A 109,676-nucleotide genomic window follows, 5' to 3' on the forward strand; every position below is an offset into this window, starting at 1 on the left:
GGCGGCGGACTGTTCGGCGGCCTCTTCGGCCGGACGCCCGCCCCCGCCCCCTCCGACGCCGTCGCCACGACGACCCTCGACGCCGCCCCCGCCGATGACGCGGCGCCCGCCGCCCCGTCCCTGCGCTTCCCCTACGTGCAGCTCGCCACCCTGACCAGCGAGGCCGCCGCCAACCAAGCGGCCCAGGGACTCGCGGCCAAGGGTCTCCCCGCCCGGCTCGTCGCCGTCCCGGGCCAGCAGGCCTGGCGCCTCCTCCTCGGCCCCGCCACGACCGAGGCCCAGCAGGGCGAACTCCGCGACCGCGCGGTGGCCGAGGGGTTCGCCGACGCCTACCTCGTGAGAAGCTGACCCCCGGGAGGACCCCGATGACCCGACCCCTGCTTTCCGCCCTCGCCCTCCTCCTCGCGGGCGCCCTCCCCCTGCACGCCCAGAGCTTCGAGACCGCCGCCCGGACGGCCTGGATCTACGACGACACCTCCGGCACCGTGCTCCTGGCCAAGAACGCGGACGAGCCGATCCCCCGGCCTCCATGTCGAAGCTGATGACCATCTACATGGCCTTCGACGCCCTTGAGCGCGGCCAGCTCACCGAGGAGATGACCCTCCCCGTCTCCGAGCACGCGATGAGCTACAAGGGCTCGTCCATGTTCCTCAACACGCTCGACCGCCCCACCGTCCACGACCTCCTGCGCGGGATCATCGTGCTCTCGGGCAACGATGCGAGCGCGGTGATCGCCGAGGCGCTCTCCCCCGACGGGACCGAGGCCGGCTTCGCCCGCCTGATGAACGAGAAGGCGCAGGAGATCGGCCTCACCCACTCCCACTTCGTCAACTCGAACGGCTGGCCCGCTGAGGGGCAGGTGATGACCGCCCACGACCTCGGCGTCCTGGCCGAGCGGCTGATCGAGGACTTCCCCGACCGCTACGAGCTCTTCTCCGAGCAGGAGTTCACCTTCGACGGCCGCGTGCCTTCCAACTCGCAGAACCGCAACCCGATCCTGGGGCTCGGCATCGGCGCCGACGGCCTCAAGACCGGCCACACCGAGGAAGCCGGCTACGGCCTCGTCGGCAGCGCCAAGCAGGACGACCGCCGGATCATCTTCGTGGTCACCGGCCTGCCCTCCATGGACGCACGCCGGACGGAGGGGGGAACGCATCATCAACTGGGCCTTCCGCCAGTTCGCCCTCAAGGACGTGGCCGAGGCCGGGACGCGCCTCGCCGAGGCCGAGGTCTGGATGGGCGCCGCGCCCCGCGTGGGCCTCGTCCTGCCCGAGGACCTGAGCATCCTGATCCCCGCCACCGGCCAGGACGCCTTGCAGGCCCACATCTCCTACCAGGGTCCCATCGAGGCGCCCATCGCCAAGGGCCAGGAGATCGCCGAGCTCGTGCTCGAGCGCGAGGACATGCCCGAGATGCGCCTGCCGCTGGTCGCCGAGGCCGACGTGCCGCGCGGCGGCTTCGTGCCCCACGTCGTCACGGCGGCGCAGGTCCTGATGGGCAAGGCCGGGCTGGGCCTGACCGGGCTCAACGTGCCCGGCCTGGGCGGCGGCGGGGCCACGGACGCCGCCGCGCCGGCCGACGAGGGCCAGGACGCCGCCGCGCCGGTCGAGGACGGGTCCGCGACCGCCGGGGACCAGGCCGCCACGAGCGACGGGTCCGCCAGCGAGGACACGTCCTCCACGGATGCATCCGCCGCTGCCTCCTCCGGGGACGCCCCCGCCGACGAGGCCCCCGCGAGCGGCGAGACCCTCAATGACTGAGGCCCCGGGCCTCTTCGTCAGCTTCGAAGGCATCGACGGCAGCGGCAAGAGCACCCAGGCGAGGCTCCTCGCCGAGGCCTTGCGCGCCTCCGGCCGGGAGGTGGTCCTCACGCGCGAGCCCGGCGGCAGCCCGGGGGCCGAGGAGATCCGCCGCCTCGTGCTCACCGGCGACCGCGCCCGCTGGTCGCCCGAGACCGAGATCCTCCTCTTCACCGCCGCCCGCCGCGACCATCTGGAGCGGACCATCCGCCCGGCGCTCCAGCGCGGCGCGGTGGTCATCACCGACCGCTTCGCCGACTCCACGCGCCTCTACCAGGGCACCACGCGCGGCGACCTCCGCGCGCTGGTGGACCGTCTCCACGCCCTGATGATCGGGGTGGAGCCGGACCTGACCGTCGTCATCGACATGGACCCGGCCCGCGCCCTCGCCCGGAGCCTGCACCGCCTGGGCTCACGCCCCGGGCCCGCGACCACCTCCGCCGTCGCCCTCCAGGAAGTGCTGGAGGCGATGCGCTCCCCCGCCGAGGAGAGCCTCGACCCCGACGCCACCACGCCCGAGGCGGACAGCACCGGCGCCGTCGTCGCCCCGCCCGAGGACCGCTTCGAGACCTTCGGCCTCCCCTTCCAGGAGCGCATCCGCCAGGGCTTCCTCGACCTCGCGCGCGAGGTCCCGTCACGCATCGTCGTCATCGACGGCGACCGCCCCGAGCGCGAGGTCGCCGCCGACGTGGCCAAGGTCGCCCTGACCCGCCTGGGCCAAGGCTGATGGCCCGCGCCGCCGCCTCCGCCGACGACCCCGCCCCCGAGCCCGACCGCCGCGAGGGCGCGCCCCACCCGCGCGAGGCCACCGCCCTCTTCGGCCACGACGAGGCCGAGGCCGAAATCCTCGCCGCCATCGCGTCTGGAAAACTCCATTCCGGCTGGCTCCTCACCGGCCCCGAGGGCATCGGCAAGGCCACCCTCGCCTACCGCATGGCCTCGACCCTCCTCGCCGGCGACCCCGCGCCCGACCATCTCGGCCTCCCCTCCGACCACCCCGACGCCCGCCTGATCCGCGCCGGCGCGCATCCGAGGCTCTTCGTCCTCCGCCGGGGCCTCGACGACCGGGGCAACCTCCGCTCCGTCATCACCGTCGAGGAGGCGCGAGCCCTCCGCAGCTTCTTCGGCCTCTCCGCCGCCGACGGAGGCCGCCGCGTCGTCATCGTCGACTCCGCCGACGAGCTGAACCCCAACGCCGCCAACGCCATCCTCAAGCTCCTCGAGGAGCCCCCCGCGCGGGCCACGCTGCTGCTGGTCTCCCACCAGCCCGCGCGCCTCCTCCCCACGATCCGCTCGCGCTGCCGGACGCTGCGCCTGCACCCCCTCGCGCCCCAGGACCTCGCTTACGCCCTCGACTCCATCGACCTCACCACCGACGCCCCCGCGGCCCTCGCGGAACTCGCCCGAGGCTCCGTCGGCGATGCCGTCCGCCTCGTCGCCGAGGGCGGCCTCGACCTCTACGCCGATCTGGTCACGCTCCTCGCCACCCTCCCCCGCCTCGACCGCCCTCGCGCGATCCGCCTCGCCGAGTCCTGCGCCGGCCCGAAGGCGTCCGACCGGTTCGAGCTCGCCCTCGACCTCCTCGACCTGCTCCTGAGCCGCCTCGCCCGCGCCGGCCTCCAGGGCCCCCCGCCCGAGGCCGCGTCCGGCGAATTCCAGCTCCTCGCCCGCCTCTCCCCCCATGACCGCGCCGCCCGCGCCTGGGCCGAGCGCCAGGCCACCTCCTCCGCCCGGGCGCGTCAGGGCAAGGCGGTCAACCTTGACCCCGCCGCGCTCCTGCTCGATATGCTCCTCCAGATCGAGCAGACGGCGCGCACGGCCGCCGCAGCCTGAGAGGCGGCCCCCATGCCCACCGAGACGACTCCCCTCCCCGGCCTCGTGGACAGCCACTGCCACCTGGACTTCCCGCAACTGATCGACGACCTCCCCGGCGTCCTCTCGCGCGCCCGCGCCGCCGGGGTCGAGCGCATGGTCACCATCTGCACCCGCCTCCGGCAGGAGCCGAACGTCCGCGCCATCGCCGAATCCAACCCCGGCGTCCTCTACGCCGCCGGCACCCACCCCATGAGCGCCACCGAGGAGCCCCTCGCCACCGTCGAGCAACTGGTGAGCCTCGCCCGCCATCCCCTCATGGTCGGCATCGGCGAGACCGGCCTCGACTACCACTACACGCCGGACTCCGCCCCCATCCAGCAGACCTCGCTCCGCGTCCACATCGAGGCCGCGCAGGAAACCGGCCTCCCCCTCATCATCCATGCCCGCGACGCCGACGAGGACATGGCCCGCATCCTCTCCGAGGGCTACCTCGTCAGGCCCTACGGCTGCGTCATGCACTGCTTCTCCTCCGGCGAGGCCCTTGCGCAGACGGCCCTCGACCTCGGCTTCTATCTCTCCGTCTCCGGCATCGCCGCCTTCCCCAAGTCGGGCGAGCTCCGCGACATCTTCCGCCACGCCCCCCTCGACCGCATCCTGGTCGAGACCGACTCCCCCTACCTCGCCCCGCCCCCGCATCGCGGCAAGCGCAACGAGCCCGCCTACGTCGCCCACACCGCCCGCGCCGTGGCCCACCTCTGGGACCTCACCCCCGAGGACTTCGCCATGGCCACCGCCGCGAACTTCGACCGCCTCTTCCAGAAGGCCGCCAAGGCCCGGGCCGCCGCGTGAGCGCAACCTTCCGCATCCTCGGCTGCGGCTCCTCCGGCGGCGTGCCGCGCCTCGGGGGCGAATGGGGCGCCTGCGACCCCACGGACCCGAGGAACGCCCGCACCCGCTGCTCCGCCCTCGTCACCCGCCAGGGCCCCAAGGGCACCACCCGCGTCCTGATCGACACCTCGCCCGACCTGCGCCAGCAACTCCTCGCCGCCGGAGTGGGGAGCCTCGACGCCGTCCTCTACACCCACCCCCACGCCGACCACGTCCACGGCATCGACGACCTGCGCATGATCGTCTTCAACATGCGCACCCGCCTCCCCGTCTGGGCCGACGAGCCCACGTCCAGGGAGCTCCTCCACCGCTTCGACTACGCCTTCGAGACGCCCCCGGGCTCCGGCTACCCGCCGATCTGCGACCTCCACCGCATCGACGGCCCCGTGACCATCGACGGCGCCGGCGGCCCCCTGACCTTCACCCCCTTCGAGGTCGAGCACGGCAACATCCCCGCGCTCGGCTTCCGCGTGGGCGGCCTCGCCTACCTCCCCGACGTTTCCGGCATCCCCGATCCCGTCTGGCCGGCCCTCGCGGACCTCGACGTGTGGATCGTCGACGCGCTCCGCTACAAGCCACACCCGACCCACGCCCACCTTGCCCAAACGCTCGACTGGATCGCCCGCGCGCGGCCTCGGCGGGCCGTGACGACCAACATGCACGTGGACCTCGACTACGCGACCCTCTCGCGGGACCTCCCTGCCGGGGTGATCCCCGCCCATGACGGGCTCGAGATCCCCTTCACCCCGTGAGCATCCTCCTCGCGGTCATCCTTCCCGTCTTCCTCGTCATCGGCGCGGGCGGCCTCGCGGCGCGACGAGGCGCCATCTCCGCCGCCGGGGTGGACGGCCTCATGCGCTTCTCGCAGGGCATCGCGATCCCCTGCCTCCTGTTCAAGGCCATGGCCACCCTGAACCTCGGCCAGGACTTCGACGTCAGGCTGGTCGCGACCTACTACACCGGCTCCCTCGCCTGCTTCCTGATCGGGACGCTCGCCGCCCGCCGCCTCTTCGGCCGCGACTGGGAGGACTCGGTCGCCATCGGCTTCGTCGCCCTCTTCTCGAACTCCCTCCTCCTCGGCCTGCCGATCACCGAGCGCGCCTTCGGGTCCGGCTCCACCTCCGCGAATTTCGCGATCATCGCCTTCCACTCGCCCTTCTGCTACGCGGTCGGCATCACGGCGATGGAGATCGCCCGCGCGCATGGCCACCCGCCCCACAGCATCCCGGCCAAGATCCTCCGCGCGATCTTCTCGAACGCCCTCATCGTGGGCATACTGCTGGGCCTGATCGTCAACCTCGCCGGCCTGCCCATCCCGACCGTGGCGGACGAGGCGCTGGACATGCTGATCCGCGCGGCGCTTCCCACCGCGCTCTTCGGACTGGGCGGGGTCATCTCGCGCTACCGGATCGAGGGCGACCTCCCCACGATCCTCTTCACGCTCGCGCTTTCGCTCCTGCTCCACCCCGCCATCGCCTGGAGCCTGGGGAGCGCCTTCGCCCTTCCCCAGGACGCCTTCCGCTCGGTCGTCGTCACCGCCGCCATGGCCCCCGGCGCCAACGCCTATCTCTTCGCCGCCATGTACGGCCGGGCCATGCGCGTCGCCGCCTCCTGCGTCCTCCTCGGGACCGCACTCTCGATCCTCACCGCCGCCGGATGGCTCGCGCTGCTCCCCTGACGGCGTGGAGAAACCGCGGCCTGCGTGGCGCCCGAGCGCACCGGGCCGCCCGGCGCCGCCCCGTCGGGTGGGGCTCGCCCCCCATCCAGACCAGCTCCGGGCGACGCGGCCACATTGTGGGTCGAACCCCGTCCTGCGGATCGGCCTCGCCACAGGGCGGGCCTCGGCGCGCCATCCCCAGCTCGGGACGGCTGTGATTCGTCCGGCCTCGCGGGAGGGGCCGAAGCCCGCCCCAGAGGGTGACGCAACACCCCTGAGCGGCCGCTTCCCTCATCCGATCAGGCACTTACTCCCGGGGTGTTGCGTCGCCCCGGGGGGCACCGAACGCCCCGTTCACCACTCGTTAACCCCTCTCCCGCATCCTGTCCCTCGAGTTGCGCGGGAGTCCTTTGGTTCGCGCCTCCCTCGGCCAGGGCTTCGGACAGCCAGCCCTGCGCCAGGACATCCATGACCGTCCATGCCGGAGGCTCCCCAGGGAGAAAGGCTTCGCCGGCGAGAGCTCTTTGAACGGAAGGCGCGGGCCCCCTTCCCCTCTGGGAGGCCGCAGGCGAGGCGCCGCAAAGACCCAGCCGCCGCGCGTCGAGGACGCGCCTACCCCCCGGGCCGGCCTGGCAACCGGACGGGGGACGCTCGGGAACGACGACGGCCGTGGCTTTCCACGCGGCCCCGTGACGGCCCGGGCAACGCAAAAGGCCGGAGCCTCGCCCCGGCCTTTCCCCGACCTCTCGCACCCGCCTTCAGGCCGGCGTCAGCCCGCGCAGCCTCTCATTCCGCCGCCGGATCATCTCCAGCGCGGCGAGCATGAAGATGGACACCGCGATCAGCACGACCGCCGCCGCCAGGATCGTGGGCGAGATCTGCTCCCGCAGCCCGGTGAACATCTGCCAGGGCAGCGTCTTCTGACCCGCGGCGCCCATGAACAGCACGACCACCACCTCGTCGAAGGAGGTGATGAAGGCGAAGAGCGCCCCCGACACCACGCCCGGCAGGATCAGCGGCATCTGCACCTTCCAGAAGGTTCGCAGAGGCCCAGCGCCCAGCGACGATGCCGCCCGCGTCAGCGACTTGTCGAAGCCCACCAGCGTCGCCGTCACGGTGATGATGACGAAGGGGATGCCCAGCGCCGCGTGCGCCAGCACCACGCCCCAGTAGGTCCCCTGCAGCCCGATGCGCGAGTAGAAGAAGTACATCCCCGCCGCCGAGATGATGAGAGGCACGATCATGGGCGAGATCAGGATCGCCATGATGGCCCCCTTGAACGGGACGTGCGACTGCGACAGCCCCACCGCCGCCAGAGTCCCCAGCGCCACCGCGATCAGCGTCGCCATCGGCGCGATCTTGAGCGAGTTCCAGAGGGGAAGCTGCCAGTCGATGTTGTTGAAGAAGTCGTGGTAGTGCTTCAGCGAGTATCCCGCCGGGTCGAGATGCAGCATCTCCGGCGTGAAGGTGAAGAAGTCCTGGGCGTTGAAGCTGAGCGGGATGATCACCAGGATCGGCGCGATCAGGTAGAAGAAGATCAGCCCGCAGATCACGCGGAAGGCGTAGTGCCACACCCGCTGTCCCGTCGAGGCGTAAACCGGCAGCGCCATTCCCTCAGCCCCCCAGCTTCACGTTATCGATCCCCACGAGACGGTCGTAGGCCCAGTAGAGCAGCATCACGACCGCCAGCAGGATCGTCCCCAGCGCCGCCGCGAGGCCCCAGTTCAGGCTGTCCGAGATGTGGTAGGCGATCCGGTTCGAGATGAAGACGCCCTTGGTCCCGCCCACGAGCTCGGGCGTGATGTAGTAGCCGATGGCCAGGATGAAGCACAGGATCGACCCCGCCCCGATGCCCGGCACCGACTGCGGGAAGTAGACCCGCCAGAAGGCCGTCCAGTCGTTCGCGCCCAGGCTCTTGGCGGCGCGGACATAGGACTTCGGGATGCCCTTCATCACCGAATAGAGCGGCAGGATCATGAACGGCAGCAGGATGTGCGTCATCGCGATGATCGTGCCGGTCTGGTTGTTGATGAGAGCGAGCCGGTTCCCGTCGCCCACGATCCCCAGCCAGACCAGGATGTCGTTGATGACCCCCTGCTGCTGCAGCAGCACCTTCCAGGCCGAGGTCCGCACGAGCAGCGATGTCCAGAACGGCAGCAGCACCAGGATCATCAGCAGGTTCGCCGTCCGCTCCGGCAGGTTGGCCAGGAGGAAGGCGATCGGGTAGCCCAGCAGGATGCAGGTCCCGGTGATGACCAGCGACATCACCAGCGTGCGCACGAAGAGCTGGAGGTAGATGCGATCCTTCGGCTCCCGCATCTCGATCCCGTTCGGGCCCAGCTTCAGGTCCACCGCGTTCAGATAGTAGCCGGGCGTGAAGCGGGACGAGAAGGTCCGCAGCACCGACCAGGTCCCCGGCTCGCCCCAGGCATCGTCCGATTCGACGAACATGTCCCTGTAGGAGACGGCCGGCACAGTTCCGTCGGCCACCGCCGCCGACAATGCATCGAGCCGCGCCCGGTTGTCGCCCTCGAAGGCCTCGGCGGCGCCGGGGTCGGCCCGCAGGTCGTCGGCCAGAGCGACATAGGCGAGGTTCCAGGGCTCCTCCTCGGTGACGCTGTCGCCGTCGTCGGCCTGCGTCACATGGGCGAAGGCCTGGTAGGCCTCGACTGTCCGGGGCAGCCTCTCGGTGGCGGCCGCGCTCGCGGCGAAGGCGGGCTCGGGCGACTTGTCGTCGGCCGCGGCCCACTCGGCCTGCGTCTGCACCCAGGCGGGATCGGCCAGCAGCGCGACCCAGGTCCCAGGCTCCTCCCAGGCGTCGTCGAGGCCCGTCACCGCCTTGGCCACGTCCTCGCCCATGCCCTTCACGTCCCGCCCCGTCCCGCGCAGGAGCGAGGACATGCCCGACGATTCGTAGTTGAGCCGGGTCCCGAGCTGGGTATGCGTCTTCTCCTCGACCGCGACCTGCAGGTCCTCGGCCATGGCCCGGAACACGGGCTCGCCCGGCACCTCGGAGGGGTCGTCGCGCAGGGCCGCCACGGTGCGTGGCAGCGTGTCGGCGACGATGTGGTTCTCGACCGAGCGGAACAGCATGTCCCCGATCGGCATGACGAAGGTGACGAGGATGAACAGCAGCAGCGGCGCGATCAGCAGGAGCGCCCGCATCTTCTGGCGGCGCAGGGACCGCGCCAGGCTCGCCCGCAGAGGCGTTCCGTCCGCAGCCAGCATGGGGCCGCCGGGACTCGCGGTCTTCGCCCCGCGTCCTTGGGGCAACCCGCCCGAGATCGTCGCGTCCGCCATGTCGCCTCCGTCGCGTGGCGGCGGGGCCCCGAAGGACCCCGCCAAGTGGGCTTACTGGCCGAGCCAGGCCTGGAACTTCGCCTCGACCTCGTCCTGATGGTCCGACCACCATTCGATGTTGTTGACGAGGTAGTTCTTCATGTTGTCGGGGTTGGTCGGCATGAAGGGCGCCATCTCGATCCCGAGGTCGATGTGGGTCGACACGAGCGGCTGCGAGGAGGCCCGGGCCGGGCCGTAGGCGATGTACTTGGCCTGGTCGGCGAGGCGCTGGGTATCCGTCGCGAAGCGCAGGAAGTGCATCACGCGGTTCATGCGGGCCTCGTCGAGGCCGGCGGGCACGATCCAGCCGTCGAAGTCGAAGTTCTCGTAGTCCCAGAGCATCGCGACCGGCTGCTTCTCCTCGGCGATGACCGAGAACAGGCGGCCGTTGTAGGTCGAGCCCATCACGACTTCCTTGTCCGCGAGGAGCTGCGGCGTCTCGGCGCCGGCGGTCCACCAGATCACGTCGTCCTTGATGGTGTCGAGCTTGGCCAGCGCGCGGTCCACGCCCTCGGGCGTGTCGAGCACGTCGTAGACCTGATCGGCCGGCACGCCGTCGCAGACCAGCGCCCATTCGAGGTTCTTCTTGGGCGAGGCCTGGAGCGACCGCTTGCCCGGGAAGGTGGCGGTGTCGAAGATGTCGCAGATGTCGTCCGGGGTCTGGCCGTTCCACTCGGCCACGTCGGTGCGGTAGCCGAAGGTGGTCGAGAAGTAGATCTGCGGGACGAAGCAGTCGTTGATGAGCGAGTCGCCGAAGTCGTCCTCGACCGAGGAGCCGTCCGAGCCGGGCGCCAGCGCCTCGTCGAAGTCGATCTCGGCCGCGAGGCCCTCGTCGCAGGCGCGCTGGGAGTCGGGGCCTTCCACGTCCACGAGGTCGTAGGGCATGTTGCCCGCTTCCTGCGCGGCCCGGAGCTTGGCGATCGCCTCGTTCGAGGATTCGTCCCAGGTCACGGTGATCCCGGTGAGCGCCTGGTAGGGCTCAACGTAGGCCTTGAGCTGCGAGTTCTGGTAGGCGCCGCCCCAGGACATGATGACCATGGAGTCCGAGCAGCCGTCGCAGGGCGGCAGCTCCGTGGCCGCGTCCTGCGCCAGGACCGGCGCGGCCATGGGCAGGAGCGCCAGCGCCGCCGAGCCCAGCAGTTTCGTGATTCTCATTCTTGTTTCTCCCAGTTGGTCGTTCTTCGTCGTCACGCCGCGTCGAGCGCGCGGCAGTCCTCGGGCAGCCAGCCGATCTCGATCTCGGCGCCGGGCTCGAGGCGCACCTGGTCGGGGGCGTTGCGGGTCTTCATGATGAAGTTGCTGTTGCCGGCCACCGAAAGGCGGGTGCGGAACATGTCGCCCATGTAGATGAACTCCTCGACCCGCGCCGTCAGGGTGTGCGCGCCGGGCCGCAGGCGGGCCTTGTTGGTCTCCACCCGCTCGGGCCGGATCGAGACCTTGGTCCGCTCGCCGACCTTGGCCACGTTGACGGGCTTGGCGTCGATCTCGTCCCCCGAATCGAGCCGCACCACGCAGCGCGACCCGTCGAGAGCCGTCACCACGCCGGTCATGGTGTTGTTCTCGCCGATGAAGCGGGCCACGAAGCTGTTCATGGGCGCCTCGTAGAGCTCGTCGGGCGGGGCGAGCTGCTGGATGACCCCGTCGTTGAACACCGCGACCCGGTCCGACATGGTCAGCGCCTCGGTCTGGTCGTGGGTCACGTAGACCACGGTGATGCCCAGGCTGTCCGCGATGTGCTTGATCTCGAACTGCATGTGCTCGCGGAGCTGCTTGTCCAGGGCGCCCAGCGGCTCGTCCATCAGCACCAGCTCGGGCTCGAACACGAGGGCGCGGGCCAGCGCGATCCGCTGCTGCTGCCCGCCCGAGAGCTGCCCGGGGCGGCGGTTCGCGAACTGGCCCATCTGCACCATGTCGAGGGCGCGCTTGACCTTCTGCTCCTTCTCGGCCTTGCCGAGGCTCCGGACGTCGAGCGGGAAGGCCAGGTTCTCGGCCACGCTCATGTGCGGGAAGAGGGCGTAGTTCTGGAACACCATGCCGATGCCGCGCTTGTGGGGCGGCACGTCGTTGATGTTGCGCCCGTTCAGCCGGATCTGCCCATGCGTCGCCGTCTCGAAGCCCGCCAGCATCATGAGCGTGGTGGTCTTGCCCGAGCCGGAAGGCCCGAGCATCGTCAGGAACTCGCCCTTGGGAACCGTAAGGTTCAGATCCTTAACGACCAGCGTCTGACCGTCATAGCTCTTCTGCACGCGCTCGAACTGCACGAAGGCAGAGTCCCGCTGAGCCTGGACCAAATCGTCACCCCCTGTTGAAGGCGGGTTCCCCCGCTCTAGGTCAGTGGGCCTCACTTACCGGGGGGCTCGGTCGCTGGCAAGCCGCCGTCCAGCACATCTCCGGCAAGCGCCCGCAATCAGCCTAGCACGAGAGCAACCGCCCGCGAAGCGGGCATACGCTCTGACCGGACCGGGAAGGGGGATCGGCCAGGATGGTGCGGTTGAGAGGACTCGAACCTCCACGGGTGTTACCCCACAGCGACCTCAACGCTGCGCGTCTACCAATTCCGCCACAACCGCACGTCCTGGCGAAGGGGCGTATAGACGAGGCCCTCGGGGGACCACAAGGGGGGCGCGCGACATTTCGGGGGCTTTTCGCCGGAGCCGTCGCAGGCCATCTAAGCGGCATGGTCGAATGGATGCACAGCGAGGGGCTGGTCCCCTACCCCGAGGCGCTCGCCCTGATGGAATCGCGGGCCGAGGCGATCGCGCGAGGAGAGGCCGGAGAGGCCGTCTGGCTCCTCGAGCACCCGCCCCTCTACACCGCCGGCACCTCCGCCCGACCCGAGGACCTGACGGACCCCGACCGATTTCCGGTCTTCGAGGCCCGGCGCGGCGGGCAGTACACCTATCACGGGCCGGGGCAGCGGGTCGTCTACGTGATGCTCGACCTGAACCGTCGGGGGCGCGACGTCCGGCGGTTCGTCTGCGACCTCGAAGGCTGGGTGATCGACGCGCTGGCCGAATTCGGCGTGAAGGGCGAGCGCCGCGCGGGCCGCGTCGGCATCTGGGTCGCCCGGCCCGAGAAGGCGCCGAATCCCGACGGATCCCTGCGCGAGGACAAGGTGGCCGCCATCGGCATCCGCCTGCGCCGCTGGGTCAGCTTCCACGGCATGTCGATCAACGTCGAGCCCGACCTCGCGCACTTCGACGGCATCGTCCCCTGCGGCATCCGCGGGCACGGGGTCACGAGCCTCGTGGACCTCGGCCTGCCCGTGACGATGGGCGACCTCGACGCGGCCTTGCGACGCACCTTCCCGCGCCGCTTCCCCTGAGGACCCGGCCCTCCCGCCTGGGAGCGCCGCGAATTTGAGCCAGGCCAACGAACGATGCGCTCCTGGGCGATAGACTCGTCGACGTGACGGCTGCGGCCGCCTGTCGGCTTGCTGCTTTCGGCCGGACACTCTAGAACGCGCACCGTATGGGCGCGGCTCTTGCCTCACGCCCACTCGATTCCATCCGGGAGAGCCGCCGCATGGCCGACGCCGCCATCCATCACGACCACCATGACGAGCGGGGCTTCTTCACCCGCTGGTTCATGTCCACGAACCACAAGGACATCGGCCTGCTGTACCTGATCGTGTCGGGGATCGCGGGCTTCGTCGCCGTCCTCCTCACCGTCTTCATGCGCCTGGAGCTGATGTATCCGGGCGTGCAGTTCCTCTGCATGGAAGGCGTCCGCTTCTGGCCGGGCGATCCGACCACCTGCACCCCGAACGGGCACCTCTGGAACGTCCTCATCACCTATCACGGGGTGCTGATGATGTTCTTCGTGGTCATCCCCGCTCTCTTCGGCGGCTTCGGCAACTTCCTGATGCCGCTGCAGATCGGCGCGCCGGACATGGCCTTCCCGCGTCTCAACAACCTGTCCTTCTGGATGTACGTCGCGGGCACGTCGCTGGGCGTCGCCTCGATGCTGAGCCCCGGCGGCGACGGGCAGGCCGGCGCGGGCGTGGGCTGGGTGCTCTACCCGCCGCTCTCCACCTCCGAGGGCGGCATGGCCATGGACCTCGCGATCTTCGCGGTGCACCTCTCGGGCGCGTCGTCGATCCTCGGCGCGATCAACATGATCACCACCTTCCTGAACATGCGCGCCCCCGGCATGACGCTGTTCAAGGTGCCGCTCTTCTCCTGGTCGATCTTCGTGACCGCCTGGCTGATCCTGCTCGCGCTGCCCGTGCTCGCCGGCGCGATCACCATGCTGCTCACCGACCGCAACTTCGGGACGACCTTCTTCCAGCCCGATGGCGGCGGCGACCCGGTGCTCTACCAGCACATCCTCTGGTTCTTCGGCCACCCCGAGGTCTACATCGTCATCATCCCGGCCTTCGGCATCATCAGCCACGTGGTCGCGACCTTCTCGCGCAAGCCGATCTTCGGCTACCTGCCGATGGTCTGGGCGATGATCGCCATCGGCGTCCTGGGCTTCGTCGTCTGGGCGCACCACATGTACACGGCCGGCATGTCGCTGACCCAGCAGAGCTACTTCATGCTGGCGACCATGGTCATCGCCGTGCCGACCGGCGTGAAGGTCTTCTCCTGGATTGCCACCATGTGGGGCGGCTCCATCGACTTCCGCGTGCCCATGCTCTGGGCGATCGGCTTCATCGCCGTGTTCACCACCGGCGGCGTCACCGGCGTGGTCCTCTCGCAGGCCCCGATCGACCGCTACTATCACGACACCTACTACGTGGTGGCCCACTTCCACTACGTGATGTCGCTGGGCGCGGTCTTCGGGATCTTCGCGGGCCTCTACTTCTACCTGCCCAAGTTCACCGGCAAGATGATGCCGGAATGGGCGGGCAAGATCCACTTCTGGGCCTTCTTCATCGGCACCAACCTGACCTTCTTCCCGCAGCACTTCCTGGGCCGCCAGGGGATGCCGCGCCGCTACATCGACTACCCGGAGGCCTTCGCCACCTGGAACTTCGTCTCGTCGATCGGCGCCTTCATCTCCTTCGCCTCCTTCGTGTTCTTCCTCGTCATCCTCTTCCGGGTGCTCTTCACCCAGAAGGCGACGGCGCCGGCGAACCCCTGGAACGAATGGGCCGACACGCTCGAATGGACCCTGCCCTCGCCCCCGCCTGAGCACACCTTCGAGACGCTGCCCAAGCCGTCCGACTGGAACCGGACCCACGCCCACTGAGGGGCGAACCGACAGACAGGATCAGGAGGCCCCGGCACCGCTGGGGCCTTCGCGTTTCAGGGACCCGGCTTTGATCCGCGAGGCCAAGGGTCCTATGTCCAGCGGCGGCGCGTCACGAATGAACGGGCCGGACAACAAGGGGGAGTCGATGCCCTACAGCTGGACCGAGCCGACCTTGCGGCCCGACGAGCCCGCGCCGGTGGCGCAGCTTCGGCTCTGGCCGCATCGGTCCCTGCCCCGCAGCGGCTTCGTCCGGTTCTTCGGCGCGACCGCCGCGTTGGGGACGGTGCCCCTCCTCGCCGTTCTGGGCTCGCCGATCCTTTGGGGGCTCCTGCCCTTCGTCCTGCTCACGCTGGGCGGGCTCTGGGCGGCGATCCAGTTCAGCTACCGCACCGGCGAGGTCGTGGAGGAGTTGCGCCTCTGGCCCGACCGGCTGGAGCTCACCCGGACCGAGCCGCGCCGCCCCGTCCGGCGCTGGGAGGCCAATCCCCACTGGGTCCGGCCCGCCCTGCACGCGACCGGCGGGCCGGTCCCCAACTACCTGACCCTGACCGGCGCCGGCCGCACGGTCGAGATCGGCGCCTTCCTCAGCGAGGACGAGCGGCTGACCCTCTGGAAGGAACTGCCTCCGGTCCTCTGGAGGCTCGGCCAAGCCGCGGCCGAGCCCCTTGCCTGACGATTACTGCGCGGCCGCCATCACCTGTCCCCGGATCTCGCCGTCCGGGTTCGCCTCGGTGTGGATGTTGATGTAGGTCTGCCCGTCCTGAATCATCTGCATCTGCTCGGGGGTGATCTCGGCCGAGCCCTGCGCGAGGTTCGCCGAGATGTCGATCACCGGCGGCGCCGTCTCCTCCGGGCTTGCGGGCCCGTGGAAGTGCGCCGCCACGGGATCGCCCGAGAGGCCTTCGTAGGTCACGGTCCAGGACACCGTCATAGCATCGCTGTCGACCGTGACGTCCGCCGCCCCGGTCGCCGCCGTGTCCACCGGCGGCACCTGCGCGGCACCCGTCAGGTCGGCGTGGAACATCATCTGCTCCGCCCAGGCGGGAGACAGGAGGCCGGTAGCCGCGAAGGCCAGCAGGGTCGCCGACGCGCGCGTGAGTCTGGGCATGGTCGTTCTCCTCCTCGTTGATGATTGGGGCCGCCCCCGCACCAGCGTGGCGCGCCAGAAAGGTCAACGACGTCGCCCGGCCAGGGTTCCCTGGCGTCAGTCGCAGCCTGGACCGAAGGCCGGATCAGTGGGGCTTGTGCTCGGGCAAGCCGCCCAGCTTCGTCGAGGCCAGCTCCTCGAGCTGCTCCTCGGTCATGCTGTCGTACATGTCGCGCGACGCGCGCTCCAGATCCTCGGGTCGGATCTCGCCGCGCTTGGCGGCAAGGGCGGCTCCCGCGGCGCGCTGCTGGGCCTTGGACTGGGCGGGCATCGGCGGTTCTCTCCTGCCTTGGGCGGAAGAGCAACGCACGATGCCCTCGGTCGTTCCCCGACGCTACTGGACCGGGATCATCAGATGGGCATAGGGGGTGCCGGCCCACATGACATAGGGCATCGCGGTATCCGGCATGGGCTCCTCGGAGTAGCCCGACATCGTGTCGCCGGAGTTCACGATCATCACGTGCGGCCCGGTGGTGATCCAGTTGTTGTCCGCGCTCGGCCCCGTGGCATAGGGGTCGGTGTTGCTCGCATCCGTGCCCCCGGCCAGCATGTACAGGAAGCCCACCTTGCCCGCCGGCGGGTCCTGATGGTTCATCCAGGCCGTCGCCCATTCCATGGCGTTGGCATCGCCGCACATCGGGTCCGGGCCGGGCGTCTCCGGGAAGTCCGGCATGCACCACCACCCGTTGGTGCCTTCGCGCAGCGTCTGCATCGCACCGTCGGCCCCCATCGCGAGGATCGTGGCCCCGGAGGAAACGGAGGCCGGCGCCGCCGACTCGGCGCTTGTGATCATGGCGGCATCATCCTGTGCCGAAACCGGGGACGCCAGAGCGGCGCCGAGGGCCGCGAGGAGTAGCTGTGAAGGTCTCACGATGATCTCCCTTGGCAGGACATGGCGGAATGGCCGCCCCAGGGGCGGCGAGGGAGCGGCGCACGGGAGCCGCCGGGTCGAGAGGCGGCCCGTTCGGGGTCGAATGCGTAGCATCGCAGCTTTGGCAGGCTGGCTCATGTCCCGAGCCCCCGGATGCCGCTTTCGCGCTGGGCAGGAGGGCCGGAGCGGTTCGCTCAACAGGCACTCGCACCGAGACACAGTCCGGCGGCCACTGCCTTACGCAGGGTCAATATACGCCGGATCGGCTTGGAAGGCAATCGAAGGGCGGGCCGACGCCGGACCTGCCGCGCGCCCGGCCCCGTGCCTCGCTGCTCCGGCTCCGTCCCTATCCCAAGCGCGCCTTCACCAGCGGCCCTACCGCACTGAAATCCATCTGGCCGGCATGGCGCGACCTGAGCGCGGCCATGACCCGGCCCATGTCCTTGATCGAGCTGGCTCCCGTCTCCGCGATGGCCGCCGCGACCGCCGCCTCGGCCTCCTCCTGGGAGAGCTGGCGCGGCAGGAACTCCTCGATCACCTGCGCCTCGGAGCGCTCCTTGCCCGAGAGATCGTCGCGTCCCGCCTCGTCGTAGGCGCGCGCGCTCTCCTGCCGCTGCTTGACCATCTTGGCGAGCACCGCGATCACCCCGTCGTCCGGCACCGGCGAAGGCTGGCCCTCGCCTCGGGCGGCGATGTCGCGGTCCTTGATGGCGGAATTCATCAGCCGCAGCACGGACAGCCGGTCCGCCGCCTTGGCCCGCATCGCGTCCTTGAGCGCGTCGTTGATCCTCGTCCGCAGGTCCATGGCCGTCTCTCCTTCCCGGGTCCGGCGCGTCATAGGTCCCGCGCCCCCGTGACGCAATCGCTCGCCTTGACCCAGCGGCCCGGCGTGGGTAACGGGTGCCCGATCCACGGAAAGGAAGCCCGCCATGCCGCAGTCGCCGCGCCCGACCGCCTGCCTCGCCCTGGCCGACGGCACCGTCTTCTACGGCAAGGGCTTCGGGGCCACCGGCCTCGTCACCGCCGAGCTCGTCTTCAACACCGCGATGACCGGCTATCAGGAGATCATGACCGACCCCTCCTACGCGGGCCAGGTCGTGACCTTCACCTTCCCGCACATCGGCAACGTCGGCGCCAACCCCGAGGACGACGAGGCCGCCGACCCGGTGGCCGAGGGGCTCGTGGTCAAGTGGGACCCGACCGAACCCTCGAACTGGCGCGCGGCCGAGTCGCTGGCCGTGTGGCTCCAGAAGCGCGGCCGCATCGGCATCGGCGGCGTCGACACCCGGCGGCTGACCCGCGCGATCCGCCAGCAGGGTGCGCCGCACGTGGCCCTCGCCCACGATCCCGAGGGGAACTTCGACCTCGAGGCGCTGGTCGCCAAGGCCCGGGCTTTCAAGGGACTCGTGGGCCTCGACCTCGCCAAGGAGGTGACCTGCGCCCAGAGCTACCGCTGGGACGAGATGCGCTGGGCCTGGCCGCAGGGCTATGCCCGCCAGGAATCGCCCAAGCACCGCGTCGTCGCCATCGACTACGGCGCCAAGCGCAACATCCTGCGCTCGCTGGCCTCGGTCGGCGCCGAGGTGACGGTCCTTCCCGCCACCGCGACGGCCGACGACGTCCTCGCGCTGAACCCCGACGGGGTGTTCCTGTCGAACGGTCCCGGCGACCCGGCCGCGACCGGGCAGTACGCCGTGCCGATGATCCGCGAGGTCCTCGACCGCACGGACCTGCCCCTCTTCGGCATCTGCCTCGGGCATCAGATGCTGGCGCTCGCGCTGGGGGCGAAGACCGTCAAGATGAACCACGGCCACCATGGCGCCAACCACCCCGTCAAGGACATCGAGACCGGCAAGGTCGAGATCACCTCGATGAACCATGGCTTCACGGTGGACAGCCAGACCCTGCCCGTGGGCGTCAAGGAGACCCATGTGAGCCTCTTCGACGGCTCGAACTGCGGGCTGAGGCTCCTCGACCGGCCCGTGTTCAGCGTGCAGTACCACCCGGAGGCGAGCCCGGGCCCGCAGGACAGCGCCTATCTCTTCGACCGCTTCGCGGCGGCCATGACGGAGCGGAAGTCCCAGCACGGTTAACCGGCCGTTAACCATCCTGCGCTATCCTTCCCGCGAAGGAGGAAGCGCCGGATGGTCCAAGTCGCTCTCAGGTGGCACCGTGTCGCGCCGGCACGACAGCCGACGCCCGATGCCGCATGGGGAACGGTCGATCTCGCGACCCTCCCTCCCGACCCGAGTCTCGCCGCCCTGCTCCCGCCGCTCCTCGCGTTGCGGGAGGGCGTCCTGCCCTGGCGGCGGAGCGGTGCGGCCACGGTCGTCGTCTGCGCGGACCCGTCACGCGCCATTCGGACGCTTCCGCAGCTCGAGGCCGCCCTTGGGCCCGTACGCCTCGCCCGCGCCGAGCCCGAGCCGCTCCGATCCGCCCTGTCCGATCTCGTCGGGCGCCCCCTGGCCACGCGGGCCGAACGGCGGCTTCCGTCGCCGGCAAGCTGCCGATCCCTTCGCGGGGGGCGCCTTGCCCGCTGGGGCCTTTCCGGAGCGGCGCTCCTGCTTGCGGCGGTCCTTCTCGCGCCGCTCGCCCTTCTCGCCTCTCTCGCCATGCTGGCGGCGGCAACCCTGCTCCTCTCGGCCGCGCTGCGCCTCGCGGCCCTTCTGACGGCGCTTCGCGTCGAATCGGCTGACCAAGGCGCCCAAGTGGTGCCGGCCCGGCTGCCGATCGTGTCGGTCCTCGTGCCCCTCTACCGGGAGCCCGAGATCGCCGGCACGATCCTCGCGCGGATCGCCGCGCTGGATTATCCGCGCAAGTGCCTCGACCTCTGCCTGATCCTCGAGGATGACGATGACCTGACCCGACGCGCCGTCGCCTCGGCGGAGTTGCCCGCTTGGGTTCAGGTGATCGTCGTGCCCGAGGGGACGATCCGCACCAAGCCGCGCGCGCTCAACTATGCGCTGCCCTTCGCCAGGGGGTCGGTGATCGGCATCTACGACGCCGAGGACCTTCCTGCCCCCGACCACCTGCGCCGGGTGGCCGAGGTCTTCGCCCGCCGGGGCGCCCGGACCGCCTGCCTCCAGGGGGCGCTCGACTACTTCAACTCGGGCCGCAACTGGATGGCGCGCTGCTTCACCCTCGAATACGCCGCGTGGTTCCGCGTCCTCCTCCCGGGGCTCGAACGGCTCGGCATGGCCCTGCCCCTCGGCGGCACGACACTGTTCCTCCGCGGCCTTAGGTAGCAAACGCACCAAGGCCGTTGGGGGAGGTAAGTTGTGACTCCACAGCGCCAACGCCTTCGGGCAGGCTCGCCTCTATGTGGCGGAGGATTAAGCACTACGGCGGGAAGATCTACGGGCTGGTGGGCCTCGTCCTGCTGGTTGTCGGGCTATCCGGTGTCCCCGGTGACGTTCAGTTGTGGTGGGTCTGGCTTGCTCCGTGGGTCGGGCCGTTGATGAGCACGCCTATCCCAGATTGGCTGATGCTGGACGGCGGGGCGTTCGCGGCCTTCCTAGATCATTGGGCTGTTCGGTTGGCATTCGTGCTTGTCGGCCTCCTCCTCCTTTTCTGGCACGCACGCTGGTTCACCCGTGCACGCTACAATATCAGAATGGCAGGGAGGTCGCTTATGGCCGATGAAGTCTGGCTCTCAGAGAAGGACGCAATCGAGACGCTGAAGCAGAGTGACTGGGGGATGCTCCGCATCCCGCACATCACCGAGACGGTCAACAGGTTCGACACTGCAGGTCTGGCAGCCCTCTTGGGCCACAGTACTACCCGAACCATTGCCGGCATGTCGGACGCCGAAAAGGGCAGGCGAAAATATCTGATGTTCCTTGGCCGCACTCTCCGATCCTTTGCGGAAAGCAACCCCGAAGCGACGCGCCAAGTGGACGACAAGCAGGAGTACGAACGCGGCGCTCTGCTCAAGTTCCTCGACCTCGCGCTGGAGGATGAGCTGGAGGACGAGTTTGGTCGGGTACCAAGCTACAGGGTGAAGGATTAAAGCCGCAGGTCTCTTGCGCCTACCGCCTCTAAGCATTGCAACATGAAGGCCGCTGTGAACTTGCCCCGAGAGAGCTTGTTGCGGATGTTGACTTCCTTATCCCCGATCCGCTCCGCCAGTTGGGCGTAAGTCACGCCCGCCCGCTTCAACTCGGCCTTGAGAATGTTCGCGGCCTTCGTCTCCCATTCGGTCTGTTCGGTCATGTAATGCCTTCGATGCTGAACGTATCTTATTCGTTACATATGCACTTGTGAGGAGTGCGTCTACGTACTATATTCGTTACGTAAGCAACGGATACAGTACGATGGCCCAGCACTTCCTCCTCTCCGCCGCCGCTCGCACCTTGAGCCTCAAGGCGATCTACAAGGCGGGCGAAGATGCGGCCTACCAGACGTTCTGCCAACTGCGCTGGCCCGAGACGAACGGCGAAGCCGTGTGCCCCCGCTGCGACTGCGCGGCGACCTACCCCATCGCGACCCGCCGCAAGTTCAAGTGCAAGGCGTGCGCCTACCAGTTCTCGGTCACGTCGGGGACCATCTTTGCCTCGCGCAAGATGTCCTTCATGGACCTGCTGGCCGCCATCTGCATCACCGTGAACGCGGCCAAGGGCCTGTCCATGGTGCAGCTCTCGCGGACGCTGGATTGCCAGTACAAGACGGCCTTAGTTCTCGCTCACAAGCTGCGCGAGGCCATGGCGCTGGAGGTCCAGACGGGCGAGGTGCTGACGGGCCACGTCGAGGTTGATGGCGCCTACTTCGGCGGGACCATCCGGCCCGAGAACCGCAAGGAAGATCGGATCGACCGTCGCTTGGCCCGCCACCAGAACGGGCGTCGCCGGGTCGTGGTCGCCTTCCGTGAGCGCAAGGGTCGGACGTTGCCGTTCGTGACCATGGCCGAAGACGAGGGCGTGGCGCTGGCCGTGGAGAACGTGTGCGAGCGGGCGATCCTGTCCGCCGACGAAGCCTCGCATTGGGACGCGCTGGAACTGGCGTGGCCAGTGGAGCGCATCAATCACTCGGAAGCCTACTCAGATCACGGCAAGAACACGAACCAAGTCGAGTCGTTCTTCTCGCGCCTGCGCCGCATGGTCGAGGGTCAGCATCACCACGTCAGCCCGCAGTACCTCCACCAGTACGCCAACCAAGCGGCTTGGCTGGAGGACAACCGCCGCCGGGACAACGGAACGCTGGCCTATCGGCTGGCCGGGGATGCCATGGACTCGCCCGTCAGCCGGGCGTGGAAGGGATATTGGCAGCGGGCGGCATGAAGTCGCACGTCGTTACCCCGAGTAACCGAAAGACAGGCTTGGTGAGGGATGGACACACTGGACGTGCTAGGCGGAGTGGAAAACCCTACTTGTCCCCAAGGCGAGCCGAGACTAAAGAGGGGCACAGGGAGGAACTGGGGCAACTAGGCAACGTTAGGGCCCCGGTAGTGAACGCTCGGGTATGTTGGTCACGCTGTCGCCAGAATCATTGCGAAGACAGTCGAGCGGGCACATATCATGACCATGGAAGTTTTGGAGATACCGATGGCGCAAAGAAAGAACCAACCGACCGTGGCGAACGGTGGGGTTGTTCGGCCCTTCCCGCCGGAGGCGTATGATTATGACGAAGATGTGGACGCTAAAACTGTGGCCGCGATGCGCGACGAGCTCGGCGTCGACTTTTCGTCTGATGAGTGGGAAGTGGTAGATGGCTTCGGACGAGTCATCCACGCTGCCTGAGTGGACAAAGAGCCCGCCGTCTGTCTTCGACATCGTAGCGGGCCACTACAGAGAATCAAAACCAAGGGGCGAAGGTCCAAGCCTTCGCCCCTGTCTCGTTCTGGATGTCCGCCGGAACACGAGAACCGGAGAGTTCGCCTGCAAGATCGCCTATGGGACCAAGACGTTGAGAGCTTGGGCCAGACATGACCGGGATATAATCATCCAGAACACGTCCGACTTGGATGAGATGGGCTTGGCGGTAGCCACGCGCTTCGTCTTAGACGAAGACCAGTGCATTGTCATGCCTTGGAAGCCGCCCCACTTTGGTTGCTGGACTGGCCGCCGCTCGCCCCGCATCGGCTCTCTGCTGCTGGATTATCAGAAACACTACGCTTGGATCATGATGCTTCGGCAGAGTGGCGAATAGCCAACTCCCACACCCACCGCCCCATCCGGTCCTTCGTCCCGCGCACGGCCTTCCGCTCCTCGAGCAGCTTCACGGCCTTGGACACGCGCCGCGTCACGTCCATGACCATACGCTGATCGCGTATGTCCTTGCCTTCCTCGCCGCAGATCCGCTCGGCCAAGTCGCGGCTCGTCAGCGGCTCGCCCTTGCGCAGCTCGCGCAGGATGAACTGCCGCAGCTCGTTCCGGTTGAAGATGACGAGGCGGTGCTGCCGCGCCTGCCGCTCGGCCAGCGGCGGGCCGTCATAGCCCAAGGCGTCCAGAACGCGGTCCATGGCCTCGATGTCGTTGTAGACCTTGGCCGCGCGGTCCCGCAGCGCCAGCAACTCGGCCAGCATCTCGTCTCGGGCCTTGAGCAGCCCCGCTATCGTCGTGTCCGTCATGCAGGCAAGGTAGCCGCAGGGGCCGTCAGGCGGCAGAAACGACGTGGTGCTCTTGCTACCTAAGGCCGTTCCTCCGCCGCGAGGCGCTGGAGGCGGTCGGCGGCTGGGACGCCCACAACGTGACCGAGGACGCGGACCTGGGCCTCCGCCTCGCCCGTCACGGCTACCGGACCGAGATGATCCCCATCGCCACGCAGGAGGAGGCCAACTTCCGCCCCTGGCCCTGGGTCCGGCAGCGGAGCCGCTGGCTCAAGGGCTACGCCGTGACCTGGGCGGTGCACATGCGCGACCCTCGGCGGCTCTGGCGGGAACTGGGGCCGAGACGTTTCTTCGGATTCCAGATCATGTTCCTGGGCACGGTCCTCCAGTTCGCACTGGCCCCTGTGCTTTGGAGCTTCTGGCTCGCGCCCCTCGGCCTGCACCCGCTCTCGCCTGTCCTGCCGTCCGACGCCCTGGGCGGCCTGTCGCTGCTGTTCCTCGGGGCTCAGGCTCTCGAGATCGCCTGTGCCTCGATCGGAGCCCGACGGGCCGGAAAGAAGGGCCTCGCGATCTGGGCGCCCACGATGATCGCGTATTTCCCCCTGGCCACCCTGGCCCTCTACAAGGCCCTGTGGGAGATCGTCCTTCGGCCGTTCCACTGGGACAAGACGGCTCACGGCTTGGATCGCGCGGACGCCCCGGCCGGGATGGTCACTCCGCCGCCTGCACCTTGGCCGCGTCCAGCCGCAGCCGCGTCATGAAGGCGCGCGAGATATGCTCGCGCAGCGCGGCATCGGCGGCGTCCTCGTCCCCCGCCTCGATGGCGCGCACGATGGCCTCGTGCTCGTCGAGCGTCCCCTTGGACCGGCCCTCGGCCGAGAGGGAGGTGGACGCCAGCAGCGCCATGGACCGGTGCACGAGGTCGAGCTGCTGCACGAGGAAGCGGTTGTGCGAGGCGAGGTGGATCTGCCGGTGGAACCGCCGGTTCGCGCGGGACAGCGCCTGGGGGTCGCTCACCAGCGCCCGGTCGGCCTCCAGCATGTCGCGCAGGACGCGGACCTCCTCGGCCGTGGCGTGCTTGGCGGCGAGCCGCGCGGCGAGGCCCTCCAGCTCCCCCGGACCACGTAGAGCTCCGCGAGCTGGTTGTGGTCGAGCGAGGCCACGATCAGCGACCGCCCGTCCCGGACCAGGAGCGACTGCGTCTCCATCCGTTGCAGCGCCTCGCGGATGGGGGTGCGCGATACGCCGAAGCGGTCGGCGAGCTCGCTTTCCACCAGCCGGTCGCCGGGCTTGTAGAGGCCGGAGTCGATGGCCTCCAGGATCAGGCCGTAGGCGTCGCGCTGGGTCTTGAGGTCGGTCATGCGGATTCCTTTACGCGCGGCGATGTTAGACCCCTTGGGCCCGCACGCAAGCGGGCGCGGTTGCGGCCATCCCGGAGGTCCCCTAGGGTCGGGCGATGGTCGCCGCCTCCTTCTCCCATGTCCGGACCTGGGTCTTCGACCTCGACAATACGTTGTATCCGCCCGAGGCTCGTCTCTTCGCCCAGATAGAGGTCCGCATGACGGCCTATGTGGCCCGTCTCCTGGGCGTCTCGGAGGCGGAGGCCGACCGTCTTCGCGCGCATTACTGGGCGACCTATGGGACGACGCTCGCCGGGCTGATGGCGGAGCACGGGCTCGATCCGGGGCCTTACCTGGACGATGTCCATGACATCGACTTCTCCGGCCTCTCGCCCGATCCCCTTCTCGCGGCGCGCATCACCGCGCTCCCGGGGCGCCGGATCGTGTTCACCAACGGCGATGGCGCTTATGCGGCCAAGGTGCTGGCGACGCGCGGGCTGACCGGGGCCTTCGACGCGGTCTACGGCGTGGAGCACGCAGGCTACCTTCCCAAGCCCGAGCAGGCGGCCTTCGAGGCGGTCTTCGCGCTCGACGGCCTCTCGCCCTCCGAAGGGGCGATGTTCGAGGACGATCCGAGGAACCTCATGGTCCCGCACCTGATGGGAATGCGGACGGTGCTGGTGGGGCCCGAGGCTCTGGCGCAGGACCACATCCACCACCATACCGACGACCTCGCCGCCTTCCTCGCGACGCTCGTCTGAGGGGCCTTCCCGGCCCCGCGCCTCTGGCCTATCTCCGGGCGCATGGACAGGACGGACATCCTCATCGCCGGCGGCGGCACGGCGGGGCTCGCGGCGGCGGCGGCCTTCGGGAGCCTCGGGCTCCGGGTCACCTGCGTGGACCCCGCGCCCGCCGAGATGCCGGACGGGCCCGACGCGGACCTCAGGACCACCGCGATCCTGCAGCCGGGGCGGAAGCTGCTGGACCAGGCGGGGCTCTGGGAGCGGCTCGCCCCCGAGGCGACCCCGTTGCGGGTCATGCGCATCGTCGATGCCCGGGGCCGACCGGTCGAGCGCGAGTTCGACGCCGGGGACCTCGGCGACCAGCCTTTCGGGTGGAACATCCCGAACCTCGCCCTAAAGCGCGCCCTCGCGGAGAGGCTGGCGGAGATGCCGGAGGTCACGCTGCTGCGCGGCATCGGCTTCGCGGGGCGGATGGCCGAGGTGGAGGATGTGGTCGTCACCCTCTCCGATGGGCGCAAGGTCTCGGCGCGGCTGCTCGTCGGCGCGGACGGACGCGGCTCGGCGGTGCGGGAGGCCTGCGGGATCGGCGTGCGGACGAGGCGCTACGGGCAGAAGGCGCTGGTCTTCGCCGTCACGCACGATCAGCCGCATGGCGGCGTCTCGACCGAGGTCCATGCCTCGGGCGGGCCCTTCACGCTGGTCCCCCTGCCCGACCATCAGGGCCGTCCCTGCTCGGCGGTCGTGTGGATGACGGACGGGGCCGAGGCGCTGCGGCTGAAGGCCCTGCCCGAAGGCGACTTCGCGGAGGCGGTCAACGCCCGGTCGGCGGGGATCATGGGGCACCTGACCCCGGTCGGCGGGCGGCAGGCCTGGCCCATCGTCACGCAGGTCGCGGACCGGATCACCGCCCGGCGCACGGCGCTGATGGCTGAGGCCGCCCATGTCGTCCCGCCCATCGGGGCGCAGGGGCTGAACATGAGCCTCGCGGACCTGCGGGTGCTGATCGACCTGTCGGCCGAGCGTCCCGACGAGGTCGGGGCGGACGGCTGGCTGCGGGACTACGCCCGCAAGCGCGAGCCCGACATCCGGCTGCGCGCCACGGGGATCGACGTGCTGAACCGCGCCTCCATCGGCGGGCTCGGGCCGCTGCGGGCGCTGGGGCTGCGGGCGATGCACGACGTAGCCCCGGTGCGGCACGCGCTCATGCGGCTGGGGCTCGGCATCGGCTGAGCCTGCTGCCCCGGTTGCCCTCCCGCGTTCGCTGCGATAAGGCGCGGCCAACCGGATGGAGGGACTAGAATGCGCGTCTACTACGATCGCGACTGCGACGTGAACCTGATCAAGGACAAGAAGGTCGCGATCCTGGGCTACGGCTCGCAGGGGCATGCCCATGCGCTGAACCTGCGCGACTCGGGCGCCAAGAACGTCGTCGTGGCGCTGCGCGAGGGCTCGCCGTCGGCGAAGAAGGCCGAGGCCGAGGGGCTCAAGGTCATGGGCATCAGCGAGGCCGCCGCCTGGGCCGACCTCATCATGTTCACCATGCCCGACGAGCTGCAGGCCGACACCTACAAGCGCTACGTCCACGACCACCTGCGCGAGGGGGCGGCCATCGCCTTCGCCCACGGGCTCAACATCCACTTCGGCCTGATCGAGCCCAAGAAGGGCGTGGACGTCATCATGATGGCGCCCAAGGGCCCGGGCCACACGGTGCGCGGCGAATACCTCAAGGGCGGTGGCGTGCCCTGCCTCGTGGCGGTGCACAACGACGCCTCCGGCAAGGCCATGGAGATCGGGCTGTCCTACTGCTCCGCCATCGGCGGCGGCCGTTCGGGCATCATCGAGACCAACTTCCGCCAGGAATGCGAGACCGACCTCTTCGGCGAGCAGGCGGTGCTCTGCGGCGGCCTCGTGGAGCTGATCCGCATGGGCTTCGAGACGCTGGTCGAGGCCGGCTACGAGCCCGAGATGGCCTATTTCGAGTGCCTGCACGAGGTGAAGCTGATCGTCGACCTGATCTACGAGGGCGGCATCGCCAACATGAACTACTCGATCTCGAACACCGCCGAATACGGCGAGTATGTCTCGGGGCCGCGCATCCTCCCCTACGAGGAAACCAAGCAGCGCATGCGCGACGTGCTGCGGGACATCCAGACCGGCAAGTTCGTCCGCGACTTCATGCAGGAGAACGCCGTCGGCCAGCCGATGTTCAAGGCCACCCGCCGCCTGAACGACGAGCACCAGATCGAGCAGGTCGGCGAAAAGCTCCGCGCCATGATGCCCTGGATCTCCAAGGGCAAGATGGTGGACCGTTCGCGCAACTGACCTCGGGGTCATCATAACTCCTCATGCGGGGGCGCCGGTGATTCGGCGCCCCTTTGCATTGAGGATGCCCGACAAAGGTTAACGAATTGCGGGACCAACGGGCGGTGGGGGGGTGGGGCGACGCAACACCACTGGGCAAATAGCTGGATTCACGAGCCAAAACCGCCGTCGGGGGTGTTGCGTCGCCCGTGGGGTTGGGGTTTCACCCCATCAGGAATCGACCATTCGTGAAGTGGGCCAGCGATGGCGGGACGAAACCCCACCCCACGCCGGAACGAGCCGCCATGCCCTCCCGAAGCCTCGCGGGGCGCTCTCCTTCCCTTCCCTTTTCCCACGTCTCTGCCAAGCTGGCGTCGCTAGGGGAGGGACCGGAATGGGCAGGCTGGACGGCAAGGTGGCCATCGTCTCGGGCGGGGCGACGGGGATGGGGGGCGCGGCGTCGTCGCTGTTCGCGCAGGAGGGCGCGAAGGTCGCGGTGATCGACCGGAACCTCCAGGCGGGAGAGGAGCGGGTGGACGCCATCCGGCGCGCGGGCGGGACGGCGGCGGCGTTCCAAGCGGACGTGTCGGACGCGGGCCAGGTCGAGGCCGCCGTGAAGGGCGCGGAGGCGGCGCATGGGCCGGCGAACGTGCTCTTCAACCACGCGGGCACCATCGTCATCAAGCCGTTCCTGGAGACGACCGAGGAGGAATGGGACTGGCTCCATGCCGTCAACGTGAAGTCGATGTTCCTGATGACCAAGGCCGTCCTGCCGGGGATGCTGGCGCAGGGTGGCGGGTCCATCGTCTGCACGTCGTCGATCAGCGCCGTGGCGGGGACGCCGATGGAGGTGCTCTACGATACGACCAAGGGGGCGGTGCACATGTTCGCCCGCGCCATCGCGGTGGAGTTCCGCGACCGGGGCATCCGCTGCAACGCCGTCTGCCCGGGCTTCATCGAGACGCCGCACGGGCTGCGCGAGGTGCGGGACCTTCAGGCGCTGGGGGTGGACGTGTCCGAGGCCGCCATCGCCGCCCAGCAGGGGCGCATCGGCACGCCGGAGGAGGTGGCGAAGGCGGCGCTGTTCCTGGCGAGCGACGAGGCGAGCTTCGTGAACGGGGCGCGGCTCTTCGTGGACAACGGGTTCACCGCCGCATGAGCACGGAGGCCGAGAGCGAGGCCATGGCGGCGGTCTATGCCGCCAGGGACGCGGAGGAGTTGCGGGCCGGCTACGCCGCCTGGGCTGAGACCTACGACGCGGAGACAGCGGCCTCGGGCTATCGTCTGCCGCATCTCGTGGCGATGCTGGTGGCGCGTCATGTGCCGAGGGAGGCGGGCGAGTGCTGGACGCGGGCTGCGGAACGGGGGTCGGGGGCGACCTGCTGCACGCGCTGGGCTATCGGGGGATCGTCGGGTTCGACATGTCGGAGCCGATGATGGAGCGGGCGGCCCGGCTCGGCGCTTATGCGGAGCTGGTTCGCGGCGTGCTGGGCGAGGCCCTGCCCTTCCCCGACGGGCGCTTCGCCGCGGTGATGGCGGCGGGCGTCTTCACCTTGGGCCACGCGCCCGCCGCAAGCCTTCGGGAGCTGGTGCGGGTCACGCGGCCGGGCGGGCGGCTCCTGTTCAGCGTGCGGGACGTGGTGCACGACCAGCAGGGGTTCCGCGAGGAGCAGGCGGCTCTGGAGGCCGAGGGCGAGTGGCGCCTGCTGGAGTCGCTCGGCCCCGTCCGCGCCTTCACGGTGAGGGAGCCGCACGTCCTGGTGCGGCTCTTCGCCTGCGAGAGGCTCTGACTACTCCGCCGTGCGCACCATCGCCGCGTTCTCGACGGCGGCCACGACGTCGCCCACCACCTCGGCGAGGAGGGCCTCGTCCTCGCATTCGGCCATGACGCGGATCAGCGGCTCGGTCCCCGACTTGCGGATGAGGAGCCGCCCCTGGCCGTCGAGGCGGGCCTGGGCGCCGGCGATGGCCCTCTCGACCGACGGGGCGGAGAGCGGCTGCTGGTCCGCCGCGAAGCGGACGTTCCTGAGGAGCTGGGGCACCGTCTCGAACTGCCGCAGGAGGGCGGAGGCGGGCCGCCCCGTCTCGATCATCGCGGCGAGGACCTGGAGCGCGGCGAGGAGGCCGTCGCCGGTCGTCGCGTAATCGGACATGACGATGTGGCCCGACTGCTCGCCGCCGAGGTTCCAGCCGCCGGCGCGCATCGCCTCGACCACGTAGCGGTCGCCGACGGCGGTGCGCTCCAGGCGCAGGCCGCGCCCGCCGAGGAACCGCTCCAGCCCGAGGTTCGACATGACGGTCGCGACCAGGGTGCCGCCCGCGAGGCGCCCCTGCTCGGCCCAGCGAGCGGCCAGCAGGGCCATGACCTGATCGCCGTCCGCGATCTCGCCGTTCTCGTCGATCAGGATCACGCGGTCGGCGTCGCCGTCGAGGCAGATGCCGAGGTCGGCGCCGTGGGCGACCACCATCTCGGCCGCCGCGCGCGGGGCGGTGGAGCCGCAGCCCTCGTTGATGTTGGTGCCGGTCGGGTTGGTGCCGACGGGCACCACGGTCGCGCCAAGCTCCCAGAGAACCTCGGGGGCGACCTTGTAGGCGGCGCCGTTGCCGCAGTCGATCACGACCTTGAGTCCGTCGAGCCGCCGGCCGTTCGGAAAGGTGCCCTTGAGCCGCTCCATGTAGCGGAAGCGGCCGTCGTCGACCCGTCTGGCGTGGCCGATGTTGACGGCGCCCGTGGGCTCCACGCCGGCATCCACCAGCGCCTCGATCTCGGCCTCGGCCTCGTCGGAGAGCTTGAAGCCGTCGGGGCCGAAGAACTTGATGCCGTTGTCCTGGTGGGGGTTGTGGGACGCCGAGATCATGATCCCCACGTCGGCGCGCATGGAGGTCGTGAGCAGCCCCACGGCCGGCGTCGGCACGGGGCCGAGCAGCAGCACGTTCATGCCGGTGGAGGTCAGGCCCGCCGTCAGCGCGCTCTCGAACATGTAGCCCGAGAGGCGGGTGTCCTTGCCGATCACGACGCGATGGCCGTTCGATCCGTCGTTGCGGAAGTAGCGGCCTGCCGCCGCGCCCAGCCGCAGCGCGAGGTCGGCCGTCATCGGCCAGGCGTTCGCCGTGCCGCGCACCCCATCGGTGCCGAAAAGCTTCTTGGTCATACTGTCCCGCTCACTGATTCTTGCAGGCTCAGGGCCTGTCTTGTCTCGCCTACGTCGTGCACCCGGAGCACCTGGACCCCCTGCCTCGCCGCATGGAGTGCGACCGACACCGAGCCCGGCATCCGGTCCCGCGCCTCCCTCGCCCCGCCCAGCACACCGACGAAGCCCTTGCGGGAGGCACCCAAGAGTATCGCGCATCCCAACGCGTGGTAAAGCGACAGCCGTCGGAGCAGGCTCACGTTGTGTTGCAGCGTCTTTCCAAAGCCGATGCCGGGATCGACGAGGATGCGGCCGCGCGGGATGCCCTGCGATTCGGCGGCGGCGACCCGCTCCTCCAGCATGTCGTAGACGTCGAGCACCACGTCGTCGTAGCGGGGGTCGAGCTGCATCGTCTCGGGGCTGCCTTGGGCGTGCATGATGCAGAGGCCGGGCGCGCGGGCGGCGACCCGGGCCATGCCGGGGTCGAAGTGGAGGGCCGAGACGTCGTTGACGATCTCCGCGCCCGCCGCCAGCGCGGCCTCGGCGACGGCGGCCTTGCGGGTGTCCACGGAGAGGGTGATGGGGCTGTGCCGGCGGATCGCGCCCAGCACGGGCACGACACGGGCGATCTCCTCCTCGGGCGGCACCTGGCGGGCGCCGGGGCGCGTGCTCTCGCCGCCGAGGTCGAGGAGGTCGGCTCCTTCCGCCTCCATCGCACGGGCCTGCGCGAGGGCGGAGTCGGGGGCGTCGAAGAGGCCGCCGTCCGAGAAGCTGTCGGGCGTGACGTTGAGGATGCCCATGAGGCGCGGCCTTTCCCAGGAAAGTCCGGCGATGGGCGCGCGAGGCGAGGCGAGGCGGTCGAGGACCTCGGGCGGGACCTCGGGGAGCGGCATGATCGCGGGCGGCTCGCTGCGGGAGAGGCGCTCGACGCGGTCGAACCAGCACCAGCCGCCTGCAAGGGGAAGCGCCTCCGGGTGGCGGGCCGGGTCGGTCATGGGGATGGGGCGCCAGTAGGTCATGCCGTGCCCTTCGGGAGGCCGGTCGCCACCGGGACCGGGGCCGTGAAGCCGTCGGGCGGCTCCCGGCCGATCAGGCGGAGCTCCGTGGCCCCGAGCACGCCGGCCAGCCAGGCCGCGAGCGCCAGCGGGTCCGCGCCCTCCGGCCCGCCCACGGCGTCGAGCACCATCTTCGAGGGGGCCCACACGGACGGGAGGCCCTGCCGCAGCGCCCAGTCGAGCTCGGTCCGCGTCCCCACCACGAGGAGCCGCGCGTCGCGCGAGGCGAGGGCCCAGGCCGCCTGATCCAGGGCGAGGAGGTCGATGTGGCGCTGGGCGGGTTCGGTCCCGGCCACGGGCGTGGCGGTGTCCGGGCCGTCCACGCAGAGCACGAGCGGGCCGCCGGGGCGGTCCAGCAGGATGGACAGGTCCGGCCCCCCTGGCGCGGCACCGCCGAGCAGCACCACTCGCGGGCGCGGGGGGTGGTCGGAGGCCGCTTCCCCGACCTCGCGGCGCGAGCGGACGACCTCGACGCCCAGGTCGCCCGGGCCACGGTCGAGCTTCTCGATGCGCAGGAACACCCGCTCGGCCTGCGGCTCGCGCAGGATGCGGGCGGCCACGCGCTCGGCCAGGGTCTCCAGGAGGTTCAGCCGCTCGGCCGCGAGCCCGGCGGCCACGGCCTCGGCCAGCTTGTCGTAGGACAGGATGCGGTCCACGTCGTCGCCCGCGTCCCCGAGCGGGTGGACCTCCACGACGATGTCGAAGCGGAGCCGCTGGCGGATGCCCCGCTCCACCTGGAAGGCGCCGATCTCCACCTCGACCAGGTGATCGCGGAGGCTGATGCGGTCGAGGGGATCGGGGCCGGCCATCGCCTCGGCCCGGTCCGTGAGGGGCCCGAAGGCGGTGCGGAGGTCGTCGCTCGTCATCCCGGGGTCCCTAGCGCGGCGGCGGGACCCCGGCAAGCAGGGTCAGTCCGAGGCGCGGGAGGCGCTGGACGCCATGCGGACCTCGTCGCCCTCGCGGTAGAAGAGATGCGCGCCGATCTCGGCGGTCTCGGTGAACTTGGCGGCCCAGTAGGGCTCGACGGCCCTGGTGTGGTAGAACATCGCCCCGCTGGTGAGCCCGCGCGGGGCGCCGTCGATCATCACGCGGGCGACGCGGCCGACCTCGGCCCAGGCGCGCTGGTCCCGGATCTCGTCCGACAGGCCGTCGCAGTAGTAGCTGAACTGGCATTGGTAGCGCTTGCCGGTGCCCTGCTCGACGACGCCGCAGACCGTCGAGGGATACCGGCCGCTGTCGCGCCGGTTCAGGATCACCTCGGCCACGGCGATCTGGCCCTCGACCGGCTCGCCCCGGGCCTCGTGGTAGATGGCCTGGGAGAGGCACTCCCACTCGGCATCGCCCTTGGGATCGGCCTCGGCGATCAGGTCCTCGATGGACGTCAGGTCGGGCTCCTCGGCCTCGGCGGTCGCGATGCCCCGCTCGGCGGCGGGGGGGAGCGCGCCGTCGCGGGCCGCCAGAGAGACCTCGGCGCCCTGTCGCGTCACGCCCAGAAGGGATTCGAGATGGCCATCGAGGTCGGCCCCCGAGGCCGTGGCGGACCCCGCACCCAGAACCGCGAGGGCCGAGCCCACCGCGATGGCGCGCCACGTCGCGCGCTCGAACTTCACCGTCATCGCACTGTCCCACCGTTCCGAGCGGGTGATCCCCGCCACCTGCAGAGGGACTACGAATTAGGTTCCATTGTGTCTATGTAGCCACAGGTGCATGCGCGACACACCGCCAGAGCGGTTGGAAATAATCCGCCTAGCTGTTGCGGCAATGACACTAGGCGAAATCAAGCTTCTGATTCGGAACGGAATCCCAAGGCAACTTGGGCGGCGGAAAGTCGCGCAACGGGGACGCGGTAGGGCGAGCAGGAGACATAGTCGAACCCCTCGCGCCGGCAGAACTCGATGGCGCGGCGACTGCCCGCGTGCTCTCCGCAGATCGAGAGGACCACGTCCGGGCGTCCCCGACGTCCCCGCTCGGCCCCGATGTGCAGAAGCTCGCCCACGCCGTCGAGGTCGAGCGAGTGGAACGGGTCCTCCTCGTAGACGCCCTGCGCGACATAAGTGCCCAGGAACCGGCCGGCGTCGTCGCGCGAAAGGCCGTAGGTCATCTGCGTGAGGTCGTTGGTCCCGAAGGACAGGAAGGCGGCGTGCTGCGCGATCTCGGCGGCGCGGAGCGCGGCGCGCGGCGTCTCGACCATCACGCCGAGCCGATAGGCGAAGTCCACGCCGGTCTCGGCCCGCACCGCCGCCGCCACGGCATCCACGCGGGCCTTGACCAGCTCCACCTCGCGACGGGCGGAGACGAGCGGGATCATCACCTCGGGCACCACGGGCTCGCCGCCGCCGCGCGCCTGGACGACGGCCTCGAAGATGGCGCGGGCCTGCATCTCGTAGATCTCGGGGACGGTGATGCCGACCCGGACGCCACGCAGGCCGAGCATCGGGTTGTATTCGCGCAGCGCCTCGACCCGCGCCTCCACGTCCGAGAGCGGCTGGGCCAGAACCTCGGCGAGGTCGCGCAGGCCCTGGCGGTCGGAAGGGAGGAACTCGTGGAGCGGCGGGTCGAAGAGGCGGATGCAGACGGGCTTGCCCGCCATGATCCGGAAGAGCGCGGCGAAGTCGTCCCGCTGCATGGGCAGGAGGCGGTCGAGCACGGCGCGCCGTTCCGCCGCGCTCTCGGCGAAGATCATCTCGCGCATCATGCCGATGCGCTCGCCCTCGAAGAACATGTGCTCGGTGCGGCAGAGGCCGATCCCCTCGGCGGCGAAGTCGCGGGCGATGCGGGCGTCCTGCGGCGTGTCGGCGTTGGCGCGCACGCCCAGGTCGCGGAAATCGTCGGCCCAGTCGAGCAGGGTCCGGAACGAATCGTCGAGCGCCGCGTCGAGCGTCGGCGCCTCGCCCGCGAGCAGGTCGCCGGTGGTGCCGTCCACCGTGACGATGTCGCCCGCGCCGAAGGTCCGCCCGCCCGGGGCGACCACGACGTGCCGCCGCCGGTCGATCTCCAGCTCCGAGGCGCCCACGACGCAGGGGAGGCCGAGACCCCGGGCGATCACCGCCGCGTGGCTCGTCATGCCCCCGCGGACGGTGAGGACGGCCGAGGCGGCGTGCATCCCCCGGATGTCCTCGGGCGTGGTCTCGCGGCGCACGAGGATGCAGGGCTCGCCCCGCGCCGCGCTGGCCTGGGCGTCGGCGGCGGAGAAGACGATCCGGCCGGAGGCGGCGCCGGGGCTCGCCGCGATGCCGGTCACGATGCGGTCGCGCGGCGCGGCGGGGTCCACCTGGCGGTGCAGGAGCGTGGTGAGCGAGCCGGGCTCCACCCGCATCACCGCCTCCTCGCGCGGGATCACGCCGTCCTGCGCCAGCGCCACGGCGATCCGCACGGCGGCGCGGGCGGATCGCGGCACGCGCACCGCGTCGAGGATGCAGAGGCGCCCGTTCTCCAGGGTGAACTCGATCTGCATCTCCTCGCGCAGGCGCTCGCGCCCGACCTTGCCATGGGCGAGGAGCTCGCGCAGCGCGAAGGGGGCCAGCTCCTCGAGCGAAGGGCTGCCGGCCTGCTTGGTCAGGGGCATCGTCTCGCGCTTGCCGCTCAGCGCCTCGCGGCCCTGGCTCTGGGCGAGGTAGCGGCCCATCACGCAGGGCTCACCGGTCTCGGCATTCACGAACTGGATGACGCCGGACCCGCTCTCGCCCCGCCCCACGCCCAGCGCCATGGCCTGCACGACGAGCCCCAGACCCGCCTCGGCCGGGGCGCCCTTGGCCTGCCGCAGGAGCCGCGCGGTCGTCCCCTCCCAGGCGCGCGCCATGGAGCGGAGCACCTCTCCGACCTGGATGGCGGGGTCCTGGGGGAAGGGCTCGTCCGTCTCGCGCTCATAGGCGTCGAGCATGGCCTTGAGGGCGTCGCGCGTGGGCTCCTCGGGGAGGTCGAAGGGCTCGGGGTCGAGGTGGGCGACGTGGACCGCGTAGCTCTGGACGAAGCGGAGGTAGAGCGAGGTCGCCGCCCTCTCCCCCGCCGTGGCCATGAGCGCCTCGTAGCGGTCGCGGCACATGCCGATGTTGAGGATCGCGCCCGGCCCCCCCCAGTCGGGGTCGAGGCTGGAGGGGCGCACCGACAGCAGCGGCGCGAAGCCGAAGGGGGCCATGATCGCGCCGAGGTCCGGCATCCTGCCCTGCGCGATCCCCCGCACCGTCTCGAAGGACAGCGCCACGGTCTGCGGCACCGGCATCCCGAGGCGGATCAGGCGCTGAAGGCACTTGGCACGGCCCCCGTAGACCTCGGCCGACATGGGGGCGTCCGGGGTGACCAGGGTGATCTGCGGGAAGGCGACGTGGCGCTGCACTGCGGCATCCTTTCGCGGTGCAGCATAGTGCGGCAGGCCGCCCACGGAAAGGGCGCCGCCGCCGTTTGCGACCAAAGAGGGTCGCTGGGGACCCATCGCGCGGGGACACACCGTCCTGAAGGGCGCGCCCCGGCGCGACATGCGCGACGGGAGGCGGCGCGCCGAAGCGCACCCGTGGGCCTCCTCGCGCCGCGACCCGCTCGGACGCCCTGCCGCGCCTCACACCAGCCGCGACACCACCACCGTCACCTCGGGCTTCTTGCCGATCTCGGCCTGCGAGGTCTGGCGGACGATGCGGATCAGCTCCTTCTCCAGCCTCTCGTCGTCCTTCAGCGTCCGCTTCTCGGCCCGGTGGATGAACTGGCCCAGATCGGCCTCGAGCACCTCCACGAGGTCGGAGTTCGACCGTCCCCGCGCGGGCAGGCCCATGAGCTCGCACCAGGGCTCGCCCAGGGGATCGTCGTTCTCGTCCACGATCAGCGTCACGGTGACGTGGCCGTTCATCGCCATCCGCATCCGGTCGCGGACGATGCCGTCCATGCCGCCGATGAGCACGTTGCCATCGAGGTAGGTGCGCCCGGCCTCGACGTATTCGGCCACCTTGGGGGCGTTGCCCGACAAGTCGATCATCATGCCGTTGGTGGCGATGATGCCCTTCAGCCCCTTCGCCTCGCCGAGCTTCATGTGCTCGCGCAGGTGGCGGTGCTCGCCGTGCATGGGGATCAGGAACTGCGGCCTGACGAGGTCGTGGAAGGTCTCCAGGTCGGGCCGGTTGGCATGGCCCGAGACGTGGTAGCGCCCGCCCTGGTCGTCGATCACGTCCACGCCCTTCTCGGAGAGCTGGTTCATGATCCGCGCCACCGGCTTCTCGTTCCCCGGGATCGTGCGGGCGGAGAAGAGGAACGTGTCCCCCTCCTGCAGCACGAGGCCCATGTAGCCTTGGCTCGAAAGCTGGGAGGCCGCCGCGCGCCGCTCGCCCTGCGAGCCGGTCACGAGGAGGAGCAGGTTCTCGCGCGGGATCTGGCTTGCGTCCTCCGGCGACACGGTGCGGGGGAACTGCGTGAGCAGCCCCGTCTCGATGGCGGTCTCCACCATCCGCCGCATGGCCCGACCGAGGAGGCAGACCGACCGTCCCGCCGCCTGCGCCGCGTTGGCGAGCGTCTGGAGCCGCGCGATGTTGGAGGCGAAGGTCGTGGCGACCACGAGCCCCCGCGATTCGCGCAGCAGCGCCGAGAGGTTGTCCGCCAGCGACGCCTCGGACCGCCCCGGATGGGGGGAGAAGACGTTGGTCGAATCGCACATCAGCGCGCGAACGCCGGACTTGCCGATCTCGCGCCAGAGCTCGGGGTCGAAGGGCTCGCCCACCACCGGCGTCGGGTCGATCTTGAAGTCGCCCGAATGGACGATCCGGCCCGCCGGGCTGTCGATTACCATCCCCGCGCTCTCGGGGATCGAGTGGCTGATGGGCACGAGGCCCAGGGTGAAGGGCCCGGCCTTGAAGGTCTCGGGCCAGGGCCCGACCTCGCGCAGCATCGACTCGGGGATGGCGGCGCCCCGCTCCTCGAGCTTGAGCTTCGCGATGGCCATGGTGAACTTGCGCGCGTAGATCGGCGCGCGCAGGCGGTCCCAGACGAGGCCCACGGCCCCCACATGGTCTTCGTGCGCGTGGGTGATGACGATGGCCTCGATGCGGTCGCGCCTCTCGGCGAGCCACTGGACGTCGGGCAGGATCAGGTCGATGCCGGGCGTCCCATCCATGTCCCCGAAGGTCACGCCCAGGTCCACGACGACCAGCCGCTCCTGGTCGGGCTTGCCGTAGCCGTAGACATAGGCGTTCATGCCGATCTCGCCGGCGCCGCCCAGCGGCATGTAGATCAGGCGCTCACCGCTCATCGGGCGGCCGTCCTCAGGTGTTCGACGGTCATGCCGTCTCCTTGTTGTAGGCGTGGATCACGGTCAGGCCGTGCATGGTCAGGTCGTCCTCGATCCGGTCGAAGAGAACGTCGCCCTGCCCGAACAGCGGGGCGAGGCCCCCGGTTCCGACGATGCACATCTCGCGCGCCCGCTCGCCTTTGATGCGGTCGCAGATGCCACGGACGAGGCCCACGTAGCCCCAGAAGATGCCGGACTGCATGCAGGCGACGGTGTTGGTGCCGATCACGCGCTGCGGCTTGGTCACGTCCACATGGGGGAGCGCGGCGGCGGCCATGTGCAGGGCCTCCAGCGACAGGTTCACCCCCGGCGCGATCACGCCGCCCACATAGGCGCCGTCGTCGTCCACCACGTCGAAGGTCGTGGCGGTGCCGAAGTCCACCACGATCAGGTTGCCCCCGTGCCGGTCATAGGCGCCGGTCGCGTTCACGATCCGGTCGGGGCCGACCTGCGTCCCCTCGTCCACGCGCGGCGTGCGCGGCAGGCGGCATTCGGGCTTGCCCACGACCAGGGGCCGGCAGCCGAAGTAGCGGTCCGAGAGGACGCGGAGGTTGAACACCACGCGCGGCACGGTGGACGAGATGATGACCTCGTCGACCGTCGCCTCGACGCGCTGGAGCTGCATGATCGAGGTCAGCCAGACGAAGTACTCGTCCGCCGTGCGCCGCCAGTCGGTGGCGATCCGCCAGGTGCCGAGGAACTTCGTCCCGTCCCAGACCGCGAAGACGGTGTTGGTGTTGCCGCAGTCGATGGCGAGGAGCATCAACGGACCCCCGGCGCCGGGGCACGATCCCGCCCCATCAGAAGTACACGTCCGCCGCCGGGATCAGGACCTCCCTGCCCTCGACCCGCAGGATCAGGTTGCCGGCCATGTCCACGGTCTCGAAGACGCCGGTGATCTCGCGCGTGCTGGTTCGCGCCGTCACGATCTCGCCCAGCCGCGCGGCCTTCTCCAGCCAGTCCTCGCGGATGCGGGGGAAGCCCATGGCCTCGAGCTTGCCCTCCTGCGTGGCGAAATGCCCGGCGAGGACCGCGAGGAAGGTCTCGGGGCCCACCGTCTCGCCCCCTTCCCCCGCGAGGGAGACGGGCGGGAACTCGGTCCGCGTGTCGTGCGGGGCCCTCGCGAGGTTCACGCCGACGCCGATCGAGAGCCAGTCCACCAGCGGCCCCTCGGCCGATGAGGCGCTCTCCAGCAGGATGCCCGCGACCTTGCCGTTGTTGAGCAGCACGTCGTTCGGCCACTTCAGCGCGAGGAGGTCGCGGTCGATGTAGAGCGCGAGGCTCTCGAACAGGGCGTTCGCGGCCATGAAGCTGCGGGCGGCGGCCTGCGCCGGGGTGCACCAGGGCTTGTAGACCAGCGTGGCGGCGAGGTTGCCGTTGCCGCCCAGCCAGGTCCGGCCACGCCGCCCCTTCGCGTTGGTCTGCTCCCGCGCCATGATCCAGGTCGGGCGCGTCAGATCCGGGGCGCGGCGGCGCGCCTCGGCCATGGTGCTGTCCACCTCGTCGAGGACGACGAGATCATAGCCCTCGGGCCAAAGGCCCGAGGCAGGGACGTCACTGGACAAGGGTGGCCGCCGCGGCCGCCGCGACGCCCTCGATCCCGAAGAGGTTCACGACGCCCAGGATCATGATCGCGGCCGAGCCCATCAGGATCGCCCAGTTGATTCCCGACATCCGCCCGTCGATGGGCTGCCGCTCCTCGCCGAAGTACATGAAGTAGACGATGCGGAGATAGAAGAAGGCCGAGATCACCGAGGCGATCATGCCCAGGATGGCGAGCCAGGTCAGGTCCCCCTCGTAGGCGGCCCGCAGCACGTAGAGCTTCCCGAAGAAGCCGACCATCGGCGGCACGCCGGCGAGCGAGAACAGAAGCACGAGCAGCGCCAGCGCCTTGGCGGGCTCGGTCCGCGAGAACATGTTCAGCATCCGGATGTCGGTGATCGGCTGGCCGTTCTTCTCCATCGACAGGATGAAGGCGAAGGTGCCGAGGTTCATCACGACGTAGATCGCCATGTAGATCAGCATGGCCTGGACCCCGAACTCGGTCGCCGAGGCGAGCCCCATGAGCGCGAAGCCCATGTGCGAGATCGAGGAATAGGCCATCAGCCGCTTGATGTCCCGCTGCCCGATCGCCGCGATGGAGCCGAGGTACATCGAGACCACCGACAGGAAGGCCACGATCTGCTGCCAGTCGCCCGCGACCATCCCGAAGGCGCCGAAGACGATCCGCGCCAGGAGTCCGGTGGCCGCGACCTTGGAGGCGGTGGCGAGGAAGGCGGTGATCGGCGTGGGCGAGCCCTCGTAGACGTCGGGCGTCCACATGTGGAAGGGCGCGGCCGAGACCTTGAAGGCGATGCCCGCGCAGATGAACACGAGGCCGAACAGCAGCCCGAGCGACACGCCGTCCGCCGTGCCCGCGATGATCCCGGCGAAGGCGGTCGTGCCGGCGTAGCCGTAGGTCAGCGAGGCCCCATAGAGGAGAAGGCCCGAGCTCAGCGCGCCCAGCACGAAGAACTTGAGCCCGGCCTCGGTGGACCGAACGGAGTCGCGGCGGATCGAGGTCAGCACGTAGGCGGCCAGCGCCTGAAGCTCCAGCCCCATGTAGAGGACGATCAGGTCGCCCGCCGAGACCATCACCATCATGCCGAGCACCGAGAGCGCCACGAGGATCGGATACTCGAACCGCAGCACGTTGGCGCGGCGCAGGTAGTCCTCGCTCAGGAGCAGCACCACGGCGGCCGAGAGCAGGATCGTGACCTTGGCGAAGCGGGCGAAGCCATCGTCCACGAAGCTCCCCGCGAAGGCGAGGTCGAGGCCGTCCTTGGCGCCGATCCACCAGGCCATGAGTGCGAGCACGATGGCGGTCAGCCAGATCAGGATGGGCGTCGCCCGGTCCCGGATCGTGAAGGCCGCGCCAAGCAGCGCCAGCAGGCAGTAGATGGCGAGGTAGACCTCGGGCCGGATCACATCGATGTCGCCGCTCATTCGGCCGCCCCTTCTTCGGCTTGCGCCACTTGAGTCTCAGGCCCGAAGGCCGCCTGCGCCTCCTGCACCGGGCCCAGCAGGGCCTCGGTGGTCGGGCTGACCATGTCGGTCACCAGCGACGGATAGACCCCGAGCAGGATCGTCATGACGATCAGCGGGGCGAAGATCGCCTTCTCGCGCCGGTCCATGTCGGTGATGCCGCGCAGCGATTCCTTGACCAGCTCGCCGAGCGTGACGCGGCGGTAGAGCCAGAGCGCGTAGCCCGCCGAGAAGATCACGCCCGTGCAGGCCACGGCGACGACCCAGGTGTTCACCTGGAAGGTGCCGGCCATCGTCAGGAACTCGCCCACGAAGCCGCTCGTCCCCGGCAGGCCGACGTTGCCCATGGTGAAGAGCAGGAACACCGCCGCATAGGCCGGCATCCGGTTGATGAGGCCGCCATAGGCCGCGATCTCGCGCGTGTGCATCCGGTCGTAGATCACGCCCACGATGAGGAAGAGCGCGGCGGAGATGAAGCCGTGGCTCAGCATCTGGAAGACCGCGCCGTCCACGCCCTGCTGGTTCGCGGCCAGGATGCCCATGGTCACGAAGCCCATGTGAGCGACCGACGAGTAGGCCACGAGCTTCTTCATGTCGGTCTGCACCAGCGCCACCAGCGAGGCGTAGACGACCGCGATGGCCGACATCCAGAGCACGACGGGCGCCATGACCTCGGACCCCACCGGGAACATCGGCAGGGAGAAGCGCAGGAAGCCGTAGCCCCCCATCTTCAGCAGGATCGCCGCCAGCACCACCGAGCCCGCCGTCGGCGCCTGCACGTGCGCGTCCGGCAGCCAGGTGTGGACCGGCCACATCGGCATCTTCACGGCGAAGCTCAGGAAGAAGCCCAGGAACAGCAGCGTCTGGAGGCCGCCCAGGACGGTGATGTTCAGGATCCGCATCGGCGCCGTGTCGAACTGGAACCCCATCAGCGTCGGGATGTCGGTCGTCCCGGCCTGCTGGAACATCACCACCATCGCGACCAGCATGAAGACCGATCCGAGGAAGGTGTAGAGGAAGAACTTGAAGGCCGCGTAGATGCGGTTCTGGCCGCCCCAGATGCCGATGATGAGGAACATCGGGATCAGGCCGCCCTCGAAGAAGAGGTAGAACAGGATCAGGTCCAGGGCCACGAAGACGCCGAGCATCAGCGTCTCGAGCATCAGGAAGGCGACCATGTATTCCTTCACGCGGTGCGTGACGTTCCAAGCCGAGCCGATCACCAGCGGCATGAGGAACGTGGTCAGCAGGACGAAGGGCAGCGAGATGCCGTCCACGCCGAGCTTGTAGTTGAGGCCGAGGAGCCACTGCCGCTCCTCGACGAGTTGGAAGCCCGGGTTCGCGTAGTCGAAACGGCCCCAGATGAAGAGCGAGGCCACGAAGGTGATGAGGGTGGTCGCGAAGGCGATCCACTTGGCGTTCCGCTGGGACGCGGCATCGTCGCCGCGAAGCAGGAGGAGCGCCACCGCGCCGATGGCGGGCAGGAAGGTGACGAGCGAAAGGAGCATCACTCGACCCCCCGGTGAGAGTGAACCAGGTGAGCAGGATCGCGATCCCGATGACCATGGCGAAGGCGTAGTGGAAGACGTAGCCGGACTGGAGCCGGTTCGCCGCGCGGGTGAAGGTCGGGATGAAGCCCATCGCCACCCGTTGATGGTGCCGTCGATCACGGTCCCATCGCCGCGCCGCCAGAGGAACCGGCCGATCGCACCGGCCGGGCGGACGAAGACGAAATCATAGATCTCGTCGAAGTACCACTTGTTCAGCAGGAACTCGTAGAGCGGCCGGTTCGCGGCCACGACGCGGCCCGGAAGGTCGGGCCGGCGGATGTACATGACGTAGGCCAGCCCGGTCCCGAGCAGCATGGCGAGGAAAGGCGAGATCTTCACCAGCCAGGGCGAGGCGTGCGCGGCCTCAAGGACCTCGGTGCTCGCCTCGTTCATCGCGATGCCGCCGCCCAGCGGGGGCGCCATGACCTCGGCGGGCTCGCCGGGCGCGGCGGTGGCCTCCTCGGGCGCGGCGGCGCTGGCTTGGCCGGTCGCCTCCTCGGCAGCCTGGGCCGGGGTGTCGCCGGGTTCGGCGGCGGGCTCGGCCTCGGCGTCGCCGGCGCGGGCCTCGCTGCTCTCGGCGCCGTGCTCGGGCATGTCGAAGAAGCTGACCATGCGCTCGTGGTCGCCGAAGAAGCTGTTGTGCCAGATCATCCCCGCGAAGACCGCGCCGACGGCCAGCACGCCGAGCGGGATCAGCATGACCATCGGGCTCTCGTGCGGGACGTGGTGGTGGTCGCCGTGGTCATGCGGCCCGGCCTCGGTCCCCACGAGGGGGGCGCCGCCGTGGTCGGGCTGGGAATGGGCCGCGACGTGGTGGGCGTCGTGATGGGCATGGCCCCAGCGCGGCGCGCCGTAGAAGGTCAGGAAGATCAGCCGCCAGGAGTAGAAGGCGGTCATCGCGGCGGCGAGCACCAGCGCCCAGAAGGCGAAGGCGTTGCCCGAGGCCCAGGCGGACTCGACGATGGCGTCCTTGGACAGGAAGCCCGCGAAGCCGATGTAGGTGAGCGGAATGCCGACGCCGGTGATGGCCAGCGTCCCGATCATCATCGCCCAGAAGGTGTAGGGGATGTATTTCCGCAGCCCGCCGTAGTTCCGCATGTCCTGCTCGTGGTGCGTCGCGGTGATGACCGAGCCCGCGCCGAGGAAGAGCATGGCCTTGAAGAAGGCGTGCGTGAACAGGTGGAACATGGCGGCGCCGTAGATGCCCGCCCCCGCCGCCACGAACATGTAGCCGAGCTGCGAGCAGGTCGAATAGGCGATCACGCGCTTGATGTCGTTCTGCACGAGGCCCACGGTCGCCGCGAAGAAGGCCGTCGCCGCGCCGACATACATCACGAAGGTCTTGGCGTAGGGCGCGACCTCGAAGAGCGGCGACATCCGGCAGACGAGGAAGACCCCGGCCGTGACCATGGTGGCCGCGTGGATGAGCGCGGAGACGGGCGTCGGGCCCTCCATCGCGTCCGGCAGCCAGGTGTGCAGGAAGAGCTGCGCTGATTTCCCCATGGCGCCGATGAACAGCAGCACCGCCGCGAGCTCGGCTGCGTTCCACTCGGTCCAGAGGAAGGTGAGCTGGGTCTGCGCAAGCCCGGGCGCGGCGGCGAAGATGTCGTCGAGCTGGATCGAGTCCACCAGGAAGTAGAGCGCGAAGATGCCCAGCAGGAAGCCGAAGTCGCCCACGCGGTTGACGATGAAGGCCTTGATCTGCGCCGCGTTCGCGGAGGGCTTGCGGAAGTAGAAGCCGATCAGGAGGTAGGAGGCGAGGCCCACCCCTTCCCAGCCGAAGAAGAGCTGGAGGAGGTTGTCCGCCGTCACCAGCATCAGCATCGCGAAGGTGAAGAGCGAGAGGTAGGCGAAGAAGCGGGGACGGTAGCTCTCGCCCTCGTGGAAGTTCTCGTCATGGGCCATGTAGCCCACCGAGTAGAGGTGCACGAGCGCCGAGACGGTGGTGATGACCACCAGCATGACCGCCGTGAGGCGGTCGAGGCGGATCGACCAGGCCGAGTCGAGCGTGCCCGACTGGATCCAGCGCAGGATCTCGACGTGCAGCGCGGGACCGTCCACCGTGAAGAAGACGATCCAGCTCAGGAAGGCCGAGAGGAACAGGAGCGCGGTCGCGAACCAGCAGGCGGCGTTCTCGCCGATCAGGCGCCAGCCGAAGCCGCAGACCAGGGCGCCGACCAGGGGCGCGAAGAGGATGATCGAGGTCACGGCGTCAGCCCTTCATGACGTTGACGTCTTCGACGTCGATCGTGCCGCGGTTGCGGAAGAAGCAGACCAGGATGGCGAGCCCGATGGCCGCCTCGGCCGCCGCGACCGTCAGCACGAAGAGCGTGAAGATCTGGCCCACGAGGTCGCCCATGAAGGACGAGAAGGCCACGAAGTTGATGTTCACCGCGAGGAGGATGAGCTCCAGCGACATCAGCAGGATGATGATGTTCTTGCGGTTCAGGAACAGCCCGAAGATGCCGATCACGAACAGCGCGGCCGATACGGTCAGGTAATGCTCGACGCCGATCATTGGCGGGCTCCTTCGATGGGGGCCGTGACGCCCTGCCCCGGCGTCACGTCCAGGATCGCCAGCGTCTTGGCCGGGTCTCGGAACATCTGGGCCAGCGCGTCCTGGCGCTTGACGTCCTGGCGGTGGCGCAGGGTCAGCACGATGGCCCCGATCATCGCCACGAGCAGGATCATCCCGGCGAGCTGGAACAGCAGGAAGTAGCGGTCGTAGAGCAGCAGCCCGATGGCGCGGGTGTTGTCGATGCCGGTGATCGGCGCCGCGATCCGCCCCGAGGCGCCCGCATCGACGTGCCAGACGCCAAAGGCGATGGCGAGCTGCATGATGATGATGAGCCCGATCAGCAGCGCGAGCGGCATGTAGCGCGCCATCTCGGCCTTGAGCTCGGCGAAGTCCACGTCGAGCATCATCACGACGAAGAGGAACAGCACCGCGACCGCGCCCACGTAGACGATCACGAGGAGCATCGCCACGAACTCCGCGCCCAGGAGCACGAAGAGCCCGGCGGAGGACAGGAACGACAGGATGAGCCACAGCACCGAATGCACCGGGTTGCGGCTGATGACCGTCATGAGCCCGCCCGCGAGGGTGGTGACGGCGAAGACGTAGAAGATGAAGGCGTGCGCGGTCATCAGCGCGTCTCCTGAAGATCGAGGCGGCGCTCGATGCGGTCGAGCCGCTGCCGGATTGTGGCGATGGCGCCGTCCTGCGCCACCTCGTTCTGCATGAAGCCGGCCATGTGGCTCTTGATGGCACGGATCTCGGCGGAGAGGTCGCTCACCTGGTCGCCGGGCCGGTCCATCTTCTCGTCGAGACGCGGCAGGTAGCGGAGCGTGAGGCTGTCGGGCTCGTCGGTCACGACTTGTCCTCCTTCATCGCCTCGGTGGCGAGCTCCATGGCCTTGGCCATCGCGGGCACCCCGCCGAAGAGGCCGGCCACCGCAATGGTCTCCGCGATCTCCTGCTTGGAGGCCCCCGCCTCCCGCGCATGGCGCACCGTGAGGCGCACCTGCGGCTCGGCCTGGGCGCCCTGGATCGTCAGCCCCGCGAGCGTGACGAGGAGCCGCGTCTTGGCGTCGAGCCCCTCGGGATTCATGGTCTTGCCCAGGAACATCTCCATCATGTCCTTGGGCATCGTCGGCAGCAGCGCCTCGAAGCCCTTGGGCGTGAAGGACTCGAGCGCCGGGTTCACCGCCCGGGCCCAGTCCTGGCCCATCTGCATCATCGCCGCGAAGGGGTTGTTGGGGTCGGCCATCCCGCTCACCGGTACGGAGCGTCGAGCTCGAGGTTGCGGGCCATCACGACCTCCCAGCGGGCGCCGTTGTCGAGGAGCTTCTGCTTGTCGTAGAACAGCTCCTCCCGCGTCTCGGTCGAGAACTCGAGGTTGGGCGTCTCGACGATGGCGTCGACCGGGCAGGCCTCCTGGCAAAGGCCGCAGTAGATGCACTTGGTCATGTCGATGTCGTAGCGCGTCGTCCGGCGCGAGCCGTCCTCGCGCGGCTCGGCGTCGATGACGATGCAGTTCGCCGGGCAGACCGCCTCGCAGAGCTTGCAGGCGATGCAGCGTTCCTCGCCGTTCGGGTAGCGGCGCAGCGCGTGCTCGCCCCGGAAGCGGGGGGAGAGCGGCGCCCTCTCGTGCGGGTAGTTGAGGGTCTCCTTGGGCTTGAAGAAGTACTTCATGCCCACCGCGAAGCCCTTGATGAAATCGACGAGCAACCAGTACTTCGCCGCGCGGCCGTAGTCGAACTGCGTCGTCGCCATGTCAGACTCCCCAGGTCCAGCGGGCCCAGAGGCCGCCCAGGACTTCGTATTTCGCCAGGAACGCCACCAGCACGACCCAGAAGAGCGAGAAGGGTAGGAACACCTTCCAGCCGAGGCGCATGAGCTGGTCGTAGCGGTAGCGGGGGGTGATCGCCTTCACCATCGAGTAGATGAAGAAGAAGATCAGGATCTTGAGCACCAGCCAGAGCACGCCGTCCGGCAGGCCCGGGATGGGCGAGAGCCAGCCTCCGAAGAACAGGATCGCCGTCAGCGTGCACATCAGCACCATGGCCATGTACTCGGCGATCATGAAGAGGAGGAAGGGGGTGGACGAGTATTCCACCTGGTAGCCCGCCACGAGCTCGGACTCGGCTTCGGGCAGGTCGAAGGGCGGGCGGTTGGTCTCGGCCAGCGCGGAGATCGTGAACAGGAACACCATCGGGAAGTGCGGTATCCAGTACCAGCCGAGCAGCCCCCAGCCGGTGTCCTGCGCCCGCACGATGGCGCCGAAGTTCATCGACCCCGTCGAGATGATGACGCCGATGATGATGAGGCCGAGCGAGACCTCGTAGGAGATCATCTGCGCGGCGGACCTCAGCGACCCCAGGAACGGGTACTTCGAGTTCGACGCCCAGCCGCCCATGATGATCCCGTAGACGCCCAGCGAGGAGATCGCGAAGACGTAGAGGATCGCCACGTTGATGTCGGCCAGGACCCAGCCGTCGCTGAACGGGATCACCGCCCAGGCGATGATGGCGACGACGAACGAGATCATCGGCGCCAGCAGGAACACGGTCTTGTCCGCGCCCGCCGGGATCACCACTTCCTTGACGATGTACTTGAGGAAGTCCGCGAAGCTCTGGAACAGGCCGAAGGGGCCCACCACGTTGGGCCCGCGCCGGATCTGCACCGCCGCCCAGATCTTGCGGTCGGCGTAGAGAAGGAAGGCCAGCGCCACCAGCAGGGGCACCACGATGAGAAGGCATTGCCCGAGCGTCAGGAGGATGATGCCGAGCCAGTTCTGCGTGAAGAATTCGACCATCGCGTTCCTCTAGACCGTCGATCCGCCGTTCGGGCCGCGACCGGCCACCATGGTTTCGGGACCCATCCGCCGAAGCCCCGTAGGGCCGTCGGCGTGTGGGTGTAAACAGCATCCGCCCGCCGGTTTCCAGCCGATTCCGCCGCAATCTCGCGAGCGGGGCCAGCCGGTCACGGCCCTACTCCGCCGCGAGCCTCGGCCGCCCCCGACCTGCTTCCTGCGCCGAGAGCTCGCCCATGAGCTGGCTCGCCCGCGCGATGGGGTTGGTCAGGTAGAAGTCGCGGAGGACGTTGCGGAAGGTCGCCTGCCCCATCGGGCGCGGCGGGATATGCGGCAGCCGGTTCTCGGGCACCGTGTCGATCTCGCCCAGGACGGGATGCGCCGCGATCATCGCCTGCCGAAGCTGCGCGAGGCTGTCCCAGGGCTGCGCCGAGCCGATGGCAGCGGACGCCGCGCGCAGGATCGCCCAGTTCTCCTTGGCCTCGCCCGGCGCGAAGCCGGCGCGGAGCGCGAGTTGCGGCCGCCCTTCGGTGTTGACGAAGAGGCCGTTCTCCTCGGTGTAGGCCGCGGCGGGCAGGATCAGGTCGGCGCGGTGCGCGCCCCGGTCGCCGTGGCTGCCCTGGTAGATCACGAAGGGGCCGGGCTGGATCTCGATCTCGTCGGCGCCGAGGTTCCAGATGACCTCGGCGCCCTCGACGGCGGCCTGCATCCCGCCCTCGGTCACGCAGCCCACGTCCATCGCGCCCACGCGCGACGCTGCCGTGTGCAGGATCAGCAGCTTGGCGCCCATCGCTTCCGTCAGGGCCAGCACGTGCGACAGCACCGCCTCGCCGTCCGCCTCGCGCAGCGCCCCTTGCCCCAGGATCACCACGGCGTTCTCGGTGGCTTGCGCGCCCTGCGCCAGCTTCTCCAGCGCCGCCCGATCCTCGCCGGCGTGATCGTAGGAATAGGTGAGGTCCGCCGCCTCGCCGATCACCGTCACCTGCGCGCCCTTGAGGTAGGCGCCCCGGATGCGGGCGTTCAGCACCGGCGCCTCGACGCGCGGATTCGAGCCGACGATGACGATGCGCTTGGCCGTGGAGATGTCTGCGATCTTCGCGGTCCCGGCATAGCCACCGCGCGTCCCGGCATAGAGCTTCGCTCCGTCGGTCCGGCATTCGGTCGTGCCGCCGACCCGCGCCATCAGGTCCTTGAGCGCATAGGCCGCCTCGACCGGGGCGAGGTCGCCCACGAGGCCCACGACCCGCCGTCCGCGCATCGCCTGCGCGGCGACCGACAGCGCCTCGCCCCAGGTCGCCTTCCGCAGCCGCCCGTTCTCGCGCACATAGGGCGTGTCCAGCCGCTGCCGCCGCAGGCCGTCCCAGACGAAGCGGGTCTTGTCGCTGATCCACTCCTCGTTCACGCCGTCATGGTTGCGCGGCAGGATGCGGAGCACCTCGCGGCCCTTGGCGTCGACGCGGATGTTGGAGCCGAGCGCGTCCATGACGTCCACGGTCTCGGTCTTGGTCAGCTCCCAGGGCCGGGCCTTGTAGGCGTAGGGCTTGGAGACCAGCGCACCCACCGGGCAGAGGTCGATGATGTTGCCCTGCAGGTTCGAGCTCAGCGTCTGGTTGAGGTACGAGGTGATCTCCGAGTCCTCGCCCCGGCCGGTCTGGCCCATCTGGTCGATGCCGGCGATCTCGCGTCGTAAGCGGACGCAGCGCGTGCAGGAGATGCAGCGCGTCATGTGCGTCTCGACCAGCGGCCCGAGGTTCAGGTCGTCGGTGGCGCGCTTGGGCTCGCGGTAGCGCGAGAAGTCCATGCCGTAGGCCAGCGCCTGGTCCTGAAGGTCGCACTCGCCCCCCTGGTCGCAGATCGGGCAGTCGAGCGGGTGGTTGATGAGCAGGAACTCCATCACCCCCTGCCGCGCCTTGCGGACCATGGGGGAGCTGGTCTTGACCTCCGGCGGCTCGCCGTTCTTGCCGGGCCGCAGGTCCTTGACCTGCATCGCGCAGGAGGCGGTGGGCTTCGGCGGCCCGCCCACGACCTCCACGAGGCACATCCGGCAGTTCCCGGCGATCGACAGCCGCTCGTGGTAGCAGAAGCGCGGGACCTCGATCCCCACCATGTCGCAGGCCTGCAGGATCGTCAGCGCCCCCCGGCACCTCGTAGACCGTGCCGTCGATCATGATGGGCTTCTGGTCGGACATCCGGGCATCCCTTTCGGCTGCGGGACGCGGGGGCGCCCCGATTTGCCCGGCGTTCTAGCGGGAAGCCTCCGGGGAGGCCAGACGCTTCGCGTGGCCTTCTCGCAACCCCGAGGGGATCAATCGTCGAGGAGTTTCCCGATCTGGCTGCCCTTGGCGATCTCCTCGCGCCCGACCGCGCAGTAGGTGTCCCACTCGCCCTCGACCGCGCCCATGCCGCGCAGCCGTTCCCGCGCGATGCCTTCCAGGCGGTGCTTCTCGTCCTTGTCGTCGATGAAGGCCTCGATCTCCTCGCGCGAGTAGCCCAGCCGCTGCGCCTGCGCCGCCAGCGACCAGAGGAAGGCGATCCCCTGCAAGCGCCGCCCCTCCAGCTCGTCGCACTTGCGGTCGAGCTCGTAGGCGATGGCGGTGTCGATGAGGCCCTCGGTGATGACCTCCACCTGCCCGAGGGGGGGCGGTCCTGCGCGCCCGCCACGGTGGGAAGGGCCGCCAGCAGGCCGAGCGCGAGGGGTCGCAGGGAATGGGTCATGCGGGTGGCTCCTGTCCGGGGGGCCGGTTGCGGGGCTCTCCCGGTCCGGCCGTTCCGACGCCCCATATGGGAGCGGACCCCCTGCTAGGCCATATCAACACCCCGCGAGCGGGCGACGCCCCGCTCAGGCCGCCCCGCGCGCGCAGGCCCTCTCGCGCCAGAGCCGCGCCTGCGGAAGGTGCCGCCAGCCGAAGGCGTGGTCGCCGTCGCCCTGCCCTTCCAGATGCGCGAGCCGCTCCAGCCCTTCCTCCAGCGTCGGCCGGTGTCCCTCCGGCACCCACCACATGACGAGGCGCAGGCCCGAGAGGACCTCGAACCACTCCACCCTCCGCTCGTAGAACCGCCGGTGGATGGTGCCCCAGACGAATCGCTCCAGCGCCTCGACCGAGTCCCAGACCGTGAGGTTCGAGACGAATCGCGGGTCGCCACCGATCTTGGTCTCGGTGTTCCCCAGGCCCTCGGATCCTTCCATCATCCAGACGTAGCCCGGCATCCGCTTGGCCAGGCCGTTCACCCGGTCGAGAGCCGCCATGAACTCGGCCACCCGGGGGTCGTCCGTCTCGGCCACGAGGCGGCCGACGTTGAGCTGGGCGAGATGGGGCATGGGGTCCTCCGAAGCCTGCCCACCGAGGCTAGGCCGCGGACCGGCGCGCTGCCAAGGCCCTCGGCGGAGCGGGCCTCGGCGCGCGCCCGTGGAACATCCCGCCCTTTGCCGCCGTTGCTCTCCAGCCACTTGCCTCAGGGGAGACCCGCCATGACCTTCAACCGCCCGACGCTGATGCTGATCGCCCTCGGTCTCGCCGGCGCCGCCTATGCCTTCCGGCCCCGCGCCGCCCATCCGGGCAGCGGGACCAAGTCGCCCTACCATCCGGTCCGCAACGCCGGCCCGGAGGAGATGACGCTCCCCCTCCGCCGCGAATGGACCAAGGTGGACGAGGCCGTGGACGAGAGCTTCCCGGCCAGCGACCCGCCCGCGACCTACTGAGTCGCGCTCCCGACGCCGCGCGGCCCCGGGAGCCGGCCGCGCGTCAGGAGCCCTGCAGCCAAGCGCAGTCGTAGTCGATCACCAGCGTCCCGTTGGGCTCCACGCGCGCCATGGGTGCCCGCACCTCGCCCCGGCCGCAGATCAGCGCCTGGGCCCGGATCGAAGCCTGCTCGGCCGGGGTGAGAAGGGCGCCCGACCGGGTCCGCACCCGAACCTGGACGTCGCGGTGCCACTCGATCCCGGGCACGTAGCCGCCGTTCGCCGGGACCCTCACGTTCTGCCCGACCTGCGGCCCGACCTGGCGGAGCCACTCGAGCGGGGTCGGCGCGGCGACGACCGGCGCCGTCACGGTCCGCACCGTCCCCACCGGGGCGAAGCCCCCGGCCTCCGCCCCTCCCGCGAGTCCCAGAACCGCCACGGCCACAGCCCAAGCCCTCATTCCCATGCCCTCCGCTGGATGACTGTCCGGGAATGTAGCACGGTCCACGGCTTCGGCACCTCGCCCGACGGGGCGTCCTCAGCAGGTCGCGTAGAGCACGAAATCGCCGGTCGGCGGGTCGAGTCGCGCCGGTACGCCCCCGAACTCCGGCGGGACGGACAAGGCGCCGCCGCAGAAGCCCTCCGCCGCCATCCGCGCCGCCGCCTCGTCCGCCGCGCCGCTGACGCGCAGGGCCGGGCTTTCGGTCACGAAGGCCGCCTCCGAAGGGACGAGCAGGTCCCCGCCGGGCCAGCGCCCAAGCGATTCGGGAAAGATGTGGGGCCGAGGCTCCGAGGCCACGGCCGTCACCGTCGCAGGCGGCGTGCCGCCGGTCGGGGCCTCGCAGCCGGCAAGCAGCACCAGCGCGACGCCCGCCATCAACAGGCTCTTCGGCATCCCGACCCTCCCGATGTTCCGCGCCCGGGATGATAGGCCGGCGCGGCCCAAGGTCAGGTCGCCGCCATCACTCCGCCGCGACCGCCGTGATGCGACCCGTGCGCTTGGCGCGAAGCCGGTCCTCGAGCTCGTCGCGGAAGTTGCGGATCAGGCCCTGGATCGGCCAAGCCGCCGCGTCGCCCAGCGCGCAGATCGTGTGCCCCTCGACCTGCTTGGTCACGTCGAGCAGCATGTCGATCTCCTCGACCTCCGCCTCGCCGCGCACCATACGCTCCATAACCCGCATCATCCAGCCGGTGCCTTCGCGGCAGGGCGTGCACTGGCCGCAGGACTCGTGCTTGTAGAACTTGGACAGGCGCCAGATGGCCTTCACCATGTCGGTGCTCTTGTCCATGACGATCACGGCCGCCGTGCCCAGGCCCGACCGCTGCTCGCGCAGCCAGTCGAAGTCCATGATCGCGTCGGCCATCTGGTCGGCCCGCAGCGCCGGCACCGACGACCCGCCCGGGATCACCGCCTTGAGGTTGTCCCAGCCGCCCCGGATGCCGCCGCAATGGGTGTCGATCAGCTCGCGGAACGAGATGGACATGGCTTCCTCGACCACGCAGGGCTTGTTCACGTGGCCGCTGATCGCGAAGATCTTGGTCCCGGTGTTGTTCGGCCGGCCGAAGCCCGCGAACCAGGACGCGCCGCGCCGCAGGATCGTCGGCGTCACGGCGATGGATTCGACGTTGTTCACCGTGGTCGGGCAGCCGTAGAGCCCCGCGCCCGCCGGGAACGGCGGCTTCATCCGGGGCATCCCCTTCTTGCCCTCAAGGCTCTCCAGCAGCGCCGTCTCCTCGCCGCAGATGTAGGCGCCCGCGCCGTGGTGCAGGTAGAGGTCGAAGTCCCAGCCCGAGCCGCAGGCGTTCCGGCCCACCAGCCCCGCGTCATAGGCCTCGTCGATGGCGCGCTGCAGCGCTTCCTTCTCGCGGATGTATTCGCCCCGGATGTAGATGTAGGCGGCGTGCGCCCCCATCGCGAAGGACGCGATCAGGCAGCCCTCGACCAGCGTGTGCGGGTCGTGGCGCATGATCTCGCGGTCCTTGCAGGTCCCGGGCTCGGATTCGTCGGCGTTGACCACGAGGTAGCAGGGCCGCCCGTCCGATTCCTTGGGCATGAAGGACCACTTCATCCCCGTCGGGAAGCCCGCGCCGCCCCGGCCCCGCAGGCCCGAGGCCTTCACCTCGTTGACGATCCAGTCGCGGCCCTTGGCGAGGATGTCCTTGGTGCCGTCCCAATGCCCCCGCGCCCGCGCCCCCGCGAGGCTCCGGTCGTGCATCCCGTAGAGGTTGGTGAAGATGCGGTCCTGGTCGAGAAGCATGGGCCTTACCCCTTGTGTGCCCGGCCGATGCGCCAGGCCTGCCATGTCAGATAGAGCCCGAAGCCGAAGCCCGCGAGCGCGAAAAGGTCACAAAGCGCCTGAACCCGGATGGACCAGCCCCAGGCCTCGGCCGCCCAGGTGGCGATCATCCAGAAGAGCCCCGTCCCCGCCAGCACAGCGGCGGCGGTCCGCCCCGCACGGGTCGCCTTCGGGTCCGGCGCGGGTCGCGGCGGCGGCGCGGGCGCGCGGCGCGGATCGGTCAGCGGCGCCGCCGGACGGGACACGGGACGGTCCCTGCGCGGCACCAGCCGGGCATGGCCACTGCGGCCCTCGTTGGTCCGGCGCTCCGCCACCGCGTCACTGCCCCGCCAGCTTGCGGGCCTGGTCGATCCAGTGCTCGCGCTCGATCCGGCCCCGGAACGCGCCCAGGCGCGAGTTCACCCAGGCGACCTCGCCCGGGCTCCAGGCGGCGATCTGGTCGAAGTGCCAGAAGCCCAGGTCGTGCAGCAGCGCCTCGAGCTTCGGCCCGACGCCGGCGATCTCCTGCAGGTTGTCCCCCACCCCGTCGCGCGGCGCGGTGAGCACCGGCGGCGCCACCTCGGGGACGAGCGGCGCGGCCGTGTCCGGCGCGGGAACGGTGCCGCCGGCCTGCGATCCGGCCTCGTGCCGCGTCACGCCCGATTCGTGGCCCACGGGCGCGGGCGCCACCGTCTCGCCGCCCGCGAGCGGCTGGCGCACGCCCGGCGGCCGGGCCGTGTGCTCCCGGTCGAGATCGGTCGGAGCCTCGCTGGTCTCGCCGTCGGGCGGGGTCGCGGTGTCAACCTCCCCGGCCGGCGCGGGCTGCTCGGGCTGCGGGGTCTTGAGCCAGGGCGCACGGAACGGCACCTCGGTCCCGTCGATGCGCTTGACCGTGTCGCCGATCGCCAGCGCGAGCTCCACGCTCGCGTTGTGCGCCTCGCGCCCCTCGCCCGCATATTGGGTCAGCGCCGTTGGCCCACCCTCGGGCTCGGACGCGAAGCGGCCGATCTGGGAGCCGGGCTGGGGCACGCGTCCCGCCCCCAGCTCGTCGAGGATGCGGCCCAGGCTCTCGACCGTGAGGTCCTCGTAGTAGTCCTTGCCGATCTGGGCCATCGGCGCGTTCGCGCAGGCGCCCAGGCACTCGACCTCCTCCCAGGAGAACTTGCCGTCCGCCGAGGGGTGGTGCGGCTCTTGGCTGATGCGGGTCTTGCAGAACTCGATCAGGTCCTCGCTCCCGCACAGCATGCAGGGGGTGGTGCCGCAGATCTGGATATGCGCCACGCTCCCCACGGGGGAGAGCTGGAACATGAAGTAGAAGGTCGCGACCTCGAGCACCCGGATATAGGCCAGGCCCAGCATCCGCGCGACCTCCTCGATCGCGGGCTTCGACAGCCAGCCCTCCTGCTCCTGCGCGCGCCAGAGGAGCGGGATCACCGCGCTGGCCTGCCGGCCCTCGGGATATTTCTGGATCTGCGCCTCGGCCCATCGGAGGTTCGCGGGCGTGAAGGCGAAGGAGGCGGGCTGTTCGGTGTGAAGGCGGCGAAGCATGGGAGTCCGATCGGGCAGTTCACGGAGGCGTCGGGCCCGGCCTATACACGCCTCCGTCGGGCAGGGACAGACCCCCGCCGCATCGCATCAGATGCAGTTCTGCGACAGCAGCCGGATCGACGCGTCGCCCGAGGCCTCGACCTGCCCCTGGCTCTGGAGCTGGAGGATCAGCGGCGCCAGCTCGTCCCGCGTGAGGTTGGCGCGCAGCAGCACGGCGCCCGAGTTCTGGCTGTTCAGCACGCAGCCCTCGGACTCGATGGCCGCGGCGAGGCGGTCGGCCGGGGCCACCGAGGGCGCGGGCCCCACCGGCTGCGGCGCCGGCGCGGGTTGCGTGCAGGCCGAAAGCGCGAATGCGCCCAGCGCGAGAAGCGTCGAAATCCTGGCGATCATCATGGCCCCTTGCATGGAACGGACGGTCACGGCACGCAGCCGCCTACGGGTCGCCCTGTCGATCTGATACGCTTGGGCCCGATTGTCCAGAACCTCGCGGCCCGTCGCGTCCGCGACGCACGGCGCGCTAGGGCCGGCAGTGGATCGCCACGATCTCGCCCGCCGCCCTGTCGATCCGATAGGCCGGGCCGGGGTCCGCCAGCGTCTCCGCGAGGCGCCGCTCCAGCGCCGCCGCCGCGTCCGGCGACAGCTCCCGGCCCAGGCCCATCCGCTCGACGGCCGTGGCTCCCAGGTCCCGGAGCAGCGCCGGCCGGTCCGAGAGCGGCAGGCGGCACCCCCGCTCCATCGCCAGGAGGCCGATGGTCGCCCGCAGGCCCTCCGTCCTCAGCGCCTCGACTCGCGCGAGCGGCCGGTCCGGCTCCCGCCCGGGCCCGCAGAGGTCGGCCCTGAGCCCGAGCGCCTCGCCCTCCGTCATGTAGCGGCCCACGGCGGACAGGTCCCGCACGGCGCGCTCGAACTCCTCCGCTGCCACGCCGGCCTCCCGGGCCTCGCCCTCGAGCACCCCAAGCGGCCGGCGGCACCCGCGTGCGAGCGCGAGCCGCTCCTCGATCCAGGGCACGGCCTCGACCTCGCGGGGAATCTCGATGCGCGGCCGGCAGGCCTCCGGCGCCAGCACGAGCGTCCGGCGGTCCGGGGACAGCGCAGCCCCGCCCGACTCGAGGAGCCCGTCCACGGCCGCCTCCAGCTCGGCAAGGTCATGGCCCATGACGGTGAAGACGCCCTCGATCCGCTCCAGCGGCATCGCGCAGTCCTGGCTCCGCAGCAGGCCCGTCACCTCGTCCCGCAGCCTCTCCTCGGCCCTCGCGCCCGGGGCGAGGAGCAGGACTGCCAGCGTCAGGAGGACGAGGCGCACGAAAAAGCCTCCCCGGAGCCGTCAGGCGATTCCCGGGAAGGCTATCACGGAGCGGCCCTCGGGCCCCAATCCTTCGTCAGGGCTCCGACCTCAGCGGTCGATGCTCCCGAACACGATGTCGAGCGTGGCGATGATCGCCGACACGTCCGCCAGCATGTGCCCCTTGGCGAGGTGGTCCATCGCCTGCAGGTGCGCGTAGTCCGCCGCGCGGATCTTCACGCGGTAAGGCTTGTTGGTGCCGTCGGCCACCAGATACACCCCGAACTCGCCCTTGGGCGCCTCGATCGCGGCGTAGGTCTCGCCAGAGGGCACGTGGAACCCCTCGGTGTAGAGCTTGAAGTGGTGGATGAGGGCCTCCATCGAGGTCTTCATCTCGCCCCGCTTCGGCGGCGTCACCTTGCCCCGCGTCAGCACGTCGCCCGGGGTCGCGCGCAGCTTGGGGATCGCCTGACGGATGATCTTGGTCGACTCGCGCATCTCCTGCATCCGGATCAGGAAGCGGTCGTAGTTGTCGCCGTTCTTTCCCACCGGGATCTGGAAGTCGAACTCGTCGTAGCACTCGTAGGGCTGCGAGCGCCGCAGGTCCCAGGGCAGGCCGGCCGAGCGCGCGATCGGCCCGGTCAGGCCCCACTCGTTCACGTCCTTCTCGGTGACGATGGCGATGTCGACGTTGCGCTGCTTGAAGATGCGGTTCTCGGTCAGGAGCTCGTCGATGTCGTCCAGCACCTGCGGGAACTTCTCCGCCCAGGCCTCGATGTCGTCGATGAGGGCGGGCGGCAGGTCCTGGTGGACGCCGCCGGGGCGGAAGTAGTTGGCGTGCATCCGCGCGCCCGAGGCCCGCTCGTAGAAGTCGAACAGGATCTCCCGCTGCACGAAGCCCCAGAGCGGCGGCGTCAGCGCGCCCACGTCCATCGCCCAGGTCGTGACGTTGAGGAGGTGGTTCAGGACGCGGGTGATCTCGGAATACAGCACCCGGATCAGCGAGGCCCGGCGCGGGATCGTCACGCCCGCCAGCTTCTCGATGGCGAGGCAGAAGACGTGCTCCATGCACATGGGCGAGCAGTAGTCGAGCCGGTCGAAATACGGGAGCGCCTGAAGGTAGGTCTTGTGCTCGCAGAGCTTCTCGGTGCCCCGGTGCAGGAGGCCGATATGCGGGTCCACCCGCTCCACGATCTCGCCGTCGAGCTCGAGGATCAGCCGCAGCACGCCGTGCGCCGCCGGGTGCTGGGGCCCGAAGTTGATGTTGAAGTTGCGGATCTTCTGCTCGCCCGTCAGCACGTCGTCGAAGCCCGTGCCGCGCACGTCGCTGCTGCGCTCGATGTCCGTGCCCCGGAGGTTCGGCCGGATGTCGCCCTTCAGATCGCCGTCCATCTCGACTCTCCTCGCCTCAGCGGTTGATGTTGGGGGACCCGGGCAGGCCCGCCTTGGCGTCGCCAGCTTTCTCGTCGCCCGGAAGCGCGAAGGCGCCACCTTCCCAGGGGCTCAGGAAGTCGAACTCGCGCCACTCGGCCGTCAGCCGCACGGGCTCGTAGACGACGCGCTTCTGCACCTCGTCGTAGCGGACCTCGTTGTAGCCGGTGAGCGGGAAGTCCTTTCGCAGCGGATGCCCGCGGAAGCCGTAGTCCGTCAGGATGCGCCGCATGTCCGGGTGGCCGGAGAACACGAGCCCGAACATGTCGAAGACCTCGCGCTCGAACCAGTTGGCGCCCGGGTGGATGGAGGTGACCGAGGGCACCATCTCCTCCTCGCCCACCTGCACCTTCAGGCGGATGCGGCGGTTCGTGTACATCGACAGGAAGTGGTAGACCAAATCGAACCGCTTCTCGCGCCCCGGCCAGTCCACCGCCGTCACGTCGATCAGCATGGCGAAGCGGCAGGACGAATCGGCCTTCAGGAACGCCACCGTCTCCAGCAGGGACCCGAGCCCCGTCTCGATGGTGAGCTCGCCGTTGCGGACCGCCTGCGACAGGATCGCGCCCTTGCCGCGCGCGGCGATGGATTCGCCCAGCGCGACGAGCGGATCGACCTGCACCTCGGGGGTCTGCGCGGGCTCGGCGGGGGCCGGGTTGTCGGCGACGGGCGTGTTGGCCATCAGGGGTCCCTCAGCGGACGATGGTGCCGGTGCGGCGGATTTTGCGCTGGAGCTGGAGGATGCCGTAGAGCAGCGCCTCCGCCGTGGGCGGGCAGCCCGGGACGTAGACGTCCACCGGCACGACGCGGTCGCAGCCCCGCACCACCGAATAGGAGAAGTGGTAGTAGCCGCCCCCGTTCGCGCAGGACCCCATGGAGATCACGTAGCGCGGCTCGGGCATCTGGTCGTAGATCTTGCGGAAGGCGGGCGCCATCTTGTTGGTCAGCGTCCCGGCCACGATGATGAGGTCCGACTGGCGCGGGGAGGCGCGCGGCGCCGTCCCGAAGCGCTCCAGGTCGTAGCGCGGCATGGAGAGGTGCATCATCTCCACGGCGCAGCAGGCGAGCCCGAAGGTCATCCAGTGCAAGCTGCCGGTCCGCGCCCAGTTGATGACGTCGGCCGTCGAGGTGACGAGGAACCCCTTGTCCTGGAGGTCCCGGTTCATCTCGCGCACGGTCACCTCGCGGTCGGCGCCGGCGGTGTAGAGCCCCGTCTGCACGCCCTCGACGCGCAGGCCGCCGGTCTGCGGCCCGCCCTGCACGAGCGACCCGCCCACCTGCTCCGGCTGGAGCCCGGCGAGCGAGACCTTGTCCCGGATGTCGTCCTTCACTGCCATTCGAGGGCTCCTTTCCGCCATTCGTAGGCGAAGCCGATGGTCAGCACGGCCAGGAAGATCATCATCGACCAGAACGCCGCCATGCTCAGCCCGCCGAAGGCCGTGGCCCAGGGGAACAGGAACGCGACCTCGAGGTCGAAGATGATGAAGAGGATGGACACGAGGTAGAACCTCACGTCGAACTTCATCCGCGCGTCGTCGAAGGCGTTGAAGCCGCATTCGTAGGCGGACACCTTCTCCGGGTCCGGGTTGCGCACGGCCAGCACCACCGCCGCCAGGATCAGGATGACCCCCAGGGCGACCGCGAGCCCCAGGAAGATGATGATGGGGAGATATTCCCTCAGAAAGCCGTCTGCCACGCGCGCCCCCAGGACAAGGGCGCGCCCTCGCGCCCAACCGGGGGCTTAGCGCCCGCCCCCGGCGGGGTCAACCAAGGCGCATCACGCCTTTGAGACAACGAGCGCGGCGGCCAGCATCGCGAGCGTCACCGGCAGCCACAACGCCCGCTCCGGCGCGGAGGGCGTCACGGCGTTCGCGACGACCGCGAGCCCGGACAGAAGGAGCACCGCCCTCACCGCCCCGCGCGGCATCCGCAGCCCCAGCACCCCTGCCCGCGCGAGCATCACGACCGCCATCCCCGCAACCAGCAGCGCGGACAGCGCCGAGAGGCCCTTCGCCGGTCCCGGCACCACCCCCGGCCAGCGCCCGCCCATGGTGAGGCTCCCCCAGGGCGCCCCGCCGATCACCGCGAGGTGAAACGCCACGACCCCCGCCGCGAGCCCCGCGAAGACCCACGCCGCCGCCTTGCCCGACATCGACCGTCCTCCATCGGGACCGAGCCTAGGCCGCCGACCGCGAGGCACGATCCGGGCAGGGATTCCGGCAAGGACCGCCGGCACGCGACGTGATAGCCTGCCGGCGTCCCATCGAAAGGCCGCTGCCATGACCAGCCGGACCTCCACCCTCGCCCGCACGGGCTTCGCGCTCGTCGTCCTGTTCTCCGCCCTCATCGCGCTCGCCTCCCTGCGTTTCCTGTTCGGAGTCGAGCCGCCCGAGCCGGTCTTCGCCAACCGCTTCCTGCCCGGCTGGTTTCCCCTCCATGTGGCGGCCGCCACGGTAGCGCTGACCCTCGGGCCGTTCCAGTTCGTCAGGCGCCTCCGCGTCGGCGTCCCCAAGGTCCACCGCTGGACCGGGCGCGCCTACGCGGTGGCCTGCCTCCTTGGAGGAACGGCGGGATTCGCCATGGCGCTCGGCGCCTCGACCGGGCCGATCTCGCAGGCCGGCTTCGCCCTCCTCGCGCTCGGCTGGCTCGGCTGCACGGCGCAGGGCTGGCGCATGGCGCTCCAGGGCCGCCACGCCACCGCCCACCGCGACTGGATGATCCGGTCCTTCGCCCTGACCTTCGCGGCCGTGATGCTCCGCATCTACCTGCCGATCACCCAGGCCATCGGCCTCCCCTTCGAGGAGAGCTACCGCGTGATCGCCTGGGCCTGCTGGGTCCCGAACCTCCTGGTGGCCGAGATCATCCTCGCCCGCACCCGACCGCGCCGCCGCGCCCTTCCGGCCTAGCGGTCCCAGATGCGCGCCTCCGCGACCTCCAGGGAGTTCCCCGCCGGATCGCGGAAGTAGAAGCTCCGCCCGCCGCCCGGCCAGGTCACCTCCGCCTCGACCTCGATGCCCTCGGCCACCAGCCTCTCCCGCCAGGCGCCGAGCCCCAGGGGCTCGGCCGCGAAGCAGAGATGCCCGGGCCCCCGCGCCCCATGCGGCGGCACGGGGAGCGGCGACTTCGGGTCCACGACCTCCGTCGCCTCCGGCCGGAACACCAGCAGCACCCCCGCGCCGACCCGGTAGAACGCGTGCCGCCCCGGCACCCTCCCGATCCGAGGGAGCCCCAGCACGCCGCCGTAGAAGGCCTCGGCCGCCTCCAGGTCGTCGACATAGACGGCGGTTTCCAGGATCAGGGCGGGCGGCTCGCGCGACATGGGTCCCTCCGGGGCGCATCCGGCCGATGGTCGCCCTGCCGGGACGTCCCGGTCAAGGCGTTCAGCTCACCAGCGCGTAGAGGATCGCGATCCGCCCCGTCGATCCCTCGTCCACCTCGATCGACTCGGGCACCGCGACGTAGCCCATCGGGGGATGCACGGTGACGACGTCCGGCACGTCGCCCACGCCGTTGCTCACCTCCACGTCCACCCGCAACCCGTTGACCGACAGGGCGAAGAACATCTGGAGGGGGTTGCCCAGCGTGAGCTCGTTGACGAAGTAGAGGTCCGCCGGATGGTCCTCGGCCGGCTCGAGACGGACGAAGGCGGGCGTCGTCTCGCCCCAGGACTGGACGCTGGGGGCGCGGTCGGGCGACTCGGCCCAGGCGGGGGCGCCGAGGGCCAGGAGGGCGGAGGCCACGGGCGTGACACGGCGCGCGAAGGGTGGCAGGAACATGGGGAGGTCTCTCCAGGGGGGCCGGGCCTGCCAGGAGACCACGGGCGTCGGCTCCGCGTCGCGGCGGAGCGGTCAGGCGGCGGAGAGGAGCGCCGGTGCCCAGGAGCCATGGAGCGACCCGATCAGGTTGCCGGACGCGAGGAGCCGGCCGGGCCGACACGGTCCGGGTGCGTGCGCCCACGCCCATTGACAGGGGGAACAACGCATGGAGCCCTGGCGTTCCCCGGCCATGAAGGTCGTTCTCCCCACCGTGATCGCGGCGCTCCTTCCCGCCCTCGCCCCGGCGCAGGAGGTCGGCCGCGTCGGCGTGGACTGGGTCGGCAACGACATCATCGTCGAGGCCCTCCCCGACCCCGAGGTCGAGGGCGTCACCTGCCACGTCGCCTACTTCGAGAGGTCCTTCATCGACCGCCTCTCGCAGGGGAACTGGTTCGAGGACCCGTCCAACTCCTCCATCGCCTGCCGCCAGACCGGCCCCATCGAGCTGGGCGACATCGACACCGGCCCCGAGGGCGAGGAGATCTTCTCCGAGCGGCAGTCGATCATCTTCAAGTCGCTGCGCGTGACGCGCATCTTCGACGAGGAGAACCAGGTGCTCATCTACCTCGTCCACGCCAACGAGGTGACCGAGGGCTCGGCCAAGATGTCGATCTCCACCGTGCCGCTCTGGAACGCCCGGACGGCCCAGCCCGCCCCGGCGCAGTAGCGGCAGCGCCCGCCATCCCACCGTCCCCGGCCCGAATCGGAGGCCACGCTCGAAGGGGGGCGGAGCCCCACCCCACAGCTCCGAATCGCCCGCGCCCTTATCACGCCCGGCCGGGGTGTTGCGTCGCCCCCTCGGGAGCATCGCGCGCCCCGCTTACCATTCGTTAACCTCTCTCCGGCATCCTGATTCGCAGACACCAGAACCAGACAGCCGGGGCCCGGCCCCGCCAGACCGAAGACCACCCCCGCCCCACGAGGGCACGCATCAGGGTGCAGGCGAGGCGGCGCGCAGCCCCGGGGACCGGAGACCATGAGCAGGCACCCCTTCGGCGCGCATCGTTGAGCCGCCCACATACCTGGCCGGGAGACCCTCCCCGGCCTGCCAATCGGCTGACCATAGACTCAAGCCCGCCGAAGAGGCGGTCCGGATAGGCTCAACATGCCCCCTCGCGCCGGGGCGGACGGAGCAACCCGGAGGCCCCGCGGGATTGAAGTGTTTGTGACGGGGGTCCTGCCCCCTTTCCGTCCATCCCCTCCCGGCCGATGTTGCACCTCGAACCGCCCGAGGGCAGGCTCGCCCTGGGGGGAGAACGTCGGGACAGGCATGGCGACGCATCTGGGACTGATCGGCGGCTCGGGCCTCTACGGGCTCCCGCTCGAAGGCGCCGAATGGCGCGAGGTGGACACGCCCTGGGGCGCCCCCTCCGACGCGATCCTGACCGGCACGCTCGACGGCCTTCCGGTCAGCTTCCTTCCCCGTCATGGGCGCGGCCATGTCCACGCCCCCGGAGAGCTCCCCTCCCGCGCCAACGTCGCCGCGCTCAAGGCCCTGGGCGTCACCGACGTCCTCTCCATCTCCGCCGTGGGCAGCTTCCGCGAGGCCATGGCGCCCGGCCACCTCGTCGTGGTGGACCAGATCGTGGACCGCACCGTGGCCCGTCCCGCCAGCTTCTTCGGCACCGGCTGCGTGGCCCATGTCTCGCTCGCCCAGCCCACCTGTCCCCGCCTCTCGGCCCTGGCGGCGGAGGCCGCCGAGGCGACCGGGGCGACCGTCCACCGGGGCGGCACCTATCTCTGCATGGAGGGGCCGCAGTTCTCCTCCCGCGCCGAGTCGCGCATCTGGCGCGACTCCTGGGGCTGCGACGTCATCGGCATGACCGCCATGCCCGAGGCCCGCCTCGCCCGCGAGGCCGAGCTCTGCTACGCCATCGTCGCCATGGTCACCGACTACGACTCCTGGCTCGAGGGCCACGGCGCCGTGGACGTCTCCGCCGTCCTCGCGGTGCTCGCCGCCAACGTGGCGCGCGGGCGCGACCTCGCCCTGCGCCTTCCCGGGCGCCTCGGCCCCGATGCCCCCGGACAGGCCCACCCCTGTCCGCATGGCTGCGACCGCGCCCTCGACCATGCGGTGATGACTGCGCCCGACCGTCGCGACCCGTCCCTGGTGGAGCGGCTCCGCGCCGTGGCGGGACGCGTGCTTTGACCCTCCGCGGGCTGCTGCTCCTCGGGCTCCTCGCGGCCGGGCCGGCGGCCTCGGCGCAGGAGGACGACTTCCTCGTCACCAGCGGAAGGCTCTCGGGCGAGGACTTCTACCGTCTCGTCGCCTGCCGCGCCCTCCCCGGCGGCCCCTGCACCGTCGATCCGGTCCGCTGGTCGCCCGAGAAGGCGCTGGACCTCAAGGTCGGCATCACCGTCCCGGCCCCCGACTACCCGCCCGAGACGATCCGGCGGATGTCCCAAGCGGTGGACCACGCCATCTCCGAGATCAACTCGGCCGGCGCCGCGCTCCACCTCCGCCGCGCGCTCGAGGGCGAGAGGCCCGACATCACCTTCCACCTCGCCAGCATCCGCGAGGGCGACGCCATCGAGGGGACCGGCGTCTGGGGCGTGGACGGCCAGGTGATCGGCGCCGCGCTGGTGACGGTCTGGTGGGACATCGGCCAGGACCTCACCGAGGCGGTGATCGTCATGGCCGAGGACCTGCCCGCCGCCGACATCCGCCCCGTCGTGCTCGAGGAGCTGACGCAGGCCATGGGGCTGATGACCGACATCCGCAACCCGACCTATGACGACGTGTCGGTGTTCTCCGAGGACTCGAACCGCGTCCTGAGGCTCGGCTCCCAGGACAAGGAGGCCCTGCGCCGCCACTACCCCCCGGCCGAGCCCTGATGTAGGACGCCCCCGTTCCCACCCCCGGAGGCGCCATGTCCGTCAAGGACTACATCCGCACGATCCCCGACTTCCCCTCGCCCGGGATCATGTTCCGCGACGTGACCACGCTCTTCGGCGACCCGAGGGGCTTCCGCATGGCGGTGGACCTGCTCCTCCACCCTTGGGCGGGCGTCCGCATCGACAAGGTGGCGGGCCTGGAGGCGCGGGGCTTCATCCTGGGCGGCGCCGTCGCGCACCAGCTCTCGGCCGGCTTCGTCCCCATGCGCAAGAAGGGCAAGCTCCCCGGCCGCACCATCGAGCAGAGCTACAAGCTCGAATACGGCACCGCGACGCTCGAGGTCCACGACGACGCCATCAAGCCCGGGGAGAAGGTCCTCCTCGTCGACGACCTCCTCGCCACGGGGGGCACCGCGCTCGCCGGCCTCACGCTGATCGAGAAGCTCGGCGGCCAGACCCTCGGCTGCGCCTTCGTCATCGACCTCCCCGAGCTCGGCGGTCGGCAACTGCTGGAAGCCGCCGGCCATCAGGTCCACGCCCTCTGCGCCTTCGAGGGGCACTGAAACGGCAACTCGTAGGGTGCGCTTCAGCGCACCTTCGCCCTATGCTTGTCCGCGAGTCGTGGTGCGCTGAAGCGCATCCTACGGTCGGTTGCCCTGCGCCCGCAGCACCGCCCCCGGGTTGAGGATGCCCCTCGGGTCGAGCGCCTGCTTGACCGCCCGCATCATCGAGAGCTTCACCGGGTCCCCGTAGCGCTCCAGGTCCCCGACCTTGAGCCGCCCGACCCCGTGCTCGGCCGCGACCGAGCCTCCCCGCGCATGGACGAGGTCGTGCACCAGCTCCTTCACGCGCCCCCGCACCGGATCGAACTCCGCCCGCGCGACGCCCGAGGGCGGGAAGACGTTGAAATGCAGGTTTCCGTCGCCCAGATGCCCGAAGCAGTTGACGCGGAACGGGCCGAGCCTCGCCAGCGCCGCCTCCGCCTCCGGGATGAAGGCCGGGATCTCGGACAGCGGCAGCGAGATGTCGTGCGAGGACACCGCGCCGATCTTCCGGTTGGCCTCCGGGATGCGCTCCCGCAGCTCCCAGAGCGCCGTCGCCTGCGCCTCGCTCGCCGCGAGCACGCCGTCGGTGACGAGCCCCCTCTCCATGCCCTCCTCGAATATCCGCTCCAGCGCCGCCTGCGGCTCCAGCCCCTCGGGCAGCCCCAGCTCCACCAGCACCGTCCAGTCCGGCACCGGCGAGAGCGGCGAGGCCCCGAGCCCCGTCTCCGCCAGGAACACGAAGCCCATGCGCCCCATGAGCTCGAACCCCTGCACCGTGTCGCCGTAACGCCCCTGCGCCAGGGCCAGCAACTCCAGCGCCACCGCCGGCGAGGGCACCGCGAGCAGCGCCACGCCCACGCGCGACGGCGGCTGCACGAGCCGCAGGGCCGCCGCCGTGATGACCCCCAGCGTCCCCTCCGACCCGATCAGCAGGTCGCGCAGGTCGTATCCCGCGTTATCCTTCCGAAGGCGCGTCAGCCCGTGCCAGACCTCTCCCTGCGCCGTGACCGCCTCGACCCCCAGGCAGAGCGCCCGCGCGTTCCCGTGCCGCAGCACCGCCGTCCCCCCGGCGTTGGTCGCGAGCAGCCCCCCGATCCGTGCCGAGCCCTCCGAGGCCAGCGACAGCGGGAACATCCTTCCCGCCCGCTCCGCCTCCCGATGCACGTCGGCCAGGATCACCCCGGCCTCGGCGACCAGCACGCTCTCGGAGGGATGCACGGCGCGGACCCTGTCCATGCGGGCGAGCGACAGGATCACCGGCGCCGGCCCCTCGGCCATGACCTGCCCGCCGACGAGGCCCGTCCCGCCCGAATGCGGCACCACCGGCACCCGTGCATCGAAGCAGGCGCGCAGGATCGCCGCGACCTCCTCGGTGGAACCCGGCGCCAGCAGCAGCCCCGTCCCCCGGAACCGCCCGCGCGGCTCGGAGAGGTGCCGCTCCTCCGCCTCGCGGAAGGCGGAGGGCGGCAGACGGTCGCGCAAGCTGTCGAGGAAGGCGGGCGTGGCGGGCTGGAGCGTCATGGCGCCCAACTTGCACCGCCCGGGGGGAGGAGCAAGCCTCAGCCGGCGTCCGTCCGCCCCCTCCGGTCCATCCGAAGGTTGGCGTAGAGCACGTGGTTGCGCCAGCGCCCGTTGATCTGAAGATAAGCCTGCGCCACGCCCTCGTACTTGTAGCCGCAGCCCTCCAGCAGCCGGCGCGAGGGCGTGTTCTCGGGCAGGCAGCCGGCCTCGATGCGGCTCAGGTCCAGCGCCGTGAAGGCGTAGTTCACCACCGCCGAGACCGCCTCGCGCATGTAGCCCTGCCGCGCGAAGGGCTGGCCGACCCAGTAGCCCGTGGTCCCCGACTGCGCGGGCCCCCGCCGGATGTTGTCCAGCGTGATCGCCCCCAAAAGGATGCCGTCCTCGCGCCGGATCAGGAACAGCGGCACCGCCGTCCCGCTGGCGATGGAGCGTCGGGCCCAGGCCACGCGGTTGGCGAAGGCGCGTCGTGTCAGGTGGTCCGGCGCCCAGACCGGCTCCCAGGGCTTGAGGAAGTCGGCCGAGTCGCGCCGCAGCGCCGCCCAGCCCGGCCAGTCGCCCATCACGGGCGGCCGCAGCACCATCCGCTCGGTCTCGATCCGGAGGTCCCGGCGGCGGAAGATCATCAGGCCGCCAGCCTGTCCCGCAGCTCCTCGAGTCGGGGCGCCGCCTCGGCGGGCCCGTAGACCGCCAGCGCCGTGCCGGTGCCCCCGGCCATCCGCGCGGCGAAGTCCTTCACGTCCTGCGTGGTCACCGCCTCGATCTTGGCGATCTGCTCCTCCACCGGCGGCACGCGCCCCCAGATGGACAGCATCCGCGCCAGCCGCTCGGCCCGGTTCGACGGGCTTTCGAGGCCCATCAGCAGCCCGGCCTTCATCTGCGCCCTCGACCGCGCGACCTCGGCGTCGGTCATGTCGTCGGCGGCGCGCCTGAGCTCGGCCACCGTCAGGTCCACGAGCTCCACGATGTCCTCGGCGCTGGTGCCCGCGTAGATCGTCGAGAGCCCCGTGTCCTCGTAGGCCCCCGCCTGGGCGAAGATCGTGTAGCAGAGGCCCCGGTTCTCGCGGATTTCTTGGAACAACCGCGAGGACATGCCGCCGCCCAGCGCCGTCGCCCAGATCTGCGCCGTGTGGATCGCCGGGTCGCGGTAGTCCGGCCCCTCCAGCGCCAGCGCGAAGTGCACCTGCTCCAGCGCCTTGATCTCGCGCCGCTCGCCGCCCCGCCACTTGGCGGGCTGGATCAGCGAGGCCTTGGGCAGCGGCGAGAGATGCCCGAACAGCGCCTCGGCCGCGCGGCAGATCGCGTCGTGGTCCACGCTTCCTGCGGCGCAGAGGATCATCTGCCCCGGCCCGTAATGCTCGCCCACGAAGGTGCGCAGGTCGCCCTTGCCGAAGGCGCTGACCCTCTCCGCCTCGCCCAGGATCGTCCGGCCGAGCGGCTGGTCCGGATAGGCAGCCTCCTGCAGCCAGTCGAAGACGATGTCGTCCGGCGTGTCGAGCGTCTGCCCGATCTCCTGCAGGATCACGCCCCGCTCCACCTCGATCTCCTCCTCCGAGAAGACCGGGTTCAGCAGGATGTCCGCGATCACGTCGAGCGCGAGGTCCACGTCGTCCTCAAGCACCCGCGCGTAGTAGGCCGTCATCTCGCGCGAGGTGTAGGCGTTGATGTAGCCCCCCACGTCCTCGATCGCCTCGGCGATCTCCAGCGCGGTGCGCCTCTCGGTCCCCTTGAAGGCCATGTGCTCGAGGAAATGGGCGATGCCGTTCTGCTCGGCCCGCTCGTGCCGCCCGCCGGCGAGGACCCAGATGCCGATGGCGGCGGACTTGAGGCCCGGCATGGACTCGGTGGCGATGCGGAAGCCGTTGGGGAGCGTGTGCAGTCGGACGGTCACGGGCGGATTCGCTCCCGGATGAGGGTTTTCAGGGCGTCGAGGTCGTTGGGCACCCGCGTCACCCGCTCTGGCCGGTCATACAGGTCGGCCATGCGGGGGGGAAGAGGGGGCCGGACGCCGGTCGCGGCCTCCACGGCGTCGGGGAACTTCGCGGGGTGGGCCGTGGCGAGCGTGACCATGGGCGTGGTGCCGAGATGGGATTCCGCGACGTGGATTCCAACCGCCGTGTGCGGGCATACCAGCTCCCCGGTCGCCGCAAGGGTCCGCGCGATGGTCGCGGACGTCTCCTCCTCAGAGGCTCGGCCCGAGTCGAACCACTCGCGCAACTGCTCGATGGCCCCCTGCCCGACCGCGAAGCCGCGCTCGGTCCGCAAGCTGGCCATGTCGTGCGCGACCGCGTGCGCGTCCCGCCCATAGGCGTCGAAGAGCGCCCGCTCGAAGTTGGAGCTGACTTGGATATCCATGGACGGGCTGATCGAGGGCGTGACGCCCTCCTTCCGATGCTCGCCCGTCACCAGCGTCCGGTGCAGGATGTCGTTCTGGTTGGTCGCGATCACCAGCCGCTCGATGGGCAGGCCCATGCGCTTGGCGATCAGCCCGGCGTAGATGTCGCCGAAGTTGCCCGTGGGCACGGTGAAGCTGACCGCCCGCTGCGGCGCCCCGAGGCTCACGGCGGCGGTGAAGTAGTAGACGACCTGCGCCAGCACGCGCGCCCAGTTGATCGAGTTCACGCCCGCGAGCTTCACCCCGTCCGCGAACACCCGGTCCGCGAACATCGCCTTGAGCGCCGCCTGACAGTCGTCGAAGTCCCCATCGAGCGCGAGCGCGTGGACGTTCGCCTCAGCCGGCGTCGTCATCTGCCGCCGCTGGACCTCGGAGACCCGTCCGTGCGGATAGAGGATGAACACGTCCACCCCCTTCAGCCCCCGGAACGCCTCGATGGCCGCGCTCCCCGTGTCCCCGGAGGTCGCGCCCACGATGGCGATGCGCCCGCCCGAGCGCGCGAGCGACGCCTGGAAGAGCTGCCCGATGAGCTGCATCGCCACGTCCTTGAAGGCGAGCGTCGGCCCGTGGAACAGCTCCAGCAGGAAGTGGTTCGGCCCGAGCTGCACCAGCGGCACCCGCGCGGCGTGGCCGAAGCCGCTGTAGGCGGCGTCGATCAGTGCCCGGAACTCCTCGTCCGAGAAGCTGTCGCCGACGAAGGGCCTCATCACGCGGAAGGCCGCCTCCTCGAAGGGGAGCCCGGCCAGCGCCGCGATCTCCTCCGGGTTCATCACCGGCACGACCTCGGGCACGTAGAGCCCGCCGTCCGAGGCGAGGCCCGTCATCATGGCCCGCTCGAAGTCCAGGGCGGGGGCCTGCCCCCGGGTGGAGATGTAGCGCATCGGCTGTCCTCTAGTCCGTCAAGCGGCCGGCTGCCCCGGCCTCGTGTCCTTCGGCCCGCGACGGACGCGGACGATCAGGGCGACGCTCATCACCGCCCAGACGGCCGCGAGCCCGAGCCAGGTGATCGCGTAGTTGAGGTGGTCGTTCGGGATGCCGGCCGTGTCCACCGGCATGGGGATCGTCCCGAGGTCGGCGCCGTCGATGCCCTTGGCGACCACCAGCACCGGCTCGGTGCCAAGGGCCTCGGCCATGGCGGGCAGGTCGCGGGCGAACCAGATGTTCCGCCCCTGGTCCGGCTCGGGGGTCCAGGAATCGGTCTCGCGCGGCCAGAGCAGGTTGCCCGTGACCGTCACCCTCTCCGCCATGCGCGGCAGGGCCTTGGCCTCCTCCGGCACGAAGCCCAGGTCCACGAGGACGCGCCGGTCGCCCGTCGTCAGCACCGAGACGACCCGGTAGCCCGGCCCCTCCCCCTGCATCGAGGTCAGCACCGGCGCCTCCTCGCCCGAGAGCGCCCCAGTCACGCGGACAGGGAGATACTGGTCCGCCTCCGGGTCCGGCGCGGCGGGCAGGTCGACGGGGGCCGAGCCGATCCGCGCCTCGATGGCGGCGATCAGCGCCTCCTTCTGGCCGAGGCGCTGCACCTGCCACGTGCCCAGGGCGCAGAGGATCGCCACGCCGACCACGCCCAGGACGATGGGAAACCAGAGCCGCTTCACCGCCACCCTTTCAAAACGGAAGCGCGCGAGGGGGTCCCCGCGCGCATCAGGGGGAACCCCGGAGGGCCGAGGTCTCAGCTCCCCCAGATGTAGACCACGGTGAAGAGGAACAGCCAGACGACGTCGACGAAGTGCCAGTACCAGGCCGCCGCCTCGAAGCCCACGTGCCGCTCGGGGGTGAAGTCGCCGCGATAGGTGCGGATCAGGCAGACGGCGAGGAAGATCGTCCCGATGATGACGTGCGCGCCGTGGAAGCCCGTGGCCATGAAGAAGGCCGCGCCGTAGATGTTGCCGGAGAAGCCGAAGGCCGCGTGGCTGTATTCGAGCGCCTGGAAGCAGGTGAACATCACGCCCAGGATCACGGCCAGCCAGAGGCCCATCTTCATGTCGCGGCGGTTGTTCTCGTGCACGAGGGCGTGGTGCGCCCAGGTCACGGCCGCGCCCGAGCAGAGCAGGATCAGCGTGTTGATGAGAGGCAGGTCCCAGGGGTCGAAGGGGACGACGCCCGCGGGCGGCCAGACGCCGTCCACCGCCGGGGATTCGGGGCCCATCGGGTACATGGCGTGCTTGAAGAAGGTCCAGAACCACGCCGCGAAGAACATGACCTCGGACATGATGAACAGGATGAAGCCGTAGCGCAGGCCGATGCGGACCACGGGGGTGTGGTCGCCCACCCGGCTCTCGGCCACCACGTCGGCCCACCAGCCGTACATCGTGTAGAGCGCCGCCACGGCGCCGATCGCGAACATCCAGGGCCCCGAGCCATGCATCCAGAGCACCGCCCCGAACAGCATGACGAAGGCCCCGACCGCCCCGGTCAGGGGCCAGATGGAGGGCGGCAGGATGTGGTAGTCGTGGTCTTTCACATGGGCCATGTCGGCGTATCCCCGTTCGGTCGCGGCGTCACTCTATGGAGGCGTCCGCGTCGGCTGTCAAAGGCCCCCCGGCGGCAGCGGAGCCGAGCGCGGCCTGCGTGCTCTCCTCGGAGGGGAGGTCGGTCTGGTAGAAGGTGTAGCCCAGCGTGATCTCGTGGACGTATTTCCCCTCCGGGTCGTCCAGCATCGCGGGGTCCACGTAGAAGCTGACGGGCATCTGCACCGTCTCGCCCGGCTGGAGGACCTGCTGGGTGAAGCAGAAGCACTCGATCTTGGTGAAGTAGCCACCCGCCGCGTCGGGCACGACGTTGAAGCTCGCCTGCCCGGCGATGGGGTGGTCGGTCGGGTTGTGGGCCTCGAAGAAGGCGAGGTTGGTCTCGCCCAGGCGCACGGACATGTGGGTCTGGGCCGGCCGGAAGCTCCAGGGCATCCCTCGGTCCACCGAGGCGTCGAAGCGCACGGTGACCGTCTTGTCCAGCACCGGGACCCCCTCGCCGGTGCCCACCGCCGTCGTGCCGGCGAAGCCCGTCACCTTGCAGAACCAACTGTAGAAGGGCACCGCCGCGAAGCTGAGCGAGCCCATGAGCACGACGAGGCCTACGGTGCCCAGAGCGGTGCGGGACTGCGGGGTCATTGGCCCGGCCCCTCCTCCACGGCCGCCTGCGGCTGCACGACATGGTCGTAGCCCTCGAACTTCATGGGATCGCCCAGCTCCAGGATCTTGACCACCGTCAGCCCGAAGATGATCGCCACCAGCCCGGCGAGGATCAGGCCCACGCCCAGGTTGCGCCCCCAGCGGCGGTTGTGAAGCTCGTGCTCGACCTTGATCGCCATGTCAGGCCCCCAGGAGGCTGCCGAGGGTCGCCTCCGCGAGGAGGGCCCCGAAGTGAAGGGTGAGGTAGAGGAGCGAGACCTTGAAGGCCCGCTTCTCGGCCGCGAATCGGTCGGCCTCGGAGTCCGCGCGGTCGCGCCGCCAGACCTGCCAGCAGGCCCCCAGGAACAGGGCGTTCAGCACCACGCTCGCCGCGAGGTAGATGGGCCCGGCGACCTCGGTGAGGCCCAGCGCCAGGGACACCGGGACGAGGAGGACGGCATAGGCCAGGATGTGGTTGCGCGTGACGCGGTCGCCGTGCGTCTCGGTCAGCATCGGGACCTTCGCCAGCCCGTAGTCCCCCGCACGAAGAGCGCGAGCGCCCAGAAGTGCGGCGGCGTCCACATGAAGACCAGCGCCACCATCAGCACCGGCGCCCAGGCGAAGGACCCGGTCGCCGCGACCCAGCCCACCAGCGGCGGCAAGGCGCCCGCGAGGCCGCCGATGACGATGTTCTGCGGCGTCCGGCGCTTGAGCCACATCGTGTAGACGACGGCGTAGAAGAAGATCGTGAAGGCCAGGAGGCCCGCCGCCAGCCAATTCGTGGCCAGCCCCAGCAGCATCACCGCGAATCCCGAGAGCGCGAGGCCCAGGGCCATCGCCTCCTCCGGCTGCACGCGGCCCGAGGGCACGGGGCGGCCCCGCGTCCGCCGCATCAGCGCGTCGATGTCGGCGTCCCACCACATGTTGAGCGCGCCCGAGGCGCCGCCGCCCACCGCGATGCAGAGCACCGCCACGAAGGCGATGAAGGGATGCACATGGACCGGCGCCGCCGCGAGGCCTACGAGCGCCGTGAACACGACGAGCGACATGACCCGGGGCTTGAGCAGCGCCCAGTAGTCGCCCATCCCGGCCTCGCCGGGGACGCTGAGGGAGTTCGGCAGGCTCGCGTCGCTCATGGGGGACTCCTTGCGGGAGGGTCGTCAGATAGGCCGAACGGCGCCCGAGGGACAGGCCCGGGCGCCGCGACTCGGTGCCGCTGTCCGGGACCTCAGGAGGCGGGCGACGGGAAGTCGACCTTGGCCTGCTGGACCCAGGCGTCATAGGCCTCCTGCGAGACGACGCGCACCTGGATCGGCATGAAGGCGTGGTCCTTGCCGCAGAGCTCCGAGCACTGGCCGAAGAAGATGCCTTCCTGCTCGGCCTTGAACCAGAGATGCGCGAGGCGGCCCGGCACGGCGTCCTGCATCACGCCGAAGGCGGGCACCTTCCAGGAGTGGATCACGTCGCCGCCGGTCACGGTCACGACCACGGTCGCGCCCACGGGGACCACGACGTAGGTGTCGGTGGCGAGCTTGAACTGCTGGTCCGTGAAGCCGGCCTCCTGGAGGGCCGCGCTGATGTCGGGGTTCAGGTTCCCCTCGCCGTAGCCGATCATGTAGCTGTCGAAGGAGATGGCCTCGTCCGGGTAGTCGTAGTGCCAGAACCACTGGTAGCCGGTGACCTTGATGTGGATGTCCCCCTCGGGGATCTCCTGCTGGTCGAACAGCACGGGGAGCGAGAAGGCCCCGATGAAGACCAGGATGACGATCGGCACGATGGTCCAGGCGATCTCGAGCGGGGAGTTGTGCGTGAAGCGCGCCGGGGTCGGGTTCCGCCGCTCGTTGAAGCGGAAGATCACGACGACGAGCAGCAGCATCACGAACAGCACGATGGCCGAGATGATCCAGAGCACCATGCCGTCGAGCCAGTGCGTGTTCTCGGCGACGGTGCTCATGGCGGGCTGGAGCGCGATGCCGCCCTGGTGCGGCTGGCCGATGACCGGCAGCCCGTCCACGACGAGCCCCGCGCCCGAGTTGTCCGCGGCCTCCTGCGCCCAGGCGGCGCCGCCGAGGAGGGTCGCCCCCGTGGCGGCGGCAAGGGTTCTGAAGGTCTGGAGCAGGCTCATGGGCAGTCCTCAAGGGGCGGCGATGATATGACGGAGGCGTGACGGGCCCCTGTCGGTCGGCTGCCTCATCCCATATCCTTGGGGGCATAACAAGCCGCCCGATGCCGTGCCCGCATCCTCCGGCCCCAGACTCACGAGGAGTTTCCGATGGCCTCCGCCCCCTTCCGCCCCTTCGACGACCTCCTCGACCGGGACGCCGCGCTTCGCCGCCTGCGCGACGCCGTGGCGGGCGCCGACGACGGCGAGCTCTTCCTCGAGCGCCGGCGCGGCGAGGTGCTGGGCTTCGATGACGGCCGCCTGAAGACGGCGAGCTTCGACGCCTCCGAGGGCTTCGGCCTGCGCGCCGTCAAGGGCGAGACGGCCGGCTACGCCCATTCCACCACCATCGACGAGCCCGCGCTCGCCCGCGCCGTGGCGACGGCCCGGCTCGCGGTGGGCTCGGGCGGCGGCACACTCGCCGCGCCTCCGCCCAGGACCAACAGGCGCCTCTACGGCGACGAGGACCCCATCGAGGGCGCGGCCTTCGCCCTCAAGGTCGAGACCCTGCGCGAGATCGACACCTTCGCGCGAGCCCTCGACCCCCGCGTGGTGCAGGTCAGCGCGAGCCTCGCCGCCTCGCTCCAGGAGGTCGCGATCCTGCGGCCCGAGGGCGACCTCGTCACCGACATCCGCCCCATGTCGCGCCTCAACGTCTCGGTCATCGTCGAGGAGAACGGCCGGCGCGAGGCCGGCGGCCATGGCTCGGGCGGGCGGCACGGCCTCACCGGCCTCATCGACCGCGCCACCTGGGAGTCCACCACGCGCGAGGCGCTCCGCATCGCCCTCGTCAACCTGCGCGCCGAGGCGGCGCCGGCCGGCGTCATGGACGTGGTCCTCGGCCCCGGCTGGCCGGGCATCCTCCTCCACGAGGCCATCGGCCACGGGCTCGAGGGCGACTTCAACCGCAAGGGCACCTCGGCCTTCGCGGGCCTCATGGGCCAGCAGGTCGCGGCCAGGGGCGTGACGGTCCTCGACGACGGCACGATCCCCGACCGGCGCGGCAGCATCACCGTGGACGACGAGGGCACCCCCTCGAACCGCACGGTGCTGATCGAGGACGGCATCCTCGTGGGCTACATGCAGGACCGCCAGAACGCCCGCCTCATGGGCGTGACCCCCACCGGCAACGGCCGGCGCGAGAGCTTCGCCCACATCCCCATGCCGCGCATGACCAACACCTACATGCTCGCGGGCGACGCCGACCCCGCGTCCATGGTGGCCTCGCTCAAGGACGGCATCTACGCCGTGGGCTTCGGCGGCGGGCAGGTGGACATCACCTCCGGAAAGTTCGTCTTCTCCTGCACCGAGGCCTACCGCGTCCGCAACGGCCAGGTGCAGGAGCCCGTCAAGGGCGCGACCCTGATCGGCGACGGCGCGACGGCGCTCAGGCAGATCCGCGCCATCGGCAACGACCTGAGCCTCGACCCCGGCATCGGCAACTGCGGCAAGGCCGGGCAATGGGTGCCGGTGGGCGTGGGCCAGCCGAGCCTGCTGATCGGCGGGCTGACGGTGGGGGGCGCCGCCGCCTGACGAGATCGTGACGGGCTTGGCAGCGCCGGGCCCGTCACACCCTCGACAGGACCAGCCCCGCCGCGACCAGCACCACGGACAGGACCCGCGTGAGGCTCAGCTCGCGCACCGGCAGCCCGAAGGCCCCCCAGGTGTCGAGCACCATGGCCCCCAGCATCTGCCCCAGGATCACCGCCGCGATCATCGTCACGACGCCCAGGCTCCCGACGCTCCAGAGCGCCCCCCAAACGTAGAGCGCACCGAGCGCCCCGCCGAGGAACTGCCAAGGCGCCGCGCGGCCTACCGCTAGGAAACCGCCTGCCTGCCCCAGAACGACGGCGATGAAGGTCAGGATCAGGCAACCCGTCCCGAAGGAGATCGCGGCGGCCGGCACGCTCGCCCCCAGGGACCGCCCGAGCGCGGCGTTGACCGGGGCCTGCACGGCCATCGAGGCACCCGCCGCCACGAGGACGCCCATCGCCACCGCCGCCATCCCGTTCATGTCACGCCCTCCCCGGCCGAATCGCACCCGGCGATCCAGCGCCTTCGCGCCGGCAGCCGCAAGGCGGCTCGCCGGACGTTGCCCTCGCGCTATTCCTCCGTCGGAAGCGCCCGGAGGGACATGATGGACCAACCCGAACCCCACCACCTCCCGCCGTCCACCCCCTTCCCCAACTCCCCCCTCCCCCTCCTCGTCTACCACGACGCCCTCCCCTCCGACCCCGCCGCCGTCGAGTCCCTCTTCGCCCGCCACGGCTGGACCGCCGCCTGGGTGAACGGCGTCTACCCCTTCCACCACTGGCACTCCTCCGCCCACGAGGTCCTCGGCTGCACCCGGGGCCAAGCCCGCCTGCGCCTCGGCGGCCCCGAGGGCCTCCTCCTCGACGCCATCCCCGGAACGGTGCTGGTGATCCCCGCCGGGGTCGCCCACTGCAACGAGGGCTCATCCCCCGACTTCCAGGTCGTCGGCGCCACCGACGGGGGCCGCGACTACGACATCGTCCGGGGTGCCCCCACCGCGCGCCAGCGGGAGAACCTCGCCACGCTCCCCCTGCCCAAGTCCGACCCCGTGCATGGGCCGGGCGGTCCCCTCCCCCGACTCTGGCGGACCTAAAGGCCCTTGCTCCGCGCGCCCCGCGCCCCACCCTCAGACGCGTCATGCCCCCCCTGCGCCCCCTCCTCGCCCGGATCGAGACCCGGACCCTCCTCGCGGTGCTCCTCATCGCCGCCGCGCTCTGGACCTTCGGCGGCATCGCCGAGGAGATGGCCGAGGGCGATACCCACGCCATCGACACCGCGCTCCTCCTCGCGCTCCGCGTCCCCGGCGACCCCGACGATCCGCTCGGGCCGCCCGCCGTCGAGACCGCCATGCGCGACATCACCGCGCTGGGCGGCATCACGGTCCTGGCCCTCGTCACCGCCGCCGTGGTCGGCGCCCTCGCGATCCGGGGCCAGCGCCGCTCGGCCGCCTTCCTCGCCGTCGCCGTGGGCAGCGGGCAGCTCCTGTCCCACGTCGCCAAGAGCTTCTTCGACCGCCCCCGTCCCGACCTCGTCCCCCACGCGACCGAGGTGCTGTCCTCCTCCTTCCCCTCCGGCCATTCCATGATGGCCGCCGTGACCTGGCTCACCCTCGCCGTGATGCTCGCCCGGGCGGAGCCCAAGCGGCGCATGAAGGTCTACTGGGTCACGCTCGCCGCGCTCGTCACCGTCGCGGTGGGTGTCTCGCGCGTCTATCTCGGCGTCCACTGGCCCTCGGACGTGGCGGCGGGCTGGACATTGGGCGCGGCCTGGGCCCTCCTCTGCGCGCTCGTCGCCCGCTGGCTCGAACGGAAGGGCGAGATCGAGCCCGAACGCGGAGGACAGCCCTGATGTACGGCCTCATCAACCGGTTCACCACGCATCCCGGCCGCCGGGACGAGCTCATCGCCGCGATGACCGGGGATGCCGGCCCCCTTCCCGGTTGCCGCAGCTTCGTCGTGGCCAAGGACCCCGCCGATCCGGACGCCGTCTGGATCACCGAGGTCTGGGACAGCGAGGAGGACTGGCGCGCCTCGCTCGATCTCCCCGCCGTCAGGGCCAGCATCGACAAGGCCCTGAGCCTGATCGCGAGCTTCGGCGAGCGCACCGTCACCCTTCCGGTCAGCCTACGTCCCTGACCGGCGGGAACCCCCGGCCCCCCACGCGGGTTGCGCACCGATGCAGCAGCGGGAGGGCCCCAGCATGGCCGGCATGGCGCAGACCTTCGCGGAGGCCCTCCAGCGCACGGAGGAGGGCCGCGACCCCGACCCGCTCCTCCAGCTCTTCGCGCCCGACGCGGAGCTGTCCAACTACGCGCGCCGCGAGTCGGGGATCGAAGGCGCCCGGCGCTTCTGGTTCAGCTATCTCGAGCAGTTCTCCGACATCCGCTCGCGCTTCATCCGGATCATCGAGGACGGCGGCCAGGCGGCGCTGGTCTGGACCTCCGTGGGCACCCTCAAGGGCGGCCAGCCCATCAGCTATTCGGGCGTGAGCGTCATCGAGGCCGAGGACGGCAAGGTCCGCCGCTTCGAGACCTACTACGACTCCGCCGCCTTCCTGCGGCCGGAGGCGGCATCGACCGGGGGCTCGTGACCGTCCCGGGGCCGACGACGCGGATTCGGGCATCAGCCTCGCGGCCCTTGGGACCCGACCAGCACGGACCGCCCTGGCCTAGGGCGGGCGTCAGGCCGCCACGCCCGGCTGGCCGTCCCCGCGTCGCTGGCCCACGTCGCGGCGGGCTGACGCCCATCCTGTGAGGTCCCCCCGATCCGCAGCCTCTCCGCACAACGATCAGGCCCTATGTCCCCCGGGCGAGGCCCCTGGCGCCCGCCCGTTTTCCCGCCCGCGTTCACTGTTTGTTAACCTTCTTCTGCTATCCAGAAGGTCCGCCGCCACGGAGGACCCGTCATGCCCATGCCTTCCCCCCTGCCCCGCGCCCCGGTGGCCGAGGACGAGCGCATCGACTGGCTGCGCCTCCTCCGTTCCCGCCGCGTGGGCGTCGTCACCTTCATGCGCCTGCTGCGCGAGCATGGGTCGGCGCGCGAGGCCCTCCGCGCCCTCCCCGCCATCGCCCGCGCCGCCGGGGTGGAGGACTACGCCCCCTGCCCGGAGGGGGTCGCCCTCAAGGAATACAAGGCCGGCACCACCTTGGGCGCCCGCCTCCTCCTGCGCGGCGACCCGGCCTATCCGGCGCTGCTCGACCTCCTGCCCGACGCGCCGCCGCTCCTCTGGGCACTGGGCGATGCGGGGCTGCTGGCCCGCCCCATGGTAGCGCTGGTCGGCGCCCGCAACGCCTCCTCGCTGGGGCTCCGCATGACGCGGATGCTGGCCGAGGGGCTCGGACAGGCCGGGATGGTCGTCGTCTCGGGCCTCGCGCGCGGCATCGACACCGCCGCCCACAAGGCCGCGCTCCCCACCGGCACCGTCGCCGTGATGGCCGGCGGCGTGGACCACATCTATCCGCCCGAGAACGAGGTCCTGGCCGAGGAGATCGCCGCGAAAGGCCTCCGCCTCTCCGAGCATCCCATCGGGATGGAGCCGCAGGCCCGTCACTTCCCGGCCCGCAACCGCATCGTCTCGGGCCTCTGCCACGGCGTCGTGGTGGTCGAGGCGGCGGAACGCTCGGGCACCCTCATCACCGCCCGCAGCGCCGCCGACCAGGGGCGCGAGGTTCTGGCCGTGCCCGGCCACCCGATGGACCCCCGGGCGGCGGGCTGCAACCTCCTCCTCCGCGACGGCGCGACCCTCGTCCGCTCGCCCGAGGACATCCTGGAGGCCCTCGCCGCCTCGCTCGCCCGCCCCGAGGGGCTGCCGCTGGCCGAGCCTGCCTCCAAGGCCGACTCCTCCTCGCGCCCGCCAGAGGTCGCCCGCCGCACGGCCCGCTCCATGCCACCCATCGCGCCCACCCCCTCCGGCGACCTCCGCGCCCTGATCCTCGACCGCCTCGGCCCCTCGCCACTGGCCGAGGACCAACTCATCCGCGACCTCGGCGCCGGGGCCGCCGCCCTCGCCCCCGCCCTCACCGACCTGGAGCTCGAGGGGCGCATCGTCCGCCAGCCCGGCGGCCTCCTGGCCCTCGCCGCCTGAGGACCCGGCCGCCACGAGGTGGGACCTCCCGCCGGCCCTTGGATTGACATTGGGGGTCCCACCCCCACATACGGCGCCCTCGAAACGCTCCGACCCAAGGTGCCCGTATGCCCGTCGTCGTCGTCGAATCCCCGGCCAAGGCCAAGACGATCAACTCCTACCTGGGCAAGGACTACACGGTCCTGGCCAGCTTCGGGCATGTCCGCGACCTCCCCGCCAAGGACGGCTCGGTGGACCCGGAGCACGGCTTCGCCATGGAGTGGGAGGTCGCCGCCGACTCGAAGAAGCACCTCAAGGCCATCGCCGACGCGCTGAAGGACGACCCGAACCTCATCCTCGCCACCGACCCCGACCGCGAGGGCGAGGCCATCTCCTGGCACCTGACCGAGGCGCTGCGCGACCGCAAGGCCATCAAGGCCGCGACCCAGGTCAGCCGCGTCACCTTCAACGCCATAACCAAGACCGCCGTGGCCGAGGCGATGAAGCACCCCCGGCAGGTCGACGTGCCGCTGGTGGACGCCTACCTCGCCCGCCGCGCGCTCGACTACCTCGTGGGTTTCAACCTGTCGCCCGTGCTCTGGCGCAAGCTCCCCGGCGCCAAGTCGGCGGGCCGCGTCCAGTCCGTCTGCCTCCGCCTGATCGTCGAGCGCGAGATGGAGATCGAGGCCTTCCGCGCCCAGGAATACTGGACCGTCGAGGCCCTGCTGAAGACGCCGCGCGGCAAGGAGTTCACCGCGCGCCTCGTGTCCTTCGCGGGCAAGAAGCTCGACAAGTTCGACCTCAAGACGCAGGAGGACGCCGACCTCGCCGTCGCCGCGATCCGCCACCGCGACCTCGCGGTCACGAGCGTCGAGGCCAAGCCCGGCAGCCGTCACCCCTCCGCGCCGTTCATGACCTCGACCCTCCAGCAGGAGGCGTCGCGCAAGTTCGGCATGGGCGCCAAGGCCACGATGTCGGCGGCCCAGCGCCTCTACGAGGCGGGCCTCATCACCTACATGCGGACCGACGGCATCGACATGGCGCCCGAGGCGGTCATGGCCGCCCGCGATGCCATCAAGGACCGCTTCGGGGCGGACTGCCTGCCCAAGTCGCCCAGGATGTACAAGAACAAGGCCAAGAACGCCCAGGAAGCGCACGAATGCATCCGGCCCACCGACATGGCCAAGGACGTGGGCAGCCTCAAGATCACCGACAACGACCAGCGCCGCCTCTACGACCTGATCTGGAAGCGGACCCTCGCCTCCCAGATGTCCGAGGCGCGGCTGGAGCGGACCACCGTCGAGATCGGCTCGGAGGACGGCCAGGTCGGCCTGCGCGCGACCGGCCAGGTGATCCTCTTCGACGGCTTCATGCGCGTCTACACCGAAGGCCGCGACGACCCCGCGCCCGGCGCCGGGGATGACGAGGACGACGCCCGCCTGCCGCAGATGGCCCAGGGCGACCGCCTCGCCAAGGAGTCGGTCACGCCCGAGCAGCACTTCACCCAGCCCCCGCCCCGCTACACCGAGGCGACGCTGGTCAAGCGCATGGAGGAGCTCGGCATCGGCCGCCCCTCGACCTACGCCTCGATCGTCACCACGATCCAGGACCGCGAATACGTCCGCAAGGAGAACGGGCGGCTGATCCCCGAGGACAAGGGCCGCCTCGTCACGATCTTCCTGACCAACTACTTCCGCCGCTACGTGGAGTACGACTTCACCGCCGGCCTCGAGGACCAGCTCGACGAGATCAGCGCCGGCGGCGCCGACTACAAGGAGGTCCTGGCGCAGTTCTGGCGCGACTTCTCCGCCGCGCTGGGCGAGACCGCCGACCTGCGCATCGGCGAGGTCCTGGACAAGATCGACGAGGTCCTCGCGCCGCACCTCTACCCTGCGCGGCCTGACGGCGGCGACCCTCGCCTCTGCCCCAACTGCGGCAAGGGCCGGCTCTCCATGCGGACCGCGCGGACGGGCGGCGCCTTCATCGGCTGCTCGAACTACCCCGACTGCCGCTTCACCCGCCCCTTCGGCCCTCCGTCCGAGGACGGCGAGGCGCAGACGGGCGAGCGCGTGCTGGGCTACGACCAGGGCGACGCGATCCACCTCAAGGACGGCCGCTTCGGTCCCTATGTCCAGCGCGGCGACGCCACGACCGAGAACCCCAAGCCGCCGCGCGCCTCGCTCCCCAAGGGCTGGGCCGCGCAGGACATGGACCTCGAGAAGGCGCTGCGCCTCCTCGCCCTTCCCCGCCTCGTCGGCGCCCACCCCGGGGACGGCCAGCCCGTCGAGGCCGGCATCGGCCGCTTCGGCCCCTACGTGAAGCACAACTCGACCTACGCGAACCTCCCCGAGGTCGCCGAGGTCTTCGAGATCGGCATGAATCGCGCCATGGAGGTCCTCGCCCAGAAGGCCGCCGGTCGCGGCGCCGGGCGGGGACGCGCCAGCACGGCCGCGCTCCGCAGCCTGGGCGAGCACCCGGGCGGCGGCGAGATCACCGTGATGCCCGGCCGCTTCGGCCCCTACGTGAAGTGGGGCAAGGTCAACGCCACGATCCCCAAGACCCTGGAGCCCGAGGCGATCACCCTCGACGAGGCCGTGGCCCTGGTCGACGCCAAGGCCGGGAGCAAGCCCGCCGCCAAGCGCAAGGCCCCCGCGAAGGCCCCCGCGAAGGCGGCCAAGCCCAAGGCCGCTGCCAAGCCCAAGCCCGCCGCCAAGACGGTCACGCCCCGCAAGGCCAAGGCCTCCGCGGCCGAGTGACCGCCCTTCCCTCCGCTGCGGCGCGGCGCTAGGGTCGCGCCCGACCACAGCGGGGAGGCAACATGAACAAGGTTTACCCGGACGCGAGGTCTGCCCTCGACGGCCTGCTCTTCGATGGCATGCTGATCGCCTCGGGCGGCTTCGGCCTCTGCGGCATCCCCGAGCTCCTGATCGCGGCCATCCGCGAGGCCGGGACCAAGGACCTCACCGTCGCCTCGAACAACGCCGGCGTGGACGGCTTCGGCCTCGGCGTCCTCCTGGAGACCCGGCAGGTCAGGAAGATGATGTCGTCCTACGTGGGCGAGAACGCCGAGTTCATGCGCCAGTACCTTTCGGGCGAGCTGGAGCTGGAGTTCAACCCGCAGGGCACGCTCGCGGAGCGGATGCGCGCGGGCGGTGCCGGCATCCCCGGCTTCTACACCAAGACCGGCGTCGGCACCGTCGTGGCCGAGGGCAAGGAGCACAAGGACTTCGACGGCCAGACCTACATCCTGGAGCGCGGCATCGTCGCCGACCTGTCCATCGTGAAGGCCTGGAAGGCCGACCCGACCGGCAACCTCGTCTTTCGCAAGACCGCGCGCAACTTCAACGTCCCCGCCGCGACCTGCGGCAAGGTCTGCGTGGTCGAGGTGGAGGAGATCGTGCCCGCCGGCAGCCTCGACCCCGACACGATCCACCTCCCCGGCATCTACGTCCACCGCCTGATCCAAGGCCCGCACGAGAAGCGCATCGAGCAGCGCACCGTGCGCAAGCGAGAGGCAGCCCCCGCCGCCGCCACGGGCAGCGAGGTCTGAGGATGACCTTCTCCTGCCGCGCCCGCCTGTCCGTCCGTTCTTTCCCGAGAGGAGCCTGACCATGCCCTGGGACCGCCACCAGATGGCCGCGCGCGCCGCGCGGGAGCTCAAGGACGGCATGTATGTCAACCTCGGCATCGGCATCCCGACGCTGGTCGCCAACCACATCCCGGAGGGCGTCAGCGTCACGCTCCAGAGCGAGAACGGGATGCTCGGCATGGGCCCCTTTCCCTACGAGGGCGAGGAGGACCCCGACCTCATCAACGCCGGCAAGCAGACCATCACCGAGCTGCCGCACTCGGCCTACTTCGACTCGGCCCAGAGCTTCGCGATGATCCGGGGCGGCAAGATCGCCATGGCGATCCTCGGCGCCATGGAGGTCTCCGAGGAAGGCGACCTCGCCAACTGGATGATCCCCGGCAAGCTCGTGAAGGGCATGGGGGGCGCCATGGACCTCGTGGCCGGCGTCGGCCGCGTGGTCGTCGTCATGGACCACGCCAACAAGGCGGGCGAATCGAAGGTGCTCCACCGCTGCACGCTGCCGCTGACCGGCAAGGCGGTGGTGGACCGCATCATCACCAACCTGGGCGTCCTCGACGTGGTGGAGGGCGGCCTGCGGATCGTCGAATGCGCGGACGGGGTGACGGCGGAGGAGATCCGCAAGGCGACGGAGGCCACCCTTGTCTGAGGTCGAGCGCGAGGATCACGGCTCCAAGCGCCGCTACGTGATCCGCCGCCCGGAAGGCGAGGCCGAGCTCACGCTCTCGGTCCTCTCCCCCACCCGTGTCATCGCGGACCACACCTACGTCCCCGACGCGCTGCGCGGCCAGGGGCTGGCGGAGGATCTCCTCGACGCGCTCCTGTCGGATGCCCGCGCGCAGGGCTTCACCATCGTCCCCCTCTGCCCCTACGTGGCCTCCCAGGCCCGGCGGCACCTGGAATGGGCCGCGCTCTTCGCCACATGACGCGCGCGGCGCGGCGCGGCTAGCCTGCGGACACCGGAAGGCAGGGGGAGCACCATGGAAGAGGACATCAAGGCGCTCGCGAGGGAGCTGCTGGAGCACGGCGTCGTCCGGCTCAGCGAGCGCGACCGGCGCGTCCTCGCCCGCATGGCCAGCCGCCGCCACGTCGCCCACGATCCCCGGACCGAATACGAGGCCGGCATGACCCTGGGTCAGAGGGCGGCGGACCAGATCGCCCGCTGGGGCGGCTCCTGGGTCTTCGTGGGGGGATTCGGACTCTTCCTCCTCCTCTGGTGCGCCTGGAACCTCCTCTCCGGCCGCGCCTTCGACCCCTACCCCTTCATCTTCCTGAACCTGCTCCTGTCGATGCTCGCCGCCGTGCAGGCTCCCATCATCATGATGAGCCAGAACCGCCAGGCCGAGATCGACCGCCATCAGGCCGGCAGCGACTACGAGGTCAACCTCAAGGCCGAGATCGAGATCATGGAGCTCCACGCCAAGCTCGACCGCATGGTCGAGCGCCTGCCCTAGAGCGCGCTCACCATGAACACGCAACCGTCCGAGGCGAGCTCGGGTGGCGTCTGGCAGAGTCCCCGCGCCACGTTCCAGGCCGCCAGGACCTTGGGCACGTAGGCCCGCGTCTCGGCGTAGGGGGGCACGCCGCCGTTGTCCTCGACCGCGCCTTCGCCCGCGTTGTAGGCGGCGAGAGCGAGGATCGGGTCGCCCCCGAAATGGTTCAGCAGCCAGTCGAGATAGGCGACGCCGCCCCGGATGCTCTCGCCCGGCGCGGTCCGGTCGCTCACCCCGAATCGGGCCGCGGTCCCGGGCATGAGCTGCATGAGCCCGGCCGCCCCGACCGGCGAGACCGCGTCCGACCGCCCCGCGCTCTCCACGGCGATGACGGCCAGCACGAGGGCGGGCGAGACGCGGGTCCCCACCGTCTCGCGCAGGATGTCGGTCCCATAGGCCTTGGCGATGTCCTGGAGCATCTGCATCCGGGGCCCGGTGATGTCGCCGGAGGGCGCGAGCGACAGCACGCCCAGCGCGTCCTGGAGCCGCCCGGGCCGCGAATCGGCCAGGAGCGGCGAGACGCGATCCCAGAACCACTCCACGCCGGCGGGCTTGGCGGCGGCGTTGCCGCCCGCGATCCCAGGGGCCGTTTCGGGCGTGAGCGGCACGAAGGGCGTGGCCGGCCGATTCGACACGAACATCGGCTGGGCGGGGTCGATCTGCACCGTGATCCGGTTGGCGGCCCCCCGGTCCGGCACGCCCACGCGGCGGAACGTGAAGTCTTCCGCCTGCGCCATCTCGGCCAGGAGCAGCCCGACCGTCGCCCCCGCCACGGCCCAGGCGCGCAGGCCCGTTCCCCGTCCCGTGATTCGCATCATCCCTGACGCTCCGCCTGGGGCCCGAGCGGCCCTGTCCCTCGGCCCAATCTGCCAGCCCGGCCAGCCCGCGCCTAGCCGCGCCTTCACGCGCGCGCGATTCCCTTCGGGGGTGGGGAGCCCGCGCCACGGTTTGGCCCGAGGTCCTAGCAAAGCGTTAATTCCACGCGAAAATGCACGAAACGAGCCCAAATCCCGCCCCATTCCGGGGGCCATATCTCTCCATCGACGACGGGGATCGGGCCAAGGACGAGGCCAGCCCGAGACGATCCGGCGCGGTGCCAACGCAGAACCCCAGAGGAGAGAGAGATGCTCAACTTCATCAAGACCTTCGCCGCCGACGAAGACGGCGCCGTGACCGTGGACTGGGTGGTGCTGACCGCCGCCGTCGTGGGCCTCGGCATCGTCGTCGTCACCACCGTCCGGGGCGGCGCCAACTCCATGGCCACCAATATCTCGTCGTCGCTCTCGGGCGCAACGGTCGCGACGCTCGGCACGCTCGGCAGCGGCAGCTGAGGCAGTTCGCAACGAATTTGGGGCCGCGCTCGCGGGGGCGCGGTCCTTTTCTTTGGTCCCAGTCCCACTAGGCCGCCCGGAATCCGCGCCCCCGCTGCAAAATGGGCGAAGATCGACCACATTTTTCCGCCAGGCTCGACGCGGAACGAAGACCGGTCCCACCGTGAACCTCGCAGGAGTCACCCATGCTAGCCACAACCTTCTGTCGCATCCTCCAAAGCGAGGACGGCGCCGTGACGGTGGACTGGGTGGTGATGGCCGCCGTCGTGGTCAGCTTGGGGGTGGCCATCGTGGCCCTCATCCAGGACGGGGCGACCGATGTCTCGAGCGGGATCGGCGCGAAGCTGAGCTCCGCCTCTGTCTACACTATCAAGTTCTGACCCGAACGACTCCAGAAGGAAGCGAATCATGAAACTGGCATTCGGACTGGTCTTCGTCGCGGGCCTCGGGCTGGCCGGATCCGCCGTCTGGATGGTCCGCGACCATTTCCAGCAGCAGTCGATGGCCCTCGCCCAGGTGAGCGCCGCCGCCGCCGCCATGATCCCGACCGTCGAGGTCTGGGCGGTCAAGCGCGAGATGGCCTACGGCGAGCCCATCACCATGGACGACGTCCAGCCCATCCAATACGCCGAGCCCTTCCTCCCCGAGGGCGTCTTCCGCACCCAGGAGGAGCTCTTCCCCAAGGGCCCCGACGAGACGCGCGTCGTCCTGCGGCAGATGGAGCCGAACGAGCCGATCCTCGCCGTCAAGGTGACCGAGCCCGGCGAGGACGCGGGCCTCACCTCGCGCCTCGGGAAGGGCATGCGCGCCTTCGCGATCAGCGTGGACGTGGCCTCGGGCGTGTCGGGCTTCCTGCGCCCGGGCGACAAGGTCGACGTCTACTGGACGGGGACCATCGACGAGGGCGCCGACGCGGGCCGGCAGGTGACCCGCCTCATCGAGCCCGGCCTCAGCCTCATCGCCATCGACCAGACCGCCGACGAGGACATCATGGGGGCGAGCATCGCCCGCACCGTGACCGTGCAGGTCACGCCCCAGCAGGTCGCCGACCTCGCCCAGGCCCAGGCCTCGGGCAGCCTGTCCCTGTCGCTCGTGGGCCAGGGCGACGAGGTCGCGGCCGCCGGGGTCATCGAGGTGGACCAGCGCAGCCTCCTCGACATCCAGGACGCTCCCGCCCCGGTCGTCGCCCCCGAGGCTCCGGCGCCGCGCGTCTGCACCGTTCGGACCCGCAAGGGCGACCAGGTGATCGAGACCCCGGTCGACTGCCCGCCCACCAACTGACCTCCCTCAACGCCGGACGACCCTGCGGCGCCCTCCTCCGGGGGGCGCCGCTTGCCGTTCTGGGGACCGGCACGGGCTCCGGTCCTGTGGCGGGCGTCCCACAGAATCCGGGGCTCGCGGCGGTGGATGCAAAGCACGCTTGCGAGTTTTCGGGCGGAACCGCAGGCTCACGGACAAATGAAGGGTGACGGCCGGACGTGGGACGGGTCCGCGTGCTCAAGCCAAAGGCAGGTTAGATGGGACAGAAGCAACTCATGCAGGCCGCGCTCGCGGGCCTCGCGCTGGCCGTGACGGGCCTGCCGGCCGCGCTCCCGGCACAGAACCTGACGGTTCTGCAAGGCAGCGTCCAGGAGCCGATCGACGTGCCGCTCAACCGCGCCGTCGTGGTCGAATCGGACGTGCCCTTCACCGAGCTGTCGATCGCCAACCCGGGCATCGCCGACATCTCCTCGCTGTCGGACCGCACGATCTACGTCCTGGGCAAGGCCCCCGGCCGCACCACGCTGACGCTTCTGGGCGCCGACGGCCAGCTCATCTCCAACGTCGAGGTCCGCGTGACCCCCGACGTGGCCGAGTTCAAGGAGCGGCTGGAGCAGATCCTCCCCGGCCAGGGCGTCGAGGTGAGGACCGCCAACGACGGCATCGTGCTCTCGGGCACCGTGGACAGCATCCAGGACCTCGACCGCGCGCTGGAGCTCGCGAATCGCTACGCGCCCGACCGGGTGTCGAACCTGATGACCGTGGGCGGCACGCAGCAGGTGATGCTGCAGGTCCGCTTCGCGGAGATGAACCGCACGGTCACCAAGTCGCTCAGCTCCTCCCTGGGCATCCAGGGCACGACGCTCGGTGGCGACCTGGGCGTCTCCGCGGGCACCGGCGCGCTCAACGACGGCACCACGCTCGGCGGGGCCTTCGGCGGCAATCTCCCGGCAGGCGGCACCAATACCGCGGGCGTGCTGCTCGGCTTCAACGCCGGCGGCCTCGAAGTGGGCCTCCTGCTCGAGGCGTTGGAGCAGCGGGGCGTCGTGCGCACCCTGGCAGAGCCCAACCTCACCGCCCTGTCCGGCCAGACGGCGAGCTTCCTCGCCGGCGGCGAATACCCGATCCCGGTCGCGCAGGGCGACGGCACCATCAGCGTGGAGTTCAAGCCCTTCGGCGTGGAGCTCAACTTCGTGCCCCGCGTGGTGGACGGCGACCTCATCAACATCGAGATGCAGGCCGCGGTGTCGTCCATCGACACGGCCAACGGCATCAGCCAGAGCGGCCTGAACATCGCCGCCTTCCGCCGCCGCGAGAGCTCCACCACCGTGGAGATGCGCGACGGGGAGAGCTTCGCCATCGCCGGCCTCCTGCAGGACGACTTCCGCGACCTCAACGGGCAGGTGCCGTGGCTCGGCGACGTCCCGGTGCTGGGCGCCCTCTTCCGCTCGGCCTCGTACCAGCGCGCGCAGTCCGAGCTCGTCATCATCGTGACGCCGCACCTCGTGACGCCCACCCGCGGCGAGGCCCTGGCCCTGCCGACCGACCGGGTCCGCCCACCCTCCGAGCGCGACCTGTTCCTGTTCGGCCGCGTCGCAGCGTCCCAGGCCCCCACGACGGGCGGCGCGGGCGAGGTGGCCCGCCAGGACTTCAGCGGCTCCTACGGCTATGTGATGGATTGAGGATACCCATGCGGCGGCTTCTTCTCACGGTTCCGGCGGCGCTGGGGCTTCTCGCGGGCTGCGCGCCCGACCCGACCCTGACCACCTTCAACGGCGAGGCCGGGCAGGCCCCGAACGACGGCGGCTTCGGCAACGCGACCATGAACAACATCCTGATCCAGTCGGGTCAGATGAACTACGCGGTCGCGCTCTCCCAACGCTTCGCGGAGACGGTGCCCACCACCATCAACTTCGCCTTCGATTCGGCCGAGCTCGACGCCCAGGCGCGGGCCGCGCTCGACCAGCAGGCCAACTTCATCAACCAGTTCCCCGAGGTCCGCTTCGCCGTCTACGGTCATACCGACCTCGTGGGCTCGAACGGCTACAACTACCAGCTCGGCCTGCGCCGGGCCCGCGCCGCCGTGGCCTATCTCGTCTCGCGCGGGGTGAGCCAGGACCGGCTCGAGGCTCTCGTTTCCGAAGGGGAAACGATGCCGCTCATCTCGACCCAGCAGCCCGAGCGGGCGAACCGGCGAACGGTGACCGACGTCCGGGGCTTCGTGCAGTCGAACCCGAGCGTGCTGGACGGCAAGTACGCGCAGATCATCTACCGCGACTACGTCGCCTCGGCCGGCGTGACCGAGGCCACCATCGCCACGCCCGAGACGGGCGGGCAGGTCGCCGGCGCGCAGTAGCCACGGGATGGGGCCGGACCGTTTCTTGGGTCCTTACAAAGACAGAAATCCGGCCCCAATCTTGTCACCTTTGCCCGCGATCCAAGAGCTTGACGGATAGCTCGGCGCCCTCCCCGCGGCCGGGATCCCGTCGCGAGGAGGAGCCATGGGCAGGAACGTCGCCTTGCTGATCGAGCCGCAATCCCTGGTCGCCTGCACGATCAGCCGCAACGTCCAGGAGTTCGACCTCCTCATCGAGGATATGCAGAACGTCGCGGGGGATCGCTGGGGCGACCTGACCTTTGCCGAAGCCGCGACCTTCCTCGCCCAGCCCGACTCCGACACGCTCGACTTCGTGGCCCTCGCCATCGACCGCCAGGACGAGGGCAGCATCGACCAGGTGCGCGCCGTCATCGCCGCCGCGCGGGCCAAGGGCATCCAGGTCATCCTGGTGGCCGAGGACGTGAGCCCGACGATCCTCCACCAGCTCCTGCGCGAGGGGGCCGACGCCTTCGTCCCCTACCCCCTTCCCGAGGGGGAGCTCCAGCGCGCCGCCAACCGGCCCCGTTCGCCGGCCCCGGCCCGGGCCGCCGAGCCCGCCGCGCCGGGCGGGACGCCCGCGGCCCCGGGCGGCCATTCCGGCGTCGTGATCCCCGTCTACTCCATGTCCGGCGGCGCCGGCGGGACCACCCTCGCCGTCAACCTCGCCTGGGAGCTCGCGACCCTCGACAAGGAGCTCTCCGCCCGCGTCTGCCTGATCGACCTGGGCCTGCAGTTCGGCTCGGTCGCCACCCTCCTCGACCTCCCCCGGCGCGAGGCCGTGCTGGAGCTCCTGTCGAACACCGAGGGCATGGACGGCGAGGTGCTGGCCGGTGCGCTCCAGACCTACAACGACAAGCTCCATGTCCTCACCGCGCCGCTCGACCTCGTGCCGCTCGACCTGATCGACTCCAAGGACGTGGAGCGCCTCCTCGAGACCGCGCGGGTCAACTTCGACTACGTCGTGATCGACATGCCCCCGGCCATGGCCGACTGGGGCGAGGCGGTGCTGAGCGCCGCGCATCTCTGCTTCGCGGTCCTGGGACTCGACATGCGCTCGGCGCAGAACACGCTGCGGTTGAAGCGCGCGCTGACCTCCGAGGGACTGCCCTTCCAGAAGATCCGCTTCGCCGTGAACCGCGCGCCCGGCTTCACCGACCTCCAGGGGCGCGCGCGGGTCAAGCGGATGGCCGAGTCCCTCGGCATCTCGATCGACCTGCAACTGCCCGAGGGCGGCCGCGCCGTCGCCGAATCCGCCGACCAGGGCGTGCCCCTCGCCGAGGCCGCGCCCAAGAACGCCCTGCGGCGCGAGATCGCCAAGCTCGCCAAGCAGGTCCACGAGGTCAACCTCGCGGACGCCGCGCCGCAGAAGGCCCGCGCCCACGCCTGACGTCCCTCCCGCGCCCGGAGCCCCCGATGTTCGCCAAGTTCCGCAAGCCTGACGCCGCCAAGCCGGAGGCCTCCTCGCCCGAGCGGCCGTCCTCGCACGCCGACCCGGAGGCGCCCGCCGCCAAACCGGGCCTGATGCGTCCCGTCCCGCCCAAGTCGGCCGAGGCCGCGCCGCAGGACAAGGACCGCAAGCGCAAGGAGCGCCTGCAGGAGGTCAAGCTCGAGATCCACAAGGCGCTCCTCGACAACCTCAACCTCTCGGCCCTCGAGAAGGCGACCGAGCAGGACCTCCGCAACGAGATCCAGAGCATCGCGAGCGAATCGCTCGAGGAGATGGGCGTCGCCCTCAACCGCGAGGAGCGCACGCAGCTCTCCCAGGATCTCTACGACGAGGTGCGGGGCCTGGGTCCGCTCGAGGCGCTGCTCAAGGACGATAGCGTCAACGACATCCTGGTGAACGGCCCGCAGCAGATCTTCGTGGAACGGGCGGGCAAGCTCCAGCTCACCGACATCACCTTCAAGGACGAGAAGCACCTCCTCCGCATCATCGACAAGATCGTGTCGGCGGTGGGCCGGCGCGTGGACGAGTCGAACCCCTACGTGGACGCCCGCCTCGCCGACGGCTCGCGCTTCAACGCCATGGTGCCGCCCGTCGCGGTGGACGGCTCGCTCGTCTCGATCCGGAAGTTCAAGAAGGACAAGCTCGGCATCGACGACCTCGTGAAGTTCGGCGCCTTCAGCGAGGAGATGGCCGCCTATCTCCAGGCGGCGGTGTCCACCCGGCTCAACGTCATCGTGTCGGGCGGGACCGGCTCCGGCAAGACGACCACGCTGAACGCCCTCTCCTCCTTCATCGACAACAACGAGCGCATCCTCACCATCGAGGACACGGCGGAACTGCAGCTCCAGCAGACCCACGTGGGCCGGATGGAGTCACGCCCCCCAACGTCGAGGGCAAGGGCGCCGTGACCCAGCGCGACTGCCTCAGGAACGCGCTCCGGATGCGTCCCGACCGCATCATCGTCGGCGAGACCCGCGGCGAGGAGGTGATCGATATGCTCCAGGCCATGAACACCGGCCACGACGGGTCGATGACGACGATCCACGCCAACTCCGCCCGCGACGCCGTGTCCCGCCTCGAGAACATGGTGGCCATGGCCGGCATCGAGATGCCGATCAAGGCGATCCGCGCGCAGATCGCCTCGGCCGTGAACCTCATCGTGCAGGCCAGCCGCCTCCAGGACGGCTCGCGCCGGATGGTCTCCATCACCGAGCTCACCGGCATGGAGGGCGAGGTCATCTCCAGCCAGGAGGTGTCCGCTACCAGCGCGTGGGCCTGACGCCGGACAACAAGATCATCGGGCACTTCACCGCCACCGGCGTGCGCTCGCACTACAGCGAGCGCTTCAAGCTCTGGGGCTACAACCTGCCGGCCTCGCTCTTCGAGCCTAACCACGGGTGACCACATGGTAATCTCCCCCGAGCCGATCATCTATGGGCTGATCTTCATCGCCGTCATCGTCCTCGTCGAGGGCATCTACCTGACGGCCTTCGGCAAGTCGATCAGCCTCAACAGCAAGGTCAACCGCCGCCTCACCCTCCTCGACAAGGGGGCCGGGCGCGAGCAGGTGCTCGAGCAGCTCCGCAAGGAGATGAGCCAGCACATCAAGTCGCAGTCGATCCCGCTCTACTCGCTCCTGGCCGAGAAGGCGCAGAAGGCCAACATCGCCTTCTCGCCCGTCCAGCTCCTCCTCCTGATGGGCCTCCTCTCGATGGTGGCCTTCGCCGGGATCACGCTGGGCACCGGGGCCTCGCTGATCGTGCGGATCGGGATGGCCGTCGTGATGGGCGTGGGCGGCATCTACGTCTGGATCAACCGCAAGGCCACCAAGCGCATGGCCCTGATCGAGGAGCAGCTCCCCGACGCGGTGGAGCTCATGGTGCGCTCGCTCCGGGTCGGACACCCGTTCTCGACCGCTCTGGCCACCGTCGCCCGCGAGACGCCGGACCCGCTCGGCACCGAGATGGGCTTCATCTCAGACGAGGCCGCCTACGGCCGCGACATGGGCGAGGCGCTCAAGACCATGGCCGAGCGGATCGGCACCCAGGACCTCCGCTTCCTCGCGGTGGCAGTCTCCATCCAGAGCCAGTCGGGCGGCAACCTGGCCGAGATCCTCGACGGCCTGGCCAAGGTGATCCGCTCGCGCTTCAAGCTCTTCCGCCGGGTGAAGGCCATCACCGCCGAGGCCAAGTGGTCGGGCAAGTTCCTGTCGGGCTTCCCGATCGGCGCCCTCCTGATGGTGAACCTCCTCAAGCCCAACTACTACGACGAGGTCAAGCTGACCGCCTACTGGGTGCCGGCCTGCCTGTTCGTGGCGGGGATGCTGATCGCCAACATCTTCGTCATGCGCGCCCTCGTGAACATCAAGGTCTGAGCCCGCCATGTCCTACGTCGCCGCCCTGAACGACCGGCTCGTCGGCCTGCTCGGCCCCTTCGGTCCCCTCATCGCCGTGGGGATGCTGGGCGTGGTCCTGATCCTCATCTCGCTCCCCGCCATGCTGGCGCGGCGCAAGGACCCCCTCGACCGCCTGCGCGAGCGGGAGACCAAGGCCGCCACCGTCGAGGACAAGGCCTCGCGGCTTCGCCGGGCCGACGGCAACGACAAGCTCGAGAAGTATTCCAACTTCCTCGAGCCCCAGGACGCCCAGGAATACTCGGCGGTCCGCCTCAAGCTCCTGCGCGCGGGCTACCAGTCCAAGAACGCGGTCCGCGTCTTCCACTTCGCCCAGTTCGCGCTGGGGCTGGGCCTTCTCGTGCTGGGGGTGCTCTACACGGTCTACAAGTCGACCATGACCGATGCCGAGATGTCGACGACCAGCATGGCGATGCAGGTGCTGGGGCCGGGGCTCGTCGGCTACATGCTGCCCAAGTACTGGGTCACGCGGCGGGTCCAGTCCCGGACCGAGGCGATCACCAACGCCTTTCCCGACAGCCTCGACATGATGCTGGTCTGCGTGGAGGCGGGCCAGTCGCTCGACCAGTCCATCGTCCGCGTCGCCAAGGAGTTCCGCTCGGGCTTCCCCGACCTCGCCGACGAGTTCGAGATGGTCTCCTTCGAGCTCAAGGCCGGCAAGGACAAGGTCCAGGTCCTGCGCGACTTCAGCGAGCGCTGCGGCGTCACCGACATCGCGAGCTTCGTGACCGTGCTGGTCCAGTCTCAGCAGTTCGGCACCTCGATCGCCGACGCCCTGCGGGTCTACGCCTTCGAGATGCGCGACAAGCGTGTCATGCGCGCCGAGGAGAAGGCCAATACCCTGCCGACCAAGATGACCCTGGCCACCATGCTGTTGACGGTGCCGCCGCTCCTCCTCATCCTGATCGGGCCGTCCGTGTTCAACATCGCGACCGTCCTGGGCGGTGGGATGGCGGGCGTGCAGGACGGATCGACGGACGGGCAACAGTAGTGACGGAACGGACATGGCGGGCTGCCTGCGGGATGGCCCTCGCCTTCGCCCTCCTCGCGGGGTGCGAGGACGCGGGCCTCAACCGGTCGGCCGGCGGGGTCTACGCCCCGGGGCTGGCGCCCGGCGAGGAGGCCGACCAGCTTCAGGCCGGGCACCGGCTGATGGCGGCCGGCCAGTATCAGCTCGCGCTCGACGCCTACATGCGGGCCGCCGCCCATGAGGGCCTGACCCCCGACACCCTGGCCGGCATGGGCAGCGCCGACCTGCGCCTCGGACGGCTGGGCCAGGCCGAGGACCTCCTGCGCCGCGCCGTCGAGGAGGACCCGACCTTCGTCCCCGCCTGGAACAACCTCGGCGTCCTGCTCATGGAGCGGGAGAAGTACGGCGAGGCCTCGGAGGTCTTCCGCCGCGCCTATGCCGCCGACAGCGGCAACAGCGACACGATCCGCGACAATCTGCGCCTCGCCCTCGCGAGGATGGACGACCGCCTCTACTCGGGCGTGTATGACGGCGAAGGCGGCTCGGTCACGTTCAACGACGTGTCCGGCGGGGCGCGGCTCATCGGCATCGGGGACGAGGAAGCCCTCAGCCCCGAGGAGGCCCTCGAATCCATCGAGCCGCTCTGAGGCAGGAGGGCAGTTCCATGCGCCACATCACGATCGTCGCGGGCTTCGGCCTGCTCGCCCTGGCCGCCTGCGGCCAGAACCGGGACGAGGACGCGGTCCGGGACGCGATGCAGGAGGTCAACGTCATCGACGAGGCCGGCCTGAGCGACGTCATGCTGACCGTGGCCGACCCGGAGGAGGCCGTCGCCTACTTCAGCCGCGCCCTGCGCGAGAACCCGGGCCGCGTCGACCTCGAGAGGAACTACGCCAAGGCGCTGATCCGTGCCGGCCGCAACACCGAGGCCGTCTCCGCCTGGGAGAAGGTCACGGCCAACCCCCAGTCCACGGCCGACGACCGGGTGGAGCTCGCGGGGGCCTACATCCGGACGAACCAGTGGCCGCAGGCGCGGGGCGCGCTCGACGCCGTGCCCCCCACCCACGAGACCTTCGACCGCTACCGCTACGAGGCCATGGTCGCCGACGCGCAGGAGCAATGGGACAAGGCCGACAGCTACTACGAGATCGCCACGGGCCTGACCACGACCCCGGCGGGCGTCCTCAACAACTGGGGTTTCTCCAAGCTGACCCGGGGCGACTACGGGGCCGCCGAACGCCTCTTCGCCGAGGCGCTGCGCCACGAGCCCGACATGTTCACCGCCAAGAACAACCTGGTCATGGCGCGGGGGGCGCAGCGCAACTACGACCTCCCGGTCGTCCCGATGACCCAGCAGGAGAGGGCGCAGCTCCTCTACACGCTGGCCCTCGCGGCCATCAAGCAGAACGACATCGCCATCGGGCGCGGCCTCCTCGAGGACGCGGTGGAGACCAGCCCGACCTACTTCGAGGAAGCCTCGCGCGCCCTCGACGCCCTGGGGACCACCTGAGATGGGGACGCCGCCGCTCGTCGCGCTCGCCTTCCTGCTAGGCGCCCTGGCCCCCTGCGCCTGGGCCGCCCACGCGGACCTCAGCCGCATGAAGATCCCCAACAACGCGGTGCTCCTGCTCGCGGCGGTCTTCGCCGTGGTGGGCCTGGCCTGCCTGCCGCTCGAAGGGTGGACCCTGGCCGACTGGGGCTGGCGCTGGACGCATCTCGTCGTGGTGCTGATCTTGGGGATGCTCCTCAACGGCGCGGGCATGATGGGCGCCGGGGACGCCAAGCTCCTCGCCGCCGCCGCGCCCTTCGTCGCGCTCTCGGACGGGATCCTGGCGCTCACGCTCTTTCCCGCGATGCTCATCCTGTGCTGGGCCGTGCACCGGCTGGCGCGGCTCACGACCGGCCCCCGCCTCGTCCCGGAATGGGCGAGCTGGACCTCCGGCCGCCGCTTTCCCATGGGCGTGGTGATCGCGGCCACGCTCCTCGCCTATCTCCTCATCTGCGCCACGGCCTAGGGGCCACCCCAGCTCCTCCCCAATTCCGCCACAGTGGTTTCCCACTCTGGCGGGGCCGAGCCCAAGGAGGAGTCCCCATGAACGTCGCGGTCGCCCCCGAATCGACGGCCCCGGCGGGCGTCACCCCGCCTCCCGCGCCCCGGTCGCTGGAGGGGATGCGGCTCCATCCCGTGATGATGCGGGACGTCCTCATCAAGACGATGTTCCGCATGAACGTCACCCAGGTGAGCGAGATCGCCCGCGCGATCTGCCTCCCCAACCCCGTGACGCAGGAGCTCGTGGACCTCGCCCGCTCCCAGCGCCTCCTCGAGGCGACGGGGACGCTCCACGCCAACTCCGGGGGCGAGATGGGCTACCAGCTCACCGATGGCGGCAAGGCCCGCGCGCTCGACGCCCTCGCCCAGTCCGAATACTACGGCGCCATGCCCGTCCCGCTCGAGGTCTACCGCGAGCAGGTCAAGCGCCAGTCCATCCGCAACATCGCGGTGACGCGCGAGCAGCTCCAGGCGGCCATGGGCCACCTGATCCTGCCCAAGTCGCTCCTCGACCACCTCGGGCCAGCCGTGGGCGCCGGCCGCTCGATCCTGATGTACGGCCCCCCGGGGAACGGCAAGTCCTCGATCTCGAACGGCATCCGCGCCGCCATCGGGGACAAGATCTACGTCCCCCGCGCCATCGAATACGCGGGCCAGATCATCACCGTCTACGACCCGATCATCCACTCGGCCGCCGAGGACAACTTCGACGACCCCAACTCGCTGCGCCGCACCTCGGGGCGCTACGACACCCGCTACGTCCGCTGCGAGCGTCCCACCGTCATCACCGGAGGCGAGCTCTCGCTCGACATGCTGGACCTCGTCTACAACCCGGTCGCACGCACCTACCAGGCGCCGCTCCAGCTCAAGGCCACGGGCGGCATCTTCATCATCGACGACCTCGGCCGCCAGGCCGAGCCGCCGCAAAAGATCGTCAACCGCTGGATCGTGCCCCTGGAGGAGTCGCGCGACATCCTCGCGCTCCAGTCCGGCGAGAAGTTCGAGGTGCCCTTCGACACCCTCGTGATCTTCTCGACGAACTTCCACCCCAACGAGATCTTCGACAAGGCGGCGCTTCGCCGGATCTTCTTCAAGATCAAGATCGACGGGCCGAGCCAGGAGGACTTCCTCCGCATCTTCGCCATGGTGGCCAAGAAGAAGGGGATGCCGATCGACCAGGCGGCGCTGATCTACCTGCTGAAGCTCAAGTATCCCTCGATCAACAACGTCTACGCGAACTACCAGCCGGTCTACCTGATCGACCAGATGCTCTCCATCTGCCGCTTCGAGGGCATCCCGCCGCAGATGAACAGCGACCTGATCGATCGTGCCTGGGCGAACATGTTCGTGCGCGACGAGGTGATCGTGAAGTGAGGGGCTTCAGAGGCCGGGCGAACCCCACGATCCAGAAGGGGATCGAATAGCCGGACCCGGAACCCAGGAACGGTCTGGCCTTTCGGCAGCCCGATGATCCATGCTGCCGAAAAAGGGAGACGGTGATGGGACGGGTGAGAGCTGCTGCCTTCTCGGTGTCGCTGGACGGGTTCGGGGCGGGACCCGAGCAGAGCCTCCAGGACCCCCTCGGCAAGGGCGGGCGGGACCTGCACCGCTGGTTCGTCGGCACCAAGGCCTTCCGCTCCATGTTCGGGCAGGAGGGCGGCTCCGAGGGCGTGGACCAGGACTTCGCCCATCGCTCCATGGACGGCTTCGGCGCCTTCATCCTGGGGCGCAACATGTTCGCGCATTCGCGCGGGCCCTGGACGGACGACGGCTGGAAAGGCTGGTGGGGCGAGAACCCGCCCTATCACGCCCCCACCTTCATCCTGACGCACCACCCCCGCGACCCGATCGCGATGGAGGGCGGCACCACCTTCCACTTCGTGACCGACGGCATCCACGCCGCACTCGATCGCGCCCGCGAGGCCGCCGGGGAAAAGGACGTCAAGATCGGCGGCGGCGTGTCCACCGTCCGCCAGTACCTGCAGGCGGGCCTCATCGACGAACTGCACGTCGCGTTCTCTCCGGTCCTTCTCGGGCGGGGCGAGGCGATGTTCGAGGGCCTGGACCTCCCTGCGCTCGGCTATCGCGTGACCCGGACCGCCCCCACCGACCTCGCCACCCACGTCGTGATCGGCCGGTAGGCTCAGGCCTCCCTCCAGTCGGAAGCGAGCGCAGGCGGCGCTTCGGCGCAGGCTGGTGCCTCGAATCACCTGCGCCCTTACCACGTCTCGGCGGGGTGTTGCGTTGCCCCCCTTGGGGCACCGCACGCCCGGGTAACGCCTCGTTAACCCCGCCCTGCGAATCTCCCCCCCGAACACCCCGGGCGCCCGCCGCCCCGGCCCCAGACCACCCCCGCCCGTCGAGGGCACGCATGGGTGCAGGCCGGACGACGAACCCGGGGCGATAGCCCCGGAGCCGCGCCGCTCCGAGATCCCCGTCGCAAGGGCGCGGGGACGGAGAACGGCGGCAGGGGGGCGGAGAGGAGAAGGACCATGAAGAGCCCCCGGTGAGAGCCGGGCCGCAACAGCGCGAAACCACACATACCGGGCCAGGGAGACCCTCCCCTGTTCAGTTGCCCCCAGGACCCCGCCCGCCGGCCACCCCGGCGGACCGGCCCTCCCCCTCGCGCGCCCTGAACCCGCGAGCCCGGAGGAGACCGGAGGCCACGCGGGGACTACGTTATTGCGGAATTCTGCATGGGAACATGCGCCAGCCCCGATCGGCCACCAGGAAGCCTCGCCCGGTCGCGGCCCCACGAGCCCGCCATGCCCCCTTCCCCGACTCCCTTCCGGGCCCCATATTCCCCTCATGTCCTCCGACGACACCGCCTCCCTCGCCTATCTCGCGCTGCTCCTCCTGCTGGTCGCGGGCTCCTACTTCCTCGCCTCCCGCGCGCGGCTGGGCCAGGTGCTCACGCAGGCGGCGATCTGGGCGCTGATCTTCCTCGGCGCCATCGCCGTCTATGGCCTCTGGCCCGAGATCAGGTCGGCCCTGGTGCCCACCCAGCAGGCCCTCATGACGCCCGAGGGACAGGCGGTCACCGTTCCCCGCGCGATCAACGGCCACTACTACCTGGACCTCCGCGTGAACGGCGCGCCCGTCACCTTCACCGTGGACACCGGCGCGACCGATATGGTCCTCTCCCGCGCCGACGCGAGGGCGGCCGGTGTCGACCCCGACGACCTCGCCTACCTGGGCAGCGCCGGCACCGCCAACGGCCTCGTCCGCACCGCGCGCGTGACGCTGGACGAGGTCGCGCTGGAGGGCATCGTGGATCGGGACGTCCGTGCGGTGGTGACGGACGGCGACCTCGAATCCTCGCTCCTGGGCATGGCCTACCTCCAGCGCTTCTCGCGGATCGAGATCGAGGACGGCAAGCTGATCCTCACCCGCTGACCCGCTCCAGCGCCTTCGCCAGCCGGTGGAGCCGCGCCTTCCTCAGCAGCGTCCGCACCGTCCACGCCTCGCCCGAGAGCCGCGAGGCGGTCGCCACCGACTCCCCCACGACGCGAGCGATGACCTCCGGCGCCTCCTCCGCGAGCCCGGTCAGGAACTGGTCCGGGTCGAGCCGTCGCAGCCCCTCCTCCGCCAGCACGTTCCTTGGAAAGTCCTTGGCGTTCATGGTCATGATCGCATCGGCCGACCCCGCCACGGCGGTCGCCAGCACGTGCACGTCGTCCGGGTCCGGCAGGGAGAGCCGCCGCTCCAGCCCCTCCGCCCCCTTCACCATCGCCTGCGGCCACTTCGCAAGGACCGCCGCGATCTCCCCCCGCGCGACGGCCTCGCCCTCCGGCCCGAGCCGCGCCGCCGCCCGCGCCCACTCCTCCAGCAACCGCTCCGACCAGAGCGGCACGAACAGCCCCTCGGCGGCCGCGCCGAGGAGGATCTCCCGCATCACCGTCGGATAGAGGACGCAGGCGTCGAGGACGACTCTCGGCTTCGTCACAGCCGGAAGAACAGCGACTTGAGGTAGCTCGATTCGGCGAGTTGCGGCAGCGTCGGGTGGTCCGGCCCGGCGAACCCGGTCCAGACGATCTGCCCCCGCCGCCCCGCCTTGCCGATCCCTCGCGCCGAGGCCGCTCGGAACTTCGCGAGGTCTGCCGCGTGCGAGCAGGAGCACAGCCCGAGATAGCCTCCCTCCCTCACCAGCGGCGCGGCGAGCTTCGCCACCCGCTCATAGGCCCGCAGTCCCGCCTCGAGCGCATTCTTGTTGGGCGCGAAGGCCGGAGGATCGCAGACCACGAGGTCGAAGGTCTCCCCCTCCGCCGCCAGTTGCTCCAGAGCCGCGAAGGCATCGCCCTGCCGCAGCGCGACCTTGCCGCGCATCCCCATCGCCTCGGCCCCGCCCTTGGCCAGCGCCAGCACCGCCGCCGAGGCGTCCACCAGCACGGCTTCCCGCGCGCCCGCCGCCAGTGCCGCCAGCCCGAACCCGCCCACATGGGAGAACACGTCCAGCACCCGCCCCCCGTGCCCGAGCCGCGCGGCGAAGGCATGGTTCGGCCGCTGGTCGTAGAAGAGTCCCGTCTTCTGCCCGCCCATGACATCGGCCAGGTAGATCGCCCCGTTCATCGGCACCGGCACCGGCCCATCCGGCGCCGTCCCCAGCGCCATGACGATCTCCTCGGGCAGCCCCTCCAGCCCCCGCGCCCGCCCGGAGCCGTTCTTGACGACCCGCGTGACCCCCGTCACCCGGGCCAGCGCCGAGACCAGCACCCCAACCATCGCCTCCGACCAGGCCGCGTTCGGCTGTACGACCGCGAGGTCCCCCATCCGGTCGATCACCACGCCCGGAAAACCCGTCCGCCTCCGCATGGACGAGTCGGTAGAACGGCTCGTCGAACAGCGCCTCCCGATGCGCCAGGGCCCGCGCGAGCCGCGCCGCGATCCAGTCCTCGTCGATCACCGCCGCCGGGTCCTGGTCCATGACCCGCGCGACGATCTTGCTCTCCGGATTGACCGTCACGACGCCCATCGGCCGCCGCTCGCTGTCCTCCAGCACCGCGAAGGCCCCGGGCAGCAGGTTCGAGGTCCGCCGGTCCATGACCAGCTCCCCCGCATAGACCCAGGGAAAGCCATGGCGGATCGCCCGCGCCTCGGCCTTGGGGCTGAGGCGCACGACGGGGTAAGGTGGGGTGAAGAACTGGGGCAATGTCATGCCGCCCCCATATAGTGCGCGACCGAGGCACGAAAGACCTGCGCCCACAAACCGCAGCCCGCCCTATTGTTAGCGCTAACAGCCGGTGCTAGATGCCGCCTCGTCGCCCGAAGGAGGACCCGCCGATGCCCCTCGACTCCACGATCGCCGCCGTCACGGACCGCATCCGCGAACGCTCCCGCGCGACACGCCAGCGCTACCGCGACAAGATCGCCCGCGCCCAGGCCGAGGGGCCCCGCCGCGCCCACCTCGCCTGCGGCAACCAGGCCCATGCCTATGCCGCGATGGGCGACCAGAAGGACGCCCTCGTCGAGGGCCGCGTCCCGAACGTGGGGATCGTGACCGCCTACAACGACATGCTCTCGGCCCATCAGCCCTACGAGACCTATCCGCCCGTCCTCAAGGCTGCGATCAACCGCGCGGGCGGCACGGCGCAGGTCGCGGGCGGCGTCCCGGCCATGTGCGACGGCGTCACACAGGGCCAGACGGGGATGGAGCTGTCGCTCTTCTCCCGCGACGTGATCGCGCTCGCGACCGGCGTCGCGCTCTCGCACAACACCTTCGACGCCGCGCTCTACCTCGGCATCTGCGACAAGATCGTCCCCGGCCTCGTCATGGCCGCCGCGAGCTTCGGCCACCTCCCCGGCATCTTCGTCCCCGCCGGACCCATGACCTCGGGCATCCCCAACGACGAAAAGTCCAAGGTCCGCCAGCGCTTCGCGACCGGAGATGCCACGCGGTCCGAACTGATGGCGGCCGAGATGGCCTCCTACCACGGCCCCGGCACCTGCACCTTCTACGGCACCGCCAATTCCAACCAGATGCTCATGGAGTTCATGGGCCTGCACCTCCCCGGCGCCTCGTTCGTGAACCCCAACACGCCGCTGCGGGACGCCCTGACGGTGGCCGCCGCCGAGCGCTCCGTCGCGATCACCAGCTTGGGCAACGACTACCGCCCCGTGGCCGACATCCTCGACGAGAGGACCTTCGTGAACGGCATCGTCGGCCTCATGGCGACGGGCGGCTCCACCAACCTCGTCCTGCACCTCCCCGCGATGGCGCGGGCGGCGGGCATCCTCCTCGACCTCCAGGATTTCGCTGACATCTCCGCGAAGGTCCCGCTGATGGCCAAGGTCTACCCGAACGGCCTCGCCGACGTGAACCACTTCCATGCGGCGGGTGGCCTCCAGTTCATGATTGGCGAGCTCCTCGCCTCCGGCCTCCTGCACGACGACGTGGTGACCGTGATGGGCGACGGCCTGCACTACTACACCAAGGAACCGCGCCTGACCGACGCCGGCCTCGTCTGGGGCGACGGTCCCACGGCCACCGAGAACGACCGGATCCTCCGCCCGGCGCGCGATCCGTTCCAGCCGCAGGGCGGCCTCGTCCAGCTTAACGGCAACCTCGGCCGCGCCGTCATCAAGGTCTCCGCCGTCGCGCCCGAGCGGCACGTCATCCAGGCCCCCGCCCGCGTCTTCCACTCCCAGGACGCGGTGAAGGATGCCTTCAAGGCCGGCGAGTTCACCAGCGACGTCATCGTCGTCGTCCGCTACCAGGGCCCCGCCGCCAACGGGATGCCCGAGCTCCACGCCCTGACTCCCGTCCTCGCCGTCCTCCAGGACCGGGGCCACAAGGTCGCGCTCGTCACCGATGGCCGGATGTCCGGCGCCTCGGGCAAGGTCCCCGCCGCGATCCACGTCTCGCCCGAGGCGGCGGACGGCGGCCCCATCGCGCTCCTCCGCGACGGCGACCTCCTGCGGCTCGACGCGAGCGCCGGCCGGCTGGAATGCCTCACCGACCTCGCGGGCCGCGTCCCCGACCGCGTTGACCTCTCCGCCAACGACGACGGCATCGGGCGCGAGCTCTTCGCCGTCTTCCGCCGCAACGTCGGCCCCGCTACGGAGGGCGCGGCGGTCGTGCTCTGACCCGCCGCCCCAGATCACGAAGGACCCTGCGATGACCCCCGAACACGCCTCCGAGCTCACCGCCAAGGTCTGCGCCCTGGCCCCCGTGATCCCTGTCCTGGTGATCGACGACGCGAGCCGCGCTGCCGACCTCGCCCGCGCTTTGGTCGCCGGCGGCCTCCCGGCGCTGGAGGTGACGCTCCGCACCCCCGCCGCGCTGGAGGCCATTGCCGAGATGGCCCAGGTTCAGGGCGGAGTCGTCGGCGCCGGCACCCTCCTCAACGAGAAGGACGTCGAGGCCGCCAAGGCCGCCGGCGCCACCTTCGGCGTCTCGCCCGGCTTCACCCGGCGGCTGCTCGACGCGGCCGAGTCGAACGACCTTCCCATGCTCCCCGGCACCGCCACGCCGTCCGAGGCCATGTACCTGCTCCAGCGCGGCTACTCGGTCGCCAAGTTCTTCCCGGCCGAGGCCAACGGCGGCGTGCCCGTCCTCAAGGCCTGGGGCGCGCCGCTGCCGCAGATCCGCTTCTGCCCCACGGGCGGCATCGGCCTCTCGAACGCCGCCGACTACCTCGCGCTGCCGAACGTCGCCTGCGTGGGCGGCTCCTGGGTCGCGCCCACCGCGATGGTCCGCTCGGGCGACTGGGATGGCATCACCCGCCTCGCCGCCGAGGCCGCGTCGCTCCCGTGCCGGGCCTGACTACTTGGCCCCGAAGGTGAAGCTCGCCCCGTAGCTGCCGTAGCTCGACGTGGTCACGCCGTTCGCGGTGCCGCCCGCGTAGGACTCCTGCCCCGCGACGCGCCGGACCGTGACCTCGCCGCCCTCGGCCCCGATCACGCCCGCATGGCGCGCGGCGGTGCAGATATCGCTGTCCGCCGTGTAGGGCCCCGAGCCCCAGACCGACCGCTGCGGCGCGTCGGACTGGCAGACGCAGGTCGAGACCGCCATCGCCTCCAGCGGCCCGCAGGTCTTTTCGCCGGTGTTCTCCGCCGCCCCCGCGATCACGTAGGCCGAGGGATAGGACCCGTAATCCGAGGTCGTGACCCCGTTCGCCGCGCTGCCGCGATATGCCGATGGCGGGGCCACGCGGTTCGCCGTCACCGGCCCGCCTTCCACTCCCAGCACGCCCGCGTGCAGGGCCGCCGTGCAGATGTCGCTGTCCGCCGTGTAGGGCCCCGAGCCCCAGACCGCCCCCGGAACGAAGCCCGACGGGCAGGAACAGCTCAGGCTCTCGGCCGAATCGGGAAAGGTCGCGCACTGCCCCGGGTCGGCCAAGGCCGGCGCGGCGGGCAGCGCCATGAGGACGGCAAGGACATGGGCTTTCATCGCGGCTCTCCTCCAACGGGCACGGCCCGCGCCGCGACGTTACCCCGCAGCCGCCCCGCGCGCGAGCGGCGGATTCGACCTCCGCCCCCGCGATGCCCCTTGAGCGGGGGCCTCGCACACCTTATCTATGAGGCGTCCGGGCAACCGGACTATGGGCATAAACGCGCACGGAATAAGCGGATCGGACCCGGGGGCGGTACCCGGCGGCTCCACCAATCATCCCTCGTTGGGGGACGGAACGGGGCCGAAACAGGATCGACGAACGTGTAAAGGTGTTTGCTTTGTCCCGGTGAGGTACCACCGTTATCGGTCCAAAACGCATAGTTGCCAACGACAACCGTGCTCCGGCGATGGCCCTCGCCGCCTAACGGCGGTAGAGACCTGAGCCAAAGTCCTGGGGAATAAGCCCCTCAGGCGGGGTTCGCAGGCACCTGGCAACAGAAGCCTGCACTTCCTCCCCTCCCTGGACGGCCTCGACGCGCCCCTTAGCTTGGGCCTCATGCTGCGCGCTTTGCTCTGCGCCCTGGCGGTCCTTTCCGCGCCCCCGGCCGCCGCCGGAGAGGCCGACGGCACCTGCGACACCGCCCTCCTCCTCGCCATCGACGTCTCGAACTCGGTGGACGAGAGCGAGTACCGCCTCCAGATCGACGGCCTCGCCGACGCGCTGAACGACCCGGACGTGAGCGACGCCCTCGTCGTCGCCCAAGCGGCCGTCGCCGTGCTCCTCTGGTCCGGCCCGAGGGAGCAGCTCGCCGCGATCCCCTGGCAGCAGGTTGCCGAGCCGTCCGACGCGCGGCTCCTCTCCACGCGGGTGCGTGCGCTCCCCCGTCCCTATGTCCGATCCGGCACCGCCCCGGCCGAGGCCCTGCTGGCCGCCCTCGACCTCCTTGCGCAGGCGCCGCCCTGCGGACGCCATGTCGTCGATGTCTCGGGCGACGGCGCGCGCAACATGGGCGGCCCGGTCGCTCGGGCCCGCGACGACGCCGTCGCCCAAGGCGTGACCGTCAACGCCATCGCCATCGAGACGGTGGGCCACGGCGTCGCCGACTTCTTCCGCGACGAGCTCGTGACCCCCGGCGGCTTCGTCATGTCGGCGCGCGGCCACCGCGACTACCCCCGCGCGATCCGCGAGAAAATCCTGCGCGAGCTCGCGACCCCCACGGGCTGATTGACCGCCGCCTCGCCACCTGCGACCCATGCCGCACCCGCGAGAGGAGACCGCATGACGCCCGCCAGCGCCACCGCCCCGAGCCTGCGCGAGCTCACCCGCGTCTTCCTCCGCATCGGCCTTCTCAGCTTCGGCGGCCCCGCCGGGCAGATCGCCCTCATGCACCGCGAGCTGGTCGAGGAGCGCCCCTGGCTCTCCGAGCCCGAGTTCCTCCGCGCCCTCTCCTTCTGCATGCTGCTGCCGGGGCCCGAGGCCACGCAGCTCGCCACCTTCGCGGGCTGGCGGCTGCACGGCTATCTCGGCGGCCTGATCGCCGGATGGCTCTTCGTCCTTCCCGGCGCCGCCGTGATCTTCGCCCTGGCTTTCGCCTATGGGGCGCTGATCGACCTGGCTTGGGTCCAGGCGATCTTCCTGGGCGTGAAGGCGACCGTGGTCGTGATCGTCGTCGAGGCGATCCTCCGCGTCGCCCGACGCGCCCTGAAGCAGCCCGCTCACTGGGCCCTCGCGGGTCTCGCCTTCGTGGCGATCTTCCTCTTCGCCGTCCCCTTCCCCCTGGTCGTGCTCGCCGCCGGCCTGTTCGGCGCCGCCACCGCCGGCTCGGCCCCGCGCGACCTCGCCCGGCCGCGCATCCATCCGGCGACGCTGGCCCTGACCCTGGCCCTGGGCCTCGCCCTCTGGGGCGCGCCGGTCGCCCTGACGGCCCTCGCCGACCAGGGCTTCCTGACCGACGTGGGCCTCTTCTTCTCCAAGCTCGCCGTCGTCACCTTCGGCGGCGCCTACGCGGTCCTGAGCTACCTCGCGCAGGAGGTCGTCTCCGGCTACGGTTGGGTCTCCACCTCGCAGGTCATGGACGCCCTCGGCCTCGCCGAGACCACGCCCGGCCCCCTGATCCTCGTCACCGCCTTCGTCGCCATCACGGCGGGGCTGAACCAGGGCAGCGCCCTCCTGGCCCTGGCGGCGGGCCTCATGGCGATCTGGGTCACCTTCGTCCCCTGCTTCCTCTGGATCTTCGCGGGCGCCCCGCTGGTGGACTGGCTCGAGGGCCAGCCCCGGCTCCGCGCCGCCCTCACCGCCATCACCGCCGCCGTGGTGGGGGTGATCCTGAACCTCTCGGTCTGGTTCGCGCTCCACGTCCTCTTCGCCGAGGTCGCACCCCTACGGGCCGGGCCGCTGGACACGACCCTCCCGGACTGGAGCACCTTCCAGCCGCTCGCCGCCGCGCTCGCCCTGGTGGCGGCCTGGCTCCTCCTCGTGCGGCACGTCTCCATGGTCCCGACCCTGGCGCTCGTCGCGGCGCTCGCAGCGGGACTCCACCTTGTCGGGTTGACGTAGGGTCGTTTCGACTTCCCCCTGCCGGGGAATTGCCTATGCTCGGCCCCACGACAACCGGAGGTGAGTACCGTGACGCGTTCGATCGATTATGGGAACCTCATGCACCGCGCGATGCGCGGCCTGATCCACGAGGTCCTGGCGGACGTGGCGGCCAACGGATTGCCCGGCAAGCACCACTTCTTCATCACCTTCGACACCCAGCACCCGGACGTGGAGATCGCCGACTGGCTCTCGGACCGCTACCCCGGCGAGATGACCATCGTCCTCCAGCACTGGTTCGCCGACCTCGAGACCAGCGACGAGGGGTTCTCGGTGACGCTCAACTTCGGCGACAACCCCGAGCCGCTCTACATCCCCTGGGACGCCATCAAGACCTTCGTGGACCCGTCCGTGGAGTTCGGCCTCCGCTTCGAGACCCAGTCCCACGCCGCCTCCGCCGAGCCCGAGACGCCTCCCCCCGGCGGCGACCGCTCCAAGGCCGAGGCCAAGCCGGAGGCCAAGCCCGACCGCAGCGGCGCCGAGGTCCTCAGCCTCGACAAGTTCCGCAAGTAGGCTTCCGTCCCCGCCGCCGCTGCGCTAATGGCGTATGCGACGGTATACCGAAGGGGATTCAGATGACCGCGACGCGCACCGAGACCGACAGCTTCGGGCCCCTCGAGGTTCCGTCCGACCGCTACTGGGGGGCGCAGACCCAGCGCTCGATCCAGAACTTCCCCATCGGCTGGGAGCGTCAGCCCCGCGCCATCGTCCACGCGCTGGGCTACATCAAGCAGGCCTGCGCCGAGGCCAACAAGGCCCGCGGCGCCCTCAAGCCCGAGATCGCCGACGCCATCATCGCCGCCGCCGCCGAGGTGGCGAGCGGCAAGCTCGACGATCACTTCCCTCTCGTCGTCTGGCAGACGGGCTCCGGCACCCAGACCAACATGAACGCCAACGAGGTCATCTCGAACCGCGCCATCGAGATGCTGGGCGGCCAGTTGGGCTCCAAGACGCCCGTCCACCCCAACGATCATGTCAACATGGGCCAGTCGTCCAACGACACCTATCCCACCGCCATGCACGTCGCCGCCGCCATGGTCGCCCGCGACGTCCTCCTCCCCGGCCTGACGCACCTCCTCAAGGCGCTGGTCACCAAGTCCGAGGAGTTCGCCGACATCATCAAGATCGGCCGCACCCACACCATGGACGCGACGCCCCTGACCTTGGGCCAGGAGTTCGGCGGCTACGCCCACCAGGTCCAGAAGGCCATCGAGCGGATCGAGCGGGCCCTCCCCGATGTCCACGAGCTGGCCCAAGGCGGCACCGCCGTCGGCACCGGCCTGAACTCCCCCGTCGGCTGGGGCGAGACGATTGCCGCTGGCGTCGCCCGCCTCACGGGCCTCCCCTTCGTGACCGCCCCCAACAAGTTCGAGGCGCTCGCGGCTCATGACGCCCTGACCCAGCTCTCGGGCGCGATCCGCACGGCCGCCTCGGGCATCTACAAGCTCGCCCACGACATCCGTATGCTCGGCTCCGGCCCCCGCTGCGGCCTGGGCGAGCTCAAGCTCCCCGAGAACGAGCCCGGCTCCTCGATCATGCCGGGCAAGGTGAACCCGACGCAGGTCGAGGCCATCACCATGGTCTGCGCCCACATCATGGGCAACGACGCCGCCGTGGGCTTCGCCGACAGCCAGGGCCACTTCGAGCTG

General features: G+C 70.4%; 110 protein-coding genes, 1 tRNA gene, 1 other RNA gene and 10 pseudogenes (1 of these 122 running past the window's edge). 61 read left to right on the forward strand and 61 right to left on the reverse strand.

Annotation, left to right across the window (positions count from 1 at the left end; translation table 11 throughout):
* From RUMESO_RS13840 to RUMESO_RS13870, 7 genes and pseudogenes are all read left to right on the forward strand, one after another.
* On the forward strand, window positions 1–348 hold a 348-nt coding region (locus RUMESO_RS13840; protein WP_037281152.1), incomplete at its 5' end, for an SPOR domain-containing protein.
* 17 nt (window positions 349–365) lie between these two features.
* Window positions 366–1,496, forward strand: a pseudogene (locus tag RUMESO_RS13845) (D-alanyl-D-alanine carboxypeptidase family protein); the annotation flags it as partial.
* Window positions 1,497–1,752: 256 nt separating this feature from the next.
* Window positions 1,753–2,205: pseudogene (gene tmk, locus RUMESO_RS28555) on the forward strand (dTMP kinase); the annotation flags it as partial.
* A gap of 320 nt (window positions 2,206–2,525) precedes the next feature.
* Window positions 2,526–3,632, forward strand: coding sequence for a DNA polymerase III subunit delta' (locus RUMESO_RS13855; RefSeq protein WP_037281154.1), 1,107 nt, complete (start codon window positions 2,526–2,528; stop codon window positions 3,630–3,632).
* Window positions 3,633–3,644: 12 nt separating this feature from the next.
* The gene (locus RUMESO_RS13860) at window positions 3,645–4,463 is read left to right on the forward strand and encodes a TatD family hydrolase (protein WP_037281155.1); all 819 of its coding nucleotides are present in this window, start codon (window positions 3,645–3,647) and stop codon (window positions 4,461–4,463) included.
* Window positions 4,460–5,254 (forward strand): MBL fold metallo-hydrolase, encoded by a 795-nt coding sequence (locus RUMESO_RS13865; protein ID WP_037281156.1) that lies wholly within the window; start codon window positions 4,460–4,462, stop codon window positions 5,252–5,254. The genes RUMESO_RS13860 and RUMESO_RS13865 overlap by 4 nt, the downstream gene beginning before the upstream one ends.
* Entirely contained in the window at window positions 5,251–6,180 is a 930-nt protein-coding gene (locus RUMESO_RS13870; RefSeq protein WP_037281157.1) for an AEC family transporter, read from the forward strand. Before RUMESO_RS13865 ends, RUMESO_RS13870 begins: the two co-directional genes overlap by 4 nt.
* A 737-nt stretch (window positions 6,181–6,917) precedes the next feature.
* Here the strand turns inward: RUMESO_RS13870 and RUMESO_RS13875 are convergent.
* From RUMESO_RS13875 to RUMESO_RS13895, 5 genes are all read right to left on the reverse strand, one after another.
* On the reverse strand, window positions 6,918–7,769 hold the full coding sequence (locus RUMESO_RS13875) for an ABC transporter permease (RefSeq protein WP_037281158.1): 852 nt from the start codon (window positions 7,767–7,769) through the stop codon (window positions 6,918–6,920).
* 4 nt (window positions 7,770–7,773) lie between these two features.
* Window positions 7,774–9,387: an ABC transporter permease gene (locus RUMESO_RS13880; RefSeq protein WP_037281276.1), complete on the reverse strand. Its 1,614-nt coding sequence runs from the start codon at window positions 9,385–9,387 to the stop codon at window positions 7,774–7,776.
* A gap of 123 nt (window positions 9,388–9,510) precedes the next feature.
* The gene (locus tag RUMESO_RS13885; protein WP_037281159.1) at window positions 9,511–10,653 is read right to left on the reverse strand and encodes an extracellular solute-binding protein; all 1,143 of its coding nucleotides are present in this window, start codon (window positions 10,651–10,653) and stop codon (window positions 9,511–9,513) included.
* A gap of 32 nt (window positions 10,654–10,685) precedes the next feature.
* Complete coding sequence (locus RUMESO_RS13890; protein WP_037281160.1) at window positions 10,686–11,789, reverse strand: ABC transporter ATP-binding protein; 1,104 nt, start codon at window positions 11,787–11,789, stop codon at window positions 10,686–10,688.
* Window positions 11,790–11,981: 192 nt separating this feature from the next.
* Window positions 11,982–12,068 (reverse strand) — tRNA-Leu (locus RUMESO_RS13895).
* Window positions 12,069–12,175: 107 nt separating this feature from the next.
* On the opposite strand from RUMESO_RS13895, the gene lipB reads away from it, so the two are divergent.
* From lipB to RUMESO_RS13910, 3 genes are all read left to right on the forward strand, one after another.
* Window positions 12,176–12,823 carry a lipoyl(octanoyl) transferase LipB gene (lipB, locus tag RUMESO_RS13900; RefSeq protein WP_037281161.1) on the forward strand — a complete coding sequence of 216 codons (648 nt, stop codon included), beginning with the start codon at window positions 12,176–12,178 and terminating at the stop codon, window positions 12,821–12,823.
* A gap of 200 nt (window positions 12,824–13,023) precedes the next feature.
* Window positions 13,024–14,694: a cytochrome c oxidase subunit I gene (ctaD, locus tag RUMESO_RS13905; protein ID WP_037281162.1), complete on the forward strand. Its 1,671-nt coding sequence runs from the start codon at window positions 13,024–13,026 to the stop codon at window positions 14,692–14,694.
* A gap of 148 nt (window positions 14,695–14,842) precedes the next feature.
* Window positions 14,843–15,370: a DUF2244 domain-containing protein gene (locus tag RUMESO_RS13910; protein WP_037281277.1), complete on the forward strand. Its 528-nt coding sequence runs from the start codon at window positions 14,843–14,845 to the stop codon at window positions 15,368–15,370.
* A gap of 3 nt (window positions 15,371–15,373) precedes the next feature.
* Here RUMESO_RS13910 and RUMESO_RS13915 read toward each other — a convergent pair whose 3' ends face one another.
* The 4 genes from RUMESO_RS13915 to RUMESO_RS13930 all read right to left on the reverse strand — a co-directional run bounded on the left by RUMESO_RS13915 (window position 15,374) and on the right by RUMESO_RS13930 (window position 17,520).
* Entirely contained in the window at window positions 15,374–15,805 is a 432-nt protein-coding gene (locus tag RUMESO_RS13915) for a CHRD domain-containing protein (RefSeq protein WP_037281163.1), read from the reverse strand.
* A 124-nt stretch (window positions 15,806–15,929) separates the two neighbouring features.
* A complete protein-coding gene (locus RUMESO_RS13920; protein ID WP_037281164.1) occupies window positions 15,930–16,115 on the reverse strand; it encodes a DUF3008 family protein in 186 nt (61 codons plus the stop codon).
* A gap of 63 nt (window positions 16,116–16,178) precedes the next feature.
* On the reverse strand, window positions 16,179–16,637 hold the full coding sequence (locus RUMESO_RS13925; RefSeq protein ID WP_211262888.1) for a hypothetical protein: 459 nt from the start codon (window positions 16,635–16,637) through the stop codon (window positions 16,179–16,181).
* 424 nt (window positions 16,638–17,061) lie between these two features.
* Window positions 17,062–17,520, reverse strand: coding sequence for a GatB/YqeY domain-containing protein (locus RUMESO_RS13930; RefSeq protein ID WP_037281165.1), 459 nt, complete (start codon window positions 17,518–17,520; stop codon window positions 17,062–17,064).
* A 124-nt stretch (window positions 17,521–17,644) separates the two neighbouring features.
* On the opposite strand from RUMESO_RS13930, the gene carA reads away from it, so the two are divergent.
* From carA to RUMESO_RS13945, 3 genes are all read left to right on the forward strand, one after another.
* Window positions 17,645–18,808 (forward strand): glutamine-hydrolyzing carbamoyl-phosphate synthase small subunit, encoded by a 1,164-nt coding sequence (carA, locus tag RUMESO_RS13935; RefSeq protein WP_037281166.1) that lies wholly within the window; start codon window positions 17,645–17,647, stop codon window positions 18,806–18,808.
* A 51-nt stretch (window positions 18,809–18,859) separates the two neighbouring features.
* Window positions 18,860–19,960 (forward strand): glycosyltransferase, encoded by a 1,101-nt coding sequence (locus RUMESO_RS13940; protein WP_051521331.1) that lies wholly within the window; start codon window positions 18,860–18,862, stop codon window positions 19,958–19,960.
* A 74-nt stretch (window positions 19,961–20,034) separates the two neighbouring features.
* A complete protein-coding gene (locus RUMESO_RS13945; RefSeq protein WP_037281167.1) occupies window positions 20,035–20,724 on the forward strand; it encodes a hypothetical protein in 690 nt (229 codons plus the stop codon).
* Here the strand turns inward: RUMESO_RS13945 and RUMESO_RS13950 are convergent.
* Window positions 20,721–20,927: a DUF6471 domain-containing protein gene (locus RUMESO_RS13950; protein ID WP_037281168.1), complete on the reverse strand. Its 207-nt coding sequence runs from the start codon at window positions 20,925–20,927 to the stop codon at window positions 20,721–20,723. The genes RUMESO_RS13945 and RUMESO_RS13950 overlap by 4 nt on opposite strands.
* A gap of 101 nt (window positions 20,928–21,028) precedes the next feature.
* On the opposite strand from RUMESO_RS13950, the gene RUMESO_RS13955 reads away from it, so the two are divergent.
* Window positions 21,029–21,991 (forward strand): IS1595 family transposase, encoded by a 963-nt coding sequence (locus tag RUMESO_RS13955; protein ID WP_037281169.1) that lies wholly within the window; start codon window positions 21,029–21,031, stop codon window positions 21,989–21,991.
* Between the two features lie 237 nt (window positions 21,992–22,228).
* Entirely contained in the window at window positions 22,229–22,450 is a 222-nt protein-coding gene (locus tag RUMESO_RS25225; protein ID WP_156362948.1) for a hypothetical protein, read from the forward strand.
* A 380-nt stretch (window positions 22,451–22,830) separates the two neighbouring features.
* On the opposite strand, the gene RUMESO_RS13960 is transcribed toward RUMESO_RS25225, so the two are convergent.
* Window positions 22,831–23,280 carry a hypothetical protein gene (locus RUMESO_RS13960; RefSeq protein WP_037281170.1) on the reverse strand — a complete coding sequence of 150 codons (450 nt, stop codon included), beginning with the start codon at window positions 23,278–23,280 and terminating at the stop codon, window positions 22,831–22,833.
* Between the two features lie 59 nt (window positions 23,281–23,339).
* Here RUMESO_RS13960 and RUMESO_RS13965 point away from each other — a divergent pair.
* Window positions 23,340–24,020 (forward strand): annotated as a pseudogene (locus RUMESO_RS13965) (glycosyltransferase family 2 protein); the annotation flags it as partial.
* On the opposite strand, the pseudogene RUMESO_RS13970 reads toward RUMESO_RS13965, so the two are convergent.
* Window positions 23,971–24,620, reverse strand: a pseudogene (locus RUMESO_RS13970) (GntR family transcriptional regulator). The pseudogenes RUMESO_RS13965 and RUMESO_RS13970 sit on opposite strands and share 50 nt — an antisense overlap.
* A gap of 95 nt (window positions 24,621–24,715) precedes the next feature.
* On the opposite strand from RUMESO_RS13970, the gene RUMESO_RS13975 reads away from it, so the two are divergent.
* The 6 genes from RUMESO_RS13975 (at window position 24,716) to RUMESO_RS13995 (ending at window position 29,433) form a co-directional block, all read left to right on the forward strand.
* Complete coding sequence (locus RUMESO_RS13975) at window positions 24,716–25,360, forward strand: pyrimidine 5'-nucleotidase (protein WP_037281171.1); 645 nt, start codon at window positions 24,716–24,718, stop codon at window positions 25,358–25,360.
* Between the two features lie 42 nt (window positions 25,361–25,402).
* Window positions 25,403–26,572, forward strand: coding sequence for an FAD-dependent monooxygenase (locus RUMESO_RS13980; protein WP_037281172.1), 1,170 nt, complete (start codon window positions 25,403–25,405; stop codon window positions 26,570–26,572).
* Between the two features lie 69 nt (window positions 26,573–26,641).
* Window positions 26,642–27,664, forward strand: a complete 1,023-nt coding sequence (ilvC, locus tag RUMESO_RS13985) for a ketol-acid reductoisomerase (RefSeq protein WP_037281173.1) — start codon at window positions 26,642–26,644, stop codon at window positions 27,662–27,664.
* 373 nt (window positions 27,665–28,037) lie between these two features.
* On the forward strand, window positions 28,038–28,802 hold the full coding sequence (locus RUMESO_RS13990; protein WP_037281174.1) for an SDR family NAD(P)-dependent oxidoreductase: 765 nt from the start codon (window positions 28,038–28,040) through the stop codon (window positions 28,800–28,802).
* The gene (locus RUMESO_RS26420; RefSeq protein WP_211262889.1) at window positions 28,799–29,080 is read left to right on the forward strand and encodes a hypothetical protein; all 282 of its coding nucleotides are present in this window, start codon (window positions 28,799–28,801) and stop codon (window positions 29,078–29,080) included. Before RUMESO_RS13990 ends, RUMESO_RS26420 begins: the two co-directional genes overlap by 4 nt.
* Entirely contained in the window at window positions 28,984–29,433 is a 450-nt protein-coding gene (locus RUMESO_RS13995; RefSeq protein WP_211262890.1) for a class I SAM-dependent DNA methyltransferase, read from the forward strand. Before RUMESO_RS26420 ends, RUMESO_RS13995 begins: the two co-directional genes overlap by 97 nt.
* Here RUMESO_RS13995 and glmM read toward each other — a convergent pair whose 3' ends face one another.
* From glmM to RUMESO_RS14095, 20 genes and pseudogenes are all read right to left on the reverse strand, one after another.
* Complete coding sequence (gene glmM / locus RUMESO_RS14000) at window positions 29,434–30,795, reverse strand: phosphoglucosamine mutase (RefSeq protein ID WP_037281175.1); 1,362 nt, start codon at window positions 30,793–30,795, stop codon at window positions 29,434–29,436.
* Entirely contained in the window at window positions 30,792–31,793 is a 1,002-nt protein-coding gene (folP, locus tag RUMESO_RS14005) for a dihydropteroate synthase (protein WP_037281176.1), read from the reverse strand. The genes glmM and folP overlap by 4 nt, the downstream gene beginning before the upstream one ends.
* Complete coding sequence (locus RUMESO_RS14010) at window positions 31,790–32,695, reverse strand: dihydroneopterin aldolase (RefSeq protein WP_037281177.1); 906 nt, start codon at window positions 32,693–32,695, stop codon at window positions 31,790–31,792. The genes folP and RUMESO_RS14010 overlap by 4 nt, the downstream gene beginning before the upstream one ends.
* Before the next feature lie 42 nt (window positions 32,696–32,737).
* The gene (locus RUMESO_RS14015; protein ID WP_051521333.1) at window positions 32,738–33,445 is read right to left on the reverse strand and encodes a cell wall hydrolase; all 708 of its coding nucleotides are present in this window, start codon (window positions 33,443–33,445) and stop codon (window positions 32,738–32,740) included.
* Between the two features lie 161 nt (window positions 33,446–33,606).
* Entirely contained in the window at window positions 33,607–36,108 is a 2,502-nt protein-coding gene (locus tag RUMESO_RS14020) for a putative PEP-binding protein (protein WP_082484086.1), read from the reverse strand.
* 273 nt (window positions 36,109–36,381) lie between these two features.
* Window positions 36,382–38,055, reverse strand: a complete 1,674-nt coding sequence (locus RUMESO_RS14025; protein ID WP_037281179.1) for a ribonuclease J — start codon at window positions 38,053–38,055, stop codon at window positions 36,382–36,384.
* A gap of 28 nt (window positions 38,056–38,083) precedes the next feature.
* Complete coding sequence (locus RUMESO_RS14030) at window positions 38,084–38,857, reverse strand: type III pantothenate kinase (protein WP_037281180.1); 774 nt, start codon at window positions 38,855–38,857, stop codon at window positions 38,084–38,086.
* Between the two features lie 37 nt (window positions 38,858–38,894).
* The gene (locus RUMESO_RS14035; protein ID WP_037281181.1) at window positions 38,895–39,659 is read right to left on the reverse strand and encodes a biotin--[acetyl-CoA-carboxylase] ligase; all 765 of its coding nucleotides are present in this window, start codon (window positions 39,657–39,659) and stop codon (window positions 38,895–38,897) included.
* Window positions 39,649–41,079, reverse strand: coding sequence for an NADH-quinone oxidoreductase subunit NuoN (gene nuoN / locus RUMESO_RS14040; protein WP_037281182.1), 1,431 nt, complete (start codon window positions 41,077–41,079; stop codon window positions 39,649–39,651). The genes RUMESO_RS14035 and nuoN overlap by 11 nt, the downstream gene beginning before the upstream one ends.
* Window positions 41,076–42,626, reverse strand: a complete 1,551-nt coding sequence (locus tag RUMESO_RS14045) for an NADH-quinone oxidoreductase subunit M (protein WP_037281183.1) — start codon at window positions 42,624–42,626, stop codon at window positions 41,076–41,078. Before RUMESO_RS14045 ends, nuoN begins: the two co-directional genes overlap by 4 nt.
* Window position 42,627: 1 nt before the next feature.
* Window positions 42,628–44,876: pseudogene (nuoL, locus tag RUMESO_RS14050) on the reverse strand (NADH-quinone oxidoreductase subunit L); the annotation flags it as partial.
* Window positions 44,877–44,880: 4 nt separating this feature from the next.
* Window positions 44,881–45,186 carry an NADH-quinone oxidoreductase subunit NuoK gene (gene nuoK, locus RUMESO_RS14055; RefSeq protein ID WP_037281184.1) on the reverse strand — a complete coding sequence of 102 codons (306 nt, stop codon included), beginning with the start codon at window positions 45,184–45,186 and terminating at the stop codon, window positions 44,881–44,883.
* Window positions 45,183–45,815 (reverse strand): NADH-quinone oxidoreductase subunit J, encoded by a 633-nt coding sequence (locus tag RUMESO_RS14060; RefSeq protein WP_037281185.1) that lies wholly within the window; start codon window positions 45,813–45,815, stop codon window positions 45,183–45,185. Before RUMESO_RS14060 ends, nuoK begins: the two co-directional genes overlap by 4 nt.
* On the reverse strand, window positions 45,815–46,042 hold the full coding sequence (locus RUMESO_RS14065; RefSeq protein ID WP_037281186.1) for a hypothetical protein: 228 nt from the start codon (window positions 46,040–46,042) through the stop codon (window positions 45,815–45,817). Before RUMESO_RS14065 ends, RUMESO_RS14060 begins: the two co-directional genes overlap by 1 nt.
* Window positions 46,039–46,437: a carboxymuconolactone decarboxylase family protein gene (locus RUMESO_RS14070; protein ID WP_037281187.1), complete on the reverse strand. Its 399-nt coding sequence runs from the start codon at window positions 46,435–46,437 to the stop codon at window positions 46,039–46,041. Before RUMESO_RS14070 ends, RUMESO_RS14065 begins: the two co-directional genes overlap by 4 nt.
* Before the next feature lie 5 nt (window positions 46,438–46,442).
* The gene (gene nuoI, locus RUMESO_RS14075; RefSeq protein WP_037281188.1) at window positions 46,443–46,943 is read right to left on the reverse strand and encodes an NADH-quinone oxidoreductase subunit NuoI; all 501 of its coding nucleotides are present in this window, start codon (window positions 46,941–46,943) and stop codon (window positions 46,443–46,445) included.
* A gap of 1 nt (window position 46,944) precedes the next feature.
* A complete protein-coding gene (nuoH, locus tag RUMESO_RS14080; protein WP_037281189.1) occupies window positions 46,945–47,985 on the reverse strand; it encodes an NADH-quinone oxidoreductase subunit NuoH in 1,041 nt (346 codons plus the stop codon).
* Between the two features lie 175 nt (window positions 47,986–48,160).
* Window positions 48,161–50,171 (reverse strand): annotated as a pseudogene (gene nuoG / locus RUMESO_RS14085) (NADH-quinone oxidoreductase subunit NuoG).
* Between the two features lie 116 nt (window positions 50,172–50,287).
* A pseudogene (locus RUMESO_RS14090) lies at window positions 50,288–50,611 on the reverse strand (DUF5333 domain-containing protein); the annotation flags it as partial.
* A 210-nt stretch (window positions 50,612–50,821) separates the two neighbouring features.
* The gene (locus tag RUMESO_RS14095) at window positions 50,822–51,301 is read right to left on the reverse strand and encodes a DUF3291 domain-containing protein (RefSeq protein WP_037281190.1); all 480 of its coding nucleotides are present in this window, start codon (window positions 51,299–51,301) and stop codon (window positions 50,822–50,824) included.
* Between the two features lie 150 nt (window positions 51,302–51,451).
* Here RUMESO_RS14095 and RUMESO_RS14100 point away from each other — a divergent pair, with 150 nt between their 5' ends.
* Window positions 51,452–51,682: a hypothetical protein gene (locus RUMESO_RS14100; RefSeq protein WP_037281191.1), complete on the forward strand. Its 231-nt coding sequence runs from the start codon at window positions 51,452–51,454 to the stop codon at window positions 51,680–51,682.
* 43 nt (window positions 51,683–51,725) lie between these two features.
* Here RUMESO_RS14100 and RUMESO_RS14105 read toward each other — a convergent pair whose 3' ends face one another.
* The 12 genes from RUMESO_RS14105 to RUMESO_RS14160 all read right to left on the reverse strand — a co-directional run bounded on the left by RUMESO_RS14105 (window position 51,726) and on the right by RUMESO_RS14160 (window position 60,350).
* Window positions 51,726–52,121: a hypothetical protein gene (locus RUMESO_RS14105; protein ID WP_156362950.1), complete on the reverse strand. Its 396-nt coding sequence runs from the start codon at window positions 52,119–52,121 to the stop codon at window positions 51,726–51,728.
* Window positions 52,122–52,199: 78 nt separating this feature from the next.
* Window positions 52,200–52,556: a hypothetical protein gene (locus RUMESO_RS14110; RefSeq protein ID WP_037281193.1), complete on the reverse strand. Its 357-nt coding sequence runs from the start codon at window positions 52,554–52,556 to the stop codon at window positions 52,200–52,202.
* Window positions 52,557–52,623: 67 nt separating this feature from the next.
* Entirely contained in the window at window positions 52,624–53,919 is a 1,296-nt protein-coding gene (gene nuoF / locus RUMESO_RS14115) for an NADH-quinone oxidoreductase subunit NuoF (protein ID WP_037281194.1), read from the reverse strand.
* 5 nt (window positions 53,920–53,924) lie between these two features.
* Entirely contained in the window at window positions 53,925–54,203 is a 279-nt protein-coding gene (locus tag RUMESO_RS14120; RefSeq protein WP_037281195.1) for a DUF5337 family protein, read from the reverse strand.
* Between the two features lie 73 nt (window positions 54,204–54,276).
* Window positions 54,277–55,485 carry an NADH-quinone oxidoreductase subunit E gene (locus RUMESO_RS14125; RefSeq protein ID WP_037281196.1) on the reverse strand — a complete coding sequence of 403 codons (1,209 nt, stop codon included), beginning with the start codon at window positions 55,483–55,485 and terminating at the stop codon, window positions 54,277–54,279.
* Window positions 55,486–55,572: 87 nt separating this feature from the next.
* The gene (locus tag RUMESO_RS14130) at window positions 55,573–55,875 is read right to left on the reverse strand and encodes a hypothetical protein (protein ID WP_037281197.1); all 303 of its coding nucleotides are present in this window, start codon (window positions 55,873–55,875) and stop codon (window positions 55,573–55,575) included.
* 127 nt (window positions 55,876–56,002) lie between these two features.
* Window positions 56,003–56,788, reverse strand: coding sequence for a hypothetical protein (locus tag RUMESO_RS14135; protein ID WP_037281198.1), 786 nt, complete (start codon window positions 56,786–56,788; stop codon window positions 56,003–56,005).
* A gap of 90 nt (window positions 56,789–56,878) precedes the next feature.
* Window positions 56,879–58,090, reverse strand: coding sequence for an NADH-quinone oxidoreductase subunit D (locus RUMESO_RS14140; RefSeq protein WP_037281284.1), 1,212 nt, complete (start codon window positions 58,088–58,090; stop codon window positions 56,879–56,881).
* 85 nt (window positions 58,091–58,175) lie between these two features.
* Window positions 58,176–58,880 carry an NADH-quinone oxidoreductase subunit C gene (locus RUMESO_RS14145; protein ID WP_082484071.1) on the reverse strand — a complete coding sequence of 235 codons (705 nt, stop codon included), beginning with the start codon at window positions 58,878–58,880 and terminating at the stop codon, window positions 58,176–58,178.
* Window positions 58,881–58,890: 10 nt separating this feature from the next.
* The gene (locus RUMESO_RS14150) at window positions 58,891–59,364 is read right to left on the reverse strand and encodes a NuoB/complex I 20 kDa subunit family protein (RefSeq protein ID WP_051521352.1); all 474 of its coding nucleotides are present in this window, start codon (window positions 59,362–59,364) and stop codon (window positions 58,891–58,893) included.
* 161 nt (window positions 59,365–59,525) lie between these two features.
* Window positions 59,526–59,894, reverse strand: a complete 369-nt coding sequence (locus RUMESO_RS14155) for an NADH-quinone oxidoreductase subunit A (RefSeq protein ID WP_245639285.1) — start codon at window positions 59,892–59,894, stop codon at window positions 59,526–59,528.
* 81 nt (window positions 59,895–59,975) lie between these two features.
* Window positions 59,976–60,350 carry a hypothetical protein gene (locus tag RUMESO_RS14160; RefSeq protein WP_037281199.1) on the reverse strand — a complete coding sequence of 125 codons (375 nt, stop codon included), beginning with the start codon at window positions 60,348–60,350 and terminating at the stop codon, window positions 59,976–59,978.
* Between the two features lie 127 nt (window positions 60,351–60,477).
* On the opposite strand from RUMESO_RS14160, the gene RUMESO_RS14165 reads away from it, so the two are divergent.
* A complete protein-coding gene (locus RUMESO_RS14165) occupies window positions 60,478–61,104 on the forward strand; it encodes a DUF2306 domain-containing protein (protein WP_037281200.1) in 627 nt (208 codons plus the stop codon).
* Here RUMESO_RS14165 and RUMESO_RS14170 read toward each other — a convergent pair.
* Together RUMESO_RS14170 and RUMESO_RS14175 are read right to left on the reverse strand one after the other, a co-directional pair.
* Complete coding sequence (locus RUMESO_RS14170) at window positions 61,101–61,517, reverse strand: VOC family protein (protein WP_037281201.1); 417 nt, start codon at window positions 61,515–61,517, stop codon at window positions 61,101–61,103. The two genes, RUMESO_RS14165 and RUMESO_RS14170, sit on opposite strands and share 4 nt — an antisense overlap.
* Window positions 61,518–61,578: 61 nt before the next feature.
* Window positions 61,579–61,974, reverse strand: coding sequence for a hypothetical protein (locus RUMESO_RS14175; protein WP_037281202.1), 396 nt, complete (start codon window positions 61,972–61,974; stop codon window positions 61,579–61,581).
* Window positions 61,975–62,203: 229 nt separating this feature from the next.
* On the opposite strand from RUMESO_RS14175, the gene RUMESO_RS14180 reads away from it, so the two are divergent.
* The 4 genes from RUMESO_RS14180 to RUMESO_RS14195 all read left to right on the forward strand — a co-directional run bounded on the left by RUMESO_RS14180 (window position 62,204) and on the right by RUMESO_RS14195 (window position 65,411).
* Window positions 62,204–62,680, forward strand: coding sequence for a CreA family protein (locus RUMESO_RS14180; RefSeq protein WP_037281203.1), 477 nt, complete (start codon window positions 62,204–62,206; stop codon window positions 62,678–62,680).
* Window positions 62,681–63,283: 603 nt separating this feature from the next.
* A complete protein-coding gene (locus RUMESO_RS14185; protein ID WP_037281204.1) occupies window positions 63,284–64,162 on the forward strand; it encodes an S-methyl-5'-thioadenosine phosphorylase in 879 nt (292 codons plus the stop codon).
* A complete protein-coding gene (locus tag RUMESO_RS14190) occupies window positions 64,159–64,848 on the forward strand; it encodes a hypothetical protein (RefSeq protein WP_037281205.1) in 690 nt (229 codons plus the stop codon). Before RUMESO_RS14185 ends, RUMESO_RS14190 begins: the two co-directional genes overlap by 4 nt.
* A 35-nt stretch (window positions 64,849–64,883) precedes the next feature.
* A complete protein-coding gene (locus tag RUMESO_RS14195; RefSeq protein ID WP_037281206.1) occupies window positions 64,884–65,411 on the forward strand; it encodes an adenine phosphoribosyltransferase in 528 nt (175 codons plus the stop codon).
* Window positions 65,412–65,489: 78 nt separating this feature from the next.
* On the opposite strand, the gene RUMESO_RS14200 is transcribed toward RUMESO_RS14195, so the two are convergent.
* The 10 genes and pseudogenes from RUMESO_RS14200 to coxB all read right to left on the reverse strand — a co-directional run bounded on the left by RUMESO_RS14200 (window position 65,490) and on the right by coxB (window position 74,538).
* Complete coding sequence (locus RUMESO_RS14200) at window positions 65,490–66,914, reverse strand: FAD-binding oxidoreductase (RefSeq protein WP_037281288.1); 1,425 nt, start codon at window positions 66,912–66,914, stop codon at window positions 65,490–65,492.
* Window positions 66,915–66,952: 38 nt separating this feature from the next.
* Window positions 66,953–67,537, reverse strand: a complete 585-nt coding sequence (locus tag RUMESO_RS14205) for a GNAT family N-acetyltransferase (protein WP_037281207.1) — start codon at window positions 67,535–67,537, stop codon at window positions 66,953–66,955.
* The gene (locus tag RUMESO_RS14210) at window positions 67,537–68,802 is read right to left on the reverse strand and encodes a M16 family metallopeptidase (protein ID WP_037281208.1); all 1,266 of its coding nucleotides are present in this window, start codon (window positions 68,800–68,802) and stop codon (window positions 67,537–67,539) included. The genes RUMESO_RS14205 and RUMESO_RS14210 overlap by 1 nt, the downstream gene beginning before the upstream one ends.
* Window positions 68,799–70,187 (reverse strand): threonine synthase, encoded by a 1,389-nt coding sequence (gene thrC, locus RUMESO_RS14215; protein WP_037281209.1) that lies wholly within the window; start codon window positions 70,185–70,187, stop codon window positions 68,799–68,801. Before thrC ends, RUMESO_RS14210 begins: the two co-directional genes overlap by 4 nt.
* An 18-nt stretch (window positions 70,188–70,205) precedes the next feature.
* Window positions 70,206–70,904, reverse strand: coding sequence for an SURF1 family protein (locus RUMESO_RS14220; protein WP_037281210.1), 699 nt, complete (start codon window positions 70,902–70,904; stop codon window positions 70,206–70,208).
* Window positions 70,905–70,978: 74 nt separating this feature from the next.
* Window positions 70,979–71,779, reverse strand: a complete 801-nt coding sequence (locus RUMESO_RS14225; protein WP_037281211.1) for a cytochrome c oxidase subunit 3 — start codon at window positions 71,777–71,779, stop codon at window positions 70,979–70,981.
* A 28-nt stretch (window positions 71,780–71,807) separates the two neighbouring features.
* Window positions 71,808–72,413 carry a cytochrome c oxidase assembly protein gene (locus tag RUMESO_RS14230; RefSeq protein WP_051521335.1) on the reverse strand — a complete coding sequence of 202 codons (606 nt, stop codon included), beginning with the start codon at window positions 72,411–72,413 and terminating at the stop codon, window positions 71,808–71,810.
* Window positions 72,410–72,613, reverse strand: coding sequence for a hypothetical protein (locus RUMESO_RS14235; RefSeq protein WP_037281212.1), 204 nt, complete (start codon window positions 72,611–72,613; stop codon window positions 72,410–72,412). Before RUMESO_RS14235 ends, RUMESO_RS14230 begins: the two co-directional genes overlap by 4 nt.
* Window position 72,614: 1 nt before the next feature.
* Window positions 72,615–73,549 (reverse strand): annotated as a pseudogene (cyoE, locus tag RUMESO_RS14240) (heme o synthase).
* 92 nt (window positions 73,550–73,641) lie between these two features.
* Entirely contained in the window at window positions 73,642–74,538 is an 897-nt protein-coding gene (gene coxB, locus RUMESO_RS14245) for a cytochrome c oxidase subunit II (RefSeq protein WP_037281213.1), read from the reverse strand.
* A gap of 147 nt (window positions 74,539–74,685) precedes the next feature.
* Here coxB and tldD point away from each other — a divergent pair, with 147 nt between their 5' ends.
* Complete coding sequence (tldD, locus tag RUMESO_RS14250) at window positions 74,686–76,107, forward strand: metalloprotease TldD (protein ID WP_037281214.1); 1,422 nt, start codon at window positions 74,686–74,688, stop codon at window positions 76,105–76,107.
* A 34-nt stretch (window positions 76,108–76,141) separates the two neighbouring features.
* Here tldD and RUMESO_RS14255 read toward each other — a convergent pair whose 3' ends face one another.
* Complete coding sequence (locus tag RUMESO_RS14255; RefSeq protein WP_037281215.1) at window positions 76,142–76,588, reverse strand: DMT family transporter; 447 nt, start codon at window positions 76,586–76,588, stop codon at window positions 76,142–76,144.
* 120 nt (window positions 76,589–76,708) lie between these two features.
* Between RUMESO_RS14255 and RUMESO_RS14260 the strand changes: the two genes are divergently transcribed.
* From RUMESO_RS14260 to RUMESO_RS14305, 10 genes are all read left to right on the forward strand, one after another.
* Window positions 76,709–77,200, forward strand: coding sequence for a cupin domain-containing protein (locus RUMESO_RS14260; RefSeq protein WP_051521336.1), 492 nt, complete (start codon window positions 76,709–76,711; stop codon window positions 77,198–77,200).
* Window positions 77,201–77,244: 44 nt separating this feature from the next.
* Window positions 77,245–77,955, forward strand: coding sequence for a phosphatase PAP2 family protein (locus RUMESO_RS14265; RefSeq protein WP_037281216.1), 711 nt, complete (start codon window positions 77,245–77,247; stop codon window positions 77,953–77,955).
* Complete coding sequence (locus tag RUMESO_RS14270; RefSeq protein ID WP_037281217.1) at window positions 77,955–78,242, forward strand: putative quinol monooxygenase; 288 nt, start codon at window positions 77,955–77,957, stop codon at window positions 78,240–78,242. Before RUMESO_RS14265 ends, RUMESO_RS14270 begins: the two co-directional genes overlap by 1 nt.
* A 64-nt stretch (window positions 78,243–78,306) precedes the next feature.
* A complete protein-coding gene (locus tag RUMESO_RS14275) occupies window positions 78,307–78,696 on the forward strand; it encodes a nuclear transport factor 2 family protein (protein ID WP_037281291.1) in 390 nt (129 codons plus the stop codon).
* 315 nt (window positions 78,697–79,011) lie between these two features.
* Window positions 79,012–80,190 (forward strand): DNA-processing protein DprA, encoded by a 1,179-nt coding sequence (gene dprA / locus RUMESO_RS14280; protein WP_037281218.1) that lies wholly within the window; start codon window positions 79,012–79,014, stop codon window positions 80,188–80,190.
* 107 nt (window positions 80,191–80,297) lie between these two features.
* Complete coding sequence (gene topA, locus RUMESO_RS14285) at window positions 80,298–82,925, forward strand: type I DNA topoisomerase (protein WP_037281219.1); 2,628 nt, start codon at window positions 80,298–80,300, stop codon at window positions 82,923–82,925.
* A 62-nt stretch (window positions 82,926–82,987) separates the two neighbouring features.
* Entirely contained in the window at window positions 82,988–83,719 is a 732-nt protein-coding gene (locus tag RUMESO_RS14290; RefSeq protein ID WP_037281220.1) for a CoA transferase subunit A, read from the forward strand.
* A 61-nt stretch (window positions 83,720–83,780) separates the two neighbouring features.
* On the forward strand, window positions 83,781–84,407 hold the full coding sequence (locus tag RUMESO_RS14295) for a CoA transferase subunit B (RefSeq protein ID WP_037281221.1): 627 nt from the start codon (window positions 83,781–83,783) through the stop codon (window positions 84,405–84,407).
* Window positions 84,400–84,684, forward strand: a complete 285-nt coding sequence (locus tag RUMESO_RS14300; RefSeq protein ID WP_037281222.1) for a GNAT family N-acetyltransferase — start codon at window positions 84,400–84,402, stop codon at window positions 84,682–84,684. The genes RUMESO_RS14295 and RUMESO_RS14300 overlap by 8 nt, the downstream gene beginning before the upstream one ends.
* Window positions 84,685–84,738: 54 nt before the next feature.
* Window positions 84,739–85,212 (forward strand): DUF1003 domain-containing protein, encoded by a 474-nt coding sequence (locus RUMESO_RS14305; RefSeq protein ID WP_051521337.1) that lies wholly within the window; start codon window positions 84,739–84,741, stop codon window positions 85,210–85,212.
* On the opposite strand, the gene RUMESO_RS14310 is transcribed toward RUMESO_RS14305, so the two are convergent.
* Window positions 85,209–86,066: a lytic transglycosylase domain-containing protein gene (locus RUMESO_RS14310; protein WP_051521354.1), complete on the reverse strand. Its 858-nt coding sequence runs from the start codon at window positions 86,064–86,066 to the stop codon at window positions 85,209–85,211. The genes RUMESO_RS14305 and RUMESO_RS14310 overlap by 4 nt on opposite strands.
* Window positions 86,067–86,375: 309 nt before the next feature.
* On the opposite strand from RUMESO_RS14310, the gene RUMESO_RS14315 reads away from it, so the two are divergent.
* The 15 genes and pseudogenes from RUMESO_RS14315 (at window position 86,376) to RUMESO_RS14385 (ending at window position 100,495) form a co-directional block, all read left to right on the forward strand.
* The gene (locus tag RUMESO_RS14315) at window positions 86,376–86,582 is read left to right on the forward strand and encodes a Flp family type IVb pilin (RefSeq protein WP_037281223.1); all 207 of its coding nucleotides are present in this window, start codon (window positions 86,376–86,378) and stop codon (window positions 86,580–86,582) included.
* 185 nt (window positions 86,583–86,767) lie between these two features.
* Window positions 86,768–86,962 (forward strand): hypothetical protein, encoded by a 195-nt coding sequence (locus tag RUMESO_RS14320; protein ID WP_037281224.1) that lies wholly within the window; start codon window positions 86,768–86,770, stop codon window positions 86,960–86,962.
* 28 nt (window positions 86,963–86,990) lie between these two features.
* Window positions 86,991–87,863 (forward strand): Flp pilus assembly protein CpaB, encoded by an 873-nt coding sequence (cpaB, locus tag RUMESO_RS14325; RefSeq protein ID WP_037281225.1) that lies wholly within the window; start codon window positions 86,991–86,993, stop codon window positions 87,861–87,863.
* A gap of 236 nt (window positions 87,864–88,099) precedes the next feature.
* Window positions 88,100–89,524, forward strand: a complete 1,425-nt coding sequence (locus RUMESO_RS14330) for a type II and III secretion system protein family protein (RefSeq protein WP_037281226.1) — start codon at window positions 88,100–88,102, stop codon at window positions 89,522–89,524.
* An 8-nt stretch (window positions 89,525–89,532) separates the two neighbouring features.
* On the forward strand, window positions 89,533–90,198 hold the full coding sequence (locus tag RUMESO_RS14335) for an OmpA family protein (protein ID WP_051521338.1): 666 nt from the start codon (window positions 89,533–89,535) through the stop codon (window positions 90,196–90,198).
* A gap of 145 nt (window positions 90,199–90,343) precedes the next feature.
* The gene (locus tag RUMESO_RS14340) at window positions 90,344–91,606 is read left to right on the forward strand and encodes a CpaE/TadZ family protein (protein WP_051521339.1); all 1,263 of its coding nucleotides are present in this window, start codon (window positions 90,344–90,346) and stop codon (window positions 91,604–91,606) included.
* Between the two features lie 26 nt (window positions 91,607–91,632).
* A pseudogene (locus tag RUMESO_RS14345) lies at window positions 91,633–93,067 on the forward strand (TadA family conjugal transfer-associated ATPase).
* Between the two features lie 4 nt (window positions 93,068–93,071).
* Complete coding sequence (locus tag RUMESO_RS14350; protein ID WP_211262891.1) at window positions 93,072–94,040, forward strand: type II secretion system F family protein; 969 nt, start codon at window positions 93,072–93,074, stop codon at window positions 94,038–94,040.
* A 7-nt stretch (window positions 94,041–94,047) separates the two neighbouring features.
* Window positions 94,048–95,070, forward strand: coding sequence for a type II secretion system F family protein (locus tag RUMESO_RS14355; protein ID WP_037281227.1), 1,023 nt, complete (start codon window positions 94,048–94,050; stop codon window positions 95,068–95,070).
* Between the two features lie 32 nt (window positions 95,071–95,102).
* Window positions 95,103–95,696, forward strand: a complete 594-nt coding sequence (locus RUMESO_RS14360) for a tetratricopeptide repeat protein (protein ID WP_082484075.1) — start codon at window positions 95,103–95,105, stop codon at window positions 95,694–95,696.
* Between the two features lie 17 nt (window positions 95,697–95,713).
* The gene (locus tag RUMESO_RS14365) at window positions 95,714–96,559 is read left to right on the forward strand and encodes a tetratricopeptide repeat protein (protein ID WP_037281228.1); all 846 of its coding nucleotides are present in this window, start codon (window positions 95,714–95,716) and stop codon (window positions 96,557–96,559) included.
* Window position 96,560: 1 nt separating this feature from the next.
* Window positions 96,561–97,064: a prepilin peptidase gene (locus RUMESO_RS14370; protein WP_037281229.1), complete on the forward strand. Its 504-nt coding sequence runs from the start codon at window positions 96,561–96,563 to the stop codon at window positions 97,062–97,064.
* A 77-nt stretch (window positions 97,065–97,141) separates the two neighbouring features.
* Window positions 97,142–98,473, forward strand: a complete 1,332-nt coding sequence (locus RUMESO_RS14375) for an ATPase (RefSeq protein ID WP_037281230.1) — start codon at window positions 97,142–97,144, stop codon at window positions 98,471–98,473.
* Window positions 98,474–98,598: 125 nt separating this feature from the next.
* The gene (locus tag RUMESO_RS14380) at window positions 98,599–99,240 is read left to right on the forward strand and encodes a dihydrofolate reductase family protein (protein ID WP_037281231.1); all 642 of its coding nucleotides are present in this window, start codon (window positions 98,599–98,601) and stop codon (window positions 99,238–99,240) included.
* Window positions 99,241–99,907: 667 nt separating this feature from the next.
* Window positions 99,908–100,495 carry a retropepsin-like aspartic protease family protein gene (locus RUMESO_RS14385; protein WP_037281232.1) on the forward strand — a complete coding sequence of 196 codons (588 nt, stop codon included), beginning with the start codon at window positions 99,908–99,910 and terminating at the stop codon, window positions 100,493–100,495.
* On the opposite strand, the gene RUMESO_RS14390 is transcribed toward RUMESO_RS14385, so the two are convergent.
* Entirely contained in the window at window positions 100,485–101,045 is a 561-nt protein-coding gene (locus RUMESO_RS14390) for an RSP_2648 family PIN domain-containing protein (RefSeq protein ID WP_037281233.1), read from the reverse strand. The two genes, RUMESO_RS14385 and RUMESO_RS14390, sit on opposite strands and share 11 nt — an antisense overlap.
* Window positions 101,042–102,254, reverse strand: a pseudogene (locus RUMESO_RS14395) (RSP_2647 family RNA methyltransferase). The gene RUMESO_RS14390 and the pseudogene RUMESO_RS14395 overlap by 4 nt, the downstream one beginning before the upstream one ends.
* 125 nt (window positions 102,255–102,379) lie before the next feature.
* Between RUMESO_RS14395 and edd the strand changes: the two are divergent.
* Together edd and eda are read left to right on the forward strand one after the other, a co-directional pair.
* Entirely contained in the window at window positions 102,380–104,182 is a 1,803-nt protein-coding gene (edd, locus tag RUMESO_RS14400) for a phosphogluconate dehydratase (protein WP_037281234.1), read from the forward strand.
* Window positions 104,183–104,213: 31 nt separating this feature from the next.
* Complete coding sequence (gene eda, locus RUMESO_RS14405; RefSeq protein WP_037281235.1) at window positions 104,214–104,861, forward strand: bifunctional 4-hydroxy-2-oxoglutarate aldolase/2-dehydro-3-deoxy-phosphogluconate aldolase; 648 nt, start codon at window positions 104,214–104,216, stop codon at window positions 104,859–104,861.
* Here the strand turns inward: eda and RUMESO_RS14410 are convergent, their stop codons facing one another.
* A complete protein-coding gene (locus RUMESO_RS14410; protein WP_051521340.1) occupies window positions 104,862–105,488 on the reverse strand; it encodes an LCCL domain-containing protein in 627 nt (208 codons plus the stop codon).
* Window positions 105,489–105,583: 95 nt separating this feature from the next.
* Between RUMESO_RS14410 and ssrA the strand changes: the two genes are divergently transcribed.
* From ssrA to fumC, 5 genes are all read left to right on the forward strand, one after another.
* Window positions 105,584–105,940, forward strand: a transfer-messenger RNA (tmRNA) gene (ssrA, locus tag RUMESO_RS24335).
* A gap of 47 nt (window positions 105,941–105,987) precedes the next feature.
* Window positions 105,988–106,656 carry a VWA domain-containing protein gene (locus RUMESO_RS14415; protein WP_037281236.1) on the forward strand — a complete coding sequence of 223 codons (669 nt, stop codon included), beginning with the start codon at window positions 105,988–105,990 and terminating at the stop codon, window positions 106,654–106,656.
* Between the two features lie 54 nt (window positions 106,657–106,710).
* Entirely contained in the window at window positions 106,711–107,988 is a 1,278-nt protein-coding gene (gene chrA, locus RUMESO_RS14420; protein ID WP_037281237.1) for a chromate efflux transporter, read from the forward strand.
* A gap of 69 nt (window positions 107,989–108,057) precedes the next feature.
* Window positions 108,058–108,540 carry an SspB family protein gene (locus RUMESO_RS14425; RefSeq protein WP_037281238.1) on the forward strand — a complete coding sequence of 161 codons (483 nt, stop codon included), beginning with the start codon at window positions 108,058–108,060 and terminating at the stop codon, window positions 108,538–108,540.
* 62 nt (window positions 108,541–108,602) lie between these two features.
* Window positions 108,603–109,676: the 5' portion of a class II fumarate hydratase gene (gene fumC, locus RUMESO_RS14430; RefSeq protein WP_037281239.1), read on the forward strand. 318 nt of this gene lie beyond the right edge of the window; 1,074 of the gene's 1,392 nt are visible here — the first part of the coding sequence; its start codon is at window positions 108,603–108,605; its stop codon lies beyond the right edge, outside the window.

This window comes from Rubellimicrobium mesophilum DSM 19309, assembly GCF_000600335.2.
Lineage (GTDB): Bacteria > Pseudomonadota > Alphaproteobacteria > Rhodobacterales > Rhodobacteraceae > Rubellimicrobium > Rubellimicrobium mesophilum.

Coding starts and splice junctions, on each gene's coding strand:
- nuoN (WP_037281182.1), bottom strand. CDS start 41,079: ATGAGCGGCGACATCGATGTGATCCGGCCCGAGGTCTACCTCGCCATC.
- nuoI (WP_037281188.1), bottom strand. CDS start 46,943: ATGGCGACGACGCAGTTCGACTACGGCCGCGCGGCGAAGTACTGGTTG.
- RUMESO_RS14340 (WP_051521339.1), top strand. CDS start 90,344: ATGGGCAGGAACGTCGCCTTGCTGATCGAGCCGCAATCCCTGGTCGCC.
- RUMESO_RS14185 (WP_037281204.1), top strand. CDS start 63,284: ATGGCGACGCATCTGGGACTGATCGGCGGCTCGGGCCTCTACGGGCTC.
- RUMESO_RS14410 (WP_051521340.1), bottom strand. CDS start 105,488: ATGAAAGCCCATGTCCTTGCCGTCCTCATGGCGCTGCCCGCCGCGCCG.
- RUMESO_RS14180 (WP_037281203.1), top strand. CDS start 62,204: ATGAAGGTCGTTCTCCCCACCGTGATCGCGGCGCTCCTTCCCGCCCTC.
- RUMESO_RS14030 (WP_037281180.1), bottom strand. CDS start 38,857: ATGCTCCTCGCCATCGACTGCGGCAACACCAACACCGTCTTCGCGGTC.
- cpaB (WP_037281225.1), top strand. CDS start 86,991: ATGAAACTGGCATTCGGACTGGTCTTCGTCGCGGGCCTCGGGCTGGCC.
- RUMESO_RS14165 (WP_037281200.1), top strand. CDS start 60,478: ATGACCAGCCGGACCTCCACCCTCGCCCGCACGGGCTTCGCGCTCGTC.
- RUMESO_RS13990 (WP_037281174.1), top strand. CDS start 28,038: ATGGGCAGGCTGGACGGCAAGGTGGCCATCGTCTCGGGCGGGGCGACG.
- RUMESO_RS14010 (WP_037281177.1), bottom strand. CDS start 32,695: ATGACGAGCGACGACCTCCGCACCGCCTTCGGGCCCCTCACGGACCGG.
- RUMESO_RS14350 (WP_211262891.1), top strand. CDS start 93,072: ATGGTAATCTCCCCCGAGCCGATCATCTATGGGCTGATCTTCATCGCC.
- RUMESO_RS14070 (WP_037281187.1), bottom strand. CDS start 46,437: ATGGCCGACCCCAACAACCCCTTCGCGGCGATGATGCAGATGGGCCAG.
- RUMESO_RS13880 (WP_037281276.1), bottom strand. CDS start 9,387: ATGCTGGCTGCGGACGGAACGCCTCTGCGGGCGAGCCTGGCGCGGTCC.
- edd (WP_037281234.1), top strand. CDS start 102,380: ATGCCCCTCGACTCCACGATCGCCGCCGTCACGGACCGCATCCGCGAA.
- RUMESO_RS14025 (WP_037281179.1), bottom strand. CDS start 38,055: ATGAGCGGTGAGCGCCTGATCTACATGCCGCTGGGCGGCGCCGGCGAG.
- RUMESO_RS13920 (WP_037281164.1), bottom strand. CDS start 16,115: ATGCCCGCCCAGTCCAAGGCCCAGCAGCGCGCCGCGGGAGCCGCCCTT.
- RUMESO_RS14310 (WP_051521354.1), bottom strand. CDS start 86,066: ATGCGAATCACGGGACGGGGAACGGGCCTGCGCGCCTGGGCCGTGGCG.
- RUMESO_RS14295 (WP_037281221.1), top strand. CDS start 83,781: ATGCCCTGGGACCGCCACCAGATGGCCGCGCGCGCCGCGCGGGAGCTC.
- thrC (WP_037281209.1), bottom strand. CDS start 70,187: ATGCGCTACATCTCCACCCGGGGGCAGGCCCCCGCCCTGGACTTCGAG.
- RUMESO_RS14360 (WP_082484075.1), top strand. CDS start 95,103: ATGGCCCTCGCCTTCGCCCTCCTCGCGGGGTGCGAGGACGCGGGCCTC.
- RUMESO_RS14020 (WP_082484086.1), bottom strand. CDS start 36,108: ATGTCGGCCGAGGTCTACGGGGGCCGTGCCAAGTGCCTTCAGCGCCTG.
- glmM (WP_037281175.1), bottom strand. CDS start 30,795: ATGACCAAGAAGCTTTTCGGCACCGATGGGGTGCGCGGCACGGCGAAC.
- RUMESO_RS14320 (WP_037281224.1), top strand. CDS start 86,768: ATGCTAGCCACAACCTTCTGTCGCATCCTCCAAAGCGAGGACGGCGCC.
- dprA (WP_037281218.1), top strand. CDS start 79,012: ATGCCCATGCCTTCCCCCCTGCCCCGCGCCCCGGTGGCCGAGGACGAG.
- RUMESO_RS13910 (WP_037281277.1), top strand. CDS start 14,843: ATGCCCTACAGCTGGACCGAGCCGACCTTGCGGCCCGACGAGCCCGCG.
- RUMESO_RS13975 (WP_037281171.1), top strand. CDS start 24,716: ATGGTCGCCGCCTCCTTCTCCCATGTCCGGACCTGGGTCTTCGACCTC.
- RUMESO_RS14105 (WP_156362950.1), bottom strand. CDS start 52,121: ATGAGGGCTTGGGCTGTGGCCGTGGCGGTTCTGGGACTCGCGGGAGGG.
- RUMESO_RS14100 (WP_037281191.1), top strand. CDS start 51,452: ATGACCTTCAACCGCCCGACGCTGATGCTGATCGCCCTCGGTCTCGCC.
- RUMESO_RS13955 (WP_037281169.1), top strand. CDS start 21,029: ATGGCCCAGCACTTCCTCCTCTCCGCCGCCGCTCGCACCTTGAGCCTC.
- RUMESO_RS13925 (WP_211262888.1), bottom strand. CDS start 16,637: ATGATCACAAGCGCCGAGTCGGCGGCGCCGGCCTCCGTTTCCTCCGGG.
- RUMESO_RS14200 (WP_037281288.1), bottom strand. CDS start 66,914: ATGACGCTCCAGCCCGCCACGCCCGCCTTCCTCGACAGCTTGCGCGAC.
- RUMESO_RS13930 (WP_037281165.1), bottom strand. CDS start 17,520: ATGGACCTGCGGACGAGGATCAACGACGCGCTCAAGGACGCGATGCGG.
- RUMESO_RS14235 (WP_037281212.1), bottom strand. CDS start 72,613: ATGGCGATCAAGGTCGAGCACGAGCTTCACAACCGCCGCTGGGGGCGC.
- RUMESO_RS14370 (WP_037281229.1), top strand. CDS start 96,561: ATGGGGACGCCGCCGCTCGTCGCGCTCGCCTTCCTGCTAGGCGCCCTG.
- RUMESO_RS13885 (WP_037281159.1), bottom strand. CDS start 10,653: ATGAGAATCACGAAACTGCTGGGCTCGGCGGCGCTGGCGCTCCTGCCC.
- RUMESO_RS13915 (WP_037281163.1), bottom strand. CDS start 15,805: ATGCCCAGACTCACGCGCGCGTCGGCGACCCTGCTGGCCTTCGCGGCT.
- RUMESO_RS14170 (WP_037281201.1), bottom strand. CDS start 61,517: ATGTCGCGCGAGCCGCCCGCCCTGATCCTGGAAACCGCCGTCTATGTC.
- RUMESO_RS14380 (WP_037281231.1), top strand. CDS start 98,599: ATGGGACGGGTGAGAGCTGCTGCCTTCTCGGTGTCGCTGGACGGGTTC.
- RUMESO_RS14265 (WP_037281216.1), top strand. CDS start 77,245: ATGCCCCCCCTGCGCCCCCTCCTCGCCCGGATCGAGACCCGGACCCTC.
- tldD (WP_037281214.1), top strand. CDS start 74,686: ATGGCCTCCGCCCCCTTCCGCCCCTTCGACGACCTCCTCGACCGGGAC.
- RUMESO_RS14225 (WP_037281211.1), bottom strand. CDS start 71,779: ATGGCCCATGTGAAAGACCACGACTACCACATCCTGCCGCCCTCCATC.
- nuoH (WP_037281189.1), bottom strand. CDS start 47,985: ATGGTCGAATTCTTCACGCAGAACTGGCTCGGCATCATCCTCCTGACG.
- RUMESO_RS14060 (WP_037281185.1), bottom strand. CDS start 45,815: ATGACCGCGCACGCCTTCATCTTCTACGTCTTCGCCGTCACCACCCTC.
- RUMESO_RS14205 (WP_037281207.1), bottom strand. CDS start 67,537: ATGATCTTCCGCCGCCGGGACCTCCGGATCGAGACCGAGCGGATGGTG.
- RUMESO_RS14195 (WP_037281206.1), top strand. CDS start 64,884: ATGTCCGTCAAGGACTACATCCGCACGATCCCCGACTTCCCCTCGCCC.
- RUMESO_RS14355 (WP_037281227.1), top strand. CDS start 94,048: ATGTCCTACGTCGCCGCCCTGAACGACCGGCTCGTCGGCCTGCTCGGC.
- RUMESO_RS14385 (WP_037281232.1), top strand. CDS start 99,908: ATGTCCTCCGACGACACCGCCTCCCTCGCCTATCTCGCGCTGCTCCTC.
- RUMESO_RS14415 (WP_037281236.1), top strand. CDS start 105,988: ATGCTGCGCGCTTTGCTCTGCGCCCTGGCGGTCCTTTCCGCGCCCCCG.
- RUMESO_RS14175 (WP_037281202.1), bottom strand. CDS start 61,974: ATGTTCCTGCCACCCTTCGCGCGCCGTGTCACGCCCGTGGCCTCCGCC.
- RUMESO_RS13860 (WP_037281155.1), top strand. CDS start 3,645: ATGCCCACCGAGACGACTCCCCTCCCCGGCCTCGTGGACAGCCACTGC.
- RUMESO_RS14260 (WP_051521336.1), top strand. CDS start 76,709: ATGATGGACCAACCCGAACCCCACCACCTCCCGCCGTCCACCCCCTTC.
- lipB (WP_037281161.1), top strand. CDS start 12,176: ATGGTCGAATGGATGCACAGCGAGGGGCTGGTCCCCTACCCCGAGGCG.
- RUMESO_RS14305 (WP_051521337.1), top strand. CDS start 84,739: ATGGAAGAGGACATCAAGGCGCTCGCGAGGGAGCTGCTGGAGCACGGC.
- topA (WP_037281219.1), top strand. CDS start 80,298: ATGCCCGTCGTCGTCGTCGAATCCCCGGCCAAGGCCAAGACGATCAAC.
- RUMESO_RS14110 (WP_037281193.1), bottom strand. CDS start 52,556: ATGCCGAAGAGCCTGTTGATGGCGGGCGTCGCGCTGGTGCTGCTTGCC.
- RUMESO_RS25225 (WP_156362948.1), top strand. CDS start 22,229: ATGACCATGGAAGTTTTGGAGATACCGATGGCGCAAAGAAAGAACCAA.
- ctaD (WP_037281162.1), top strand. CDS start 13,024: ATGGCCGACGCCGCCATCCATCACGACCACCATGACGAGCGGGGCTTC.
- carA (WP_037281166.1), top strand. CDS start 17,645: ATGCCGCAGTCGCCGCGCCCGACCGCCTGCCTCGCCCTGGCCGACGGC.
- RUMESO_RS14255 (WP_037281215.1), bottom strand. CDS start 76,588: ATGAACGGGATGGCGGCGGTGGCGATGGGCGTCCTCGTGGCGGCGGGT.
- RUMESO_RS14375 (WP_037281230.1), top strand. CDS start 97,142: ATGAACGTCGCGGTCGCCCCCGAATCGACGGCCCCGGCGGGCGTCACC.
- RUMESO_RS14015 (WP_051521333.1), bottom strand. CDS start 33,445: ATGACGGTGAAGTTCGAGCGCGCGACGTGGCGCGCCATCGCGGTGGGC.
- RUMESO_RS13940 (WP_051521331.1), top strand. CDS start 18,860: ATGGTCCAAGTCGCTCTCAGGTGGCACCGTGTCGCGCCGGCACGACAG.
- folP (WP_037281176.1), bottom strand. CDS start 31,793: ATGACCTACTGGCGCCCCATCCCCATGACCGACCCGGCCCGCCACCCG.
- RUMESO_RS13855 (WP_037281154.1), top strand. CDS start 2,526: ATGGCCCGCGCCGCCGCCTCCGCCGACGACCCCGCCCCCGAGCCCGAC.
- RUMESO_RS13980 (WP_037281172.1), top strand. CDS start 25,403: ATGGACAGGACGGACATCCTCATCGCCGGCGGCGGCACGGCGGGGCTC.
- RUMESO_RS14125 (WP_037281196.1), bottom strand. CDS start 55,485: ATGCTTCGCCGCCTTCACACCGAACAGCCCGCCTCCTTCGCCTTCACG.
- ilvC (WP_037281173.1), top strand. CDS start 26,642: ATGCGCGTCTACTACGATCGCGACTGCGACGTGAACCTGATCAAGGAC.
- RUMESO_RS14045 (WP_037281183.1), bottom strand. CDS start 42,626: ATGCTCCTTTCGCTCGTCACCTTCCTGCCCGCCATCGGCGCGGTGGCG.
- RUMESO_RS14160 (WP_037281199.1), bottom strand. CDS start 60,350: ATGTCGGGCAAGGCGGCGGCGTGGGTCTTCGCGGGGCTCGCGGCGGGG.
- RUMESO_RS14365 (WP_037281228.1), top strand. CDS start 95,714: ATGCGCCACATCACGATCGTCGCGGGCTTCGGCCTGCTCGCCCTGGCC.
- RUMESO_RS14335 (WP_051521338.1), top strand. CDS start 89,533: ATGCGGCGGCTTCTTCTCACGGTTCCGGCGGCGCTGGGGCTTCTCGCG.
- eda (WP_037281235.1), top strand. CDS start 104,214: ATGACCCCCGAACACGCCTCCGAGCTCACCGCCAAGGTCTGCGCCCTG.
- RUMESO_RS14150 (WP_051521352.1), bottom strand. CDS start 59,364: ATGAACCGGGACCTCCAGGACAAGGGGTTCCTCGTCACCTCGACGGCC.
- RUMESO_RS14230 (WP_051521335.1), bottom strand. CDS start 72,413: ATGACCCCGCAGTCCCGCACCGCTCTGGGCACCGTAGGCCTCGTCGTG.
- nuoK (WP_037281184.1), bottom strand. CDS start 45,186: ATGATCGGCGTCGAGCATTACCTGACCGTATCGGCCGCGCTGTTCGTG.
- RUMESO_RS13875 (WP_037281158.1), bottom strand. CDS start 7,769: ATGGCGCTGCCGGTTTACGCCTCGACGGGACAGCGGGTGTGGCACTAC.
- RUMESO_RS26420 (WP_211262889.1), top strand. CDS start 28,799: ATGAGCACGGAGGCCGAGAGCGAGGCCATGGCGGCGGTCTATGCCGCC.
- RUMESO_RS13945 (WP_037281167.1), top strand. CDS start 20,035: ATGTGGCGGAGGATTAAGCACTACGGCGGGAAGATCTACGGGCTGGTG.
- RUMESO_RS14275 (WP_037281291.1), top strand. CDS start 78,307: ATGGCCGGCATGGCGCAGACCTTCGCGGAGGCCCTCCAGCGCACGGAG.
- nuoF (WP_037281194.1), bottom strand. CDS start 53,919: ATGCTTCTCGACCAGGACCGCATCTTCACCAACCTCTACGGGATGCAC.
- RUMESO_RS14145 (WP_082484071.1), bottom strand. CDS start 58,880: ATGGCCAACACGCCCGTCGCCGACAACCCGGCCCCCGCCGAGCCCGCG.
- RUMESO_RS13960 (WP_037281170.1), bottom strand. CDS start 23,280: ATGACGGACACGACGATAGCGGGGCTGCTCAAGGCCCGAGACGAGATG.
- RUMESO_RS14270 (WP_037281217.1), top strand. CDS start 77,955: ATGTACGGCCTCATCAACCGGTTCACCACGCATCCCGGCCGCCGGGAC.
- RUMESO_RS14315 (WP_037281223.1), top strand. CDS start 86,376: ATGCTCAACTTCATCAAGACCTTCGCCGCCGACGAAGACGGCGCCGTG.
- chrA (WP_037281237.1), top strand. CDS start 106,711: ATGACGCCCGCCAGCGCCACCGCCCCGAGCCTGCGCGAGCTCACCCGC.
- RUMESO_RS13950 (WP_037281168.1), bottom strand. CDS start 20,927: ATGACCGAACAGACCGAATGGGAGACGAAGGCCGCGAACATTCTCAAG.
- RUMESO_RS14095 (WP_037281190.1), bottom strand. CDS start 51,301: ATGCCCCATCTCGCCCAGCTCAACGTCGGCCGCCTCGTGGCCGAGACG.
- RUMESO_RS14130 (WP_037281197.1), bottom strand. CDS start 55,875: ATGATCGCCAGGATTTCGACGCTTCTCGCGCTGGGCGCATTCGCGCTT.
- RUMESO_RS14290 (WP_037281220.1), top strand. CDS start 82,988: ATGAACAAGGTTTACCCGGACGCGAGGTCTGCCCTCGACGGCCTGCTC.
- RUMESO_RS14330 (WP_037281226.1), top strand. CDS start 88,100: ATGGGACAGAAGCAACTCATGCAGGCCGCGCTCGCGGGCCTCGCGCTG.
- coxB (WP_037281213.1), bottom strand. CDS start 74,538: ATGAGCCTGCTCCAGACCTTCAGAACCCTTGCCGCCGCCACGGGGGCG.